The 108,339-nt window shown below is 68.4% G+C and carries 114 protein-coding genes and 1 pseudogene (2 of these 115 running past the window's edge); 53 read left to right on the top strand and 62 right to left on the bottom strand.

Annotation, left to right across the window (positions count from 1 at the left end; translation table 11 throughout):
- Positions 1–181: the end of a TIGR04024 family LLM class F420-dependent oxidoreductase gene (locus tag D1409_RS15920; RefSeq protein ID WP_123537978.1), read on the top strand. 833 nt of this gene lie to the left of the window's left edge; only the last 181 of its 1,014 coding nucleotides appear in the window; its start codon lies beyond the left edge, outside the window; the stop codon is at positions 179–181.
- 198 nt (positions 182–379) lie between these two features.
- Positions 380–1,033, top strand: a complete 654-nt coding sequence (locus D1409_RS15925; RefSeq protein WP_123537979.1) for a hypothetical protein — start codon at positions 380–382, stop codon at positions 1,031–1,033.
- 7 nt (positions 1,034–1,040) lie between these two features.
- Here the strand turns inward: D1409_RS15925 and D1409_RS15930 are convergent, their stop codons facing one another.
- From D1409_RS15930 to D1409_RS15965, 8 genes and pseudogenes are all read right to left on the bottom strand, one after another.
- A complete protein-coding gene (locus D1409_RS15930; RefSeq protein ID WP_123537980.1) occupies positions 1,041–2,426 on the bottom strand; it encodes an FAD-binding oxidoreductase in 1,386 nt (461 codons plus the stop codon).
- Positions 2,427–2,531: 105 nt separating this feature from the next.
- Positions 2,532–3,551: a DHH family phosphoesterase gene (locus tag D1409_RS15935; RefSeq protein WP_123537981.1), complete on the bottom strand. Its 1,020-nt coding sequence runs from the start codon at positions 3,549–3,551 to the stop codon at positions 2,532–2,534.
- A gap of 135 nt (positions 3,552–3,686) precedes the next feature.
- Entirely contained in the window at positions 3,687–4,769 is a 1,083-nt protein-coding gene (locus D1409_RS15940; RefSeq protein ID WP_235853590.1) for a phosphotransferase family protein, read from the bottom strand.
- A gap of 67 nt (positions 4,770–4,836) precedes the next feature.
- On the bottom strand, positions 4,837–5,430 hold the full coding sequence (locus D1409_RS15945) for an NUDIX domain-containing protein (protein ID WP_164471724.1): 594 nt from the start codon (positions 5,428–5,430) through the stop codon (positions 4,837–4,839).
- 82 nt (positions 5,431–5,512) lie between these two features.
- On the bottom strand, positions 5,513–6,298 hold the full coding sequence (locus D1409_RS15950) for a 6-hydroxymethylpterin diphosphokinase MptE-like protein (RefSeq protein ID WP_123537983.1): 786 nt from the start codon (positions 6,296–6,298) through the stop codon (positions 5,513–5,515).
- Between the two features lie 126 nt (positions 6,299–6,424).
- The gene (gene folP / locus D1409_RS15955) at positions 6,425–7,624 is read right to left on the bottom strand and encodes a dihydropteroate synthase (RefSeq protein ID WP_123537984.1); all 1,200 of its coding nucleotides are present in this window, start codon (positions 7,622–7,624) and stop codon (positions 6,425–6,427) included.
- A 79-nt stretch (positions 7,625–7,703) separates the two neighbouring features.
- Positions 7,704–8,012, bottom strand: a complete 309-nt coding sequence (locus D1409_RS15960) for a hypothetical protein (RefSeq protein WP_123537985.1) — start codon at positions 8,010–8,012, stop codon at positions 7,704–7,706.
- Between the two features lie 120 nt (positions 8,013–8,132).
- Positions 8,133–8,411: pseudogene (locus D1409_RS15965) on the bottom strand (thioredoxin family protein); the annotation flags it as partial.
- A 142-nt stretch (positions 8,412–8,553) separates the two neighbouring features.
- Here D1409_RS15965 and D1409_RS15970 point away from each other — a divergent pair.
- The 3 genes from D1409_RS15970 (at position 8,554) to D1409_RS15980 (ending at position 10,683) form a co-directional block, all read left to right on the top strand.
- Positions 8,554–8,712, top strand: a complete 159-nt coding sequence (locus D1409_RS15970; protein ID WP_123537987.1) for a preprotein translocase subunit Sec61beta — start codon at positions 8,554–8,556, stop codon at positions 8,710–8,712.
- Positions 8,713–8,800: 88 nt separating this feature from the next.
- Positions 8,801–9,175: a DUF7532 family protein gene (locus tag D1409_RS15975; protein WP_123537988.1), complete on the top strand. Its 375-nt coding sequence runs from the start codon at positions 8,801–8,803 to the stop codon at positions 9,173–9,175.
- Positions 9,172–10,683 carry a DUF402 domain-containing protein gene (locus D1409_RS15980; RefSeq protein WP_123537989.1) on the top strand — a complete coding sequence of 504 codons (1,512 nt, stop codon included), beginning with the start codon at positions 9,172–9,174 and terminating at the stop codon, positions 10,681–10,683. The genes D1409_RS15975 and D1409_RS15980 overlap by 4 nt, the downstream gene beginning before the upstream one ends.
- On the opposite strand, the gene D1409_RS15985 is transcribed toward D1409_RS15980, so the two are convergent.
- Together D1409_RS15985 and D1409_RS15990 are read right to left on the bottom strand one after the other, a co-directional pair.
- The gene (locus tag D1409_RS15985; RefSeq protein WP_123537990.1) at positions 10,680–12,260 is read right to left on the bottom strand and encodes an LVIVD repeat-containing protein; all 1,581 of its coding nucleotides are present in this window, start codon (positions 12,258–12,260) and stop codon (positions 10,680–10,682) included. The genes D1409_RS15980 and D1409_RS15985 overlap by 4 nt on opposite strands.
- Positions 12,261–12,304: 44 nt before the next feature.
- On the bottom strand, positions 12,305–14,041 hold the full coding sequence (locus tag D1409_RS15990; RefSeq protein ID WP_123537991.1) for an LVIVD repeat-containing protein: 1,737 nt from the start codon (positions 14,039–14,041) through the stop codon (positions 12,305–12,307).
- 115 nt (positions 14,042–14,156) lie between these two features.
- Here D1409_RS15990 and engB point away from each other — a divergent pair, with 115 nt between their 5' ends.
- Positions 14,157–14,774 (top strand): GTP-binding protein EngB, encoded by a 618-nt coding sequence (engB, locus tag D1409_RS15995; RefSeq protein WP_123537992.1) that lies wholly within the window; start codon positions 14,157–14,159, stop codon positions 14,772–14,774.
- A 762-nt stretch (positions 14,775–15,536) separates the two neighbouring features.
- On the top strand, positions 15,537–17,183 hold the full coding sequence (locus tag D1409_RS16000; protein WP_123537993.1) for a histidine kinase N-terminal 7TM domain-containing protein: 1,647 nt from the start codon (positions 15,537–15,539) through the stop codon (positions 17,181–17,183).
- Between the two features lie 94 nt (positions 17,184–17,277).
- Here the strand turns inward: D1409_RS16000 and yciH are convergent, their stop codons facing one another.
- The 7 genes from yciH to D1409_RS16035 form a co-directional block, all read right to left on the bottom strand.
- On the bottom strand, positions 17,278–17,571 hold the full coding sequence (gene yciH, locus D1409_RS16005; RefSeq protein ID WP_123537994.1) for a stress response translation initiation inhibitor YciH: 294 nt from the start codon (positions 17,569–17,571) through the stop codon (positions 17,278–17,280).
- Positions 17,572–17,746: 175 nt separating this feature from the next.
- Entirely contained in the window at positions 17,747–19,993 is a 2,247-nt protein-coding gene (locus tag D1409_RS16010) for a transglutaminaseTgpA domain-containing protein (RefSeq protein ID WP_123537995.1), read from the bottom strand.
- Positions 19,990–21,009: a DUF58 domain-containing protein gene (locus D1409_RS16015; protein ID WP_123537996.1), complete on the bottom strand. Its 1,020-nt coding sequence runs from the start codon at positions 21,007–21,009 to the stop codon at positions 19,990–19,992. The genes D1409_RS16010 and D1409_RS16015 overlap by 4 nt, the downstream gene beginning before the upstream one ends.
- On the bottom strand, positions 21,009–21,977 hold the full coding sequence (locus D1409_RS16020) for an AAA family ATPase (protein WP_123537997.1): 969 nt from the start codon (positions 21,975–21,977) through the stop codon (positions 21,009–21,011). The genes D1409_RS16015 and D1409_RS16020 overlap by 1 nt, the downstream gene beginning before the upstream one ends.
- Before the next feature lie 254 nt (positions 21,978–22,231).
- Positions 22,232–23,047, bottom strand: coding sequence for a DUF7537 family lipoprotein (locus D1409_RS16025; protein WP_123537998.1), 816 nt, complete (start codon positions 23,045–23,047; stop codon positions 22,232–22,234).
- A 99-nt stretch (positions 23,048–23,146) separates the two neighbouring features.
- Complete coding sequence (locus tag D1409_RS16030; protein ID WP_123537999.1) at positions 23,147–23,638, bottom strand: DUF7573 domain-containing protein; 492 nt, start codon at positions 23,636–23,638, stop codon at positions 23,147–23,149.
- Positions 23,639–23,712: 74 nt separating this feature from the next.
- Positions 23,713–24,363, bottom strand: coding sequence for a bifunctional 4-hydroxy-2-oxoglutarate aldolase/2-dehydro-3-deoxy-phosphogluconate aldolase (locus D1409_RS16035; RefSeq protein WP_123538000.1), 651 nt, complete (start codon positions 24,361–24,363; stop codon positions 23,713–23,715).
- Between the two features lie 122 nt (positions 24,364–24,485).
- On the opposite strand from D1409_RS16035, the gene D1409_RS16040 reads away from it, so the two are divergent.
- Positions 24,486–26,327 (top strand): S9 family peptidase, encoded by a 1,842-nt coding sequence (locus D1409_RS16040; protein WP_123538001.1) that lies wholly within the window; start codon positions 24,486–24,488, stop codon positions 26,325–26,327.
- An 88-nt stretch (positions 26,328–26,415) separates the two neighbouring features.
- Here D1409_RS16040 and D1409_RS16045 read toward each other — a convergent pair whose 3' ends face one another.
- The 3 genes from D1409_RS16045 to D1409_RS16055 form a co-directional block, all read right to left on the bottom strand.
- Entirely contained in the window at positions 26,416–26,799 is a 384-nt protein-coding gene (locus D1409_RS16045; RefSeq protein ID WP_123538002.1) for a cupin domain-containing protein, read from the bottom strand.
- Positions 26,800–26,847: 48 nt separating this feature from the next.
- Complete coding sequence (locus D1409_RS16050; RefSeq protein WP_123538003.1) at positions 26,848–27,756, bottom strand: AEC family transporter; 909 nt, start codon at positions 27,754–27,756, stop codon at positions 26,848–26,850.
- 109 nt (positions 27,757–27,865) lie between these two features.
- Positions 27,866–28,882: a hypothetical protein gene (locus D1409_RS16055; RefSeq protein ID WP_123538004.1), complete on the bottom strand. Its 1,017-nt coding sequence runs from the start codon at positions 28,880–28,882 to the stop codon at positions 27,866–27,868.
- Between the two features lie 183 nt (positions 28,883–29,065).
- Between D1409_RS16055 and D1409_RS16060 the strand changes: the two genes are divergently transcribed.
- The 4 genes from D1409_RS16060 to D1409_RS16075 all read left to right on the top strand — a co-directional run bounded on the left by D1409_RS16060 (position 29,066) and on the right by D1409_RS16075 (position 34,453).
- Positions 29,066–29,731: a hypothetical protein gene (locus tag D1409_RS16060; protein WP_206425092.1), complete on the top strand. Its 666-nt coding sequence runs from the start codon at positions 29,066–29,068 to the stop codon at positions 29,729–29,731.
- A 14-nt stretch (positions 29,732–29,745) separates the two neighbouring features.
- On the top strand, positions 29,746–31,605 hold the full coding sequence (locus tag D1409_RS16065) for a spermidine synthase (protein WP_123538006.1): 1,860 nt from the start codon (positions 29,746–29,748) through the stop codon (positions 31,603–31,605).
- The gene (locus D1409_RS16070) at positions 31,602–32,180 is read left to right on the top strand and encodes a DUF2617 family protein (RefSeq protein ID WP_206425093.1); all 579 of its coding nucleotides are present in this window, start codon (positions 31,602–31,604) and stop codon (positions 32,178–32,180) included. The genes D1409_RS16065 and D1409_RS16070 overlap by 4 nt, the downstream gene beginning before the upstream one ends.
- A 104-nt stretch (positions 32,181–32,284) precedes the next feature.
- Entirely contained in the window at positions 32,285–34,453 is a 2,169-nt protein-coding gene (locus D1409_RS16075; RefSeq protein ID WP_123538007.1) for a pentapeptide repeat-containing protein, read from the top strand.
- Between the two features lie 45 nt (positions 34,454–34,498).
- Here D1409_RS16075 and D1409_RS16080 read toward each other — a convergent pair whose 3' ends face one another.
- The gene (locus tag D1409_RS16080) at positions 34,499–34,705 is read right to left on the bottom strand and encodes a hypothetical protein (RefSeq protein ID WP_123538008.1); all 207 of its coding nucleotides are present in this window, start codon (positions 34,703–34,705) and stop codon (positions 34,499–34,501) included.
- Between the two features lie 63 nt (positions 34,706–34,768).
- On the opposite strand from D1409_RS16080, the gene D1409_RS16085 reads away from it, so the two are divergent.
- From D1409_RS16085 to D1409_RS16100, 4 genes are all read left to right on the top strand, one after another.
- The gene (locus tag D1409_RS16085; RefSeq protein WP_123538009.1) at positions 34,769–35,143 is read left to right on the top strand and encodes an ArsR/SmtB family transcription factor; all 375 of its coding nucleotides are present in this window, start codon (positions 34,769–34,771) and stop codon (positions 35,141–35,143) included.
- Entirely contained in the window at positions 35,136–35,960 is an 825-nt protein-coding gene (gene arsM, locus D1409_RS16090) for an arsenite methyltransferase (RefSeq protein ID WP_123538010.1), read from the top strand. Before D1409_RS16085 ends, arsM begins: the two co-directional genes overlap by 8 nt.
- Before the next feature lie 181 nt (positions 35,961–36,141).
- Positions 36,142–36,375, top strand: coding sequence for an antitoxin VapB family protein (locus tag D1409_RS16095; protein WP_123538011.1), 234 nt, complete (start codon positions 36,142–36,144; stop codon positions 36,373–36,375).
- Positions 36,372–36,764, top strand: a complete 393-nt coding sequence (locus D1409_RS16100) for a type II toxin-antitoxin system VapC family toxin (RefSeq protein WP_123538012.1) — start codon at positions 36,372–36,374, stop codon at positions 36,762–36,764. The genes D1409_RS16095 and D1409_RS16100 overlap by 4 nt, the downstream gene beginning before the upstream one ends.
- Before the next feature lie 39 nt (positions 36,765–36,803).
- Here D1409_RS16100 and D1409_RS16105 read toward each other — a convergent pair whose 3' ends face one another.
- Positions 36,804–38,456 carry a Coenzyme F420 hydrogenase/dehydrogenase, beta subunit C-terminal domain gene (locus D1409_RS16105; RefSeq protein WP_123538013.1) on the bottom strand — a complete coding sequence of 551 codons (1,653 nt, stop codon included), beginning with the start codon at positions 38,454–38,456 and terminating at the stop codon, positions 36,804–36,806.
- Positions 38,446–40,152: a nitrite/sulfite reductase gene (locus D1409_RS16110; protein WP_123538138.1), complete on the bottom strand. Its 1,707-nt coding sequence runs from the start codon at positions 40,150–40,152 to the stop codon at positions 38,446–38,448. Before D1409_RS16110 ends, D1409_RS16105 begins: the two co-directional genes overlap by 11 nt.
- Before the next feature lie 655 nt (positions 40,153–40,807).
- On the opposite strand from D1409_RS16110, the gene D1409_RS24655 reads away from it, so the two are divergent.
- Positions 40,808–40,966, top strand: coding sequence for a hypothetical protein (locus D1409_RS24655; RefSeq protein ID WP_164471725.1), 159 nt, complete (start codon positions 40,808–40,810; stop codon positions 40,964–40,966).
- 145 nt (positions 40,967–41,111) lie between these two features.
- Here D1409_RS24655 and ftsY read toward each other — a convergent pair whose 3' ends face one another.
- The 3 genes from ftsY to rpl18a are packed head-to-tail and all read right to left on the bottom strand — an operon-like array spanning position 41,112 to position 42,967.
- A complete protein-coding gene (ftsY, locus tag D1409_RS16115) occupies positions 41,112–42,323 on the bottom strand; it encodes a signal recognition particle-docking protein FtsY (protein WP_123538014.1) in 1,212 nt (403 codons plus the stop codon).
- Positions 42,324–42,329: 6 nt separating this feature from the next.
- Positions 42,330–42,797: a prefoldin subunit alpha gene (gene pfdA, locus D1409_RS16120; protein ID WP_123538015.1), complete on the bottom strand. Its 468-nt coding sequence runs from the start codon at positions 42,795–42,797 to the stop codon at positions 42,330–42,332.
- Positions 42,794–42,967: a 50S ribosomal protein L18Ae gene (gene rpl18a / locus D1409_RS16125; protein ID WP_123538016.1), complete on the bottom strand. Its 174-nt coding sequence runs from the start codon at positions 42,965–42,967 to the stop codon at positions 42,794–42,796. Before rpl18a ends, pfdA begins: the two co-directional genes overlap by 4 nt.
- A 167-nt stretch (positions 42,968–43,134) precedes the next feature.
- Between rpl18a and D1409_RS16130 the strand changes: the two genes are divergently transcribed.
- Positions 43,135–43,482 (top strand): DUF7344 domain-containing protein, encoded by a 348-nt coding sequence (locus D1409_RS16130; RefSeq protein ID WP_123538017.1) that lies wholly within the window; start codon positions 43,135–43,137, stop codon positions 43,480–43,482.
- Between the two features lie 19 nt (positions 43,483–43,501).
- Here D1409_RS16130 and D1409_RS16135 read toward each other — a convergent pair whose 3' ends face one another.
- From D1409_RS16135 to D1409_RS16145, 3 genes are read right to left on the bottom strand one after another with little or no spacing between them, the layout of a single operon-like run.
- Positions 43,502–44,167 carry a translation initiation factor IF-6 gene (locus D1409_RS16135; RefSeq protein WP_123538018.1) on the bottom strand — a complete coding sequence of 222 codons (666 nt, stop codon included), beginning with the start codon at positions 44,165–44,167 and terminating at the stop codon, positions 43,502–43,504.
- 2 nt (positions 44,168–44,169) lie between these two features.
- The gene (locus D1409_RS16140) at positions 44,170–44,448 is read right to left on the bottom strand and encodes a 50S ribosomal protein L31e (protein ID WP_123538019.1); all 279 of its coding nucleotides are present in this window, start codon (positions 44,446–44,448) and stop codon (positions 44,170–44,172) included.
- The gene (locus D1409_RS16145) at positions 44,445–44,597 is read right to left on the bottom strand and encodes a 50S ribosomal protein L39e (RefSeq protein WP_123538020.1); all 153 of its coding nucleotides are present in this window, start codon (positions 44,595–44,597) and stop codon (positions 44,445–44,447) included. Before D1409_RS16145 ends, D1409_RS16140 begins: the two co-directional genes overlap by 4 nt.
- Positions 44,598–44,780: 183 nt before the next feature.
- Between D1409_RS16145 and D1409_RS16150 the strand changes: the two genes are divergently transcribed.
- Positions 44,781–45,287, top strand: a complete 507-nt coding sequence (locus D1409_RS16150; RefSeq protein ID WP_123538021.1) for a hypothetical protein — start codon at positions 44,781–44,783, stop codon at positions 45,285–45,287.
- Positions 45,288–45,315: 28 nt separating this feature from the next.
- On the opposite strand, the gene D1409_RS16155 is transcribed toward D1409_RS16150, so the two are convergent.
- A complete protein-coding gene (locus D1409_RS16155) occupies positions 45,316–46,143 on the bottom strand; it encodes a ZIP family metal transporter (protein ID WP_123538022.1) in 828 nt (275 codons plus the stop codon).
- 211 nt (positions 46,144–46,354) lie between these two features.
- On the opposite strand from D1409_RS16155, the gene D1409_RS16160 reads away from it, so the two are divergent.
- On the top strand, positions 46,355–46,630 hold the full coding sequence (locus tag D1409_RS16160; RefSeq protein ID WP_123538023.1) for a hypothetical protein: 276 nt from the start codon (positions 46,355–46,357) through the stop codon (positions 46,628–46,630).
- A 28-nt stretch (positions 46,631–46,658) separates the two neighbouring features.
- On the opposite strand, the gene thpR is transcribed toward D1409_RS16160, so the two are convergent.
- A complete protein-coding gene (thpR, locus tag D1409_RS16165; RefSeq protein WP_123538024.1) occupies positions 46,659–47,216 on the bottom strand; it encodes an RNA 2',3'-cyclic phosphodiesterase in 558 nt (185 codons plus the stop codon).
- A 78-nt stretch (positions 47,217–47,294) separates the two neighbouring features.
- Here thpR and D1409_RS16170 point away from each other — a divergent pair, with 78 nt between their 5' ends.
- The 5 genes from D1409_RS16170 (at position 47,295) to D1409_RS16190 (ending at position 51,135) form a co-directional block, all read left to right on the top strand.
- The gene (locus D1409_RS16170) at positions 47,295–47,591 is read left to right on the top strand and encodes a hypothetical protein (RefSeq protein ID WP_123538025.1); all 297 of its coding nucleotides are present in this window, start codon (positions 47,295–47,297) and stop codon (positions 47,589–47,591) included.
- A 48-nt stretch (positions 47,592–47,639) separates the two neighbouring features.
- The gene (locus D1409_RS16175) at positions 47,640–48,368 is read left to right on the top strand and encodes a tetratricopeptide repeat protein (protein ID WP_123538026.1); all 729 of its coding nucleotides are present in this window, start codon (positions 47,640–47,642) and stop codon (positions 48,366–48,368) included.
- Positions 48,369–48,371: 3 nt separating this feature from the next.
- Positions 48,372–48,662: a DUF424 domain-containing protein gene (locus D1409_RS16180; RefSeq protein ID WP_123538027.1), complete on the top strand. Its 291-nt coding sequence runs from the start codon at positions 48,372–48,374 to the stop codon at positions 48,660–48,662.
- Between the two features lie 77 nt (positions 48,663–48,739).
- On the top strand, positions 48,740–49,975 hold the full coding sequence (locus D1409_RS16185; protein WP_328587667.1) for an aminotransferase class V-fold PLP-dependent enzyme: 1,236 nt from the start codon (positions 48,740–48,742) through the stop codon (positions 49,973–49,975).
- Between the two features lie 152 nt (positions 49,976–50,127).
- Positions 50,128–51,135, top strand: a complete 1,008-nt coding sequence (locus tag D1409_RS16190) for a hypothetical protein (RefSeq protein WP_206425094.1) — start codon at positions 50,128–50,130, stop codon at positions 51,133–51,135.
- 517 nt (positions 51,136–51,652) lie between these two features.
- Here D1409_RS16190 and D1409_RS16195 read toward each other — a convergent pair.
- From D1409_RS16195 to D1409_RS16205, 3 genes are read right to left on the bottom strand one after another with little or no spacing between them, the layout of a single operon-like run.
- Positions 51,653–52,747 carry an ABC transporter permease gene (locus D1409_RS16195; RefSeq protein ID WP_123538029.1) on the bottom strand — a complete coding sequence of 365 codons (1,095 nt, stop codon included), beginning with the start codon at positions 52,745–52,747 and terminating at the stop codon, positions 51,653–51,655.
- On the bottom strand, positions 52,734–53,750 hold the full coding sequence (locus tag D1409_RS16200; protein ID WP_123538030.1) for an ABC transporter permease: 1,017 nt from the start codon (positions 53,748–53,750) through the stop codon (positions 52,734–52,736). Before D1409_RS16200 ends, D1409_RS16195 begins: the two co-directional genes overlap by 14 nt.
- A 9-nt stretch (positions 53,751–53,759) precedes the next feature.
- Positions 53,760–55,532 carry an ABC transporter substrate-binding protein gene (locus D1409_RS16205; protein WP_164471726.1) on the bottom strand — a complete coding sequence of 591 codons (1,773 nt, stop codon included), beginning with the start codon at positions 55,530–55,532 and terminating at the stop codon, positions 53,760–53,762.
- A 181-nt stretch (positions 55,533–55,713) separates the two neighbouring features.
- On the opposite strand from D1409_RS16205, the gene D1409_RS16210 reads away from it, so the two are divergent.
- Positions 55,714–56,643, top strand: a complete 930-nt coding sequence (locus tag D1409_RS16210; protein WP_123538032.1) for a hypothetical protein — start codon at positions 55,714–55,716, stop codon at positions 56,641–56,643.
- 16 nt (positions 56,644–56,659) lie between these two features.
- On the opposite strand, the gene D1409_RS16215 is transcribed toward D1409_RS16210, so the two are convergent.
- The gene (locus D1409_RS16215) at positions 56,660–57,010 is read right to left on the bottom strand and encodes a hypothetical protein (protein ID WP_123538033.1); all 351 of its coding nucleotides are present in this window, start codon (positions 57,008–57,010) and stop codon (positions 56,660–56,662) included.
- Positions 57,011–57,453: 443 nt separating this feature from the next.
- On the opposite strand from D1409_RS16215, the gene fer reads away from it, so the two are divergent.
- Both fer and D1409_RS16225 read left to right on the top strand, forming a co-directional pair.
- Positions 57,454–58,146 (top strand): ferredoxin Fer, encoded by a 693-nt coding sequence (gene fer, locus D1409_RS16220; RefSeq protein ID WP_123538034.1) that lies wholly within the window; start codon positions 57,454–57,456, stop codon positions 58,144–58,146.
- An 89-nt stretch (positions 58,147–58,235) separates the two neighbouring features.
- Complete coding sequence (locus tag D1409_RS16225) at positions 58,236–59,003, top strand: SAM-dependent methyltransferase (RefSeq protein WP_123538035.1); 768 nt, start codon at positions 58,236–58,238, stop codon at positions 59,001–59,003.
- A gap of 8 nt (positions 59,004–59,011) precedes the next feature.
- On the opposite strand, the gene D1409_RS16230 is transcribed toward D1409_RS16225, so the two are convergent.
- Entirely contained in the window at positions 59,012–60,262 is a 1,251-nt protein-coding gene (locus tag D1409_RS16230) for a PH domain-containing protein (protein WP_123538036.1), read from the bottom strand.
- 176 nt (positions 60,263–60,438) lie between these two features.
- Here D1409_RS16230 and sufU point away from each other — a divergent pair, with 176 nt between their 5' ends.
- Positions 60,439–60,870: a Fe-S cluster assembly sulfur transfer protein SufU gene (gene sufU, locus D1409_RS16235; RefSeq protein ID WP_123538037.1), complete on the top strand. Its 432-nt coding sequence runs from the start codon at positions 60,439–60,441 to the stop codon at positions 60,868–60,870.
- A gap of 73 nt (positions 60,871–60,943) precedes the next feature.
- Here the strand turns inward: sufU and D1409_RS16240 are convergent, their stop codons facing one another.
- Positions 60,944–61,324: a hypothetical protein gene (locus D1409_RS16240; protein WP_123538038.1), complete on the bottom strand. Its 381-nt coding sequence runs from the start codon at positions 61,322–61,324 to the stop codon at positions 60,944–60,946.
- Positions 61,325–61,517: 193 nt separating this feature from the next.
- On the opposite strand from D1409_RS16240, the gene D1409_RS16245 reads away from it, so the two are divergent.
- Together D1409_RS16245 and D1409_RS16250 are read left to right on the top strand one after the other, a co-directional pair.
- On the top strand, positions 61,518–62,753 hold the full coding sequence (locus tag D1409_RS16245; protein WP_123538039.1) for an MFS transporter: 1,236 nt from the start codon (positions 61,518–61,520) through the stop codon (positions 62,751–62,753).
- A gap of 101 nt (positions 62,754–62,854) precedes the next feature.
- Entirely contained in the window at positions 62,855–63,022 is a 168-nt protein-coding gene (locus tag D1409_RS16250; RefSeq protein WP_164471727.1) for a hypothetical protein, read from the top strand.
- Between the two features lie 23 nt (positions 63,023–63,045).
- On the opposite strand, the gene D1409_RS16255 is transcribed toward D1409_RS16250, so the two are convergent.
- The 6 genes from D1409_RS16255 to pyrH all read right to left on the bottom strand — a co-directional run bounded on the left by D1409_RS16255 (position 63,046) and on the right by pyrH (position 71,420).
- Positions 63,046–63,873 carry an SDR family NAD(P)-dependent oxidoreductase gene (locus D1409_RS16255; protein WP_123538041.1) on the bottom strand — a complete coding sequence of 276 codons (828 nt, stop codon included), beginning with the start codon at positions 63,871–63,873 and terminating at the stop codon, positions 63,046–63,048.
- A 42-nt stretch (positions 63,874–63,915) separates the two neighbouring features.
- Entirely contained in the window at positions 63,916–64,272 is a 357-nt protein-coding gene (locus D1409_RS16260; protein ID WP_123538042.1) for a VOC family protein, read from the bottom strand.
- A gap of 104 nt (positions 64,273–64,376) precedes the next feature.
- Positions 64,377–66,410: a heme-binding protein gene (locus D1409_RS16265; RefSeq protein WP_123538043.1), complete on the bottom strand. Its 2,034-nt coding sequence runs from the start codon at positions 66,408–66,410 to the stop codon at positions 64,377–64,379.
- Between the two features lie 81 nt (positions 66,411–66,491).
- Entirely contained in the window at positions 66,492–68,273 is a 1,782-nt protein-coding gene (locus D1409_RS16270; RefSeq protein WP_123538044.1) for a site-2 protease family protein, read from the bottom strand.
- A 565-nt stretch (positions 68,274–68,838) separates the two neighbouring features.
- Positions 68,839–70,704: a lysine--tRNA ligase gene (gene lysS / locus D1409_RS16275; protein ID WP_123538045.1), complete on the bottom strand. Its 1,866-nt coding sequence runs from the start codon at positions 70,702–70,704 to the stop codon at positions 68,839–68,841.
- Positions 70,701–71,420, bottom strand: a complete 720-nt coding sequence (pyrH, locus tag D1409_RS16280) for a UMP kinase (RefSeq protein ID WP_123538046.1) — start codon at positions 71,418–71,420, stop codon at positions 70,701–70,703. The genes lysS and pyrH overlap by 4 nt, the downstream gene beginning before the upstream one ends.
- 395 nt (positions 71,421–71,815) lie before the next feature.
- On the opposite strand from pyrH, the gene D1409_RS16285 reads away from it, so the two are divergent.
- Together D1409_RS16285 and D1409_RS16290 are read left to right on the top strand one after the other, a co-directional pair.
- Entirely contained in the window at positions 71,816–72,064 is a 249-nt protein-coding gene (locus D1409_RS16285) for a DUF7123 family protein (protein WP_123538047.1), read from the top strand.
- Positions 72,065–72,523: 459 nt separating this feature from the next.
- Positions 72,524–73,699, top strand: a complete 1,176-nt coding sequence (locus D1409_RS16290; RefSeq protein ID WP_123538048.1) for a site-2 protease family protein — start codon at positions 72,524–72,526, stop codon at positions 73,697–73,699.
- A 25-nt stretch (positions 73,700–73,724) separates the two neighbouring features.
- Here the strand turns inward: D1409_RS16290 and thiL are convergent, their stop codons facing one another.
- Positions 73,725–74,591, bottom strand: a complete 867-nt coding sequence (gene thiL, locus D1409_RS16295) for a thiamine-phosphate kinase (protein WP_123538049.1) — start codon at positions 74,589–74,591, stop codon at positions 73,725–73,727.
- Positions 74,592–74,719: 128 nt separating this feature from the next.
- On the opposite strand from thiL, the gene D1409_RS16300 reads away from it, so the two are divergent.
- The 4 genes from D1409_RS16300 (at position 74,720) to D1409_RS16315 (ending at position 77,691) form a co-directional block, all read left to right on the top strand.
- Positions 74,720–75,736 (top strand): lysylphosphatidylglycerol synthase transmembrane domain-containing protein, encoded by a 1,017-nt coding sequence (locus tag D1409_RS16300; RefSeq protein ID WP_123538050.1) that lies wholly within the window; start codon positions 74,720–74,722, stop codon positions 75,734–75,736.
- Between the two features lie 316 nt (positions 75,737–76,052).
- Entirely contained in the window at positions 76,053–76,514 is a 462-nt protein-coding gene (locus D1409_RS16305; RefSeq protein ID WP_123538051.1) for a 30S ribosomal protein S19e, read from the top strand.
- Positions 76,515–76,707: 193 nt separating this feature from the next.
- Entirely contained in the window at positions 76,708–77,067 is a 360-nt protein-coding gene (locus D1409_RS16310) for a DNA-binding protein (RefSeq protein WP_123538052.1), read from the top strand.
- On the top strand, positions 77,068–77,691 hold the full coding sequence (locus tag D1409_RS16315; protein ID WP_123538053.1) for a DUF7411 family protein: 624 nt from the start codon (positions 77,068–77,070) through the stop codon (positions 77,689–77,691).
- 45 nt (positions 77,692–77,736) lie between these two features.
- Here D1409_RS16315 and galT read toward each other — a convergent pair whose 3' ends face one another.
- The 3 genes from galT to galK all read right to left on the bottom strand — a co-directional run bounded on the left by galT (position 77,737) and on the right by galK (position 80,145).
- Positions 77,737–78,720, bottom strand: a complete 984-nt coding sequence (gene galT / locus D1409_RS16320; RefSeq protein ID WP_123538054.1) for a galactose-1-phosphate uridylyltransferase — start codon at positions 78,718–78,720, stop codon at positions 77,737–77,739.
- Entirely contained in the window at positions 78,713–78,865 is a 153-nt protein-coding gene (locus D1409_RS24660) for a hypothetical protein (protein WP_164471728.1), read from the bottom strand. The genes galT and D1409_RS24660 overlap by 8 nt, the downstream gene beginning before the upstream one ends.
- A 104-nt stretch (positions 78,866–78,969) precedes the next feature.
- On the bottom strand, positions 78,970–80,145 hold the full coding sequence (gene galK, locus D1409_RS16325) for a galactokinase (RefSeq protein ID WP_164471729.1): 1,176 nt from the start codon (positions 80,143–80,145) through the stop codon (positions 78,970–78,972).
- Positions 80,146–80,802: 657 nt separating this feature from the next.
- Here galK and hisS point away from each other — a divergent pair.
- The 3 genes from hisS to D1409_RS16340 all read left to right on the top strand — a co-directional run bounded on the left by hisS (position 80,803) and on the right by D1409_RS16340 (position 84,180).
- Positions 80,803–82,113, top strand: a complete 1,311-nt coding sequence (hisS, locus tag D1409_RS16330) for a histidine--tRNA ligase (protein WP_123538056.1) — start codon at positions 80,803–80,805, stop codon at positions 82,111–82,113.
- Between the two features lie 4 nt (positions 82,114–82,117).
- A complete protein-coding gene (gene truA, locus D1409_RS16335) occupies positions 82,118–82,936 on the top strand; it encodes a tRNA pseudouridine(38-40) synthase TruA (protein WP_123538057.1) in 819 nt (272 codons plus the stop codon).
- A 506-nt stretch (positions 82,937–83,442) separates the two neighbouring features.
- Positions 83,443–84,180 carry a class I SAM-dependent methyltransferase gene (locus D1409_RS16340; RefSeq protein WP_123538058.1) on the top strand — a complete coding sequence of 246 codons (738 nt, stop codon included), beginning with the start codon at positions 83,443–83,445 and terminating at the stop codon, positions 84,178–84,180.
- A gap of 21 nt (positions 84,181–84,201) precedes the next feature.
- On the opposite strand, the gene D1409_RS16345 is transcribed toward D1409_RS16340, so the two are convergent.
- Together D1409_RS16345 and D1409_RS16350 are read right to left on the bottom strand one after the other, a co-directional pair.
- Complete coding sequence (locus D1409_RS16345) at positions 84,202–85,200, bottom strand: zinc-dependent alcohol dehydrogenase (RefSeq protein ID WP_123538059.1); 999 nt, start codon at positions 85,198–85,200, stop codon at positions 84,202–84,204.
- A 79-nt stretch (positions 85,201–85,279) separates the two neighbouring features.
- A complete protein-coding gene (locus D1409_RS16350; RefSeq protein WP_123538060.1) occupies positions 85,280–86,665 on the bottom strand; it encodes a M28 family metallopeptidase in 1,386 nt (461 codons plus the stop codon).
- Between the two features lie 142 nt (positions 86,666–86,807).
- Between D1409_RS16350 and pepF the strand changes: the two genes are divergently transcribed.
- Both pepF and D1409_RS16360 read left to right on the top strand, forming a co-directional pair.
- On the top strand, positions 86,808–88,598 hold the full coding sequence (gene pepF, locus D1409_RS16355) for an oligoendopeptidase F (RefSeq protein ID WP_123538061.1): 1,791 nt from the start codon (positions 86,808–86,810) through the stop codon (positions 88,596–88,598).
- 88 nt (positions 88,599–88,686) lie between these two features.
- Positions 88,687–89,034: a hypothetical protein gene (locus D1409_RS16360; protein WP_123538062.1), complete on the top strand. Its 348-nt coding sequence runs from the start codon at positions 88,687–88,689 to the stop codon at positions 89,032–89,034.
- A 21-nt stretch (positions 89,035–89,055) separates the two neighbouring features.
- On the opposite strand, the gene D1409_RS16365 is transcribed toward D1409_RS16360, so the two are convergent.
- The 3 genes from D1409_RS16365 to D1409_RS16375 all read right to left on the bottom strand — a co-directional run bounded on the left by D1409_RS16365 (position 89,056) and on the right by D1409_RS16375 (position 90,266).
- The gene (locus D1409_RS16365; protein WP_206425095.1) at positions 89,056–89,364 is read right to left on the bottom strand and encodes a hypothetical protein; all 309 of its coding nucleotides are present in this window, start codon (positions 89,362–89,364) and stop codon (positions 89,056–89,058) included.
- Positions 89,361–89,711: a MarR family transcriptional regulator gene (locus D1409_RS16370; RefSeq protein ID WP_123538063.1), complete on the bottom strand. Its 351-nt coding sequence runs from the start codon at positions 89,709–89,711 to the stop codon at positions 89,361–89,363. The genes D1409_RS16365 and D1409_RS16370 overlap by 4 nt, the downstream gene beginning before the upstream one ends.
- A gap of 96 nt (positions 89,712–89,807) precedes the next feature.
- Positions 89,808–90,266: a DUF5812 family protein gene (locus D1409_RS16375; protein WP_123538064.1), complete on the bottom strand. Its 459-nt coding sequence runs from the start codon at positions 90,264–90,266 to the stop codon at positions 89,808–89,810.
- 132 nt (positions 90,267–90,398) lie between these two features.
- Here D1409_RS16375 and D1409_RS16380 point away from each other — a divergent pair, with 132 nt between their 5' ends.
- Positions 90,399–90,830 (top strand): hypothetical protein, encoded by a 432-nt coding sequence (locus D1409_RS16380; protein ID WP_123538065.1) that lies wholly within the window; start codon positions 90,399–90,401, stop codon positions 90,828–90,830.
- Between the two features lie 18 nt (positions 90,831–90,848).
- Here the strand turns inward: D1409_RS16380 and D1409_RS16385 are convergent, their stop codons facing one another.
- Entirely contained in the window at positions 90,849–91,445 is a 597-nt protein-coding gene (locus tag D1409_RS16385) for a hypothetical protein (RefSeq protein ID WP_206425096.1), read from the bottom strand.
- A gap of 118 nt (positions 91,446–91,563) precedes the next feature.
- Here D1409_RS16385 and D1409_RS16390 point away from each other — a divergent pair, with 118 nt between their 5' ends.
- The 3 genes from D1409_RS16390 (at position 91,564) to D1409_RS16400 (ending at position 94,012) form a co-directional block, all read left to right on the top strand.
- Positions 91,564–92,859 (top strand): glucose-6-phosphate isomerase, encoded by a 1,296-nt coding sequence (locus tag D1409_RS16390; RefSeq protein WP_123538066.1) that lies wholly within the window; start codon positions 91,564–91,566, stop codon positions 92,857–92,859.
- Positions 92,860–92,993: 134 nt separating this feature from the next.
- Positions 92,994–93,758, top strand: coding sequence for a CPBP family intramembrane glutamic endopeptidase (locus D1409_RS16395; RefSeq protein ID WP_123538067.1), 765 nt, complete (start codon positions 92,994–92,996; stop codon positions 93,756–93,758).
- A gap of 107 nt (positions 93,759–93,865) precedes the next feature.
- Positions 93,866–94,012, top strand: coding sequence for a CopG family transcriptional regulator (locus tag D1409_RS16400; protein WP_123538068.1), 147 nt, complete (start codon positions 93,866–93,868; stop codon positions 94,010–94,012).
- 75 nt (positions 94,013–94,087) lie between these two features.
- Here D1409_RS16400 and D1409_RS16405 read toward each other — a convergent pair whose 3' ends face one another.
- Together D1409_RS16405 and D1409_RS16410 are read right to left on the bottom strand one after the other, a co-directional pair.
- Positions 94,088–94,552 (bottom strand): NOB1 family endonuclease, encoded by a 465-nt coding sequence (locus tag D1409_RS16405; protein ID WP_123538069.1) that lies wholly within the window; start codon positions 94,550–94,552, stop codon positions 94,088–94,090.
- Complete coding sequence (locus tag D1409_RS16410) at positions 94,553–94,792, bottom strand: PRC-barrel domain-containing protein (RefSeq protein ID WP_123538070.1); 240 nt, start codon at positions 94,790–94,792, stop codon at positions 94,553–94,555.
- A 116-nt stretch (positions 94,793–94,908) separates the two neighbouring features.
- Between D1409_RS16410 and D1409_RS16415 the strand changes: the two genes are divergently transcribed.
- Positions 94,909–95,490 (top strand): plastocyanin/azurin family copper-binding protein, encoded by a 582-nt coding sequence (locus D1409_RS16415; protein ID WP_123538071.1) that lies wholly within the window; start codon positions 94,909–94,911, stop codon positions 95,488–95,490.
- Positions 95,491–95,640: 150 nt separating this feature from the next.
- Positions 95,641–97,455, top strand: coding sequence for a translation initiation factor IF-2 (infB, locus tag D1409_RS16420; protein WP_123538072.1), 1,815 nt, complete (start codon positions 95,641–95,643; stop codon positions 97,453–97,455).
- A 60-nt stretch (positions 97,456–97,515) separates the two neighbouring features.
- Here infB and D1409_RS16425 read toward each other — a convergent pair whose 3' ends face one another.
- A complete protein-coding gene (locus D1409_RS16425) occupies positions 97,516–98,715 on the bottom strand; it encodes an RNA-guided endonuclease InsQ/TnpB family protein (RefSeq protein WP_123538073.1) in 1,200 nt (399 codons plus the stop codon).
- Positions 98,716–98,937: 222 nt separating this feature from the next.
- Here D1409_RS16425 and D1409_RS16430 point away from each other — a divergent pair, with 222 nt between their 5' ends.
- Positions 98,938–99,153: a hypothetical protein gene (locus tag D1409_RS16430; protein WP_123538074.1), complete on the top strand. Its 216-nt coding sequence runs from the start codon at positions 98,938–98,940 to the stop codon at positions 99,151–99,153.
- A 49-nt stretch (positions 99,154–99,202) separates the two neighbouring features.
- Here D1409_RS16430 and D1409_RS16435 read toward each other — a convergent pair whose 3' ends face one another.
- Complete coding sequence (locus tag D1409_RS16435) at positions 99,203–99,556, bottom strand: DUF5811 family protein (protein WP_123538075.1); 354 nt, start codon at positions 99,554–99,556, stop codon at positions 99,203–99,205.
- Positions 99,557–99,652: 96 nt separating this feature from the next.
- Positions 99,653–100,138 (bottom strand): pyruvoyl-dependent arginine decarboxylase, encoded by a 486-nt coding sequence (locus tag D1409_RS16440; protein ID WP_123538076.1) that lies wholly within the window; start codon positions 100,136–100,138, stop codon positions 99,653–99,655.
- A 112-nt stretch (positions 100,139–100,250) separates the two neighbouring features.
- Between D1409_RS16440 and D1409_RS16445 the strand changes: the two genes are divergently transcribed.
- Positions 100,251–100,859 (top strand): hypothetical protein, encoded by a 609-nt coding sequence (locus tag D1409_RS16445; RefSeq protein ID WP_123538077.1) that lies wholly within the window; start codon positions 100,251–100,253, stop codon positions 100,857–100,859.
- 1 nt (position 100,860) lies between these two features.
- Here the strand turns inward: D1409_RS16445 and D1409_RS16450 are convergent, their stop codons facing one another.
- A complete protein-coding gene (locus tag D1409_RS16450; RefSeq protein ID WP_123538078.1) occupies positions 100,861–101,766 on the bottom strand; it encodes an NAD+ synthase in 906 nt (301 codons plus the stop codon).
- 323 nt (positions 101,767–102,089) lie between these two features.
- Positions 102,090–103,310, bottom strand: coding sequence for a proteasome-activating nucleotidase Pan2 (gene pan2, locus D1409_RS16455; RefSeq protein ID WP_123538079.1), 1,221 nt, complete (start codon positions 103,308–103,310; stop codon positions 102,090–102,092).
- Between the two features lie 191 nt (positions 103,311–103,501).
- Between pan2 and secF the strand changes: the two genes are divergently transcribed.
- The 3 genes from secF (at position 103,502) to D1409_RS16470 (ending at position 106,518) form a co-directional block, all read left to right on the top strand.
- Complete coding sequence (secF, locus tag D1409_RS16460) at positions 103,502–104,359, top strand: protein translocase subunit SecF (RefSeq protein ID WP_123538080.1); 858 nt, start codon at positions 103,502–103,504, stop codon at positions 104,357–104,359.
- On the top strand, positions 104,356–105,951 hold the full coding sequence (locus D1409_RS16465; RefSeq protein ID WP_123538081.1) for an MMPL family transporter: 1,596 nt from the start codon (positions 104,356–104,358) through the stop codon (positions 105,949–105,951). The genes secF and D1409_RS16465 overlap by 4 nt, the downstream gene beginning before the upstream one ends.
- A 141-nt stretch (positions 105,952–106,092) precedes the next feature.
- Complete coding sequence (locus tag D1409_RS16470) at positions 106,093–106,518, top strand: RDD family protein (protein ID WP_123538082.1); 426 nt, start codon at positions 106,093–106,095, stop codon at positions 106,516–106,518.
- 301 nt (positions 106,519–106,819) lie between these two features.
- On the opposite strand, the gene rnhB is transcribed toward D1409_RS16470, so the two are convergent.
- Positions 106,820–107,578, bottom strand: coding sequence for a ribonuclease HII (gene rnhB, locus D1409_RS16475; protein WP_123538083.1), 759 nt, complete (start codon positions 107,576–107,578; stop codon positions 106,820–106,822).
- A 212-nt stretch (positions 107,579–107,790) separates the two neighbouring features.
- A protein-coding gene (locus D1409_RS16480) for a GDSL-type esterase/lipase family protein (protein WP_123538084.1) crosses the window boundary here: on the bottom strand, positions 107,791–108,339 show its 3' portion. Its footprint extends 465 nt past the window's final position; the window shows 549 of its 1,014 coding nt (coding positions 466–1,014); its start codon lies beyond the right edge, outside the window — the gene reads right to left on this strand; the stop codon is at positions 107,791–107,793.

The raw sequence follows: 108,339 nt of genomic DNA on the forward strand, positions 1-108,339 counted from the left end.
GGACGCCATCTCCGACGAGTTGCTCGACGACCTGGGCATCGCCGGCACGCCCGACGAGTGCCGCGAGCGGTATTCGAAGTGGGAGTCGATCGACGGCGTAGACGCCGTCTCCGTCTCCTTCCCCCGCGGCGCCGAACCCGAGGAGATCAGCGCGACGATGCGAGAACTGGCGCCCGAGTGACGCGGGCCGCCTTTTTAACGCACCGGCTTCGCTATCCGAACGCTCGGAGGCCGAACAGTATCGATCCGGAACCGTGCTCGGCGCGGGTCACCCGGCCGCCCGCGGTCGTCCGCGGTTCGAGCGCTCTCCGTCCCGATCTCGCGAGCAGCCGACCGAACCGAAATCGCGGAAAACGGGGCCTGCGACGATACACACGTGATGCTCGACAGGACACGCCGGACGCGGGGTACCGCCGAGAGCGAGGGGTTCCCGCCGTGGCTCCGACGCGTCGCACGGGTCGGGACGGCCGGGTTCGTCCTGGCGAACCTGCTGGTCGTGCTCGCCTTCCTCACCGACACCGTCCCGGTCCCGTACTACTCGTGGCTGTCCCTGCCGGTCGCGCCGCTTCCCGACCAGCCGACGCTCGGCCACTACCCGGCCAGCTACACGCTGGGCCTCTGGCTCTGGGAGTTCACGTTCCCGCTCTCTATCCTCTGGGTGGCCGACAGGGCCGGAGTGACGGGCGAGCGCGGTCGTCGCACCGCGTTCGTCGGGATCCCCGCTCTCGTCGCGCTGTGCTTTCACGCGTACTGTGTGCTCGTCTTCCCGCAGCCGACCCCGACGCCGTGGGAGCCCGCGGTCACGGCGGTCTGTTACGTCTACTGTCAGACCTACGCGCCGCTGTGGAGCGCGATCACGGTCGGGACCGTCCTGCTCGGCGTCGGCGGCTGGCTCGCGCCTCGGGACTCGTCGCTCGGGCGCGCGGGGACCGCCGCCTTCGGCGTGCTCGCCTTCCCCCTGGGCGTTCTCGCCCTGTACGACGCCGCGACGGCCAGTGCGAACGGTCACCCGAACGAGCCCGTCGACGCCTGAGCGGCTGCTACTCCAGTTCCTCGGGAAAGACCTTCCCGGGATTCAGTATCCCGTCGGGGTCCAGCGCCTCCTTGATCGAGCGCATCGCGGCGACCGACTCGGCGCCGTGCTCGCGTTCCATGAACTGCCGCTTGCCCAGTCCCACGCCGTGTTCGCCCGTCGCGGTCCCGCCGAGATCGATCGCCTCCTCGACGACGCTCTCGTACACGGTTTCGCCGCGAGCGACCGTCTCGTCGTCGTCGGGGTCGACGAGGATCTCGTAGTGGAGGTTGCCGTCGCCGGCGTGGCCGTAGCAGGCCATCGCGAGGTCGTTCGCCTCGGCTTCCCGTCGAGCGTGGCGGACGATGGCCGGGAACTCGCTGATCGGGACGGTCACGTCGCCGGGGTGGAGCGGGCGGAGGTCGTCGCGGTACTCGTCCAGCGCGTAGGCCATCTCGCGGCGCAGTTCCCACAGTTCGGCCATCTCCTCGTCGGCGGCCAGCTCGAAGGAGAGAGGGTCGTAGTCCGAGAAGACCGCCCGGCAGAAGTCGACTTCCTCCTCGATCCCGTGGTCGGCGTGGAACTCGACGAAGACCATCGGCGCGTCGGGGAGGTCGGTGCCGACGTACTCGTTGGCGACCTCGGCCGCGAACGACCCCATCAGTTCGATCTTCGCCACGTCGACGCCCGACTGGACGGCGTCGGCGATGGCGCCCGCGGCGTCCTCGAAGGTGGAGAACACCGCGCGGCCGCCGCGGACCTGCTCGGGGCGGCCCGCGAGTTCCAGCGTCGCCCGGGTGACCACGGCGAGCGTCCCCTCGCTCCCGACGATCAGGTCCTTCAGGTTGTAGCCGGCGGATGTCTTCGCGGCCGTGCTCCCCGCGGATATCACGGTGCCGTCGGCCAGCACCGCCTCGAGTTCGAGCACCCAGTCGGCCACCTCGCCGTACTTCACCGTCTGCATCCCGCTGGCGTCGGTGGCGATCATCCCGCCGACGGTCGAGATGTCGCCCGACGAGGGGAGGGGCGGGAACGTCAGCCCGTGCTCGGCGGCGGCCTCGTCGACCGCGCTCCCGAGAACCCCCGGTTCGACGTCGACCTGCAGGTCCTCCGGCCGAACCGCCAGAACGTCGTTCATCCGCGTCATGTCCATGGAGATGCCTTCGTGGGCAGGGACGGCGTTGCCCTCCAGGCCGGTGCCGGCGGCGTAGGGGGTGACGGGGATCCCGCGCTCGTGGGCGCCGGTGAGGATCGCCGAGACCTCCTCGGTGGTCGTGGGCCAGACGACGGCGTCGGGGCGGACCTCGTCTTCGGGGTGGGTGCCCCAGTCGCCGGCGTGCTCGTCGCGGGCGTACTCGTCGACGGACACCCGGTCGGGGCCGACGGCGTCGGTCAGGAAGGCGACGTCGGTCATGGACGAGATGCGGGTCCGTTCGTATAAATCAGCGTCGCCGTCCGCCGAGTGTGACGGTCCGATCGTGGCTCGCTCCGTCGGTCCGCCAGCCGCTCCACTCCTCGGTCACCCCGACGACTCGTCACTGAGGTTGAGTTCGGCGACGAGGCGGTTCGTGATGACCTCTTCGACGATGTCGAGCAACTGCGTGTCGTCGGTCGTGAAGTCGGCGAAGATACCGAGCGGGATCTCGCCGCCGGCCATGTCCTGGTGGCCGCCCGCGCTCCCGACGTCCTCGAACGCGCTGTCGAGCGCGTCGCCGATGTTCACTCGCGGGTCCGTCGACCGGCCGCTGAGGTGGATCGACCCGTCGACGATACCGAAGACGATGGCCGTCTCGACGCCCTCCAGCGTCGACAGGTAGTCGGCGGCCTGGGGCAGGGCGTCGCGCTCGCTCGTCCGACCGACGTTGGAGATGAGTACCGAGGCCCTCGTCAGTCGGTTGCTGATCGCGGTCGCGATGGCGTCGACGGTGGCCCCCGTGACCGACGGCGACGAGAGCTGTCGGAGCAGGTCGCTGTCGGCGTGCTCGTGGAGGAACGCGCCCGCCTCGTACTCCGCGCTGGTCGTCCCGCGGAGGAACTCCAGCGTCTCTCGACGGATCGCGAACAGGAGCGCCGTCGCGAGCGAGTCGTCGGGTTCGATCCCGAGTTCGCGAACGTACTCCGTGAGGATCGTCGCCGTCGCGCCGATGTCCTCGCGGTGGTCGACGAACCGCGCGTCGATCCCCTCGGCCGGGTGGTGGTCGATCACGACGTCGACGGGCGTCCCCTCCGGGACCCGGTTGTTCGCCCCCGGGACGGAGTGGTCGACGAACGCGAGCAGCGAGCCGGCGGACCGGTCCCGGACGCTCGCGGTTTCGAACTCCTGCAGGTCGACGTCGAGGAGGTTGACGAACGCTCTGTTCTGCTGGTGGGAGATGTCGCCGCTGTAGAGGATGTGTCGCTCGTCGATGCCGGCCGCGGCCGCGATCCGTCCCAGCGCGAGTGCGCTCGCGAGACAGTCCGGGTCCGGGTTGTTGTGACAGACGATGTTGAGCTCGCTGGCCTCACCCAGGAGGTCGCGGAGTTGCGCTGCCTTGCTCATTACCTGCTCTTCGAACCCCAGACAGTTATGGGTGGGTACGCGCTCGCCGGCGCCCCGCCGTCGTCGGGTCCGTCTCGGTCGTTGTGTCCGCCTCCGTCGCCGGGTCCGCCGTCGCCGTTCGGACCGGCCGACGGGCTACAGATACTGAGAGACGAACTCGCGGTGTTCGGCGGCGCGTTCGTCCCGTTCCGCGGGGGTCGCGTCCTCGAACCACAGCGGGAGACACGCCATCGCGTCCAGGCGGTCGACCAGCCGATAGAGAGTCATCCGTTCGCGGGTGGACTCGTCGAACGACCAGTCCGCGCGGCCCTCGGCGTATGCCGTCCGAAAGGTCTCGCGCAACGCCGCCGTCCGCGCGTCGTCGTCGCGGACGGGTTTGAGCAGGTGGAACTCCACCTTCGCGAGGTTGTACGCGGGGTCGGACGCCGCGAGGTTCGCCCAGTCGAGGACGGCCCGTGTCTCGCCGGTCTCGGGGTCGACGAGCAGGTTCCCGTAGCGGTAGTCCCAGTGGTTGTACGTCGGCGGGTCGGGCTCCGGGAGCGACGGGATCGCATCGCGAAGATACTCGCGCACGTCGGGCACGAGGTCCGCGAACCGCTCGGGGTCGTCGGCCAGGTCGGGGAAGTACCCGCCGGCCGCGAGGTCGTCGAGCGTCCTCTCGTAGTCCTCGAGCAACCGCTCGCGGAAGTCGTCGGCTCGCGGGTGGTCGTCCGTGTCGAGCACCGTCAGTTCGCCGTCCTGAACGCCGATACTCCCCACCGAGGGGAGCGGCCCCAGTTCGTGTAACTCGGCGAGGTTCCGACCGGCGTCGCGGACGACCCGTTCGCGCGCCGCGGGGGTGAGGCGGCCGGGGTCGTCCTCCAGGTTCGCCCCGTCCACGTGTTCCGCGAGATAGAACGGGGCCGGGTACCCGTCGTGTTCGTCGACGTAGCCGACCACCTGCGGGACCGGTATCGACGTCTCGCGCCCGGCGAGTTCGAGCAGTCGCGGTTCGGACCGCGCGATCTCCGGGTCGACCAGGCCCGCCGTCGTCGCCTTGAGGACGAGCGAGCGCACGCTATCTCCGGCGCGAACGTCCAGTGTCGCCACGAAGTCCGTCCCGTGCGGGCTCCGCTCTATCGACTCGACGGTCCACTCGGGTTCGATCGCGGCGACCATCCCGCGGACCGCCTCGTCGGTGACCCGATCGCCGCGCGACGACGGGAAATCGTCGGTCATACCCGTACTCGCCGAGGGATCGGTAGAATCCTTGCGGTCGAACGGTGGGTGTGAACGCGACCCACCGCTACTTCCGAATGTGCGGTTCGAACAGGTCCGCGTAGCTGGTTTCTCGCTCCAGTGCCTCTTTCGCCTGGTCACGCAACAGGTCGAGGCCGATGTCCCACGAGCGGGTCTCCTCGGGGTTCGGCATGTCCCGGAGCACGTTGTCGGAGGCCTCGAACTCTTCGGGAGTCCAGAACCGCGCGTCCGTCGCGTCGTCGCCGGCCTCCAGCGGTCCCGTCGTCTCGCTCCGGTCGACCGCGTAGCAGACGTGCATCCTGAACATGTCCTCGTCGACCTCCTTCCCCACGTCGTAGAGGTACACCAGATCCGCCGGATCGACGGTGAGATTCGTCTCTTCCTCGAGTTCTCTCGCGACGCCCTCGCGCGGCGACTCCGGGATCTCGGGAACTCCTTCCGGTATCTTCCACGTGCCGGGGCCGCGGAAGTCCTCTACGAGCAGGATTCTTTCGTCGTCGACGACGACCGCGCCACCGCCGAGCACGGCGTTGTGAAACACCCAGTCGTCGCAGTCGTCACACCGGTACACCGTCGGCCCCTCGACCAGCTCGAGCTCGCCACCGCAGTACGGACAGTACTCGGGCGGGTAGTTGACCATGTGATGTCGATACATGCCACTGTCGCGTAAGTCTGCTGTCGGATCGATCGTGACAGACAACGTCGAGTCGCTGTGGAGTCTCTCACACCGGCAGAGCCGACTCGTCGATCCCGTCGCGGCGGCCGTCTAACACGGCGAAGCGCTCCCCTCGACGGCGTTCCAGCCACCGGAGCAGTCGCTCGGCCCAGACGAGTTTCCGGGCTTTCATCCGGTCCACGTCGGGGTCGTCGAAGTCCCAGCCGGCGAAGACCAGCTCGCTCGCGCCGCAGTGGTCGGCGAGGAACGCCGCGCGGTCGCCGTCGGTGAACCCGCCGGTGTTGAACACGGCATCGACCGGCGCGGCCTGCGTCGTCGGCAGTACCCACTCGACGCGCAGTCGCGGAACCCGCTCGCGCAACGCCGGCTGGTTGTCCCCGTGGGCGTGGACGGCCACGGGCGTCCCGGCTTCGGTCAACTCGCGGGCCACGTCGCTCTCCTCGTCCAGATCCGTCACCATGCAGTCCACGGACAGCCCGGCGTCGCGGAGCCGCGTCGCCGCGTCCGACGCCGCCACGACGCCGTCGGCGCGCTCCACTCGATCGAGTTCGGCGTCGAGCGACGGCCCGGCACCGGCGACCGCGACCGTCTCGCCGTCGAAGTCGACGTCGGCCGGCGCGAGCGTCCGCGGGCCCCTGTCCTCACCCGCTGGGTCGCTCTCGTCCGGAGCGTCTGACGCACGCGCGCCGTCGGTCGCGCCGCTGTCACCCGCGATATCACTGTCGCTCACGAGGCCGGCGAGCAGGTCGCGGGCCCGTTCGTCGGCGGCGCGGTCGAATCCCATATCGGCCAGTATCGCCGCGTAGACGGGCTCCCAGTCGTGAAATTCCATAGCTATCGCTACGACGATAGCCTCACAATAAACCGGATTAGCCGAAATGGCACGTACAAGGTACCCCTACCCAGGTGCCCTTTCGGCCTTCACCCCCTCGTTTTGGCGCATCCGGTATAAGTTTTCTCACCTATCAGCGGACCCACCGCCCGGCAGCGTCCCCGCGAGCGGACGTGGAACGTCGGTTCTGTCCGCCAGCGCCGCCAGCGAACTGGCGGATCCGCATAAAAACCCCCGTCCGCCGTCCGGGCCGGCGACGAACCGGCAGCCCGCCGCGTTCGCGGCCGTTCGGAGGCGTTCCCGGGCCGTCTCGTCGAGTCCCTCGACCGCGTAGACGCGACTCACAGCGGCGCCGGGGTCGGCATCCGTCACGCCCGCGCGTTCGAAGTGGCGGGCCGCCTCGTCCGGCGTGGTCACGTCGAGTTCCTCGACGGTGAGTCCGTCACCGTCGCCGCTCCGACCGCGTTCGCGCGTGAACGCCTCGCCAACGAGCGCGGCGTCGACCGTCTCGGCCACGTCGTGCGTCCGGATCACGTGTGCGCCGCGCTCGACGGCCATCGACGTGGCCGCCAGACTCACCGGCAGCGCCCCCTCCGTCGACCGGTCGGCGATCGTTCGCAGGAAGTTCTTCCGGTTGATCGAGACGAGCATCGGCCGGTCGAGACCGCGGAACTCCCGCAGGCGACGGAACGTCTCGCGGTCGTCCTCGATGGTCTGGTCCTCCGCCCAGCCGCCGAAGGCGGGGTCGACGATGGTCTTGTCCGTCAGGCCGTTCTGCTTCAGCGCCTCGTACACCTGGTCGACGTAGTCGGCGCTCTCGGCCCACTCAGCCGAGCGACGTTCGGCCCACGGCGTCGCCCGCACGGCGCCGGGTTTCGTCAGATCCGGCGGGCTCGCCATCTTCGCGACGGCGACGTCGTAGTCGCGACACACCTCGGGCATCTCCGGGTCGGCGAAGCCGGCGATGTCGTTGACCATGTCGAATCCGCGGTCGAGCGCCGCCTCGGCGACCTCGGCGTAGCGCGTCTCGATGCTCCACACCGCGTCGCCGGAGGTGGAGTGGAGCGTCTCGACGGCCGTGTCCAGCCGTTCGAGTTCCTCCTCGGCCGAGAGTACGTCGAAGCGTTTGTTCGCGGACTCCAGGCCGACGTCGACGATGTCGGCCCCTTCGTCGATCAACTCGTCGTCGACGTACGCCGCGGCGTCGCCGGGGTCGTCGAAGACGCTCGGGTCGTAGGGCGACTCCTTGCTGACGTTGAGGACGCCCATGATGCGCGGCGGGTGGTCGTCCCCGATCCCCAGCCCCGCGGCGTCGACGTTCTGCATGCGCGAGGCTGAGGACTACGGGTGCAAAAACGGTCCGATGCGCTCGCGGGCGCGCCGCGACGCCGACCGACGCCGCCCGCTACTTTCCGTCGAGGAAGCTGTTCGCCGCCCCCTTGTCGCGCTCGTAGCGCGACTCGGGGAGCTTCGACGAGCAGTTCCGACAGACGGTGTAGTCGGGGTCGTTGTTGGTCCCGCACTCCAGACAGTACCCCGGATACTTCGACGGGTCGGTGTTCACCAGGCTCGAGTAGTGCGAGGGCAACACCTCGTTCTTCCGCGGCGAGTACGACACCGCCCGCCGGAAGCACAGCGTCACTCCGAGCGCGACCGCCCCCAGCACGGCCGACGCGGCGAACACCATCACCAGAAACGCCACGACGTTGACCATGTGTGACACGAAGTGACGTGCGGACATAAATCGTCGGTGCGGGGGCGCTCGTGACGGCGCGCCGTCACTGTCGCTGACGGGGGTGTGGTCTGTGAGAGGCGGGGACGCAGAACGGAGTGTCTAGGCGGAGGCCTGCTGGAGGGCGTCTTCGATGTCGTCGGCCTGGGTGACGCCGACGAAGCGTTCGACGACGCCGTCGTCGTTCTCGACGATGAGCGTCGGGAGCGAGCGGACGTGGTACTCGTTGGCGACGTCCTGTTCCTCGTCGACGTTGATCTTCTCGAACTCGACGTCGTTCCACTCCGTCTCGAGGTCCTCGAGGATCGGGTCCTGGGTCTTGCAGGGGCCACACCAGTCGGCGTAGAAGTCCTTGAGCGTGACTGTCATGGATTCAATCGAAGTTGCGAATGTGTGGGGATAAGGGTTTCCACTACCGCCGTTCGCGACCTGCTCGAACCCCACTCGACTGTCAGATAGGGGCCGACTACCGCGCCGGGGGCAGGGCGAAAGGCTTAGGCGGGCGGCGGTGGGAGTGGGCAGTATGAGTAGCAGCGACAGCGGCGGACTGATGTCCAGTGCCGGCCTCGTCCGGTACTTCGACGCCGAAGACCGCAACGCGATCCGCATCGACCCGAAGACGGTCATCGCCTTCGGCGCCCTGTTCGGCTTCCTCGTCCTCGTCCTCCGCGCGACGGTCTGAGGGCGACCCGCCCACGGCGGCCGGCCGCGAACCCGCTCGGCCAGCCGTGACCGCGACGTTTTCAAGCCCCGACTGCGAACCCGCGAGCATGCACTTCGACCAGCGAACGCAGGCGGCGTTGCGCGAGGCCGGCCTCTCTACCGAGGCGATCCAGGCCGTCTCCGAGACCGTCGTCGAGGCCACTCGCGACGACGCGGACGCGCTCGAAGCGTTCTTCGCCGACCTTGACACCGTCTACTCGGACATGGACCAGGCCCACTCGGCCTCGGAGTTTCCCGAACACGCCGTCGACTACCTCGACCTCTACACCCACGCCGACGACCTCCGCGGCTACCTCCGCTTCGACTCCTGGGGGGTCTACGTCACCGGCGGCCGCGTGCTGAACGACGACGTCGTCGAACTGACGCTCGGACCGACGGTCCACGACCGCGTCCGGTTCGCCGCCGACCGCGCCGATCTATGAGCGACGACGGGGAGGCGCAGGCGGGCGCCGACGCGGACGACGCCACCGTCCCGACCGCCCGCGTCCGGGGCATCTACACGACGGCGCTGACGCGACTGTTCGAGGACGAGGGGCTGTCGGTCGTCCAGGCGTCGCCGCCGATCCGCGACCGGTTCGACGACGAGTTCGCGGTGGCGCCGGCCGGCGCGACCGTCGCGACGACGGACGACCGACAGGGGGTCTCGATCACCGGCGACGCGTCGGCGGTCGCGACCGCCGTCACCGAAGCGCGCGCGGTCGGCCGCGACGCGATGGCCTGGCGCGACCCGACGCCGCGCGGCGCGGTGTACGCCGGTGAGGTGACCGAGACGCTCGGCAGCGGCGCGGTCGTCGAACTCGGCGACGGTGCGGTCGAGGAGGCTGCTGGTCGGAACGAGGCCGCGGCCGAACTCCCGCCCGTCGCCGGCGGCGCTCGCGAGGGCTTCCTCCCGTACTCGAAGACGGCGGCCCACGTCGAGACGGGCGACCGCCTGCGAGTGCAGGTCGAGGAGACGGCGGCGCCGTGGGGGTCGGGCCGGCCGGTCCTCGACACGACCGTCCGGGTCCAGAGCGGGCTCGCGACGCTCGTCCGCGGCTCCTCGCCCGGCGGGAACGGACCCGAACTGGCCGATATACTCCCGACCGACCCGCCCGAGGGCTGGGGCATCGCCTGGGACCGGGCGGCCGACGACGCCGACCTCGACGCGCTCGGGGACGCGCTGGAGCGCGTCCGCGACCGGGCGCTCGCACTCGACGACGCGTTCGCCGATGCGCCCGCACCCGACGACGCCGCGCCCCACTGCTACTGGGCGGGCGAGACGACGGCGTGGCTCTGGTTCGGCCGCGAGTCGCGGTTCGGGCTCGACGAGCGCCGGCGAGCGGTCACGGCGACGATGGGCGGCCACCACCGCGTGAAGGCCGCCACGGAGAGCGCCAGCGCCGCGGTCGACTTCGTCGAGGCCGTCTGTCCCGACGCGGGCGGCGGCGAGACGGACTTCCCCTTCGACGCCGTCACCCGCCAGTTCGGTCCGATGGAGGGCGACAGCGTCCGCATCGACCACGGCAAGCCCGACGGCCGGATGTTCTCGCTGGGCAGGGGCGAGGTGACCCGTCGCGATCCGGACGGAACCGTCGTCGTCGAGCGGGAGATGTCCGGCCGGGGCACCTACGACGCGCTCGGCGTCGACCAGCAGGCCGGCGACGTGGCCGTGACGAAACTCACCGAGGGGAAGTGGTGGTACCCGACGGTCTACCGCGGTGACGACGGCGAGAAGCGCGGCACGTACGTCAACGTCTGCACGCCGGTCGAGGTGTTCCCCTCGGCGGTCCGCTACGTGGACCTGCACGTCGACGTGGTCAAGCACGCGGACGGCCGGGTCGAGCGAGTCGACGACGACGAACTCGACGCCGCCGTCGACGCCGGCCACGTGCCCGATGAACTGGCCGAGAAAGCCCGGAGCGTCGCCGGCGCCGTCGAGAACGCGCTCTAGCGCCGGTCTTCGCTGTTTCCGCGTTCGCGACCGCCGAGCGACCGCCACGCCCCCAGCCCGAGGGCCGCCAGCGCCGCCACCGGGCCGAAGCCGGGACCGTCGCCGCTCGTCGTGCCCCCCGTTTCGTCTCCGCCGGCGCCCGTCGGTGTTCCGTCGCTCGTTCCCGTCGGCGTCGGCGCGTTCGACGACCCGTCCGTCGGAGATTCCGTCGCCGTCGGCGTCGCTCTCGGCACGTCCGGGAAGGTGTAGAGTCGCCCCGGCGCGTCCGGATCCGAGGGGTCCTCGTAGCTGCTGGCGACGACCGCCTCGCCCGGCGCCGCGAGCTGGGCCGTCCAGAAGCTCGTGTCTAAGGAGCGTCGGAAGTAGCGCACCCGCTCGGGATTCGCGGGGTCCGAGAGGTCGTGGACCATCACGCCGCCGCGGTACCACGAGGAGTAGAGGTGGTCGGCGGCGATCTCGAAGTTGTGCGCGGTCGTCCACACGCCGTTGACGTTGGTGTCGGCCGTCGGTGGCGGGTCGATGGTCGCCAGGTGCGCGGGCGCGCTCGGGTCCGACAGGTCGTACAGGTCGATCCCGCTCGGGCCGCCGGGGTCGTCCGGCCCCGGTGTCGTCCCGTCCTTCCCGAAGTTGGAGTTCCAGGTCTCCTTCCCGACGGCCAGGAGCGACCCGTCCGGGTCGGTCGCGGCGTAGTGGTCGTTCCCCGGCGGTTCCAGGCGCTCTCGCGAGACCGCGAGCCCGCTCAGGTCGGCGAGTTCCTCCGGTGACCGGCCGCGGACGTCCGCGACGTACTGCGGATCTGCGGGCTCGGACACGTCAAGGATCCACGTCCCGGCGTCCCAGTGGGCGAGGTAGGCCCGCTCGTTCTGGACGAACACGTCGTGGAGGCTTCTGAGGCCTACCGGGACCGACTCCCACACGCCATCGTGGTCGAACAGCGACCAGCGAGCGACTTCCTCGGGGTTCTCGCCGCCGACGTCGACGACCACCAGCGGGTTGTCGTCGCGATTGTTCCCGGTGAGATAGGCGTAGCCGCCCGACAGGTCGCAGTTGTGGATCGGGTAGGCGGTCGCGTGGGCGCGCAGGAGCTCGGGCTCGGCGGGGTCGGACACGTCGTAGAGCAGAATCCCGTGGAACCCGTCGGAGCCGCGGTTGGCAGGCCCTGCGACGAGGAGGCGTCCGTCGTCGTGCTTCACGTCCTGCACACCCTCCACGACTTCGCTGGTCCCGGGCGGCGAGATGTCGCGCTCCTCCGCGAGGACCGCGGGGTCCGCGGGGTCGGTGATATCGACCGTCGCGAACCCGTCGACCGTCGCGACGAAAGCCGTCTCCCCGTCGGGCGTCACGACCGCTTCTCGCACGCCGTCGATGGCGACGCTCCCGAGCGGTTCGTACTCCGAGGTCGGCGTCGCGACGGCCTCGGTCGGGGTGGGCGTGGGGGTCCCGGAGGAGGTGGCGGTCGAGGTGTTCGTCCCGCCGGACGCTGTCGAGTGGCCCCCGGCGTCGCGGGCGGAGTGGGCGGCGACGGCCGCCAGCCCGCTCGACCCGGCGACCGCCCGGAGGAACTGTCGTCTGTGCACGTCCCCCGTCTAGCGGTCGTCGGGTATCAGTTTCCCGGTGGGAACTACTCCTCGTTCTCGTCCGCGGATCCGGTCAGGCGCCAGGCGCCGAGCCCGAGGCCGGCGAGGCCGGAGAGGACGCCCAGGCCGGGACCGCTCCCGCCGCTGGCGTCGGTGTCGGTCCCGCTGTCTGTCTCGGCCCCGCTGCCGGTGTCGGCCCCGCTGCTGGTCGCAGTGTCCGTCGCCATCTCTGTCGACTCCGGGGTGGCCGTCGCAGTCTGCGTGGCCTCGGTCGTCGCCGTCGGCGACTCGGTGGCGCTCGGTGTTGGCGTCTCCGTCGCGGTCTCGGTCGGTGTCGCGGTCGACTCCGGCGTCGAGAGGTCGACCGGTTCGCCGGACGGCGTCACCGTCGCGTCGCTGTCGCTCGGGTCCGGGAAGGTGTAGAACCCGCCCGGCCCGTCCTGTTCGGTCGGGTGGAGGTAGCTCGTCCCGACGAAGAACTCGCCGGGGACGCCCACCTGGGCGGTCCAGAAACTCGCCTGGTAGCCGTCCTCCCAGTGTGCGAGCTGTTCGGGGCTCTCCGGGTCGGAGATGTCGTGGACCTTCACCCCGCCGCGGTACCACGACGAGTAGAGGTAGTCGCCGGCGATCTCGAAGTTGTGCGAGGTGGTGTAGTAGCCGCCCTGGCGGCGGCTGGTCTCCCCCTCGGGCGGCTCCGGCGCTTCGATCTCCGACAGCTCCTCGGGGTTCGACGGGTCGGAGACGTCCCAGAGGACGATCCCGCTCGGACCGCCCAGGTCCTCCTCCTCCGGCTCGTCGGTCTCGAGGCTGTCGACTTCGAGGTCCCAGCTCTCGCCGCCGACCGCCAGCAGGCTCCCGTCGTCGTTCGGCTGGACGTAGTGGTCGTTCCCCTCCGGTTCGAGGGCGTACTCGATGGCCTTTCGCTGGTCGAGATCCGCCAGCTCCTCGGCGGAGTAGTCCGCCACGTGACCGAGATACGAGGGGTTCGCGGGGTCCGATACGTCGAGGATCCACGAGCCCGAGTCCCAGTAGGCCAGGTACGCCCGACCGTCCTGGACGTACAGGTCGTGGAGGTTGCGGAGCTGCGAGGAGACGTCCTCGTAGGCGTCGTCGTAGTCGACCACGGACCAGGTCGCGACCGACTCCGGCTGGTCGGGCGCCACGTGGACGATCTCGACCTCCGTCCCCTCCGAGAGGTAGGCGTACTCTCCGTGGAGGTCGGCGTTGTGGATGCTGTACCCCGTCTGGTACGTCTTGAGTGCCTTCGGACTGAGCGGGTCCCGCACGTCGAAGAGGGCGATCCCGCTGAAGTCGCTTCCCCGATCGGTCGCGAGCATCAGGCGACCACGGTTGTACTTCAGGTCGTTGAACGACTCCATCGTCCGACCGTCCGGGCTCTCGATCTCCGAGTAGCTCCCGACGACCTCGGGGTTCTCCGGGTCGTCGCAGTCGACGACGTAGAAGCCGTCGAGCCGCGAGGCGAAGGCGTACCGGCCCGACGGCTCCATCACGGCTTCCGTCGTCTGGAACCCCGCCTGGTCGTTGGTCACGTCCATCTGCGCGAGCGGGGCGAACCCGTCGTCGCCGTCGGTCTCGGCGCCGGCCGTCGTCCCGCTCGGCGCGGTGGTCGCGGGTTCGGCGGTCGGCGTCGGAGTGGTCGTCTCGGCGGAGGGCGATGCGTCGGTGTCGTCGTCGCTGCCGGCCGCTGTCAGGGCGCTTCCCGCGATCCCTGTCAGACCGGCAGCGCCGACTGCGGAACGGAGGTATTCACGGCGGCGCATGCGCCCGTATCTCCGGGCGGCCGTCGTTTAGTTTTGCTGATTAGTTCTGCACGGGCGCGTCGCGTGCACACCCGAGAACGCGTCCCTTTTCCACGCCCCCGCTGTAGACGCGCCCATGTTCGAGTCACGCCCGAACCGGGACGCGGAGGTCGCGCTGGTCGGCCGGTCCAACGTCGGCAAGTCGACGCTGATGCGCGAGCTCACCGGCCACACGTTCGACACCGGCCAGCGACCGGGCGTCACACGCGACCCCAACCACTACGACTGGGCCAGCGAGGACTTCGTCATCACCGACCTCCCCGGCTTCGGCTACATGGAAGGCGTCCCCGAGGACGTTCTCGACCAGACCAAGACCGAGATCGTCCGCTATCTGGAGACCTACGCCGACAACATCCTCGTCGCCGTCCTCGTCCTCGACGGCAAGGCCGCCGTCGACATCATCGACCGCCACTCCGGCCCCGACGAGATCCCCTACGACGTCGAGATGTTCCAGTTCCTCCGCGATCTGGACGTCCCCGTCGTCGTCGCCGTCAACAAGATGGACAAGGTCGACGACCGCGACCAGCGCCTCACCGAGATCTGCGACCGCCTCGGCCTCCCCGGCCCCTGGAAGCAGTGGCAGGACACCATCGCCCCCATCACCGCCAAACGCGGCTCCATCGAACCCATGAACGAAGCCGTCCGCCACCACCTCCACGAACAGGGCCGCGACGACCTGTTTCAGTTCTTCTAAACCACCTTTTTCGCGGAGGGGTGGGCAAACCGCGCCCACCCCTCCGCCAAAAACGTGGGCGAAAAAGGCCGCGAGCGCCTCCGGCGCTCGCGGAAGAACCGGCGCCTTCGGCGCCGGATGCTCAGTACAGCCCACAGAGTGAACAATTGCGATGGCGCGCGCTGTCGCGAGTTCTATCTCGCGACAGCACCGTGCGAGGGATGAGCAACGCAGCGAAGCGAGTAGCGCAATCGGCTGGGGAGGCGTGAGGCTGTTTTGCGGTGCTGTGTGTGGCGGAGCGGTCCTGGCGGACTGAAAGGGCGAGGCTCGGTCGCGGCGACCGGAGGGAGCGGAGTCGCTGAGCGGGCACTATCCGAGCGGAGCGAGGATATCCCGCTCAGCGACCGCGAGCGGGGCGAGGGCTTTCAACTCTCTTCGTCTTCCGCAGTCACTCCAATCCGACTTCTATTCACGACTCACTACACAGAAACAACCACTCAACTCGCACGCACACCGCGTAGCCAGAACAGTCGACGGACGGAATATTCGCTTCCTCGGTCAGAATGACGACGAGGACCTCGTACGGAGCGAACAGGACAGACTCCTCGACCACGCCGAAGCGGCCGACTCGCCCCGTCGACCCGTGTCCTCCTCGGGCCAGGTACCGTCGGCAAGCGCCCCTCTCGGCCCGTCCCCATTCGCCTCTCGTTCCGTCGGTTATCACGGCCGAAAACCGGGGGCGTAGGCTCAAGTCGCCTGCTCCGAACTACCGGACAGACACCGATGTTCTCTCTCTCCTGGCCGTTCTTCGCCTACGCGCTCGCGTACGGGCTGGCGGTCGTCGGCTGCGGCGTCGCGCTCGTGCGTGCGACCAAAGTCGAAGACGCGGCTACCCGTCGAGGGCTGGTCGGACTCCTCGCCGGAAGCAGCGGCTGGGCGCTGTTCCAGCTCGGGTTCCTGGTCGCTCCGACCACTGGAATGGCCTACGCCGCGTATCTCGCCAGTCTCGTCGTCGGGCTGACCACCGTCGGCGCGTGGCTCTACTTCTGTTCGGCCTACACCGGCCGGACGTTCCACCTGAACTCGGCCTACCGCCGGGGCGCGGTCGCCGTCTACGCCGTCATCGTCGCCGTCAAACTCACCAACCCGATCCACGGGCTGTACTTCACGACCGAACTCGTCGCGACGCCGTTCGTCCAGCTGACGATCCGGCACGGCGTCGTCCACTGGGTCGTCACGGGCCTCTCCTACGCGCTCGCGGCGGTCGGCTTCTTCATGCTCTACGAACTGTTCCTCGAGGCCGACTACGACACGCGCCCGCTCGCCGTCGTCGTCGCCGTCACGGGACTCCCGGTCGTCCTCGACATCGTCGGGTTCGCGACCCCCGGCCTGCTCGACATCAACTACGAGCCGCTGGGCGTCGCGGTGTTCGCGGTCGCCGTCCTCTACCTGTACGACGACCGGTTTCTCGCCGTCCAGCTCACCAGCGGCGTCGACGAGGCCGTCGTCTATCTGGACACCGACGGGCGGATCCGCGAGTTCAACGGGCGGGCCGGCGGGCTGTTCCCGTCGCTCGTCGGGTCAGTCGGCGACGCCTTCGACGCGGTGCTCCCCGAGGCCGCCGACCGACTCGACACCGAGCGGTCGATACTCGAACGAGTCGACGACGGAGAACGACGGTACTACCTCGTCAGCGACACCGCGTTCACGCTCGGCCAGACCGACATCGGACGGCTCGTGATGTTCACCGACGTGACCGAGACGGAGCGCCAGCGGCGCGAACTCGAACGCCACAACGACCAGCTAGAGGGGTTCGCGGCGGCGATCCGGCACGAACTCCTCAACACGCTCCAGATCGTCGACGGGCGCGTGACCATCGCCGGCGAGGCGCTCGACGACGGGAACGTGTCGGGCGCCCGCGACTCGCTGGGCACGGCCTCGCGTCACACCACGCAGATGGCGTCGGTCGTCGACGACCTGGCCGACCTCGCCCGCTACGGGCAGACGCACGAACAGACCCAGTCGGTCGACCTCACCGCGACCGCCCGGGAGGCCCTCGGCGCGGCCGGCGCGGACCACCTGTCGCTGTCGGTCGAACCGGCCACCGTCGACGGCAACGAGCCCCGTGTGCACGACCTGTTCAGGAACGCCTTCGAGTTCGCCGCGCACAACGACGCCTCGTCGGTGGCCGTGACGCTCCGCGAGGACGGCTTCGCGATCACCGACGACGGGGACGCGCCCGGCGACAGGCGGAGCGAGGCGTACTTCGATTACGGGGGCGCGGTCCCCGACTCGACGGCCGGGATGACGCTCCCGAACCTGCGGATGCTCGCCCGGACCCAGGGGTGGTCGGCGACCATCGACACAGACTACGACGAGGGCGTCCGGATCGTCGTCTCCGGCGTCGGCATCGAGCGCGCCAGCGCCTAGCGGACGGCTAGCGCTGTCGACGGAAGACGCGTCGCCCGGCGGACCGGGCCAAAAGCGGCTCCTCGTGCGGGGTCACGAGGTCACGGCCGGGGAGTCAGGCGACGTTGAATCCCTTGTCCCGGAGGAAATCCTCGACGCGACCGATGTGATTCCCCTGCAGTTCGATCGAGTCGTCTTCGACCGTCCCACCACACGCGAACTTCGATTTCAGGTCGGAGGACAGGCTGCTCATGTCCACGTCCTTCGGGTCGAATCCCTCGATTATCGTTACCTCTTTCCCGTATCGTCGCTCGTCGATGCGGACGCTGATCTCCTGGGAGTCCTTGGCCACGTCCTCGCAGACGCAGAGCTCCTGGGGTAACCCGCACGTAGAGCACACCTCAGACATAGTTTCCCGTTCGGTCGGTCACGGTGGTTGCTGGGCTATGACTGAGGTCTTGCGGCGTACTCGCCTTGGGCAGCGAGCAGACTTCCGACATTACGCCTCGCCATACGAAATCGACCTATTAAACACTGTCGGGACCTCCCACAGGCACCGTCACACCGGGAACCGAGAGCGCCGCTCAGGCGCCCCGCCAGCCGACGATCTCGTCGACCAGCGAGACCGCCTCGTCGGCCTCCTCGCGGGTGACCTGTCCCGCGTAGCGGGCGCGTTCCCGGACGTACGCGACCTGCGTCGCGCGCTCGTCGGCGCCGATGGCCGCCAGGTACTGCCGCGGCGTCTCCTCCGGCCGCCGAGGTCGGTGGCGCTCGGCGAGGAGGTACTCCAGGCGCTCGAACGCCCGTTCGGCGTCGGTCTCCGGGTCCTTCCGCGGCTGGTACCGGAGCCACACCGCGCGGTAGGCCCGGCCGGTGACGCCCGTCCGCCGGAGGCCGACGACCAGCCCGAGCAAGACGATGGCGCCGAGCGTCGTCTCCTCGCGCGTCGGCGGACGGCCGCCGAACGGTCCCGACGCGTCGTCACCGCCGCCGCCCGATCCGTTCGTCGGCGCGGCCGTCACCGACGGACTCGAGATGGTCACGTTTTCCTCGGGCCCGGACCCGGGACGGGTGATCCGTTCGGGGACGGTGACCTGACCCGGGGCCTCCTGGGCGGGTTGCTCGGCGCGCGGCGTCAGCGGCGCCGGTGTCGCCGTCGGCGTGGGCGTCCACTCGCTGGTACCGGTGTCGTTCGTGTCCACGTCGGTGCGGTTGTTCTCCCGCGCGCTCGTGAGCTCCTGCTGTTCGGCGGCCTGACGGGGCCCGGCGGGCGTCGGGTCGAAGCGGACCCAGCCCACCTCGGGGAAGTACACCTCGACCCACGCGTGGGCGTCGTACCCGCGGACGACCCACTCGTCCTCCCCGACGCGCTCGCCCGGCGTGTAGCCGACGGCCATCCGCGCCGGGATGTCCTGCGTGCGCAGCATGACGACCATCGTCGACGCGAAGTACGTGCAGTAGCCGGCGTCCATCTCGAAGAGGAACTCGTCGGCGACGTTCCCGCGCGGCCGCTGGACGTCCAGCGAGTACTCCTTGTTGTTCTCTAACCACCGTTCGACGACGCGCGCGGTGTCGTAGGGGGTGTCCGCCCGGGCGGTGATCCGTTCGGTCCGGTCGCCGACGCGGTCGGGCGTGCTCGACGGCAGCCGCGTGTAGCGCTCGGCGACCGACGAGGGGTAGTCGGTTCCCGCGGAACGCAACTGCTCGCCGCTCGCGACGGGGACGCGACTCGTCACGCTCGCGGTCTCGCCCGACGACAGCGTCCCGTCGATGTCGAGGCCGTCGAGGTCGGTGACCAGCGCCCGGTCGGCGACGTCGTCACCGACCGAGACCGGCTTCCACGCCGCCGGCAGGACGCTCATGTCGTCGACCGCGGTGTAGGTCTGCTCGACGCTCCGGCTCTGACCGGGCGGCGCGTCGAGCCGTCCGTTGTAGGAGTGGTCGCTCCCGGTGCGGATCCAGCCGTCGCCGGTGTAGCGGTCGAACGTCCCGATCTGCCAGTAGGACTCGGCGTCGCTCTCGACCCGGAAGCGGACCTCGGGCGACAGCGAGAGGTTGCCCGCGATGCCGACCTGGTTGTCGGCCTCGACGAGATTCGCCTCGACGGTCCCGCCACCGACGCCCGGACCGCCGGTCTGGAAACTCGACCACGAGTCCGCCGTCCGCGAGGGCCCGCCCGGAACGACCGGCGCGACCGCCGAGAGGAGGATGAGCGCCGCGAGCAACACCGCGAGCGGCTCGGCGGCCTGCAGCGAGTCGCCGCGCCGGTCCATGTCGCCGACCGCGACGGCGACGATCCCGCCGACCACCCCCAGCAGCGTCGTGACGTTCGAGGCGTCGCCGGTCAACACGAGGAACCCGAGCGTCCCCCCGCCGGCCACCACGCCGGCGACGTACCGGCGACGCAACGCCAGATACCACGTCAGGAAGAGCGGTCCCGGCGCGACGCCGAGCACCCACAGGTCGACGTTCGTCACCTGCAGGAGCGACCGGCCGGTCATCAGCGCGATAGCGTCGGTCATCAGCGGGAGGATCGGCGGCTGGCGCGGCAGGCTGAAGACGTACAGCGTCAGCCCCGCGCCGAGCAGTCCGACCGCGACGACCGTCGCCCAGCGGAGGCGGAGGGAACTCGACAGCGACGTCGCCGCTCCCAGCGTGATGGCTCCGACGACGAGGAACGCCAGCGGCTGGCCCGTCACGTCGATGAAGTGGTAGAAGACGGAGCCGTACGCCGAGACGAGCAGCGCGATCCCGCCGAGTGCCACGGTCCTGACCGGGTCGAAGTCGGCGAGGTCGACGCCGAGGTCGCGCGAGCGCGTGCCGGTGCTCACGACTCCACCCCCCGGTTCGTGAGCGGGTTCTCGCGGCTCACCGTTATCTCCTCGAACGTGCGGTCGTCGGTGCCGAAGGTGACGGTGACGCCGTCCGAGCTCCCGCGGATCACCACGTCGGCGTCCTCGACTGCCCCGTCGGGGAGCGCGTACGATTTGAACGGTGACGTGAAGTCGGTGTTCGTCACGGCGAGCGCGCCGAGCAGTCGTCGGCGGTGTTCCTCGCCGCGTCCGAGCGGGACCGTCTGTTCCGGGATCCGCAGTTCGACCGAGAGGCCGGCGTCCAGCGCCATCACGACGACGCTGGCCGCGGCGGCGGCCATCTCGTCGACGGCGCCCGCGTCGGCGGTCGCCGCGACGACGAGGTCGTCGTCCTCGACGCGGTTGTCGGCGAACTCGGTGACGAAGATCTCGTCCTGCGCCTTGGCGGTGGACTTCCAGTGGACGTCACGTAGCGGGTCGCCCGGCACGTACTCGCGCAGGGAGTCGAACTCCTGGCGCTCGACCTCGGAGCGGTCGAGCACGTGCCGGACGATGACGTCCCGACCGGCGACCTGATACACCGGCGGATAGACGACGACGCGGGTGGTCGACCCCGCGCTGTAGGTCGTCTCGACCAGTCCGAGGATGTCGCGGACGCGCACGTCGAGCGGCCCGAGTTTGTGTCGCCCGCGCTCGACGCAGGTGAGCGAGTACGAGACGGTGGTCGGGAGCGTCGCCTCGACGGTCGCTCCCTCGGCGGCGAGGCCGTCGGGGACGGTCTCCTCGATCAGCGCGACGCCGCTCCCGCTGACCTCGACGGTCACCTCGCGGGTGTCGCCGGGGAACCCCGCGGGGACCGTGTCGCGTTCGGCGGCCGGCGGTTCGCTTCGCCACAGCTGGACGACCGAGGCGAGGAGGGCGACGAGGGCGGGCGCGGCGACGGCGTTGAGCGCGCGAGCCCCGTAAGTGATCGCGAAGACCTCGGCGACGAGGACGATCCCGACGACGGCGTAGCCGCGGCGTGTCAGTTGCATCACTCGACGCGGACGGATTCGAGCGCGTTCTCGACGACGGCCCGCGGCGTCGTCTCGTCGGTGCTCGTCCTGATGCGGTGCGGGAAGACGACCTCCGCCTCGGTCTGCACGTCGTCGGGGATGACGTACTCCCGCCCCTCGAGGACGGCACGACCCTGTGCGGCCTGTAACACCGCGAGCCCGCCCCGTGGGCTCACGCCGAGTTCGGCGTGTCGCCGGGTGAACTGCGAGAGCCGGGTGACGTACTCGCGGACGCTCCGCTCGACGGTGACGTTCGCGGTGGTCTCGCGGGCGCTCTGCAGGTCTTCGAGCGTCGCGACTGACTCGAGTTCCTCGATGGGATGCTCGCCGACGATCCGGTCCAGCATCTCCGTCTCCTCGTCGGTCTCCGGGTAGCCCAGGTGGAGCTTCTTCATGAATCGGTCGAGTTCGGCCATCGGGAGTTCGTACGTCCGGTCCCGCTCGACGGTGTTCTGCGTCGCTATCACGGTGAACGGCTGGGGGAGGGTGCGCGACTCGCCGTCGACGGTGACCTGCTGTTCCTCCATGGCTTCGAGGAGGGCGGACTGTGTCTTGGGCGGCGCGCGGTTGATCTCGTCGCCGAGGACGACGTTGGCGAAGACGGGACCGGGGCGGAACTCGAACTCCTCGGTCTTCTGGTTGAAGATGTTGACGCCGGTCACGTCCGACGGGAGGAGGTCGGGCGTGAACTGGACGCGCTTGAACGACCCCTCGAACGACTGGGCGATGGCGCGGGCGAGCATCGTCTTCCCCACGCCGGGGACGTCCTCGAGCAGGATGTGCCCCTTCCCGAGCAGGGCCGTGAGGATGTGTTCGATCTCGTTGTGGTGGCCGACGATCACCTGTTCGACGTTGTCGACGACGCGCGTGACCACCGTCTGGGCGTCGTCTACGTCCTCGACCGTACTCTCCTGGCGACCGGAGACTGGGGTGTCTGTGTCTGTCATGTATGGCACGGCTCCGACACGCCGCGTCAGGGACCCGCGACTGCCGCGGCGACTCGTGGATGCGTGGGGACGACTCCCACGTGGCGTTCGGTACCGTGGCTTATGGCCGAAGACAGGTAACGTTTGCTTCGCTCACGAGGGGGCCGAAGCCTCGCTTCGACCGGACTGGGTAGATCGCGCTCACTGCGTTCGCGCGAACGCTCGGTACAGCCGATAGATCGACCGGGCGACCCGGTCGGTATCGGGGTGAGCCGTTACGACCCCGCCGTCACGTTCGTCGCCCAGTCCGGTTTCTCGACGTCGGTGCTCCCCACGTCGGACAGGGTGTACGTCCGGGAGAACCGCACATGAGAAACGTGTTCTGGAGATCTCACGAACGTGTACCGGTAGTAGCGGATGACGCCGTCTTCGTCGAGCAGGAGCGTCGCGGAGAAGTTCTCGTAGGACCAACTCGCGTTCTCGCTCCCCGCCCACGGGCCGGACAGCGCGTCGGCGCCGGTGGCCTCGTACCGCATCACCGGAACGCCCTGGAACGTCTCGACGCCCTCGCGCTCGTAGGTGGCGTCGATCGCACCGTGGTCGTAGGAGGCTCCGCTGCCGTTGTCGAACCAGCCACGCCAGAGATAGTACTCGCTCGACTCGTCGAAAATCAGATAGTGGGTGTCCGGCTTGACCGTCAGCTCGTCACCCTCCTGCCACATCCGGTACGTCGCGCTCCCGTTCGAATAGTGGGTCACGTTCCCCGAAAAGTACCCCTCGGAGTGTGAGAGGTACTGTGAGGCGCCCGGTTCGACGAGATACCGGGTCGTGTCGTTCATGTGTCTGAACTTCTCCTCCGACGTCGGACTGCGGTCCGTCCGGTTTTTCTCGATCACGAGCGCGAAACTCGTGTCGGCCATCGCAGTCGCGTGGGTGTCGAACACCGACTGGTCGATGGCCGACGCGTTCGGGAAATCGGCGGGGGACGCGTCAGGTGTCGGTTCGTTCCCGTCCGTGCCTAGAGGTCCAGTACAGCCCGCGAGGACGAGGAGGGCGACGACGGCGGTCGCTGAGAGGAGGGACGCACGCATGGGATACTGTTACTCACTGCACAATTAACGATTCCGTTACGGCGGTTCTCCCGCACAGTCGTTCCGGTCCGACAGACGGCCGTTCAGACGACCGGACGTCTACCACTCCTTGCAGTCCGTACAGACGAGGTCGCCGTCCTGTCGCCACCGCCGGTCGACCGTCTCCGCACAGTCCGCGCAGAGGCCGCCGTCGCCGCTCCAGGCGTACGTCGAACTCGCCGGTTCGACCTCGCTGGGATCGACGCGGACGTCCTCACCGTCGGACTCCGCGGGCGTATCGCCGTTACCGGTAACATCGTCGTCGCCAGTCGCATCGTCGTCACCGGTCGCATCGTCGTCGCTCAGAGCGGTATCGTCACTCGGATCGGTTTCGCCACTCGACGCGGACTCGGCCGCCGCTTCCTCACTATTCTCGGTCGTCTCGGCGCCGTCGTCCGTCTCCTCGGCGCCGTCGTCTGTCTCCACGGCGCCGTCGTCTGTCTCCACGGCGCCGTCGTTCGTCCCCACGTCGTCGGAGTCGTCAGATTCGTCGGAGTCGTCAGGCTCGTCGTCGTCGTCCTCCAGAAAGTCGTCGAGCGACCGGTCTCCCATGCACTGGTCTGGTCGCGCGCTCCTCTTAGCGCTGACGGACCCGTCGACCGCGTAGCCGTATCGACCTCGCCGCCTTACGACCGCGCGTTCTCGATGGCCTCGACGAACGCGGCGGCCGACTCGCGGACGCCGTCCCAGTCCTCGCGCTCGATGGCGTCGTAGTCCACGAGCGCCGAGCCGGCCCCGACTGCCACCGCTCCGGCGTCGAAGTACTCGGCGACGTTGTCCGCCGAGACGCCGCCGGTCGGCATGATCGGGATGTCGCCCAGCGGTCCCTGGAGCGCGCCGATGTGGCCCGGTCCGACCGTCGACGCGGGGAACATCTTCAGGATGTCCGCGCCCGCCTCCATCGCCTCGGCCGCCTCGGTCGGCGTCATCACGCCGGGGATGCAGACGACGCCCTCGCGGTTGCACACGTCGATCACGTCCTCGTTCAGGTTCGGGGCGAGGACGAACTGCGCGCCGGCCTCGATGACGTTGCGCGCCGCGGCGGCGTCCATCACGGTGCCCGCGCCGACGACCGCGTCGGTGCCCTCCATCGCCCGGTCCACGTCGGCGATCATCTCGCTGCAACGCTTGGCGTCGGCCGTCACTTCCAGCGCCGTGACGCCGCCCTCGTGGATGGCCTCGGCCACCGGCACGATGTCGTCCTCGTCGATCCCTCGCAGGACCGCCGTCACGCCGCTGTCGACGATACGCTGCTGGATGTCGCCTTTCTTCGTCATGTCTCTCCATCCGACCGGCGGGGGCAAAAGGGTACTCGGTCTGGTCGGGCCGTCCGTGTGTCCCGTGATCACTCGCCACTCGATAGGCACGCTTTTGATTCGCTGGTGTCACCTCTCTGGCCATGCCTTCCGAGATCCCCCTGGAGGAACTCGCCAGTCTCCCGAACGTCTACCATCCTCGACTCGACCCCGCGGGCGAGCGGATCGCCTGCTTCTACGACGGGAGCGGCCGCGTCGAACTCTGTCTGGTCGACCCCGGGACGGGCGAGGTGACGCAGGTCAGCGACGGTGAGGTGCCCCGCGAGGCGCGCTACCCCATCGAGTGGGCGCCCGACGGCGAATCTGTGTACTTCCACCGCGACGAGGGCGGCGACGAGCAGAACGACATCTGCGCGTTCGACCTCGACGGTGGCGTCCGGGCGGTCGTCGAGAACGACAGCCAGTGCATCCTCTTCGACGTGGCCCCGGACGGTCGCCTCCTCTACGCCAGCGACGCCGGCGCGCAGATGAACCTCTACGAGCACGACCCCGCCGTCGGCGAGGACCGACAGTTGACCCGCTACGACCGCCCCGTCTTCGGCGGACAGTACGACCCCGCCGGCGAGCGGGTCGCCTACGTCACCAACGAGCGGGCCGACCTGGAGAACCGCGACACCTACGTCGCGTCGGTCGCCGAGGCCGCCCCGGACCCGCCCACCAGCGAGGGCGGGGACGCCGCGGCCCGCCGCCTCGACGTCAGCCCCGAGGGCTACGAGACGGGCGTCTCCGACTGGGCGCCCGCGGGCGACGCGCTCCTGCTCACGGACAACGAGACCGACCGCTCGCGGGTCGGACTTTACGACCTGGCGACCGACGACCCGACGTGGCTGAGCGACGGCGAGTTCGAGGAGCACGGCCACTTCGTCCACCCCGACGGGCGCGTCTTCGCCGAGCGGGTGACCGAGGGGACTCAGCGACTCGTCGTCTACGACCGCGAGGGCTCGGAGGTCGCGACGCCGTTCACCGACGGAGTGGCCTGGCCCGTCGCCGGCCGCGACGCCGCGGTGTTCCCGGACGGGAGCGTCCTCGTCGGCCAGGCCACCGCGACGACCCGCACCACCTACTACCGGTACGACCCCGCCGCCGACGAGACGGCGGTCGTCCGCGAGGCAGAGTACGGCGACGTCGACCCCGACCGCTTCCGCGGCGCCGAGTACGTGACCTACGAGTCGACCGACGGGACCGATATCGGGGCCGTCCTCTACGACAGCGGCGAGCGCCCGTCGCCGGTGGTGGTCGCGGTCCACGGCGGGCCGCCCGCCGACGTGAAGCAGTCGTTCGACGCCCAGACCCAGTTCCTCCTCGACCGCGGGTACTCCGTGCTGTGGCCGAACTTCCGCGGGTCGACCGGTCGCGGCCGCGCGTTCAAGAACGCCATCCACGGCGACTGGGGCGGCCAGGAGCAGGAAGACGTCGCCGCGGGCGCCCGCTGGGTCGCCGACAAGGAGTGGGTCGACGAGGACGACCTGGCCGTCTTCGGCGGGTCGTTCGGCGGCTACTCCGCCTACTGGCAACTCGTCCGGTACCCCGACCTGTGGGACGCCGGCATCGCCTGGGTCGGCATCACCGACCTCCCGGGCCTGTTCGAGGAGTCGATGGCCCACTTCAAGACCATCCTGCGCGAGCAGATGGGCGACCCCGAGGACAACGCCGACCTGTGGCGCGAGCGGAGCCCGATCACCCACGTCGAGGACATCGAGGCGCCGCTGTTGATGCTCCACGGCGTCAACGACCCGCGCTGTCCCGTCTCGCAGGCCCGCGACTTCCGGGACGCCCTGGAGGAGCGCCGCGGCTGGACCGAGGGCGAACAGTTCGAGTACGTCGAACTCGGCGCGGAGGGCCACGCCTCGACCGACATCGACCACAAGATCCGCGTCTACCGCGAACTCGCCGACTTCCTCGACGAGCGATTCCCCGCGGAGTGAGCGGTGCGAGGCGCGAGTGGAACGAGCGCCTCGGTAGCGAGCGGCGAAGCCGCGAGCAGCGGACGACGCCGCGGCCGACCGCCCGCGCTCACTCCGCTGCTTCTCCGGGCTCGTAGGGATGAGCGATGTCGGACTTCGGCGCGCCCGTCCCGAGGACGCGGACGTTCTCCTCGGCGCTCTCTGGGTTGTACGCCCGATGGGCGCTCTCCGGTTCGGCGACGAACACCTCGCCCGCCTCGACGACGTACTCCTCTTCAGGTGTCTCGACGTGCAGCGTTCCCTCGACCACGTAGAAGGCCTCCTCGCGGCGGTCGTGGTAGTGGTATACTCGAGGGAGTTGCTCGCCGGGCGCCATCTCGTAGGTAGCGAGGTGGAGCGCGGCCAGTTCGGCGGCGTCGGAGATCCCTCTTCGATCGCAGGGGTAGTCCGGCGTCGCGTCCAACTCGTCGGGGTCGACGTGGTGGTAGCCCATGCCCGACCGTGGGTCGCGGTCGCTGATAAAGGCCGTCGGGAACGCACCTCAGCCCATCACGTGCAGGATCACGGCCACCGTCCCGAGCGAGGCCAGCGTGGTGGCGAAGACGTTGAGCGAGGCCAGCTGGGCGTCGCCGCCGAGTTCGGTCGCGTAGACGTACGTCGAGACGGCCGAGGGCATGCCGAGCATGACGACGACGGCGGCCGCGGCGGTCGCGTCGACGGCCAGCAGGGTGAACACGACCCACGCGACCGCGGGCATCAGCCCGATCTTCATCGCGACGACCGACCCGGTCAGCCCGTAGTCCAGGTCCGCGTCGACCACCTGCAGCGAGGCGCCGACACAGAGCAGTGCGACCGGGAGCGCGAGTTCGGAGACGCTGCCGAGTCCGGTCGCGACGGCGCCGGGCACGCCCAGTCCGAGCGTCGAGAAGCTCAGCCCGACGACGAGCGCGATCAGGACCGGGTTGGTGACGACGCCGCGCAACTCCTCGGCGGCGTCGGCGTCGGCGTCGTTGATGGCGATCAGCGAGAGCACCGTGAGCGGCGTCTGGACGAGCACGCCGATGCCGAGGACGACCGCGGCGGTCCCGCTGGCGGCCCCGCCCAGCGTCGCTTCGACGAGCGGTAGTCCGAGGAAGCCGAGGTTCGAGTGGTACGACTGGACGAGGGCGACGCTGCGGCGGCCGCGCGACGCGCGCCGGCGGTGGAGCAGCCACGCGAGTCCGACGACCGTCGCGAACACGAGGAGCACGCCACCGACCAGCGCCGGCGAGACCAGTTCACTCAGCGCACGGTCGTACGTCGAGGAGAAGACGAGCGCCGGGAGCGCGACGTAGAACGCCACGCCGTTCAGCCACTCCGTCCGCCGCTCGGTCAGGACGCCGACCTGCCGGGCGCCGACGCCGATACCGAGAATCGCGAGCAGATACCCCAGCCGGACGAACACCTCCATACCCTGCCCGTACCGAGCGGTGCTCTTGTGCGTTCGGATCGGAGCGCGTCTCGCCGGTGGGGACGGGCGGGAGGGAGCGTCGGCGCTGACCGCCGACGCACGACGCCGCTCACCGCAGCGCTTCCTTGCGCTCCCGTTCGGAGAGTTCGACGCCGCCGGCGACGTTCCGGCTACACCGCTCGCACTCGTGGGAGACGCCGCCGTCGTCGTACGTTCGGACCGGCGTGCCCAGCAGGAAGAAGGCGTCTTTCTGCCGTCGAGCGATGACGGCGTCGGCGCTCTCGCCGCAGTTCGGGCACCACTCCTTGTCCGGTGCGGGTTCCTGCCAGGTGATCCGGTGGCGACCGAAGACGGTGCCGTCGTGGGCCTCCTCCTTCGTGGTCTCGATGACCGCCTCGGGCGGGAGCGGGTCGGACTCGACGGCGTTGTCGAACCCGCTCTCGGCGGCGGTCGTCACCGAGACGTACGGGCCGACGCTGACGCGGTTGTCCCGGCCGACGAAGAACACGGTCACGTCCATCCCGTGCCCCTCGATACGGATCTCGTTGTTCCAGCCCGTGACGTACACCGTCAGGTCGTGCTTGGCCTCCGTGACTGTGATCTCGTTTTTCGCACCGCGGACTGAGACGCCGTCGCGCGGGTCGCGCCCCTCTCGCGTGTGGTTCCAGCCCGTGACCGAGACGTCGTAGGACTCGGGCGACCCCGTCGGCGCGGCGGCGTCGTCGTGGAACACCTGCTCGGCGCCGGCGGCGTCGAGCGCGTCGGCGGCCCCGTGCGAGACGAACACGTCGCCCACCTCCGCGACCACCACGTCGCCGTCGACGGACTCGACGTAGCCGTCTTCGAGGTCGCCCGTCACTTCGGTGGCGACGGCGGGGTGGTCCGCCGGTGCGTCCCGGGTTTCGTCCCCGTCGTTCTGCGTTTCGCCGCCGTTCGGTGTCTCGCCGTCGGCCGACACGTCGGTGAAGACGTACTCCGCGTCGGCGAGGCGGAGCGTGCCGGCGACGCTCTCCGATCCGACGAAGACGTCTTCGGCCCCCCGGAGGCCGACCGGTGGTCGATGTGACCCGGCGAGGCGCACGTCGCCGGACAGTTCCTCGGTCGTCGCGTCCCAGCTATCGGTCATTCTCTGCGTTCGAACCCCGTTACGACGCCCCTACCACCTGTCGGTACTTCAATGATTTCAACGAGATACGGTAAGCGGGCCGAACCAGTCACTTCGGTGAAACGGTAATATAAAGTTACTTTACGGCCCCGCTATCGGGTAGTGGATATGAAGCGTCGCAGTTTCGTACGGGGGAGTGCAGGAATGGTAGCTGGTCTCGGATTGGCGGGGTGTCTCGGTGGAAACAACTCGCCGCCCCCGCGGAAGGCGAAAGTGTTCGACGACGTGTCGCTCGACGGAACGCAGATGCAGATCCAGCTGGAGTCGGACGTCGAGGTGGAGTCGCGCCTCGAAGCACAGGACGACCTCGACGCGGGCGGAGCGGTCGGCGCCCTCCTGCCCGTCGGGAGGGCCCGCGCCGCGAAGGGCGCCGGCGCTCGCGGGGCCGGCGGGTACTCCTCGGCGCCGAAGGGCCGCCACGGCTGGGCCGTCTGGCACGGTGGGAGCTACGGAGACGACTGGCGCGACGACCACGACGACGATATCAAGATGTACGACGCGACCGTCGCGACGCTCGGCGTCGCCTACCTCGGGAGCGACGACAGCTACCAGAACGACCCGCCGGGCCCCGGTCCGGTCTCGTGGGACGAGAAGTGGGACGACCCGTCGGAGGGCGACGCGAAGAGCGTCGACCTCGCCGCCATCTCGCCGGGGTCGGACACCAGGGAGGGGTGGTACCGCGTCGGGACGGAGCTGGTCGCCGACGACGGGAGCAGGAACTTCGACTGGCAGGCCGCCGACTTCGAGGTCGACAACGACGTCGGGCGCTGGAACCTCGACAAAGAGTGGCACGTCAAACCCCGAGTGTGACCCCGTAAGCGCCGATGGACCGCGACAGCGACGACGCCGCCGGGGGCGACGGCGACTCGCCCGGACGCCCGGACGGGCCGTCCCGCCCGTCGACCAGCCCCTCCGGCGAGCAGACGCTGTCGCCGTCGCGAGCGGTCGTCACCGACCGCCGCGTGATGCTCGGCCTCACCTTCGTCGTCGCCTTCTGCTCGATCGCGTACGAACTCGTCTACTCGGAGCTACTGACGGTGTTCTACGGCGGCACCGTCCTCCGCTACTCGATCACCATCGGTCTGTACCTCTTCTCGATGGGGATCGGCGCCTTCCTCTCGGCGCACCTGGCCGACCCGGAGTCGAACTTCCTGCGGACCGAGGTGTACCTCGCGTTCGTCGGCCCGGCCGGCGCCGCCTTCGTCGTCGCGCTGAACTCCTTCCCGGACGTGGTCTTCCCGCTGAAAGGGCCGGTGACGCTCGCGCTCGCCCACGGGCCGATCCTGCTGGTCGGCCTCCTCTCCGGGTTCGAGATCCCGCTGCTCAACGACCTCGTCGACCACCGCGAGGAGACGCTGTTCGCCGCGCTCGGTCGCGCCTACCCCCGGGCAGTCCTCCGGCGCGTCCTCGGCGTCTTCTTCAGCACGTCCGAGGCGGAGGGGCGCTCGTTCTCGGAGGTGCTCGGCGTCGACTACCTCGGAAGCCTCGCCGGGACGGTCGTGTACGCGCTGGTGCTGTACCCGACCTACGGGCTGGTCGTCACCGTCCTCGTGCTCGGACTGCTGAACGCGGTCGCGGCGCTCGTGTTCGCCGGCTGGTCCGCCCGGGCGCCGGCACGCCTCGGCGCCGGCCGGTCGCTCTCGCTCGCGCGCTGGCGCGGCGTCGTCCTCGCCGGTTTGCTGCTGACGGGCACGTACGGCGGACTGGTCGCCAACGCCGGCGCGGTCGACCGCGCGGTCACCGGCGCCTACATGGGCGACCAGATCGAGAGCGAGTTCGAAGGCGTCTCGCAGCCGGACCGCGCGGAGATCGCGGTCGAGTCGTTCGAGCGGACGGCCTACCAGCGGATCACGACCTACGAGCGAAACGTCACGGGGCACGCGGGGACCGAGACGTGTCTCCGGCTGGACCGGGCGGTCCAGCTGTGCGACAGCTGGGTCGACTCCTATCACAGCGGGCTCGTCGACGTGCCGGTCTCGGCGTACCTGAACGAGTCGGGCGCCGTCCACGGCAACGCGTCCTCGTTCGACGTGTTGCTCGTCGGTGGCGGCGACTACGTCGCCGTCGACCGGTTGCGAGACTACGGCGTCAGCGTCGACCAGGTCGACATCGACGGGGAGTTCCTCGAGTACTCGAAGGCGGAGTCGCGGTTCTCGCGGTACCACGACGACGCCTACGAGTACGACCGCCTGAACACGACCGTCGGCGACGCCTACGCAGTCCTGCGGGGCTCCGAGAAGCGCTACGACCTGATCCTGCTCGACGTGCCGGGCGCGCGCAGCGACGACTCGCTGGCGCTGTACTCGACGGAGTTCTACACCCTCCTGCGCGAGCACCTCACCGACCGCGGCGTCGTCGCCACGTGGGCGTACTCGAAGTACCTGTTCGCCGAGCACCACAAGGCGTACGTCAACACGCTGCGCGAGGCCGGCTTCGACCGCTACCTCTCCTACTCGGTGTACGACGACCTCGACGGGAACGGGGAGTACGAGCGTGGCGAGCGCTTCTACGTCCTCTCGGACGGCCCCCAGCCCACCCCGAACGTCTCCCGCGCCGACAGCGAATACCTCGACGGCGTCGCGGACCGCTACGGCGAGTGGGAGTGGCGCGCCGTCCCCTCCTATCGCGGCGTCGAACCGAACAGCGTCTTCGACCCCAACTACGACATCGTCGTCGACCCATGACCGACAAACACACCCTCCACTTCGTCCACAGCACCGGCCCGCCGACCAGCGACGTGCGCGTCTTCGACTCGCTCACCCGCGACTTCCTCGGCGCCGAGTTCACCTTCCGGGTGATCGGGAGCTCGCACTACGTCAGCGCGCCGGCGTACGGCTTCCACGAACTCTCCTCGTGCGAACCGGTCGCCGGCGACGACGTGACGGCCGTCGCGCTGGACGCCGGCCCGACTCCCTCGCCCGCCGCGAACGGCGACGCTCCGCTCCGCATCGACTACGAGACCGAGCGCCTGCGCTGTGCGACGATCGTCGACCGGCGACCGCTGTCGGCGTTCCCCGACGAGGAGCCGTTCGACCTGTGCTACCGGTTCGACGAGGACGCCGTCACCACGGTCGACGTCGGCGCCCGCGGCTACGAGACGTACCACACCTACCCCGAGTTCGACCTCGCGCTGTACACGCGGACGACGTTCGAACGCGTCCCCGCGGCGACGGCCGAGGACGACGCCTCCGCGAAGCGTCGTGGCGTCGCGGGCGGCGTCCGGCCGCCCGACAAGTCGGCGCCCTCGTCGACGGACTGAGCGCCCGGACCGCCTCTCTGTGACGACGCTCGGCCCGTACTGCCGCGTTCTGGCGTCGGGATTCAGCAGTACTTTTATATCGAGCGGTTGCCCTTGGAGACGATATGACAGATGGGATGCATGGGGGTGCGGGCGGTGCGGAGGTCGAGCCGTTCGACGCGGCGGGGCCGCTCGCGGACGTCGACGTGTCCGTGTTGCACCTGTCGCCGGCGGAACGCGAGGAGCGGGGGGTCGACGACGACGAGGTCCGCGAGGCGTTCCTCGCGGTCGCGCGCCACGGCGACGCCGACCAGAAGGACCTGCGCGGGGTGACGCTTCCCGCGATCGAACTCGACCGGCGGACGCTCGAAGGGGTCGACAGACACCCGATCGACCTGCGGAACGCGACGGTACAGTCGCTCTCGGCGACGTTCGCGACGATTCGCCTGCCGATCCGACTCGACGGTGCGACGCTGGGCGACGTGACCTTCGAGGAGGCGCAGGTGGAGGAAGCGCTGCTCGCCGACGGGGCGACTGTCACGGGCGAGTTCGACGCCTTCGAGGCCCACTTCGCGGGCGACGTGGAGTTCGAGGGCGCGACCTTCGAGGGGCGCTTCGACGTCGACGAGGCGGTGTTCGACAACGACGTGAGCTTCGACGGCGCGACATTCCGCGGGGTCGTCGAGGCCCGCGCGGCCGAGTTCTACGGCGACTCGAACCTCCTCGACGACAACACGAGTTTCACGGGCGCGGCCTTCGAGGCGGGGGCGGACTTCCGGCAGGCCGAGTTCGGCTTCACTCACTTCGAGCGGGCGACCTTCGCGGACGAGGCGACGTTCCGGGAGGCCGTCTTCGACGGGGACGCCGAGTTCGACGAGGCGCGCTTCGAGGCGCTCGCCGACTTCGACGAGGCGCGCTTCGACGGCGACACCGGGTTCGCAGACGTGGCGTTCCGCGGCGACGCGGACTTCCGCGGGGCGACCTTCTCCGGGCGCGAGCGCGCGCTCGACGACGACGTGACGTTCGCCCGGTCGACGTTCGCCGGCGAGGCGGCGTTCCAGCACGCCCAGTTCCGGTACGTCTCCTTCGAGGCGGTCCGGTTCGCGAGTCGGGCCCACTTCGAGAACGCGAGGTTCACGGCCGACGCGGACTTCCCGGACGCTCGCTTCGAGGGCGAGGCCGACTTCGACGAGGCGCGCTTCCACGAGGACGCGGACTTCTCGGCGACGGAGTTCGCCGAGCGGTGCGTGTTCCGCGGCGCGGAGTTCACCGGTGGCGCCAACTTCCTCGAGGACGACCTGACGTTCGCGGGCGCGCACTTCGGCGCCGACGCGGACTTCCACAACGTCGAGATCACGTCGGCGAACTTCGAGGACACCTCCTTCGGCGGGCAGATCGACTTCAGCGGCGCGGTGTTCACCGACCGCATCGACTTCGAGGCGACGCAGGTCGCCGAGGACGCCTTCGTCGACTTCACCCGCGCGAAGATCCGGAGCGGTCGCATCTCACAGCCCGCCGAACGGTGGGTGCGCTACGACCTCACCCTCGCTAGCCTCGGCGACGTGGAACTCGCAGCGCGGACCGACGAGGACTACCGCCGACTGCTCGATTTCTTCCGCTTCTGCCGGACGGAGTTCACCGAGTTCGACGGCCACGAATTCGACTTCAGCGCCCACCGCCAGTACCTCGACCGCAACGCCTGGGCCATCCACGAGTTCCACGAACCGCCCGGCGCCGACCCGGACTACGCCCTGGAGATGACCCCCGAGGTGATCGAGACGACGTACCTGAAGGCCAAGCAGAGCGCCGCGGCGGTCGGCGACATGAAGGTCGCCGGCGAGTTCCGCGTCAAGCGCCAGCAGTACAGCCGCAAGGAGAACCTCTCTGTCGTCCGCGACTCCACGGCGCCGCTGTGGACCCGCGTGAAGAACCTCGGCCGCGCCACCGAGAACTACTTCCTCGGCATCACCTGCGGGCACGGGATGCGCCCCATCCGGATCGGCTTCTCCTTCCTCCTCGCGCCGCTCCTGTACGTGCCCCTGTACGCCTTCGGCGGGTCGCTGTTCGAGACGCAGGCCGGCCAGATCCCGGTGGGTGAGGCGCTCACGAGCGGCGGACTGGAGACGCTGTTCGAGGTCGCCCGCTTCAGCTACATCTCCTACACGACTATCGGGTACGGGTTCATCGGGCCGGTCGGCCCGGCCGCCGAGGTCGCGGCCGCAAGCGAGGCGTATCTCGGCGTCGTCCTCTCGGCGCTGCTCGTCTACGCGCTCGTCAAGCGCTCGGAGATGTAGGCGCGGCGAGTGCGGACGGTCGGTCGCCGGATCGGACTCCCGTTCTCACAGCAGTTCCGCGAACAGCTCGCGGTAGTCCCGTTCGACCTCGTCGGCGGTCTCGGGCGTGATCCAGTCGGAAGCCCAGTTCATGTTCGCCGTGACGAACAGTAGCAGGTGGAGCCGGCGCCGTTCCTCGAACCCTTCGTCGCGAACGAACCTCTGATTCTCCTCGTAGCCGTCGTACAGCGCGTCACGGACTCGCTCGTGCAACCGGTCGTACGACTGGGGCCCGAACGCTTATATTAGCTGAGGCTAATATTAGCATACACTAAAATGAGTCAGCACGACGAGAACCCACCGCCGGGCGAACCGGGGGACGACGCCGTGACGTGTTGTTCGCCCGTCGACCGCAGTCTGACCGAAGCGGACGTCGCGGCGGACGTGCAGACGCTCGCGACGCTCGGGAACGACACGCGGTACGAGGCGCTCCGACTGATCGCCGACGCCGAGGACGGCGTCTGCGTCTGCGAACTCGAACCGGTTCTCGGCGTGAGTCAGGGGGCCGTCAGCCAGGCGCTCTCGCGGTTGTTCAGCGCCGGACTGGTCGACAGGCGGAAAGAGGGGCGATGGCGATACTACTCGGCGACCGCCCGGGCGCGCCGACTGCTGGCGGTCCTCGACGAGACCAGGGAGGAGCGCGATGACTGACGACGCCACCACCGACGGGGAGGCGGACGGGCTCGACCCGAGCGACCAGCGCGCCGCCGTCCGCGACCGGTACGGGTCCATCACCACCGAGTCGCCGTCGGACTCGTGCTGTGACACCTCCTGTAGCGACGAAACCACGGCGGAGGCCGACAGGCTCGGCTACTCGGACGAGGACGTGGCGACCGTCGATCCGGACGCGTACTTGGGGCTCGGCTGCGGCAACCCGACCGCTATCGCCGAGCTGAACCGGGGCGAGGACGTCCTCGACCTGGGCTCCGGCGGCGGGTTCGACTGCTTCCTCGCCGCGCAGGCGGTCGGCGACGACGGCCGGGTCGTCGGCGTCGACATGACGCCCGAGATGGTCGAACGGGCCCGGGAGACCGCCGAGACGACCGACGCCTCGAACGTCGAGTTCCGACTCGGGGAGATCGAACACCTGCCGGTGCCCGACGAGTCGGTCGACGTGATCCTCTCGAACTGCGTCGTCAACCTCTCGCCGGACAAGCCACAGGTGTTCCGCGAGGCCTACCGCGTCCTCCGTCCGGGCGGTCGGCTCGCGGTCTCCGACGTCGTGCTGACGGCCGACCTCCCGGTCGATCTGGCGGCCGATCCCGACTCCGTCGCGGCCTGCGTCGGCGGCGCATCGACCGTCGAAGAGATCGAGGCGATGGCGACCGACGCCGGGTTCGTCGACGTCGCGATCGAACCGGACGACGACAGCGAGGCGTTCATCCGCGAGTGGGACGACGAGCGCGACCTGAGCGACTACGTCGTCGCAGCGACGATCGAAGGGACCAGACCGGACGCCGCGCACTGACTCCCGCGACCGTTCTCGTGACGACCGCGGCGGCCGAGTCGGGGCGCGGCGTTCGCCGCCGACGCCCACCCCACGTCGTGTCCGTCAGTAGTTACGTGCGGTCCGACTCCCCCTCGCGAGAGCGGATTCGGTCTCCGGACCGACCCAGTGTTTATATAGATACACACACGACTGTGTATTGATGGCGACCAAGACGATCTCGCTCGACGAGGAGGCCTACGAGCGCCTCGCTGCCGAGAAGCGCGATGGAGAGAGCTTTAGCGACGTGGTCAAGCGCCTGGCAGGCGAACGTTCGTGGAGCGAAGTCGCGGGTATCTGGGCAGACGAGACCGCCGACATCGAGGCAGCTATCGAGGAGGGTCGGGACCGGTCGCGCGACCGTCGCGCTCGACTTCGAGACGACCTCGACGGATGATTCAGGATACCTCGTTCGTTCTCGACGTTCTCGACGGTGAAGACGGCGCGCTCACCGTCTTAGACGGTATCGAGACCGACCGAAAGCCCGAGAAAGTCTCGTCGGTCACCGTCCTCGAACTTTACGAGGGCGTCGAACGCGCCGACCGTCCGGACGACGAGAAACGAGCGGTCCTCGACGTACTCGACTCGAAGACGGTCGTTTCGGCGGACCACGACGTGATGCGCCGCGCCGGCCGTCTCTCGGGCGAACTGTACGCCGCTGGACAGCCCATCGACAGAGAGGACTGCGTTATCGCTGCGACCGCGCTCCGCGAGGAAGAACCAGTCCTCACGCGCAACGCCGCCCACTTCGAACGAGTCCCCGGACTCGACGTGCGGACGTACTGATCGGCGGTCAGAACTGGAGTCAGAAGGGGGAGTGCGCTCTCAGTGCCCGCGGTCGTGGGGGTTCAGCTCGGTCCCGTAGTGCTCGGCGTGGTCGGTGTAGTCGATGAACCGGGGCGCGTCGGGGTCGAACGGGCGCTTTAGCGAGTCAAACGCCTTCTGCTTGTCCCAGGACTGTAGGCCGCCGACGGCCGAGCGGTCCTCGAGGTCGTGGTAGTCGAGGTCGTCTTTCGTCTGCTCCCACGCGTCGAGTCCCTGCTCGGTCCGGACGATCACCGAGGAGTACTCGTCGCTCGACCCGACCGACCCGACGGTGAGGTCGGCGCAGTAGCCGGTGAAGTCGGCGCACTCGTCACAGCCCTTGAGCGCGGCGTCGTGGAAGTTCTCGACGTCTTCGTCGACCAGCAACTCGCCGTCGTGGTCGTAGGCCATCATCCGGCCGTCGAGCACGTCCATCTTGCCCACGGTATCGAGGTCGATCCCCCGCTGTTCGACCAGCTGCTCGCCCATGAGCTTCTGATAGTTGAAGTTCTTCGTGCACATCAGGGCCATGGTGTACTCGATGGACCGGACGCCCTCCTCGTGGGAGCCGTACTCCCACTCGAAGTCCTGCAGGGCGCGGATCCCCTCGATCTCGCAGGGCGTGCCGACGAGGGCGAGCGACGCGTCCTCGATGGGGCCATCGATCTTGTGCGCCCACTGCTCGAGGTCGAGGTTGCCGAGCGCCATCGTCTGGTTGTAGACGCTGCCGGCGTTCTCGATGCACTCTTCGGGGGTGGTCGCGAGGAAGGACTCGGCCTTCCACGGTTCGTCGTCGCTCTCGGTGGCGATGAGCGCACCGTCGATCTCGCCCGCTTCCAGCAGGTGGACCAGGACGGAGGTGACGAGGCCGCCGTCCTGTGCGTTCTCGCGCCAGTCGTCCTCGACCTTCGCGGAGAACTCGGTGATCGGATCGCCCGCACCCTTGACGTTGTCGTCGCCGCCGGTGATCTTCCACTGGCGCTCGTAGCGAAGGCCGCCGCGCGGACAGAAGTCCCAGCACAGCGAACAGCCCGTGCACATCTTCACGAGTTCGGGCAGGCCGTCGTCGCCGATGCCGATGGAGTCCGACGGACAGGACGCGACACAGGTGCCACACTGGATACACCGGTCGTCGTCGATGACCGCCTCGTCGAGTTCCATGAACCACGTCTTGTCGTCCGGCGTCTCGATGTCGTTCATCTGCGACCGGATCTCGTAGGACGGCGTGTCGAGCGACAGGTCCTCCTCGCCGGGGCGCTGGACGCGGTGGTCGGCTCGCGTCTCGTACACGTCCTGGCTCCGGCCCTCCGCGGGCGCTCTGAACTCGATCCCTCGGAGTTGGCCGTTCTCGTCGACGTTGGCTGGGGTCGATCCTCCGTCGGGCACTGCACCCGTCGGACCGCTGGCGTTCCCGTCGGAGTGACCGCCGCAGCCACAGGAACTCCCGCAGCCACAGTCGCCTTCGTCGGCACTCCGTCCGGTGTCAGGCACGCCGGGCATGGGTCCGTCGCGCCCGCCGTCCGTCAGCAACCGCGACTCGTCCAGTTCGAGGTCGTCGGCGTCACGGCCGTCGCGGCAGGCCCCGTCCTCGGCGAGTTCCGGCGCCACGTCGGCGGGCGCGACCTGTTCGCACTCGGCGCCGCGTCGCTGCTCGCGCTCCCCCTCAGTCCCCATGGGCGACACCTCCCGAGACGTTGGCGTCGGCGCGTTGCATGACCTTTCTGAGGCGCTTGGTCCCGACGCGGCGGGTCCACTCGTAGAACCGCTCGCCCTCGTCGCGCTCGTCGACGTAGGCCGCGAACAGCTCCTCGATGGCCGGAATGACCGCGCTGGCGGGGACGGCGTTCTCGACCCAGTCGAGGAACTCGTTGTCGGACCCGAGCGACCCGCCGAGGCCGAAGTCCATCCCCTCGACGATGTTGTCCCCTTCTTCGTTGGTCGTGCCCTCGGGGTCGTCGAGGTTCACCGTCTCGCCGCGGAAGCCGATGTCGGCGATCTGTGGCTGAGCACACGAGGCCGAACAGCCCGACATGTGCATCCGCACCACGTCGAGGTCGTTGGGCGTGTCGATCCGGCGGTCGAGCGCCTTCGCCCACCGGTACACTCGGTTCTTGGTCTCGATGATGCCGTAGTTGCAGAACTCCGACCCCGTGCAGCCGACCGCGCCCCGGGAGAACGGCCCCGGGTCGTGCTCGTACTTGCGGGCGAACGGCTCGTTCAGCAGGTCGCCGACGTTCTCCCGCGGGACGTGGGTGATCAGGAAGTTCTGGTCCGTCGCGAGCCGGATCGAGGCGTCCTCGGTGCCGTATTCGCGCGCCGCGCGGGCCGCTTCGGCGAACTCGTCGCCGCCCATCCGACCGGCGACGACGTTGAACCCGACGTACTTCAGCCCCTCGGCCTTCTGGTCGTGGACGCCGACGTGGTCACCGGTGTACCCGACCGTGAGGTCGGTCCCGCCGGTCGGCAGGTCGACCTCGCAGCGCCGTCGGACGGCCCGCTCGAACTCCTCGGTCCCGAGTTGCTGGACGAGATACCGCATCCGGCAGACGCCGCGGTTGTTGCGGTCGCCGAGTTCCTTGAACGTCTGGGCGATGGCGCGGCAGAACTCCACCGCGTCGCCCGGCGGGACGAACACGTCCATCTGCGTGGCCATCCGCGGCCCGTCGGAGAGGCCGCCGCCGACCTTGCAGTGGAAGCCGTAGATCTCCTCTCCGCCGACTTCCTTCCGCGCGGGCGTCAGCCCGACGTCGTTGATCTGGGACTGTCCGCAGTCGTGCGCACAGCCGGTGATAGTCATCTTGAACTTCCGGGGCAGGTTGGCGTACTCGCGGTTGCCCGTGAAGTACTCGGAGACGGCGTCGATCACCGGTTGCGCGTCGAAGCACTCGTGGTCGTCGAGGCCGGCCGCGGGACAGCCGAGGACGTTCCGGGCGCCGTCGCCACAGCCCTGGATCGTCGTCAGCCCGACCTCGTCGTACTTCGCCCAGATCTCCGGGACGTCCTCGACCTCGATCCAGTGTTTCTGGATGTCTTGCCGGGTCGTGATGTCGAGGAAGGCGTCGCCCCAGATCGAGTTCTGCTCCTCGCCGCCGTGTTCCTCGGGCGCGGTGGCGTACTCCTCGGCGACCTCGCCGATCACCTCGGCCTGGTCGGGCGTGAGATGGCCCCCCGGGACCTTGGTGCGCATCATGAAGTAGCCGTCCTGCCGCCCGTGAGAGTACATGCCGGCCCACTTGAGTCGCTCCCACTCGCCGTCGCCCGCTCGCTCCTCTATCTCCTCGAACGTGAGCCCCTCTTCGGCGTACTCCTTCACGTCCTCGACCACGTCGAGCGGGTGTTTCTCCTGTTTCCACTCCTCGACGGTGTTCATGCGAGCCACCCCTGGGTGGTGAGCCGAGCCACGCGAGGCGAACCTCGTCGGACTCGTCCGACGGTGGCGAGCATGTGCTCGTCGCGCGCGAAGCGTGCGACGGTGTTCACGGCGACCACCTCCCGCTGTCGCGTCTGGCACCGCGGGCTGGCCGTCTCCGCGCTCGCTCGACCGCTTCGAGCGAGCGCCCGTCGGCCTCCGTTCCGTCGGCGTTCGTGGCGCGTTCCCCCGCGATCTGTTCGGATGAACCTGTTGTGAGCATCGTCTCCTCCTGAGAGTGCCACGCGACGATCGCGTGCGTGCTATTATCACACAGTTCGCTCCTACCTGTATCCCTCCGTCACGGACAGGCCTGCCACGACTGCGTGAAACCCCCCTTCGATTGCCGCTATACGGTACGGGCGCCGGTGGTCGACACACCCCGGTTTCACCTCCAGTGACGCACGCGGACACGTCTCTGAGCACGCGAGTTCATCGGATCGGTGTCATTTCACACCGATCGAACGCATCACCGACGAACCGCTCCTGTACGGCGATTACGGGGATATCGGGTGTGCGACGAACCGGATCATGTTGCCCGTTCCGCAAAGTGACGGCGAGGGGTGCGGGGAAGGGGGTATTTATAGGGTGCGGGGCCCTGGAATTGGACAACCGAATGAGCGACACGACAAAGATGCAGGCGGCCGAGGAAGAAGCGCAGGTCGAATCAGACGACGAACGGGAGGAGGTCGACACCTCGCACCTCGACGGTGTCGAGGACGGCTGTGGCTGTGCCGAGGTGTGGGAACACCTCTCGGACGAGCGCGACGAGTAACTGTCTCGCTCACTTTACGTTTCTCACGACGGCGAGCGGCCGCTGTCGGGGGAGTCGCGTTCGAGTTACTGCTTCTCGGAGAAGCGTCCAGACTGCGAGGCTGTCCAGTCTCGGGTAGCTGTGCGGTCGAATCCCGGGGGCCGACTCAGTCGTCGCCGATGAGTCGGTCGACGATCTCCTCGGGGTCGAACCGCTCGATGTCGTCGTAGTCCTGTCCGGTGCCGAGAAAGAGGATCGGCTTCCCGGTGACGTGTGCGATGGAGATGGCCGCGCCGCCCTGCGGGTCGGCGTCGGCCTTCGTGAGGACCGCCCCGTCGATGGCGGCCGCGTCGTCGAACTCGCGGGCGCGGTTGACCGCGTCCTGCCCGGCGACCGCCTCGTCGACGAACAGCGTCATGTCCGGTTCGATCACGCGGTCGATCTTCGAGAGCTGGTCCATCAGGCCGTCGGAGGTGTGGAGCCGGCCGGCCGTGTCGCCCAGCACCACGTCCACGTCGTTGGCCTTCGCGTACTCGACGGCGTCGTAGATGACGGCCGCCGGGTCCGACCCCTGCTCGTGGGAGATGACCCGCTTGTCGAGGTTCTCGGCGTGCTCCTGGAGCTGCTCGTTGGCGCCCGCGCGGTAGGTGTCGCCGTTCGCGAGCACCGCCGAGAGGCCGCGATCCTCGAAGTACTGTGAGAGCTTCGCGATGGTCGTCGTCTTCCCGACGCCGTTGACGCCGGTGAAGACGATCACGACCGGCTTGTCGGCCTCGGCGACCCGCTCGTCGAAGTCGAACTGGCCGACGCTGATCACGTCGTACAGCGCCTCGCGGAGCGCGTCGCGCACGAGGCTCCCCGTCGAGGAGAGCCGCCGGCGCGTCTCGCCGACGAGGTTCTCCTCGACACCCTCCAGAATCTCCTGGGCGACGCCCATCTCCACGTCGCTCTGGAGGAGCGCCAGTTCCAGGTCGTCGAGGTGGTTCTGGAGGTCGTCCTCGTCGATGACGGTCTTCCCGGTCGCGAACAGTTTCGCTCGCTCGCCGAGGCCTCGGCCCGAGTCGTCGTCCGCGTCCGCTTCGGCGTCGTCCTCGGCTTCGCCGTCCGCCTCGTCCGCCTCGTCTGCCTCGCCTTCGGGCGCGCTGTCGTCCGCCTCAGTATCGACCGCCGCGTCGGCCTCCGTCGCCTCGGCCGCCGCGTCGTCCGCTTCGGGGACGTCCGCGTCGTCGGCGTCGACGGGCTCGGACTCGGCGTCGGCCGCGTTCGCGTCGCTCGCGGTCTCGGCGTCCTCCGCTTCGTCGTCGACCGCTTCGTCGTCGACGTCTTCCTCGACTTCGTCACTGAAGCGGCCGAGCTTGTCTTTCAGTCCGTCGAACATCGCGCCTTACTCGTCGTCCTGCTGCTGCTGCATCTGCTGCATCTGCTGCATCTGCTGCTGTTGCATCTGCTGGGCCTGCTGTTCGAGCTCCTCGCTCTCGGTCTCCAGCTCCGCGATGTCCGAGCGGACGTCGTCGATGCGGTCGTCGAGAGTGTCCTGCTTGGACTCGAGGATGTCGATAGCGTCGTCCTGCTCCTGCTCGGCGGCGTAGCCGGCACCGAACTCGACGATGACCTCGTCGATGTCCTGGATCTCCGCGCGGAGGAACGCGTCGCCGCCCAGCGGGACCTGCACCGTGTCGCCGGACTCGACGGCCTCGATGGCCTCGATGGCCTCGTTCATCTCCTGCTTCTCGTTCTGGAGCGAGGTGATCTCGCCCTCGAGCCCCTCGATCTGCTCTTCGATCTGTTCGATCTCCTGTGCGATCTGCTGGAGCTGCTGTTGCGCGCCGCCGCCGCCACCACCGAGGCTCATGCGCCGACCTCCTCGATCTCGACCTGCGTGCGCTTGAGTCCGTGCTTCGAGCCGAACTCGGCGAGCACGTGCTCGCGCGCGACGTCCTCGTTCTCCGCTTCGATCTCTTTCTCGAACGACTGCCAGCCGTCTCGGGCGTTCCACTGCCCGGTGACTGTGAACTCACTCATGTGTCCCGCTGGGAGAGCGAGCGGGAAGTACCTTCCGCAACGGAGTTTTTCCACCGCGCGGCCCCCGCGTGGACGGGTCGCCGCCGGGCGTCCCGACCGCTCCGACGGATGCGTGCATATCTGATAGCGAGAAAACAGTTATGTATGGTGCATGCAAACGTGTGCCTATGATCGGGGCGTCGGAACTGTTCGGGATACTCGCGGACGACATGCGCCGGCGACTGCTCCTGCTCCTGTTCGAAACGGAGCCAGTGACGGTTCCTGACGGGGTGTTGACGCGGAGCGCGGCGGCGTCGCCGACTGCCCGTGCCGACGGGCGCGGGTCACACCAGTCGCGGCGAACGGTGGAGGTGCGCCTGTATCACGTGCACCTCCCGAAACTGGTCGCCGCCGGGGTCGTCGAGTGGGAGCGCGAGGCGAACCTCGTCAGGCGGGGACCGGAGTTCGAGGCCGTCGAACCGCTCCTGGAACTCCTCTCCGAGAACGCGGCGAAACTCCCGCAGGAAGTGTACTGACGGCCGGACGCCCGGTCTGTCAGTCGATGTAGTCGAGGGCGGACTCGATGCGGCCCAGTTCCGGGCCGGTGGTGTCCTGGCCGACGACGTAGCCCGCGCCGTTGGCGACGAGCCCGGACCCGACGAGCGGCGCGCCGTAGTTGACGGTGCCGATGTCGGCGGGGACGCCCAGCAGCTCCTCCAGGAAGTCCAGTTCCGCGTCGGTGGCGTCGGGGTGACAGAGGACGCCGCGGTTGGTCGCGACGGCGGCCGTTCCGACTGTTCGCGAGCCCGCGAGCACGCCCTGCTCGACGGGGACGTCGAGGGCGTCCTCGACGGCGCGGACGGCGGTCTCGGTGAGATCGGGGTGGACGTACGCGCCGGTGTCGTTCGCGAGCACGACGTTGCCGGCTGCGTTGATCCGGCCGGGCAGTTCACCGACCGGGAGGTCGGTCGCCTCGCCGATGGCGTCGCGTTCGCGCTCGCGGACGCGACTGCTGACGAGCAGCCCGTTTCCGTTGCCCGTCGCGAGAGACCCGACGGTGCCCGACCCGCCGACGGTCGTCGGGACGACGGGGGCGTCGAGCTCCTCGCCGAGGTCCTCGCGCAGGTCGGCCTCGACGTCGGGTCGCACGAGGACGCAGTCGTCGGTGGCTCGTGCGAAGACACCGACGTACGCCGAACCGGAGAAAGCCGCGCGGAGCAAGTCTACGCTGCCGTCTCGGCTTCCACGACGCTCTCGCCCTCCTCCTCGAAGCGCGCGGCGCGGACCCGGAGCTTTCGCGGCGGGTTCTGCCGACCGTTGGCCCACACCGCCTCGTTGATCGAGGGGTCGAGCCTGATGGCGTCTTCGTCGACGGAGAAGTTCTTCGCGAGATGCTGGCGGACGATGGACATCGCCTTGTCGGCCTGCTTCTGCTCGGGCGCGGCCTTCACGTCGCGAAGCGGGACAGTGACGACCCGCTCCTCGAAGTCTCCGGCGCTCATTCGTCCGTGTCGCTACGGCGCCAGTGGCGCCGTTTCGGGTTGCGGCTGACGTTGCGGTCCGTCTTGAGCATGACCCACGGCGGGACACGCGTGTTCTGGCGCTCCAGCTTCCCCAGGCGCTTCTTCTTGGCTTTCGACTTCTTACCCATAGTGTCACCCTCTTCCCGGCCGGCGCTTAAATTCCTGTTCCTTTCACCCTCGACCGATCCGTGCCCCGGTTTCCGCCCCAAGCCCACCGCCGATCCGGCCGACGCTCCCGGCCGCCCCCTACCGGTATCAGGATTGATTTCTCGGCAGGTGCCTCTTTGTATCGGTATTCGAGCGTAGTACGTATGAACCGTCGAGCCGTGCTGAGGACTGCTGTCGTGGGTCTCGCGGGCGGCGCCGGCTGTATCGGCGGCGGTGGCGAAGTCGTGACGACCGTCCAGCGGTCCGTCTCGGTCCAGCCCGGACAGGGCTGGATCAAGGAGATCCCGGACGTGTCCGACCCGGGCGGCGCGATCCAGTACCGTGCGAAAGCCGACCGACCGTTCGACGTGTACTTCTTCTCCGAGGAGGAGTCGTACATGTTCTACGACACGTACACCGACGGCGGGGACCCGGCGCTGACACCCGCGGGCAATACGGACGTGAGTACGACCGCCGAGGAAGTCGCGGAGGACACCTACGAGGCCGCGACGGACGACGGCGGCGCCCGGGAACCGATCGACGCCAGCGGACCGTACTTCTTCGTCGTCGACCACTCGGACTACCGCGACGACGCGGCGCCCGACGACGACGAACCCTCTCCCCTCGAAGTGTTCGTCGACCTGACCGTGACCGAGCGCAAGTTGCTCTGAGCGGACGGGCCTGCCGACGCGACGCTTCTCAGGCGAACGCGAGCGGCACCATCACGAGCACGCCGGCGGCGACGCCGCCGACGAGTTCGCGTCGGCCGCCGCCGGGCAGGCTTTCGCCGTGGTCCAGGGCTTCCGGGAGGAACTCGGTGACGACGAGATACACCATCGCGCCGGCCGCGAACCCGAAGCCGAAGGGGAGGAACTGCTCCGCCAGCGTGACGAAGTAGTAGGCGATCACCGCTCCGATGGGCTGGGGCAGACTCGAGAAGACGGCCCACCACACCATCCGCCACTCGCTCACGCCCATCGCGCGCAACGGGATGGAGATCGCGACCCCCTCCGGGACGTTGTGGATCGAGATGGCCACGGTCATGAACACCGCCAGCACGGGCAGGGACAGCCCCGCCAGCGAGACGGTCGCGAGACTCGGGTCGTCGATGCCCAGTTCCGCGAAGGAGACGCCGACCGCCACGCCCTCCGGGAAGCTGTGGACGGTCAGGATACCGAGGATGAGCACGAGTTTCCGGAAGTCGGCCTCCTCGTACTCCTTCGGGTCGAGCTCCGCGCCCTCCAGCACCTCGTGACCGACGACGACGAGGGCGACGCCCACGACGACCCCCGGCCCGATCGCGACCGCGGCGTCGACGAGCCCCCCGTCGACGACGGCGAGCCCTTCGCGGACGAGTCCGAACAGCGACGCCGCTACCATGATCCCGGACGCGAGGCCCCACAGCACCACGTTCCACCGGTCGGAGATGTCGTCGACGAGGAAGAAGGGGATCGCGCCCAGCCCCGTCGCTAGCGCCGTCAACAACCCCGCGACGAACACCAGCACCAGGTTCGCGATCGGGTCCATACGCCACTCGGTTGCACCTCGGCGGGCGTAAATGTTATCACGAATCTGATTGTTTTCGGGAGACCTAAAGCCGATGCCCCTCGTCGGGCTCGGAAAACCGAGGCCGCGGACTGCGCCGTGACAACGTGTGGTTAATGGTCCTTATATGCACTATGAATATTCGACCACCTATGTGGTGAGATATAAATACTGGTTCGCTGAATAATACAGTATGTCAACTACCCAGGCACGCACGACTGACGCGGACGCGGCGGAGACGGGCGCGCGGCCCCACCGGGTCGTCGACCCGCTGGACGCGACGGGGCGGATGACCGTTCGGACGCCGGACGGCGAGGAACGGACGGTCGTCGACTGTCTCGACGGCCTCGTCGCGGAGCGACTCGCCGACCGCGCGCCCGGTTCGACCGTCCGTCTGGAGCTCTCACCGGCCGACGGCGAGGGGTACGTCGCGGCGCGCGTCCTGCCCGGCGGGCTCCCCGCGCTGTAAGCCGCCCTCCGATATCGACTCCCACTCCCTACAATGGGAACCGCTCGACGGTGTCGTAGGTCGGCCCGTCGGGGCCGAGCACGCTCTCTTTCACTCTCATCTCTTCGACTTCCAGTCGGCCCACGTCCGGGTCGTCCTCGCGAACCACGTCCTGAACCCGCTCCTTGCCGCCGGCGTGTTCCATCCGCGCGATCGTCGCGTGCGGCGTGAACTCGTGGTCTTCCTCGTCGAATCCCATCGCCGTCGTCCGCTCCTCGACGGCCTCGTGGAGGCGCGTCAGTTCCTCGCCGCCCGAACGCGTTCCGACCCAGACGACGCTGATGTAGTCGAGACTCGGGAAGACGCCGAGGCCGCCGAACTCGGCCTCGAACGGGCCGACACCCGCGTCGGCGACCGCCGCGTCGAGTTCGTCGACGAGGTCGTCCAGCCGATCGGGGTCGGTGTCGCCGAGGAACTTCAGCGTGACGTGGGCCTGTTCGGGGTCGGTGACGTTGAGCCCCGACGCCCCCTCGAAGCGCTCCTGGACGGCCGCTATCTCGTCGGCGAGGCCGTCGAGGTCGACGCTGACGAACAGTCGCTTGCCCATACCAACCGCTCGGACCGCTCGCGTCTTAGTTGTGGTTCCACCGCCAGACTGATGCCGGAGTGAGTCGTCGTCGACCACGTGTCGACGGACGCCCTCCAGCGGACTATCAGGCGGTGTACGGCCGTGATCGTGCTGGCGATCGGGATCCACCTCACGACCGTCACTCGCTCGGGGAACGACTGGGGCTTCCTGATGACAGTCGTAGCGGGAATCTATCTCTTCACGAGCGTAGTCGACCCGGGCGAGGACACGTCAGCAGCCGACAGCGACGACGGGGCCGGCAGTGACCACGGTGCCGACAGCGACGACGGGGCCGGCAGTGACGAACGCGGGGACGGCGCGGAGTCCGGCGGTCGGTCGGACGCGGGCGGCTGACGTACCGGTGACGTAGCCCTTAACCGGTCGGCTCGCGTATCGGGGGGTATGACTGACGACCGGGACGACCACGAGTTCTCGTCGGGCCAGGGGTTCGACGACCCCTACGAGGGGTTCGACATCGATCCGCCGGAGTTCGAGGTCGACCCCGACATGGTAGACCCCGTCGACTCGCGCGTCCTCGCGGACGAACTCGACGAGCGGAACATCGCCGCCAACGAGGTCGACGCCGAGCAACTGCTCGACGTGGGCCTGAGCTACATCGCCATCAATCGCTACGAGCAGGCCACGGACGCACTCGAACGGGCCGGCCGCTACGCCGACGACGAGTCCATCCGACAGGAGGCCTGGGCTAACAAGGGCACCGCGCACGCCGAACTCGAGGAGTGGGACGCCGCCATCGGCGCCTACCGCGAAGCGCTCGACATCGACGACGACTCCGAGCACGCCGCCACCGCCGAGACCAACCTCGCCTACGCGCTCTGGGAGTCCGGCCGCACGGAGCAGGCGCTCGAACACGCCGAGCGGGCGGTCGAGATCGACCCCCGCTTCGCCGAGGCGTGGTACAACCGCGGATTCTTCCTGCTCGAACGCGGCCTCGCGGAGGACGCCCGCAACGCCTTCGACAACGCCATCCGCCTCGGGTTCCGCAACGCCGAGATCATCGAGGAGAAGGCCCGAGCGCTGGAGGAGCTCGGCGAGGACGAACGCGCCGAGGAACTGGCCGAGGAGGCCGACGAACTCCGCCAGGAGGCCGAGGCGGAGCTGGTGGAGTAGGCGATGCTTCTCAACGAACGAGACACGGACGAAGGACTTCTCGTCTCCGTCTGCGACCCGGAGGACCTTGGCGAGACCTACGAGGCCGACGAGGTGTCGCTCACCGTCGAGCCCGAGTTCTACGACGGCGAGGAGGCCACCGAAGGGGAGGTCGTCGACAGCCTCTCGCGCTGCACGACCGCCAACATCGTCGGCACCGAGGCCGTCGGCCTCGCCGTCGAACACGGTTTCGTCGACGAGGAGAACGTCCTCGAACTCGGCGGCACGCGTCACGCGCAGTTGCTCTGGCTGTAGCTTTCGGAAGCGCCAAACAGAGTTCGCGCGAACCGAAGGAAAGTTGCCCGTCGAGTACGTCGTAGCGAGTAATGGGACTGTCAGAATCGGAACCGCTGGACACGTCGGCGATACGCGACGACTTCCCCATCCTCGAACGGGAGTTCCGCGGGGAACAGCTCGTCTACCTCGACAACGCGGCGACGAGTCAGACGCCCGACCAGGTCGTCGACAACATCGCACACTACTACCGCAACACCAACGCCAACGTCCACCGCGGGCTCCACCACCTCAGTCAGGAGGCCTCCATCGCCTACGAGGAGGCCCACGACCGCGTCGCCGAGTTCATCGGCGCCGAGGGGCGCGAGGAGGTCGTCTTCACCAAGAACACGACGGAGTCGATGAACACCGTCGCGTACGCGTGGGGACTGGCCGAACTCGGTCCCGGCGACGAGATCGTCCTCACGGAGATGGAACACCACGCCGCGCTCGTCACCTGGCAGCAGATCGCCAAGAAGACGGGCGCCGAGGTGAAGTACATCCGCGTCGACGACGAGGGCTACCTCGACATGGACCACGCCCGTGAGCTAATCACGGACGATACCGAGATGGTGAGCGTGGTCCACGTCTCGAACACGCTCGGCACGATCAACCCGGTCACCGAGATCGGCGAGATCGCCCACGACAACGACGCGCTCTACTTCGTCGACGGCGCGCAGTCGGTGCCCCACATGCCCGTCGACGTGCAGGACATCGACGCGGACTTCTTCGCCTTCTCGGGCCACAAGATGTGCGGTCCGACCGGTATCGGCGTCCTCTACGGGAAAGAGCATCTCCTCGAGGAGATGCAGCCGTACCTCTACGGCGGGATGATGATCGAGAAGGTGACCTACGAGGAGTCGACGTGGCACGAGCTCCCGTGGAAGTTCGAGGCCGGGACGCCCCCTATCTCCGAGGGCATCGCGCTCGCCGAGGCGTGTGACTACCTCGACGACATCGGGATGGAGCGCGTCCGGCGCCACGGCGAGGAACTCGCCGAGTACGCCTACGACCGCCTCTCGGAGTTCGAGGACATCAACATCCTCGGGCCGGGGGGCGACGACCGCTCAGCCCTCGTCTCGTTCAACCTCGACGGCGTCCACGCCCACGACGCCTCGGAGATCCTCAACGAGTACGCCGTGGCGGTCCGGGCCGGCGACCACTGCACCCAGCCGCTCCACGACAAGCTCGGCGTCTCCTCGTCGACTCGCGCGAGCTTCTACATCTACAACACGAAGGCGGAAGTCGACAAGCTGATCGACGCGCTGGACGAAGCTCGCCAGCTGTTCGCGTAGGGCGGTCGCGGTGTGCGTCTGACCCGCCGTCCGCTGTTCGAACCGGGCCAGAGACCCGCAAGCAAGGTTTTGACACTGCAGGCCCTGATCCGTACCATGTGTGATCGAGTAGTCGTCGGTCCGTCCACAAGAGCCGTCGCGACTGCTGCGGAATGAGTATCGCTCCCGAGGTCGGGCGGTGGCGCGACTGGTTCCCGGTTCCGTCAGAGAGCGGAGACATCGGTCTCCACCGGTGGGTGATGCTGGAAGCCAACCGGATGGCCGTCACCGGAGCGCTGCTCACGGTGGTGTTCGGCTCGTTCATCCTCCTGGGGATGGTCTGGACCTTCGAGATGCAGACCCTGCTGACCGAGACGTCGACGGTCGAGACGATCCTCAACACGTTTCTCGGTGGGATGATCCTGCTGGTCTCCATCGTCGTCTCGATCAACTCGATCGTCCTCTCGTACGACATGAGTTCCGTCACCATCCAGGAAGACCGGGTCGAGGGTGCGACGGAGTTCCGTCGGAACCTCGCCGAGCTGACCGAGGCCGGGGAGAACCCGTCCGACCCGACCTCGTTTCTCACAGTCATGTCGCGGACGATCCACGACCGCGCAGACGGACTCGACGACGACGTCGACGGCGTCGAAGCGGAACTCGCCGACGAAATTCGAGACTACGCGTCCTCTATCGAAGACACCGCCAGCCAACTGGGGGCCGTCGATAACACCAACGGCGCGGAGTTCGCCGTCCTCTGGAAAGGGATGGAGTTCCAGTACGGCCCGCAGATGGAACGGTCGCGGGAGCTCAGGTCCACCCACGGGCTGACCGACACCGCCAAGGACCAGTTCGAGAGCCTCATCGAGGCCTTCGAGATGTTCGCCGTCGGGAAAGAGTACTTCAAGACGCTCTACTACACCCAGGAAGTGTCTCGGCTCTCGCAGACGCTCCTCATCATCACGCTCCCGGCCATCCTGGTCAACGCGTCGACGATCCTCGCGATCAACGCCGGGATCCTCCCCAACTTCTGGATCCTCGGTCTCCCACCGTTGCAGACCCTCGTCGCGGCAGCCTTCACTATCTCGCTCGCCCCCTACCTCGTCTTGACCGCTTACATGCTCCGTATCTCGGCGGTCGCCCGTCTGACCTCGTCTGCCGGAATCTTCACGCTCAACTGAACCGGGCCGTCGTCCCGGCCAGTGCCCCCGATATCTCGGACGGCCACACCGGAAGCCCGGACGAGGCGACCCCCTGTCGCAGGCACAGGCGGAACACGGATACTGGGACGTGTCACCGGCATGCCGTGAGAGACGGGCGTGGCGCCGCCGTGGGACGTTCTCTCGGTGAATCTCGACGCCGAAGAGATCGAGGAAGGCGGTGGCGGTAGCGGTCAGCGGTGGCGGCAGCGGTGGCGGTACGGTCAGCGGTGGCGGTAGCGGTCTGCGGTGGCGGTAGCGGTCTGCGGTGGCGGCACGGTCAGCGGTGGTGGCAGCATCCGGCGCCGGTTCTCCGCGGCGAGTGACCGAAGCGAACGAGCCGCGCCTTTTTGACCACCGGAAGACGATCCGCTCGCTTCGCTCGCGGCTGCGACTTCCGAGCCTCGTCTCGCTCCGCTCGACGAGACCATGTTTTTGCCGGGAGGGTGCCCGCAGCGAACGGAGTGAGCGAGGACACCCGAGCGGGAAAAACATGGTTTTACTGAATCCCGGTCTGGACCGTCCGTTCGTCGGTCTCGTCGGCCTCGGAGACGGACTCGCCCTCGTGGCGGGTGCGGACGCGGGGGTTGAACAGGCGGTCGGTGCCCTGCGAGAGGAGGATGAGGCCGAGCGAGAGGAGGACAATGGGGATCATCGGGACGACGATGACGTAGCGCGGGCCGGCGGGCGTGAGCGCGCCGAACTGCTGGTAGGCCCAGTTCATCATCACGCCCCAGTTGTTGGGCTGGTTCACGGGGAGGAAGCCGAGGAAGTACAGCGCGACGCTGTCGTAGATGACCCGGCGCGAGGCGTAGACGAAGTTGACCATCACGTACGGCATCAGGTTCGGGAGGATGTCCTTTCGGATGATCCGGGCGGTGCTGGTGCCCATCGTTCGGGAGGCCTCGACGTAGGACTGTTCGCGGAGCGAGAGCACCTGCGAGTGGACCGTTCGCGCGAGGCCGGCCCAGACGTTGATGGTGATGATGATGCCGACGAGGTACGGCGACTCGGGCCGGAGGATGGCGACGATCACGATGACCAGCGGGATCCCCGGGATCGCCATGGCGACGTCGGTGAGAGTCATCAGGACCGACTCGACGCGGCCTCGCTTGTAGCCGGCGACCGTCCCGACGACGGTTGCCATGACCGAGGAGAACACGCCGCCGGCGGCGATCATCTGGAGCATCGACGGCGTCGACCAGAGGATCGCCGACAGGAGGTCGCGGCCGGTCGGGTCGGTCCCGAGGGGGTGTCGCCAGTCTTCGAAGGGGCGCAGTCCCTGGCGCCACGTCTCGTCGAGGCTCTGGATACTCGACGGCTGACTGAGCTCCCACGGTGAGCCGACCGCGCCGAGCGCGGCGTTGAGGACCTCGTAGCCGGCAACGTGCGCGCTGGTGAGCAGCGCCGCGGCGACGAACGACGCCATGACGAGGAGGCCGGTCTTCGTGCGCCAGTCCGACCAGGCGACCCTGAACGGGACGACCACGCCCTTCGAGACGGACTCGGTCATCCGTTCGCGGCGGCTGATACTGGTGGCGTCCGACTCGTCGAACAGCCCCGGGCCGTCGGTCGCGGACTCAGTACGCTTCACCTTGCTCACCTGCCTTGATCCGGGGATCGAGCTTGCTGTAGGTGACGTCCGCGACGAACGTCGCGATCACGACCGCGACCGTGATCACCAGGAACGTCCCCATCATGAGGACGACGTCGCGGTCCTGGATCCCCTGGTACATGTAGATCCCGACGCCGCGGTACTGGAAGATCTGTTCGAGGATGACCGACCCGCCGAGCATGAACCCGATCGCCAGCAGGAGGCTCGTGTACATGGGCAGGATGGCGTTGCGGCCCACGTATCGGAGCGCGATCCGACGTTCGGGGATGCCCCGTAGCTGGGCGACCTCCACGTAGTCCTCCCCGAGCGTCTGGATGCTGTTGCCCCGCATCGCCAGCGCAAGCAGGCCGTACTGCGTGAGGACGAACGACAGCGCGGGCAGGGTGGCGTGGCGGAGCGCCGCGGAGACGAACTCGAGGGACGGGCCCGGCGAGACGCCGCTGGCCATCCGGTAGCGCGCCGGGAACAGGCCGGTGATGGGGCCGTCGCCGTAGCCGACCCAGAGGATGAGCAGGATGCCCGCGACGTAGTACGGGATGGACGTCGTGACGATCCCGATCGCCGTGTTCGCGAGGTCGAACCTCGACCCCTCGCGGTAGGCCATGACCGCTCCGAGGGTCAGCGAGAGGGCGAACAGGCCGGTCGTCGCCAGCGACATGACCAGCAACGTCCACGGGACGGTGTCGACGAGGAGCGCGTTGACCTCCGACTGGGCCGTCCAGGAGGTCCCCAGGTTCCCCTGCAGGACGTTGGACATGTACGTGAGGTAGGCCTCGTAGACCGGCGCCTCGGGGTCGTACATCAGCTGGTTGGCGATGGTACGGCGGATCGCCTCCGGGTTCTGCCCCGTACTGGACGCGATCTGGGTGACGTATCGTTCGACCATCGAGCCCGGGATGGACCACGCCAGGACGAACGAGATGCTGACGACCGCCCAGAGGGTGAACACCGCCTGGCCCGCGCGTTTCAGGTACCAGTTCATGGCGAGTGGTCACTCGCCGGTGGCCTTCATGAGCCCCGGCGTGTCGTAGCCGTCCAGCGTCTCGTCGACCTTCGGGAGCCACCACATCGGCCAGAACGTCTGGAAGTGGTCCGACTCCTCGGGGATCTCGAAGCGGTCGGTGTTGACGAACGACTGCTCGTACTTCTCCATGATGACTCCGACCGGGACGTCCTCGTTGACGACCCGCGCGAGTCGGCGGACGATCTCGGCCTGCTGGTCGCTGTCGCCCGTGCGGACGAGTTCGTTCAGCGACGCCATGACGTCGACTTCCTCGCCGTCGACCTCGACGGTCGGATCCTCGCTCAGGTAGCCGGTGAAGTGCGACTCGGTGTCGCGGAACCGGTTCCGGAGGATGTAGTCCAGCGAGAAGTACGGGTGAGCCATCCGGGGGGCGCCGCCCAGGGTGTGCTGGTCGGCACAGACCACCCAGTCGTCGGAGTTGGCGTAGCCGCCGGGGCCGGACTCGCGGGAGTCGGCCTCGGCGTCCCAGCCGGCGTCGGTCAACTGGTCGACGATCGCCTGGCATGCCGTCGCCCAGTCCGACCAGCCCGCCGGGAAGGTGATCGGGACGGTTCCGATCGAGTCCTTGCTCTCGCCGATCTGGGAGAGCAGTTCGTCGGCGCGGTCGTCGTCGCGGGTGTACGCCGTGAACGCGTCGGGGTTCATCGAGTCGAACCAGTTCTCGACGGAGCCGGCTGTCAGGCCGGTCTGTGCGGGGTGGTGGATCTTCGAGGAGTCGCTGACGTTGGCGATCACGGCCTCGCGGTTGATCGACCACATGAGCGCCTGTCGGGCCGCGCGCTGGCCCCAGATATCGTGGTCCTGGTCGAACCACAGCCCCATCCCGAACCCGCCGGGGATCGAGAACTCGCGGACCGAGTCGGGGAACTGGTCGAGCACGTTCGGCGGGACGAACAGGCTGTGCTGGCCGTCGGCCTCGTTCTCGATGTAGGAGGTGTGGGCCGCCTGGTTGCCGTCGCGGTACTCGACGCGGTAGCCCGTCCAGTTGTACTGCTCGGCCAGCGCGTGGTCGGCGACGCCGTCCAGCCCGCTCCTGACCTCGGTCTGGGAGTACTGGTCGGTGTGGTCGGTCAGGTGGACCGGCCCGGAGGAGTCGGGTTCGGCGACCTCGACGCCCGCGGGGTCCTCCTCCCAGTTCGTCCCCTCCCAGTTGGCCGGCGGCCGGTCGGCGAGGTTGTTGTCGAACAGCGCGTAGTTGACGATGTCCTCGCTGGTCTCCGAGGGGTAGGAGATGGTCAGTTCGTAGTCGCCGGTCGCCTCGACGTCGTCGATGAACTCCCAGACGGCGACGTTGGCCGCCCGGTCGACCTCCAGCTGGAACACCAGGTCCTCGGCGGTGACCGGGTCGCCGCTCTCCCCCCACGTGAACTCCTCCGAGAGCGTCAGCGTCACCTCGCCGTCTCCGTGTTCCCACTCCTGGACGAGGTGCGGGACGAACTCGTCGGCTCCGATCTGGTACTGGGTCCACGGCGCCCACATCCCGAACTGGTCGTGCGGGATGAACCAGCCCACCAGCGGGTTCCACTGGTACTCCGAGGCCTGGAAGTCCGTCTGTGTCCCGCGGAACCAGACGTCCTGCTGACCGCCGCCACCGCCCCCGTCACCGTCTTCGTCGTCCGCTCCGCCGCCGCCCGAACACCCCGCGAGGGTGACCGCGCCTGTCGTTCCCGCGAGCGATACGAACTGCCGTCGGGAGACCACCGCACCGTAGCCCCCACTCTCCTTCTCTTCTGGAGACATGTGGATTGGTCCTTCATACCACTCTTTCATAAATGTTTCTTCGAAACTGAGTGTACTTTTTAAATGGAAGTGAGAATGACAGGCTCGCGTGGACGCGAGTTCGCCGACTCGAACTGACTGGCCCGTAGCGGCCGTGAAACACGCCAACAGATTCTTCTGTTCGTGGTCTGACGGGACACGCATGACAGAGTTCGACGTGAACGCGCACCTCGAAGCCGCGCGAGCGGAACCCGAGTCGGTCGAGACTGCGAGGCTGGTGGACGCGCTCGACGCCGACGACGGGACGAGTCGGGCGCTCGCCCTGCGCGCGCTCGCTCACGTGGCGCGGTCGAATCCAGACGAGGTAGCCGAGCACGCCGACGCGGTCCGTGCGGCGCTCGACGACGGCTACCCCGTCGCCGAGGGGGACGCGGCGCTGGTCTGTGCGGAACTGGCGCGGGACCGGCCCGAGCTCGTCCGGCCCGTGGTTCCGCGACTCGTCGGGATGCTCACCGAGATTCCGCCGCGGAAGGGGTATCGGGCGGTCAGTGCGCTCGTTCCGGTGCTCGACAGTGACCCGCGGGCTTTCGTGCCCGAAGCGGACGCGCTCGTCGACGCGCTGGCCGACCCGCCGTCGGTCGACGTGCCGACCGGCGACGAGCTGGCCGACCTGCCGGACGGGGAGCGACAGGAGCGAGTCGAGCGGCTGTCCGCCAGGCGCGATCAGATCCAGCAGGACCGCGTTCGGACGTTCGGCATCCGGGAGTTCGCGGCCCACGCGCTCGTCGAAGTGGCCGAGAGCGACCCGACAACGCTGGCCGACCGCGTCGACGACCTCGCCGCGGGACTCGCGGCCGAACCGGCGGCGGCCCGTGTCGGCGCGGCCGACGCGCTCGCCACCGTCGCGAGCGCCGACTCCGCGGCCGTCGAGCCCGTCGTCGACGACCTGATCGACGCCCTCGATGCGGACGGGGACGGCGTGCAGGTCTACGCGGTGCGAGCGCTCGGTCACGCCGGCGCGAGTGAAGCAATCGACTCGCTCCGCCGGCTCGCGGCGGCCGACGTTGATCCACAGCTGGCGACGCTCGCCGCCGAAACTGCCGATTTCCTGGCCGAAACGGAGCAGGACTGAACCAGCGGTGGCCCGGTCAGTTGCTCGCCGAGAGCCGCTGACACCGCCAGAGGACGAAGCCGACGCCCAGGGCCGTCGGACCCAGCAGCGCGAAGTTGATCCCGACGACGACGAGCGATCCCTGCTGGGTCCCGGGAGACACAGACGCGCCCGGGACCAGTGCGAGGACGAGCACGTTCATGATCAGGAAGACCGTCACGACCAGCAGGAGGAGGTAGAAGAACGGTGCGAACCGACAGACGGTGTTCCAGAACCGCTCGCGTGTCGAGTCCGGCGGCGGGGCTTCGCCCAGTCGGTCCAGCAGCGACCGCCGGGTGGCGACTCCGGATTCGCCGCGGTCGCTTCCCGCCTCTGGGCCGTCGTCCATGAGAGAAGGTGTCAGCCCCACTGTATAAAACGGCGCCGGTCAGGTCGAGTGAGTCGGCGGTAGCGGTCTGCGGAAGCGGTGGCGGTAGCGGGCTGCGGAGGCGGTGGCGGTCTGCGGAGGCGGTGGCGGTCTGCGGAGGCGGTGGCGGTCTGCGGAGGCGGTGGCGGTCTGCGGAGGCGGTGGCGGTCTGCGGAGGCGGTGGCTGTTGCGATAGCGGTCCGCGTGGCGGTAGCAGTCTGCGGAGGCGGTGGCGGGCCGCGGAGGCGGACTGCGGTGGCAGGTGGAGCTAACGTCCGGCGCCGGAGGCGCCGGTTCACCGACTGCGAGGCCGGAGGCCGAGCAGTCGGCCTTTTTCACCCATGTTTTTGCCGGAGGGGTCGCTCCGCGACCCCTCCGGGAAAAAGATGGTGGGGTTTAAGCAAGTCATTCCGCTAGTGACGGGCGTGGAATCGCCGTTCGACGTTCTCTCGGTCGACCCCGACGCGGACGCCGAGGAGATACAGGAGGCCTACCGGGAGCGGATCAAGGACGCCCATCCCGACCACGGGGGATCGGCTCGCGAGTTCCAGCTCGTGAGGGCCGCCTACGAGGAGATCAAGGACGGGGGTGCCGAGGAGGCGGTCGACGGTGAGGGGGGCGAGGAGCGGTCACCGGGCGAGCGGGCCGCGGGCGCCGGGGCCGCCGGTGAGGAGGGCGAGCGGCCGGCTCGCGAGCGTCGCTGTCGGGTCGAGTACCTCAACTACGAGGTGCTGGACGACCACGGGTGGGACGTCGATGACGAGGAGCTCTTCGAGGTGGCCGCGGACGGGGGACTCGACCGGGAGGACTACGGACAGTTCTGGGTTCGGCCGCGCGAGTCGCTGCTGGAAGCGGCCGAGCGCCACGGGTTCGCGTGGCCGTTCGCCTGCCGCGGCGGCGCGTGTGCGAACTGTGCGATCATCATCCTGGAGGGGGAGATGCGGACTCGCGTCGACCACGTGCTCCCGCCGGAGATGCTCGAGAAGGGGTTCCAGCTGTCCTGTAACGGGATGCCGGTCTCCGACGAGCTACAGGTCCTCTACAACGTCAAGGCGATGCCGGAACTCGAGGAACTACTCCTGCCGCCGCGGCCGTTCGAGCAGGCTCACGACGACTGACTCCGTCACTCGGCCGCACGCCGACTCCCCTCGTCACTCGGTCGCACGCCGGCCCCAGACTTTTTTGTGGGTGCATCGACGCGACGAACGTGAGCCACTGGACCGAGCGGCTCTTCCGCGAGCAGGCGGATCTGTTCGCGGAGAGCTTCGAGGACGTGTTCGACGCGGCAGACGAGCAGGTGGCGGCGCTGCTCGACCTGCTGGCCGAGGAGTGCGACTGCGAGCCGGAGCGGTCGCTCGATATCGCCTGCGGGGTGGGCCGACACGCGCTGGCGCTCGCCGACCGGGGGGTCGAGGCGGAGGGGCTGGACTTCTCGGCGTCGTTCGTCGAGCGGGCGCGCGAGCGTGCGAGCGACCGCGGCGTGGCCGACCGGACGGCGTTCCGCCACCACGACATGCGCGACCTCGACGAGTGGTCGGGGGAGTACGACCTGATCACGGTGTTCTGGAACTCGATCGGGTACTACGGTCGGGCGACCGACGAGCGAGTGCTCGCGGACGCCCGCGAGTTGCTCGCTGACGACGGCGTGCTGGTCGTCGAACTGTCGAATCGCGACTTCCTGCTCCGGAACTTCGACGCGGCGACGGTCAGCGAGAGCGACGACCGACTGTCCGTCTATCGGCAGGCGTACGACCCCGGGACGGGGCAGTTCGAGACAACTATCGACGTGTTCGACGCGACCGGGGCGGGCTACGACTACGTCGACACGATGGAGTGGGAGAATCGGCTGTACGCGCCGCCTGTGCTCCGGGATCTGTGTGAGTCTGCCGGATTCGAGACGGTTTCACTGTTCGGTGGATTCGACGGGAGCGACCTGACGCTGGAGTCCGAGCGGGTCGTGGCGCTTGCGCGGTGAGTTCGGGGTTAGCCGCCGAACTCCCAGCCGGCGCTCTCGAGGCGCTTCTCTTCGACGCGGTCGACGGCGTCCTCGTAGTCGTCGGGTGCGTGGTGCTCGTGGTCGGTCGCCAGTTCGCTGGCGCGCTCGAACCACTCCTCGGCGTCCTCGTAGTAGTCGCCGGCCTCGTCGTCGTCCTCGGCGTCGTCGCCGTCGCGTTCGAGCGACTCGGCGTGCGCGCTCATCGCGTCGAGCAGGCCGGCGGTCACCCAGGCGAGCTGGTACTCCAGCGCGCCCTCGGAGACGGGAGCGTGCCCGTTCCAGCCGGCGTCGGCGGCGGCGCTGTAGCGCTCGAAGGCGTCCTCCCAGGCGTCGACGGCGACGGTCGCGTCCTCGGCGGACAGCGCGGTCTCGCAGCGACCGGCCGCGTCGTCGAGGAACGCCTCGCCGGCAGTACGGAGGTCGTCGTCGAGCGAGTCGAGCCGTTTCTGGGCGCCCACCGGCACGCGGTCGACGTCGCCGATGGTGTCGCGCGCCTCCTCCAGCGCCTCGGCGGCGTCGACGTACTCGCCGCAGGCGTCGCCGTAGCGCTCCTCGTCGAGCGCCGTCTCGACCGTCTCGATGGCTGCCTCGGCGCGGTCGAGCCACGCGTTCACGCGGGCGTGGTCGAGTTCCTCGACGACCGTATCGATCTCGGCCCGGATCTTCTCTTCGGGCGCGCGGTCCTCGCGAGTGGCACACCGCCGGGCCTGCGAGAACTGCGACCGGGCCGACAGCGCGTGCTGGTCGGGGTTCTCCCCGCGTTCGCAGGCGTCCTCGAAGGCGGCGATGGCGTCGCGGGCCTGCGCGAGCGCGGCGGACATCTCGGACCACGACGACCCGACCTTGTCGATGTAGTCCTCGGCGGCCTCCACGTCCCCCTCGTCGGGGTCGAAGACGACGGTCTCGTCGTAGGTCTGGACCTCGATCTTGCTGTTGAGCAGCCCCTTCCGAACGTGACTGGTCTGCAGCGCAGTCATCTCGAAGGCGATCTCGGCCTCGTCGGGCTGGTCGCCGAGGACCCACAGCACCCGCTCGTCGGTGACCAGCATGAACGCGCCGTGGTCGCCCCCCGATTCGATCGTCGTCGTTCGACCGTCCTTCGTGTGTTCGATCGTCCCGCCGTTCGCGAGCGCGTGCTTCAGCTCTTCGCCATCACGTAACAGATCGTCTAGATGTTCCGCGTCGGCGTCGGAAGATTCCGACCCACCGGATATCGCGTCGTTGACTCGGTCGAACATACCCTGTGCTCTTTGAGTATATCCACGAGGGTCGGTAATAAACTTCGGTGTAGATTCACGCCACGAAGACACCCGCCGATCCGATTTATGGACCGTTTACCCGCACGTTTGCCGGGCGCGTGCGAACGAGTCCCTCGGAATCCTTTTCCGCCGCTAGAGCGTATCGTCGCCCACCAATGGGCATCGGCGGATCGGATATGTACCGACAGCAGATCCTCGACCACTACAAGAACCCGCGGAACTACGGTGAGATCGAGGAGGCCACGTTCACCCACGTCGGCGAGAACCCGATGTGCGGCGACACTATCGAGATGGACGTCGTCCTCGACGACGACGAGGAGGCAATCGAGCGCGTCGCGTTCCGCGGCGACGGCTGTGCGATATCGCAGGCCTCCGCGTCGATGCTCTCCGAGCAACTCGCCGGGATGAGCGTCGCGGACCTCGAGGAGATGGACAGGGACGACGTCGTCGACATGCTCGGCGTCGACATCTCGCCGATGCGTATCAAGTGCGCCGTGCTCGCCGAGAAGGTCGCACAGGACGGCGCGGAGATCTACTTCGGCGAGAAGGACGTCGACCGGACGACGACCGAAGACGACGAGGAGTGAGCGGTCGCAGTCCGGGCTGCTGAGCGGGTATTTCGGCGGTGTTTCTTCGGCGCTACTCTCCGGAGAGCCGCGCTCACTCCGCGTCCTCGGGCTCGACGACGGTCGTCTCGTCGTCGATACCGTGTTCGATCTCGACCGAGTGGCGGGTGTGGCGGGCGTGGATGTTCGCCCATCGCTCGGCGGCGTGGCGGACGAGGTGTTCGGACCCTTCGGGACAGCGACGGCACTTCGCGAGCCAGGTCGTCACGTCGTCCGGGAAGTGGCCGGTGTGGCGCTTGTGGTCGAGCGCGAACTGTTCGATGGCCTGGTTCCCGACGCCCAGGTCGTCGAGTTCGTAGGCGAGGTCCCACTCGCGGTCACAGCGCGAACAGCTGACGGTCGGTGTGTCGTCCAGGTCTGTCGGCGTCGTGCCGCCGGGGCCGGGGTCGTCCCCGTCGCGGCTATCGTCTGGCATGCCAGTCCGTTCCGCCGCGACGGTCTTGGGTCTGTTGGGGTCGTGCTCTCCGAAACCGGGACGTATTTCCCCCCGAACGCGCCTTCACCGACAACGTGAGACCGACGACGGTGACCGCCGGCCGCGGTCCGCGACCGGGCCGCTCCGACGGGGCTGAGTCGCCTCGGCTCTCCCGCCCGTCGGGAGGTGACCGATGGTAGCCCGCCGACTCGCGCGATTCGACGCGCTCGTAGCGACGGCGCTGGTGTGGTTCCTCGGGAAGTTCCTCCGCTACGCCTTCCCGCCCCTGTTCGAGACGATCGGGACGACCTACGGCGTCTCCCGGACCGTCCTCGGCACGGCGTTCACGGGACTGATGCTCGTCTACGCGGCGATGCAGTTCCCCTCCGGTCTGCTCGCCGACCGGCTGGGCGCGGTCCGGGTGATCACCGTCGGCGCGCTCGTCGCGGCGGGCGGCGCGCTCGCGCTGGCAGTCGACGCGCCCCTGTGGGTACTCGTCGGCGCGATGGCGCTCGTCGGCGCCGGCACGGGGACCTACAAGACGGTCGGGGTCAGCCTCCTCTCGCGGGCGTATCCTGCCCGGACGGGGCGCGCGCTGGGGGTGTTCGACACGTTCGGCACGTTCGGCGGCGTCGCCGCGCCCGCGGCGGTCGTCGTCGCAGCGGGTCTCCCGCCCGTCCTCGGCGCGCCGTGGCGGACGCTCTTCCTCTCCGCCGGCGTCGTCGGTATCGCGCTCGCCCTCCTGTTCGCCCGTCGCGTCCCGCGACGGCTCCCGGACGAGCCGGCGGGCGCGACCGAGGACGGCGCCGGGTCGGCCGACGCCGCGTCGGGAGACGGCGGTGTTCCGTTACGCACGTACGTCGCGCTGTTTCGCGACCGCCGGTTCGCGCTGTTCGTCGTCGTCACGCTGTGTTTCTCCTTCGCGTACAACGGCGCCGTCGCCTTCCTCCCGCTGTATCTGACCGAGGAGACGGCCGTCTCGGCGGCGACGGCGAACCTGCTGTTCAGCGCCCTGTTCGTCGTCAGCCTCGTCCAGCTCGTGACCGGCGAGGCGAGCGACCGGGTGGGCGTCGTCCCCATCCTCGCGCTGACGCTCGGGACCGCGACGGCCGGGCTCGTCGCGGTGCTGGCGTTCTCGGCGACCGGCGGTCCCCTGCTGCTGGGCGGCGCGGTCGTCCTCCTCGGTCTGGGCGCTCACGGCTATCGCCCCGTCCGGGGCGCGTACATGATGGCCGTCGTCCCCGAGTCGGTCGCGGGCGGGAGCCTCGGCGTGGTTCGGACGCTCCTGATGGGCGCCGGCGCGGTCGCACCGGCTATCGTCGGCTACCTCTCCGAGACCGCCGGGTTCGGCGCGGCCTTCCGCCTGCTCGCCGCCGCGCTCGTCGCCGCGACGCTCCTGACGCTCGTCCTCTGGGCGTTCGACAGGTGACAGGGCCGTCCACGGAACGACGGGAAAGATACATCAACTGTCGAACACTCGTCGAGACCGTACGAACCATGGATGTGAGGAGATTGTCGGACTTCGTCCTGGTGTGGTTCGTCAGTCTCGTCGCGCTCAACTTTCTGGTCTTCCCGCTACTGTCGCTCCCGCTCGGCATCTCCGTACAGACCCTGCTGGCTACGGCTCTGGGGTTCCTCCTCGCGTTCGTCGCGATTTATCGACTGGACATTTCGTTCCCGTCCTCTGAAACTGGGTGACGGCCCGCCGCGAGGCACACTCCTCACTCCGGGTCCCAGTCCAGCCCCGTCCCGACCGCCGAGACGCCGCCGTCGACCCGCATGTTCGTCCCAGTGACGAACGACGCTTCCGCCGAGGCGAGGAAGGCGACGGCGTCGGCTATCTCGCGCGGTTCGGCCGCACGCTTGAGGATCCCCGGGCCGTCGGCGCTGGGCGTCGTCTGCTCCTCGCGGTACTCGCGGGCCGTTTCCGGGTCGTCGGGGAGGTGGTACTCGGTGACGACGTAGCCCGGCGAGACGGCGTTGACGCGGATCCCGTCGGGCGCGTGGTCGCAGGCCATGTCCTTCGTCATCGCGACGATCGCCCCCTTCGTCGAGTCGTACTGCGCCCAGTCCGGCCGGCCCACCTCGGCGCCCATCGACGCGACGTTGACGACCGACCCGTTCCGGTCCCCGTCGCCGGTCTCGCCGTCGACCATCAGCGGGATCAGGTGTTTCGCGCAGAACGCGACGCCCTTCTGGTTCACGTCGACGATCCGGTCCCAGCTATCCTCGTCGGCCTCGGTGACGGGCCGGGGGTCGACCCTGATCCCCGCGTTGTTGACGAGTACGTCTACCCCACCGAAGCGGCTTTCGACGCGCTCGGCCATCGCCTCGACGGCGGCCTCGTCGCCCACGTCGGTCTCGACGGCCAGTGTCTCGCTGTCTGTCTCGGTCGCGATGTCGCCGGCGACGCTCTCGGCTCGTTCGCCCAGTACGTCGACGACGACCACGTCGGCGCCGTCGTCTGCCAGTCGCCGGCAGGTCGCTTCGCCGATGCCGCGCGCGCCGCCGGTGACGACAGCGACGCTGTCGGCCAGTCGATCGGTCATGGGTCGCCGTTCGGCTATCCGCGGCTTGTAGCTGTCGGCGGCTCACTCGAACTCGGTTACACAGAACCCGTTGCCCTCCGGGTCCTCCAGCACGGTCCACGTCGCGGTGTAGCCCTCGCCGGATTCGGTCTTCGTCTCGCGGACGGACGCCCCCAACTCGGTGAGGCGCTCGACGGCCGTCGCCCGGTCCGCGGCGGCGAAGTCGAGGTGGATCGGCAGGTTCCGTTCGGTCCCTTTTGGCAGCTCCTTGAACAGGAGCGCGGGACCGCGCTCTCGGTCGACGATCTCCGAGTCGAAGGCGGGGAGGTCGCGCCGCTCGCCTCCCAGTGCTCGCTCCCAGAACGTCGCCTGTTCCTCGGGATCGTCACAAGCGAAGGTAATATGTTCTAGCTCGATCATGCACTAGAATCATCTCGCCCCGCCGAAAAGCGCCTGTCGGTAGCGGCGAATGATGACAGTTCGGCGTCAGAACGAGGGTCGGTGACCGGACCGGACGCGCGTCGTTACGCCAGGAAGACGTGTCGCGGACGGTCGGCGAGGACCTCGCGGCCCCAGGCGACGGTCTCGCGGAAGTCGTCGGAGCGGAAGAAGGCCATGGCGTCCTCCCTGGCGTCCCAGCGGCTGGCGATGAACATGTCGTTCTCGTCCTCGCGGTTGGCGAGCAGGGCCGTCTCGCGGTGGCCGTCCATCTCGGCGAGCGCCTCGCCGACGTCGGCGAAGGTGTCGACGAAGTCCTGCTGGTGTTCGGGCACGACGGTGTAGAACATCCCCATCGTCCCGAAGCCCTCGCGCTCCTGCGGGCGGCCGACGATATCGGGGAGGTCGGTGAGGAAGTCCGCGGCGGTGTCGGCGGCGCTCTGGGTCTCCCAGAGGCTGACGACGGCGACCGCCCCGTCCTCGTCGCTGTGGTCGCTGTACACCGCCGTCTTGACGTGCGTGTCGTAGCGGTCGAACCCGTCGCGCAGGTCCGACACCTCGTCGTCGAGGGTCTCGGGGTCGGCCTCGGAGTAGAGGACGAGCGCGTACACGTCCTCACCGTGGGGCTGCCCGGCGTAGACGCCCTCCGCCGCGAGTTCCTCGCGGATGTCGGCGGCGGTGGTGTCGTCGCTCGCCTGCGTCTCCGCCGCGTCGCGTTCGTCGGTCTCGTCCGAGACTGCGTCGGCGTCGCCGAGCGGGCCGCGGGCGCTGTGTCTGACGGCGTCGATGTCGGTGAGGAACCCGAGCGCGGTGTCGGCGGCGCGCTCGTTGGCCCAGACGCTGACGATGGCCGTCTGACCCTGGTTCGCGCGGACGCTCGTCAGGACGTGCGTGTCGTAGTGCTCGAAGTTGCCGCGCAGGCCGTCGACCTCGTCGACCAGCGCCTCGGCGTCGGCGTCGGCGAAACAGACCAGTCCGTAGTCGCCGTCGTCGTAGTCCTCGGGGTAGACGCCGAAGTTCGCGAGCGTCCGGCCCATCTCCTCGGCCTCCTGCTCCTCGACGGCGTCGTCGTCGGTCCCCTCCTGCACCGCGGCCGGGGGACCGCCGCTCGCGCTCCCGTCGTTCGATTCGGCGGTCGCCTCGGCGGTCTCGGCCGCTCCGCCCTTCGTCGAGTCCGCGCTGCCGGTCGCGTTCCCGGCGTGGCTCTCCGCCGGCGGATCGGCCGAGCCGTCGCCGCGGCCGTGTGCGCCGCCGCCGTGGCCGTCGCGGCCGGCGTTCGACGCGCTGGCGTGGGCCGCCTGCTCGCCGTTCGTCTCCGCGGGGGCGTCGGCGGCCGGGACGTGCTCGCCGGCGAGGTAGGCGTCCAGGTCCGCCGGCGGGAACTTCCGGCCGACGTAGAAGGGGCCGAACTCGGCGAACTTCGACGAGGAGGGGTCGAAGCGCATCTCGTAGAGGAGTTCCTTCACGTCGGTCAGGTCGTCGGCCCAGAGGGTGACGCCCCACTCCCAGTCGTCGATGCCGACGGAGCCCGTGATCATCTGTTCGACCTTGCCCGCGTAGCCGCGGCCGATGTCGCCGTGACTGTCCATGTGCTCGGCGCGCTCCTCGAAGGGCAGGTCGTACCAGTTCTGGTCGGGCGTCCGGCGCTTGGACATCGGATAGAAGGAGACGTGCTCGCTGTCGGGGATCTCCGGGTGGAGCCGCGACCGGATGTACTGGGCGAGGCCGGAGTCGTCGTCGACCTCGCCGTCGAAGTACTCCTTCGCGCGGTCGCTGTAGCCCGACGCCTCCGTGACGGAGACGTAGGAGTAGCTCTGTTCGGTGAACTGTGCGAACTCGGTGCGCTCGAACTCGCGTTCGAGGCGTTCGGTGTCCGCGAGCGTCGGTCGGAGGTGGACGACCATGAGGTCGGCCTTGTGGCCGACGATACCGTAGAGGGCGGAGTCGCCCTCGGCGGCGTCGGCGACGGCCTCGGCGGACCGGAGGAAGTCGACGGCCTCCTCCAGCGCCCGTTCGCGGACGCGCTCCGGGGCGTCCCGCCAGGCCTCCCAGTCGACCGTCCGGAGGTCGTGGAAGGCGTACCACCCCTCTTCCGTCTGCGGCGGCTCACGTCTGACCATACCGGCAAGTAGCGAGTCGCCGTTTAGGAAACTTGTCTTTCCGGACGCCCGCGGCCGCCGAACGGCGGGCCCGCGAGCCCGTCAGCCGAACAGTTGCGGGCCGAACAGCATGAGGAACAGGCCGGCGAGCATCAGGAGGCTGATCGAGGCGGTGACCGCGGTGGTGGCCCGGCGGCCGTCTTCGATGGGGAGCCGGGCGACGACGGACTCGGCCGACGAGCGGAGGATGTGCCCGCCGTCGAGCGGGAAGGTGGGCACGCAGTTGAACACCCCGAGGTTCAGGTTGACCCACGCGGTCCAGAAGAGGACGTTCGCGATCATGAACACGCCGCCGCCGAGCGCCGAGAGGGGGCCGGTGACGGTGTAGAAGTTCGCGACGTCCGGGACGAACCCGGCGAAGTTGTAGCCGATGCTCGGTGCGATCGTACTCAGGAACGGCACGAGGAGGACGACGAACATCTGCTGGAGGAACTGCCCGCTGAACAGTCCGCCCCAGGGCCCGCTGAACCCGCCGAGGTAGGAGAGGAACTGCGCGGCCGGGTACACGTCGATCCCGGTGTCGACCACGCCGATCCCGCTGTACCCCTGCTGGGTGCGGAGCCCGAGCGCGTCGCCCCTGTCGGCCCCGGAGCCGACCGTGACGGAGTAGGTGTCGGGTTCGCCACCGACCGTCGCTCGCACGTCGACCGTCGAGCCGTCTTCGAGACCCCGGACGACGCTGCTGTACGCGGACGCGTTGGGCGTGCGCTCGCCGTCGACGTGCGTGACGATCACGTCGGTCCCGTCGGTCGGGACGGAGGCGTTCGCGAGCGGGCCGTTCTCGACGGCGAGCCCGTAGGCACCGACGGGGAAGGTCGCGTTCCCGCGGTTCGTCCGTATCGTCGCCGTCTCGCGGTCGCTCATCGCGCGGGCGAACCCGCGCTCCGTGTAGACGTCGGTCCCGTTTATCGCCTCGACGAACGTCGGGTCGTCCGGGTTCGGCTCGATCCCGTCGATGACCGAGGGGACCGACCGCATCAGCATCAGTTTCCGTTCGAGCGTCGTCGTCTCGCCGCTCTTCAGCGTGAGTTCGACCTCGCGGTCCTCGATGTCGGCGAGCGCGGCCTCGAACTCGGTGACGTTCGCGATGGGCTGGCCCTCGACCTCGGTGACGAGGTCGCCGTAGCCCAGCCCGGCCTCCTGGGCGGCCGACTCCTCGGCGACGTTGCCGACCGGGACGCCGGCGGCCACGGCGATCGAGCCCGAGACCGGGCCGAACAGGATGAGGAAGCCAACGAACGCGACGAGGAAGTTGTTCGTCACGCCGGCGGCGAACATGCGCGTCTGACTGCCCCGAGAGGCTTTCAGCCGGCTCTCCTCGTCGGGTTCGACGAACGCGCCGACGGGGATGAACGCGAAGAAGGCCAGTCCCATCGAGTCGATGTCGATGTTCTCGACGCGACAGAGGAGGCCGTGGCCCCCTTCGTGGACGACGAGACCGATGAGGAGGCCGAGCACGATCTCGGGCGCGGCGGCGGGCGGGAGGAAGTCGTTGACGCCGGGGATGACCAGCACGTTCTGCGGGTTCTGGACGGGCTGGCGCTCGGGCTGTTGCATGGCCTGCAGGCCGGCGTTGAAGATCGCGGCGAACATGCCGACCATCGTGACTAGGGCCATCCCGACACCGAGGTTGCCCCAGGCGCGCCAGAAGCGCTTCGGAGCGGCGAGTCTCGTGAGGAACTCGCGACCGCGACCGGTGTGGAGGGTCGTGATGGGGCCGGAGACGCGGACGGACTCGGGGAGCTTCCCCCTGGCCTGCAATGCCATCGCCCCCGCCGTGTAGACGGCGATACCGGCGAGTACCCAGTACAGCGGGCGTACCATTACCCGAAGTCATGGGCCTGCCCGTCAAGAGCGTTTGGTTACCATCTTTTTCCCGGAGGGATTTCCTCGGTCGCTGCGCTCCCTGCGGGAACCCCTCCGGCAAAAACATGGGTGAAAAAGGCCGCATCTCGGCCTTCGGCCTCGATGCGGTGAACCGCGCTCACTGCGTTCGCGCGGATGCTCAGTAGAGTCCGCAGAGTGAACAATTGCGGTGGCGCGCGCCGTCGAGCGTCTCGTCGCGAGACGGCGTCGCGCGAGGGATGAGGAGCGCAGCGAAGCGAGCACCGCAATCGGTTGGGGAGGCGTGTGGCTGTTTGCAATGCTGTACTGGCGGATTGAAAGGGCGAGGCGCGCTCGCGTTCAGTACAGTCGTCTGAGCAGGCACTATCCGAGCGGAGCGAGGATATCCTGCTCAGCGACCGCGAGCGCGTCGAGGGCTTTCATCGCTTGCTGTCGACTGTGGTTCCGTTCACTCGACTTCATTCCACACCAACCCTAACAGAACTAACCACTCAACTCGCATACCCACTGAACACCGCCGGCCCTCGGAAAACTGACGACCGGGCTACCGCTCGCGGCCCAACCGCTCGACGACGAACTCGCGGTCGAGGTCGGCGAGGAAGTAGCCCAGCTGGGGCCCCTCCTGCTCGTCGAAGAACAGCCGGTAGCCCACCGAGAAGAAGTCGCCAACCTCGAGGTCGTGGCGCCGCGCGGCCTCGTAGATCTCGCCCTGGATGGCCTCGCCGTCGTGGCCCTCGGCGACGAAGTCCGCGAGGTCGGCGAGCGCGGCGGCGGTCGCCTCGTCGACGGAGACCTCGGGTCGATCCGAGCGGGCGACGGTGTAGTTGTACTCGTTGTCGGTGCGGTCGGCCCACTCGCTGGCGAGCGCGACGCGGCCGAAGGCGTCCTCGACGGCCCAGGCGGGGTCGTCGTCGGCGACGTGGCCCTCCTTGCGGGCCGTCTCCGCGCGCGCGTCCTCGTCGTCGAACATGCCGAGGACGGCGGCGAAGGTGTAGGGGAGGCGGACGCGCTTCGCGAACTCGCCGTTGAGGAACTCGCGGCGGCGCCGCCGGTCCTCGGAGTCGTTGTGGTCGAAGGTGACAGCGTGACCGTCGTCGCCCGCCTCGACGGCGTCGAACAGGTCGCTCGCGGCCAGCGCCTCGGGCGGCACGTCGTCCAGGGAGAGCAGGAACGGGTAGACGCGCTCGGCCCGGCGGGTCTCCTTCTCGGTGCCGGACTCCTCGCCGTAGTAGAGGCGCTCGACGCGGTCGAACTCGTCGACGAGCTGGTCCAGCCGCTGGACGCTGAAGTCGCGGGCCCTGTTGGGATCCTTGGCGAAGAAGAAGCGGACGACCTCGGGTTCGAGCATCTCCAGCACGTCGTGGGCCAGGACGATGTTGCCCTCCGAGGAGGAGAAGGGCTCGCCGTCGAGCGTGAACCACTCGTACACCATCGGTTCCGGCGGTTCGATGTCGAGGACGTTCTCGGCGATGTCGACGCCGGAGGGCCACGACCCCTCGGCGTGGTCCTTCCCGAACGGCTCGAAGTCCACCCCGAGGACCTGCCACTGGGCGGGCCACTCGAAGCGCCAGGGGAGCTTCCCCTCGCGGAAGGTGGCGGTGCCCTCGTGGCCACAGCCCTCGATGGTCCGGTTTCCGGCCTCGATGTCGGTGCAGCGGTACTCGACTTCGCGGGCGTCGACGTCGACGTCGGTGACGGTCTCGGTCACCTTGCCGCACTCCGAACAGAACGGGTTGAACGGGACGTAGTCCTCGTCGACCTTGGCCTGGTACTCCGAGAGGACCTCGCGGGCCCGCTCGCGATTTCTGAGGACGTGTTCGACGACGTCGTCCATGCGCCCGGACTCGTACAGTTCGGTGGTCGAGACGACGTCGATGGGGGCGTCCAGCAGTTCGGCGGACTCGGCGATGAGCGTCGAGAAGTGCGCGCCGTAGGAGTCACAGCAGCCGAAGGGGTCGGGGATGTCGGTGTAGGCGTGCCCGAGGTTCTTGCCGAGCGCGCCGGCGTTCACGTCGCCCAGATCGACGATCTTGCCGTCCAGGTCGGCGAGCTTCCGGGGGAGCTTCCGCAGGGGGTCGCGGTCGTCGGTGGTGAACACCTGGCGGACCTCCCAGCCGCGCTCGCGGAGGACCTCGGCGACGAAGTAACCGCGCATGATCTCGTTGACGTTGCCCAGGTGGGGGACGCCGGAGGGCGAGATGCCGCCTTTGATCACGATCGGCTCTTCGGGGTCGCGCGCCTCGACGGCGTCGGCGACCTCGTCGGCCCAGAACGCGTAGTGGCTCTCGCCGTCGGTCTCGTCGCTTCGGGTGTCGTCGGTCGCTTCGGTGTCGCCCGGGGCGTCGGTCTCGTCCGCGTTCGCGGTGGCGCTCGGGCCGTCGACGCCGCTCTCGGGGTCGCTCTCGCTCATCGGTCGGTCCACTCCGCGGGCGGTTCGCTCACGCCCTCGGGGACCACGTCGGTGCCGTCGTGGTCGCCGGTGCGGATCGCGTGCTCGACGCGTTCCGGGTCGTCACCGTCGAGCACGATCGTTCGGATACCCGAGCGCTGGACGATCTTCGCGGCCAGCAGGTCGACCGGGGCGTTGCTCCCGGCGTCCATCTCCAGGTCCGCGATCAGGTCGACGAGGTCGGCGGCGGTGATCTCCGCGAACTTCGTCGCGTCGCCGTTCTCGCTCGGGTCGTCGTCGTAGACGCCGTCGACGCTCGTCGCGTACACGAGGAGGTCGGCGTTGACGAACTCGGCGAAGGCGGCGCTGACGGCGTCCGTGGTCTGGCCCGCGACGGTGCCGCCCAGCACCGGGATGTCGCCTCGCCGGATCGCCTCGCGGCCGGTCTCGTAGTCCTCGGGCGGCGTCGGCGCGGCGCGTTCGTCGAGCGCGGCGATGAGCAGTCGCGCGTTCAGTCGGGTGACCTCGATCCCGAGCTGGTCGAGCTCTATCTCGTTGGCGCCCAGTTCCCGCGCAGCGCCGATGTACTCGCGCGCCGTCGGCCCGCCGCCGACGACTGTCCCGAGCGTGTATCCGTCGGCGTCGAGCGATTCGATCGCGTCGGCGTAGGCCCGGACCCGTTCGGGACCGACTGACGGAACGAGGACGCTCCCGCCGATAGAAACGACTGCTTTCATTGGCACGGCGTAGCCGCGAGCCCGTCTTAAGGGTTGTCAAGCCGCGACGCCGCCCTGTGGCGCCGACCGCCGCACGTCACCGCTCCACGCCGCTCGCTGGACCCGCGTTCGCGACGCGTCGCACCGGCCGCCCGACGGGGATGCGGAAAATGTTACCTCAACCTTGAACTGAACGGGGCCAGAAAACCGCGCAAATCGGCGGCCGTGCGAGCGAGGCGCAAAACCAAACGAGGGGTTTAGAACCAGTTATAAAACGTCTAACTATCTCAGAAAACGTTCTAAAAGACCGATTTCACCCCGTTTTTGCCGGGTGGTTTGTGAAACGACACGAAGCGATGCGAAGCTTCCTCCCTTTATATGGGATTACGGGTGTCAGGGTGAAGCGAGGCGACAACATGAGCTCGATACTCCAGCCCTCCAACGAAGACGAGCCGTCGAAAGAAGAGCGACTGAAGGCCTATCTCACCCAGAAGGCCGAAGACGGTGAGATGTACTTCAAGAGCAAGTTCATCGCAGACGAAGTCGGCCTGTCGCCGAAAGAGATCGGCGCGCTCATGGTGAAGATCAGCGACACGGCCACCGACCTCGAGGTCGAGAAGTGGTCCTACACGAGCGCGACCACGTGGCGCGTCGAAACGGCGTGATACCGGACCGGTAACCGCCGATTACGTCGACGACACCCCCACCACAGACCCCACACGACTCCACCACAGACCCCACACGACTCCACCACAGACCCCACCACGAACTCCACCACAGACCCCACCACGAACTCCACCACAGACCCCACACGACTCCACCACAGACCCCACCACGAACTCCACCACAGACCCCACCACGAACTCCACCACAGACCCCACCACGAACTCCACCACAGACCCCACACGACTCCACCACAGATCACCACACCCTGCAGACAACTGACACACCCCGCACTCCACGGCCGCACGCGCGGCCGCCGTCTCCCCTGATACGCGGGACCCGTATCGAACGGCGTCCCGGTCCCGTTTTCACCACTCCTCGTCCGGTCGAGCGGCCGCGCCGGGCGGCGGACGTCGGCCACTTCCCGGGATTTATACCGGGGTGAACCCAACCGGAAACCGATGGACGAGCGTCGCACGCCGGCGGACGGGCCGTCGGTCGAAGCCGTACAGTCGGTCTTCCAGGTGACCGACGTCCGGGTCGCCGACGACACGATATACTATCTGGGGACGCCGCTCGCGTCCGCGAAGGAGTTGGAACGGGAGCTCTGGGGGCTCTTTCGCGACGCCGGCTACGACGTGTCGCTGACGACCCGCGCCCAGTCGGCGGCCTCGTTCGACGAGACGGGAGTCGTCGAGGACCGCTTCGGGCCCACGCGGCCACAGTACGTCCTCGTCGCCGAACCCCGCTCGCCACACATCGACGGGGTCCCGTGGACCAACCTCGTCTTCTTCGTCCTGACGGTGCTGTCGACGCTCCTCGTGGGCACGCAGTGGTACTACGTCGAGATCGAGGGGCCGCTCTCCCTGCTGGAGGCGTGGCCGTTCACCGCGGCCATCCTCGGGGTGCTCGCCGTCCACGAGTTCGGCCACTACGTCATGATCCGCTACCACGACGTGGACGCGAGCCTCCCCTACTTCATCCCGTTCCCCTCGCTCATCGGGACGATGGGCGCGGTGATCCGGATGCGCGGCCGCATCCCCGACCGGAAGGCGCTGTTCGACATCGGCGTCTCCGGCCCGCTGGCGGGACTCGGGGCCACAGTCGTCGTCACGGTGATCGGCCTCCACCTCGATCCGATCACCGTCCCCGAGCGCGTGCTACAGGGGTCGTCAACGTCGCTCCGGTTCAACGACCCCCTCCTGCTGGTCGCGCTCGCGGAGCTGACCGGACAGCCCCTCTCGTATTCGGACCCGACGCTGGCCGCCAATCCCGTCATCTTCGGCGGCTGGGTCGGCATGTTCGTCACCTTCCTCAATTTGCTTCCCGTCGGGCAGTTCGACGGCGGGCACATCGTCCGGGCCATCCTCGGTCCGCGTCAGGAGACCGTCGCCGCGGCCGTCCCGGCGGTGCTGTTCGGCCTCGCCGGCTACCTCTACGTCGCACAGGAGGCGACGAACGCGGTCGTCCTCTGGGCGTTCTGGGGGCTGATCGCCGTCGGCCTGGCCTACGCCGGCCCCGCGACGCCGATCCGCGACGAACCCATCGACCGCCGTCGCAAGGCGGTCGGCGCGCTGACGCTCGTGCTCGGGCTCCTCTGTTTCACGCCGGTGCCCTTCGAGATTCTGGCCGCGTGAGCGAGTAATCTGCGACCAGCACCGCTCAGTGCGTGTACCCACGGTCCGGGAGCGCGTCGCCGTCCAGCGTGACGCCGGAGTCCACGACGGTCCCGATCCGGGTCAGGGCGACCGGCATCTCCGCGCGAACCGCGTCGAGGTCCGATTCGGGGAGGGTACAGACGAGTTCGAAGTCCTCACCGAAGAACGCGCCCAGTTCGAGCCGTTCGTCGGTGCCGTCCGCTACTTCCTCGACTACGTCGTCGATGGGGAGCGGCGACTCGACGGCCATCCCGCAGTCGCTGGCCTCGGCGAGCTGGTGGAGCGACCGCGCCAGCCCGTCGCTGGAGTCCATCATCGCCGTCGCGCTGCCGGCGAGCGCTCGGCCCGCCGCGATCCGGGGATCGAACCGGAAGAAGTCGTTCGCGCGCTCGGTCTCACCGCGCTCGAACAGCCGGAGGGCGGCCGCGCTTCGACCGAGCGTTCCGGTCACGCAGACCGCGTCGCCGGGCCGGGCGCCCGACCGCAGAACGGGGTCGTCGGTCCGGCCCAGGGCGGTGGTGGCGACCGTGAACTCGACGTGGTCGTCGAGGTCGCCGCCGACGTACTCGGCGTCGACGGACTCGCAGGCGTCGGCCGCGCCGTCGACGAAGTCGACGAGTTCGCGTTCGTCGAAGGCGGGGGCGGCGTAGACGGCGACTGCCGCCGTGGCCGCGGCGCCCATCGCGGCCACGTCGGACAGGGAGGCGCCGACTGCCCGCCAGCCGGCGGTGTAGCGGGTCGTCCCGTCGGGGAAGTCCGTCCGGTCGTGGAGCATGTCGGTGGTGACGACCTGCCCGTCGACGACGGCGGCGTCGTCGCCCGCCGCCGGAAGCCGGTCGGCGAGCAGTCCCAGCGCGGTCCGTTCGTCCATAGCCCGCTTTCGCCCGCCGGGTCAAAACCCTCTGTGATCCGCTCGTCGGGGCGAGACACCGGCCGGCCGTCCGCCCGCGGTGGCGCCACTCCGGTGGGTTCAAGCCCGGGACGCCCTTCGTCGCGGACATGAACGGGGACAGGTGGGCGACTGTCGTCGGATTCGCCGGCGCGGCGGTCGTTCTCGCCGCTCTCGTGTGGGTCGTCGGCATCGACGACATCGTCTCGCAACTCCGCGGGATCGAGGTCGCCTACCTGTTCGCCATCCTCGGTGTCGCGGTGTGCTGGCTCGTCTTCTGGGGGCTGGCGCTCCGGGCGGTCCTCGGCGCGCTCGACGCCCCGATATCGGTCGTGATGAGCGCGCTCGTGTTCGCCGGCGCCGTCTTCTCGAACAACGTCACTCCCTTCGGGCAGGCGGGGGGCGAACCGGTCAGCGGCTACCTCATCTCGCGGGCGACCGACCGCGAGTACGAGACCGGGCTCGCGGCCATCGCCTCGGTCGACGCCATCCACTTCGTCCCCTCCATCGCGTACGCGACCGTCGGCCTGACGTTCGTGCTGGCCGGCGCCGCCCAGTTCGGCCGCAACCTCGTCTTCGCGACGAGCGCGCTGGTCACCCTCGCCGTCGGGATCCCGGCCGCCGCGTACTTCGGCTGGCAGTACCGCTACGAACTCGAAGCGGCCGTCGTCCGCGCGGTGACGCCGATCGTTCGGTTCCTCGGTCGGATCGTCCCGCGCAAGACGCCGCCGACGCCAGCGGACATCGAGCGTCGCATCGAGGGCTTCTTCGCCGCGATCGACCGCGTCGCGGGCAGTCGCTCGACGCTGATCGAGGCCATCGGCTTCTCGGCGCTGGGCTGGCTGGCGATGTGCTTCTCGCTGTGGCTCTCCCTGTTCGCGCTCGGCCACACGGTCGAGTTCTCCGCGGTGTTGCTCGTCGTCCCGATGGGTGCGGTCGCCGGGATGACTCCGTTGCCGGGCGGTCTCGGCGGGGTCGACGCGGTGCTGATCGCGCTCCTCGCGTCGACGACTCCGGTCCCCGCCGCCGCCGCGGGCGCGGCGGTGCTCGTCCACCGCGGCGCGACGTACGTCTTCCCGACCGTCGTCGGCGGCGGCGTCGCCTTCGCGCTCGGGGTTCGCGACTGAGGTCGTCGGTCCGCCCGCTCGTGGCTCGCGGGTCGCTTCGCTCACGCCTCGCACCGCTCCCCGCTCGTGGCTCGCGGGTCGCTTCGCTCACGCCTCGCACCGCTCCCCGCTCGTGGCTCGCGGGTCGCTTCGCTCACGCCTCGCACCGCTCCCCGCTCGTGGCTCGCGGGTCGCTTCGCTCACGCCTCGCACCGCTCCCCGCTCGCATCTTTCCGAGGCCCCTCCCTCCGGTCGGGTCTCGCTCCCCCTGTGTCGCTCTGCCGTACCCGTCCGACGAACGATGCCCTTAAATGAACCGCACCGGAAGTCACCTGCAATGGCGACACTCTACGACGTGCCCGCGGAAGCCCTCAACGAGGCTGTCGCGGAGCGTCTCACCGAGGAAGACGCAGTGGAAGCGCCCGACTGGCTCACCTTCGCGAAGACCGGCGTCGGCCGCGAGCTCCCGCCGGAGCAGGACGACTTCTGGCAGATCCGTGCCGCCAGCCTCCTCCGGAAGGTCGCCGTCGACGGCCCCACCGGCGTCGGCGCACTCCGAACGGCCTACGGCGACTCGAAGCAGGGCTCCAACCGCTACCGGGTCCGCCCGGACCACACGACGGACGGCAGCGGCAAGATCGTCCGCACCGCGCTCCAGCAGCTCGAAGACGCCGGCTACGTCCTGACCGCCGAGGGCGAAGGTCGCCGCGTCACCCCCGAGGGCCAGAGCCTCCTCGACGAGGTCGCCGGCGAGGTCCTCGAGGACCTCGACCGACCCGAGCTCGAACGCTACGCCTAACTCCGTTCTGCAGGCCGTCTCTCGGTCTCCTCGCCCGACAGCTACGGCGCCGTCCGCGCGGGCTGTCCGGCGTTCGCCTCGGTGTTCGACCCGACGTTCGCGTCCGTGGCTCACCGTTTCGACGCGGACGTGAGCCGTTCGCGGCGCCGGTGGCTCCGAAATCGTTTTCCCCACGACTCGACAAGTGGTCCCTATGAGCGGAGAACCGAACGACGAAGAGCTAGAGAAGCTCCGGCAGGAGAAGATGGAGCAGCTGCAGGAACAGGGCGGCCAGGGTGGCCAGGGCGTCGACGAGGAGGCGATGAAGGCCCAGCGCGAACAGCAGGAGGCCCAGAAGAAGGCGATGCTGCGCAAGCATCTCACCGACGGCGCGCGCAAGCGCCTCAACACGGTGCAGATGTCCAAGCCGGAGTTCGGCGAGAAGGTCGAACAGCAGGTCCTCGCGCTCGCCCAGAGCGGGCGCATCCAGGGCAAGATCGACGAGGAGAAGATGAAACAGCTCCTCAAGGAGCTCCGACCCGACAAGCAGAGCTTCGACATCCAGCGCCGGTAGATGGCGACCGTCGCCGCGCTGTTTTCCGCCGGGAAGGACTCGACGCTCGCTGCAGTCCTCCTCGACCCGTTCTACGACGTACGGCTCTGTAGCTGTACGTTCGGGCTGGACAGCGGCCCGTCCGTCGTCGAGACCGCCCGGGAGGCGGGCGAGCGGGCGGGGTTCCCGGTCGAGACGGTCGAGCTGGACGAGTCGGTCGCTCGCGAGGCCGTCTCGCGGATGGTCGACGACGGCTACCCGCGCGAGGGGATCCAGCTAGTCCACGAGCACGCGCTGGAAACTGTTGCGAGTCGCGAGGCGGTCGGTGGACGGGCGTTCGACGCCGTTGCGGACGGGACGCGCCGCGACGACCGCGCGCCAGTGATCGAACGGCCGTTCGCCCAGAGCCTGGAGGACCGCAACGGCGTGGACTACGTCCGGCCGCTCGCGGGCTACGGCCGGAGCGCCATCGACGAACTTGCCGAGCGACTGCTGGACGTGGAGACCGGCCCGAGCGAGGATATTCCGACGGGTGATTACGAGACAGAGCTTCGCGCACTGATGGCCGACGAGTACGGTGAGGGAGCCGTCTCCGAGGTGTTTCCCGAGCACGTGCAGTCGCGAGTCGTCGGTCGACGTTCCTGACAAGTCGGTCGCCGAGCGTTCGCTCGACCGACCGGGGCCGCGCCGTCACTCGACCCGTTCGGGGACGAGTTCGGCCAGTTCCGACGCCGCTGCCTCGGGGAGTTTGTTGTTGATGTACGTGCCGGCGCCGAGTTCGCTCCCGGCGAGGTACTTCAGTTTCTCGGCGGTCCGGTAGGGCGGGTAGAACTCCAGGTGGAAGTGGGCGTACTCGGCGCCGGTCCCGTCGGTCGGCTGCTGGTGGGTCGCCATGACGAACGGCATCTCGAACCCGAACAGCGAGTCGTACGCGACGAGGAGGCGCTTGAGCAGCGACCCCAGTTCGCGGCACTCGTCGACGGAGCAGTGATCGAGGGAGGGTCGGTGGTCCTTGGCGTAGACGTGCACTTCGTAGGCGTACCGCGCAGAGAAGGGGACGACGGCCGCGAACGAGTCGTTCTCCGCGACGACGCGCTCGCCCTCGGCGACTTCCGACGCGACGAGGTCGCAGAACAGACACGTGCCTTCCTCGTCGTGGTAGGCGCGACTGGAGTCGAGTTCCCGCTCGATGGTCGGCGGGACGAAGGGGTAGGCGTAGATCTGCCCGTGGGGGTGCTGGAGGGTGACGCCCATCTCCTCGCCCTTGTTCTCGAAGAGGAACACGTAGTCGACCTCCTCGCGCGAGCCCAGATCGCGGTAGCGGTCTCGCCAGACGCGGACGAGCTTTTGGAACGTGGACGCCGGGAGTTCCGACGCGACGGCCTCGTGGTCCGACGTGTAGAGGACTACCTCGCAGACCCCCTTCGCGGGCTCGACGGGGCGGAGGTCGTCGCCGTCGACCGCCGGCGCCGGCGGGTCTTCCTGCAGCGACGGGAAGCCGTTCTCGACGACGGCGACGTCGAAGTCCGACTCGGTGACCGCGGTCGGGACGCCGTCGTCGCGCGGCGGGCAGAACGGGCAGTAGTCCTTCGGCGGCTTGAACGTCCGGTCCTGGCGATGGGTGGCCGTGATGACCCACTCGCGCCCGACCGGATCCCATCGCAGCTCAGACATCGGCCCCGTCGCTCCCGGAGTCGTCGTACTCGGACTCGTCGCGTTCGAGTTCGACGCCCTCGGCCTCGTCTCCGCTGGCCTCGTCGTCGAACTCGTAGTAGATCAGCCGATTGCCGTTCTCGTTTTCGACGTCTCGGCGGCGCATCGTATCCCATCGCTGTCTCGCCAGCGAAATAACCCTCCCGACTGCGCGAGCGGTCGTATCCTCAGTTCGGCCGCCCGACTCCCCCCGTTCCCGTCCGGCCGCCGCTATCGGTCGTGTCGCCGGACGCCGCCGTCGGGGTTGCAGACGTGGACGTCGGGTTCGATACCCGTTCGGTCGCGATAGCGCTCGTCGATAGCGGCCGTCACCGCCTCGGCGACGTCCGGGCGGACCAACGTGACCACGCACCCGCCGAACCCCGCGCCGGTCATCCGCGACCCGAAGACGCCGTCGAGGTCGTCGGCGATGGAGGCGACGGCGTCGAGTTCGTCGATGCTCACCTCGTAGTCGTCCCGGAGGCTCGCGTGGGACTCGTCGAGGAGCGTCCCGACGCGGTCGAGTCTGCCCTCGCGTAGCGCGGCCGCGGCCTCGCGAACGCGCTCGTTCTCGGTGACGACGTGGCGGACGCGCTTTCGCACTGTCTCCGGCAGTTCCGACGCGTGGGCCTCGAACGCTTCGACCGAGACGTCCCGGAGCGACTCGACCGGTTCGTCGAGCGCGTCGTCGAAAAAGTCGACTCCCTCCTGGCAGGTCGCCACGCGGTCGTTGTAGGCGGAGTCGACGAGTTCGCGCTGGACGTTCGTGTTCGTCGCGACGACGGTCACGTCCTCGGAGGGGAGCGGGACGTCCTCGTGCGTCTCGTCCCGGCAGTCGAGGAACAGGGCGCTCTCGCGTTCGGCGTGGACCGCGGCGTACTGGTCCATGATGCCGCAGCTCAACCCGACGAATTCCGTCTCGGCTTCCCAGCAGGCGGTCACGAGTTCCTCGTCGTCGAGCGAGAGGTCGTGGACCGCGGCCAGTGCCGCGCCGACGGCGACTTCGAACGCCGCCGACGAGGAGAGTCCGGCGCCCATGGGTACGTCGCCGACGACGGCGAGTTCCGTCCCGCCGACGTCGTGGCCCCGGTCGAGGAGTCGCTCGGCGACCCCTCCCACGTAGTCGCTCCACGGGGCGTCTTCGGAGGGACTGACGTCCGCGAGGTCGAAGGAGGTGGTCTGGTCGAAATTCGACGAGCGGACGCGGACCGTCCGGTCGTCGCGCGGACGGGCCGCGACGACGGTCCGGCGGTCGATCCCTGCCGGGAGGACGAACCCCTCGTTGTAGTCGGTGTGGCCGCCGATCAGGTTGACCCGGCCGGGCGCCGAGACGACCGCGACCGGTTCCTCCGAGTCGCCGAACGCCTCGTCGAGTACTCCGCGAGCACGCGCTGTCTGGTCGTTCATCACGGATACTCCGTACGTCGACCGGGGAGACAATAAACGCTCACCGTCGCTGGTGGACGGTGTTCTGGCGAGCGTGCTTGTTGACGGTCGTTTCTGGTTGGGTTGGTGCGGAAGGAACCTGGACATGAACGACCGCAGGTGATAGCAGGCGATGAAAGCCCTCGGCGCGCTCGCTCACGGGTCACTCCGTTCCCCGTTCGCGTGTCGAGGCGCTCCCTTCGGTCGCCTCGCGCTCGCGGTCGCTGCGCGGGATATTCTCGGTCGCTGGCGCTCCCTCGGATAGTGGCCCACGCAGGCGACTAAATAAACGCGAGCCGCCTCGCCCTTTCAGTCCACCAGGAAGACGGCACCAGCACTGCACCACACACCTCCCCAGCCGATTGCGCTTCTCGCTTCGCTGCGATACTCATCCCTCGCACGGCTTCGCCTCGCGGCCTCGCTATCGCTCGGCACGCTCGTTAGCGCGCGCCATCGCGATCGTTCACGCCGCCGGCTGTACTGAGCATCCGCGCCGAGCGGAGCGAGGCGCGGTTCACGCGGCCGAACGGAGTGAGGCCGCGCCTTTTTCACCCATGTTTTTGGCCGGGGGGTCGCGCGGTGCGCGACCCCCCGGCGAAAAAGATGGGTTTGAAGCGACCCCTGCCCGAACGTCGTGGTATGTACGAGGGACTCAAGGGATTCACTGACTTCTACCCCGACGAGATGGCCCCGCTCCGGGAGGTCATCGACACCATCGAGGACACGGCCCGGGCGTACGGCTTCCGCGAGACGTCGACGCCGGCGCTGGAACCGGCCGAGATGTGGACGGACAAGAGCGGCGAGGACATCGTCGACGAACTGTACGACTTCGAGGACAGGGGCGGCCGGCACGTCACGCTGACGCCCGAGCTGACGCCGACCGTCGCGCGGATGGTCGTCGCCAAGCAGCAGGCGCTGTCGAAGCCGATCAAGTGGTTCTCGACGCGGCCGTTCTGGCGCTACGAGCAGGTCCAGCAGGGCCGCTACCGCGAGCTCTACCAGACCAACGCCGACATCTTCGGGTCGTCGGAACCGGACGCCGACGCCGAGGTGCTCGCCTTCGCCGCGGACTCGCTCACGAACCTCGGCCTCGACGGCTCGGAGTTCGAGTTCCGCGTCTCGCACCGCGACATTCTCGGGGAACTCCTGCGCTCGTTCGACGCGGACGTGGACACCACCGCGGCCATCCGCGCCGTCGACAAGCGCGCCAAGGTCGAGGACGAGGAGTACCTGGGCCTGCTCTCAGACGCCGGGCTCTCGTACGACCAGGCCCGCGAGTTCGACGATCTGCTCGTCGCCGGCGACGACGACCTCTCGGCGCTGACCGACTTCGCCGACAGCGAGGAACTGGCCGCGGCGGTCGAGAATCTGGAGAACGTCCTCGCCGCCGCCGAGGACTTCGGCGTCCGTCAGTACTGCGACGTGAGCCTGACCACCGCCCGGGGGCTGGACTACTACACCGGCGTGGTCTTCGAGTGCTTCGACGCCTCGGGCGAGGTCTCCCGGTCCATCTTCGGCGGCGGCCGCTACGACCACCTCATCGAGGAGTTCGGCGGCCAGTCCACGCCCGCCGTCGGCGTCGGTATCGGCGTGATGAACTCGACGCTTCCCCTTCTCTTGCAGGTCCACGACGCCTGGCCCGGCGAGGGTATCTCGACCGACTACTACGTCCTCCAGGTCGGCGACGTTCGGTCGGTTGCCTCGCGCATCTCGCGAGAGCTCCGCGAGCGCGGTCACGTCGTCGAGACGGACGTGAGCGGCCGTTCCTTCGGCGGCCAAATGAACTACGCCGACTCCATCGACGCCGAGACGGTGGTTATCGTCGGCGAGCGCGACCTGGAGAACGACGAGGTGACGATCAAGGACATGAAGAGCGGCGAGCAGACGAACGTCCCCGTCGACGAGTTCCCCGGCGAGTCGGATCGGCCGACCTACGACGAGTTCGCCTGAGCGGATGCGCGCCTACCGGGTCGCCTACGACGGCCGGCCGTTCCACGGCTTCCAGCGCCAGCCTGACGTGCCCACCGTCGAAGACGCGATGTTCGATTCGCTCCGGGATCTGGGTGCGCTGGACGGCGAGGAGAGGAAGCCCGACGGCTACGCCGCCGCGGGCCGGACGGACGCTGGCGTTTCGGCCCGGGCCCAGACCGTCGCGTTCGAGGCGCCCGACTGGCTCTCGGCGCGGGCGTTCAACAGCGAACTCCCGGCGTCGGTCCGCGCGTGGGCCAGCGCCGACGTAGACCCGGATTTTCACGCGACGCACGACGCCGAGTCCCGGGAGTACGTGTACTACCTGTACGCGCCTGCTGGCGTGGAGGACGGCCTGAACCAGCAGTCGGTCGAAGACGCGTTCACTCATCTCTCCGGCGAACACGACTTCCACAACCTGACGCCCGACGACGAGGGGACGGTTCGAGACTTGCGCGCCACGGTGGAACGCGACGGCGACTTTCTGGTTCTGGGGTTGGAGGCCGGCGGCTTCGCCCGGCAGCTGGTTCGGCGGGTGGTCGGTCTCGCTGTCGAAATCGGGCGTGGGGAGTCCGAGATGGCGAAGATCGATCGGGTGCTCGATTCGGCGCCGCTGGACGGTCCCGAGGGCGTGGCACCGGCGCCGCCCTATCCGCTCGTGCTCTGGGATGTCGAGTATCCTGATGTCGAGTTCGACGTCGACGAGGACGCGGCGGCGACCGCTCGCGAGGTGTTCGGTTCGCGGCACGCGGAGTTTCGGACTGTCTCCCGAGTTGCCGGCTCGATTCGGGGCTCGCTGGAGTAGTTTCTACAGTAACCGACGGCAAGCGATGAAAGCCCTCGGCCCGCTCGCTAGCAGTAGAGTCGACCGCCAATTTCAGTAAGCGACGAAAGCCCTCGACCCGCTCGCTAGCAGTAGAGTCGACCGCAAACGACAGCAAGCGACGAAAGCCCTCGGCCCGCTCGCGGTCGCTGAGCGAGATATCCGCGCTCGGACAGCCGCACTGCACCGCACTCGCGCGGATAGTGCCCGCTCAGACGACTACACTGAACGCGACCGGGCCTCGCCCTTTCAGTCCACCAGGAACCGCACCGCTACCCCGAGCCTCACGCCTCCCCAACCGACTGCGGTGCTCAGTCGCTGCGCTCCCTGCGCTCCTCATCCCTCGCACGGCTCCGTCGTGCGGCCCTCGTGGACTCGGGCACGCACGACAGCGCGCGCCATCTATCTGAGTCACTGCTTCGAAACCTCGTGGCACACCCTTCCAAACGCACCCAAGACCTATCTCTGACGGTCGAAACAGGTGAGACATGACCGAGGAAGTGAAGGAGTGGTGGGAGCTGACGGCCGGGTGGTTCCAGGACGAGATCGACCTGGACGTGGGGGTCAATTGGACGGGGACGACGAGCGACGACGACTTGACGCTCCTGCTCGACGTGGCGGGCAAGGACGTGCTCGAACTGGGCTGTGGCGGCGGCCAGTGCTCGGTTGCGCTCGCCCAGCGCGGCGCGAACGTGACGGGCATCGATATCTCCGAGGAACAGCTATCGTTCGCGCGCGAACTGGCGGCCGAACACGACGTCGACGTGGAGTTCGCGCAGGGCGACGTGACCGATCTGGGGATGTTCCCCGACGACAGCTTCGACGTGGCGTTCAACGCCTACGTCTTCCAGTGGGTCGACGACCTCGCGGCCTGCTTCCGCGAGACCCGTCGCGTCCTGCGGTCGGGCGGGCGGTTCGTCTTCGCGATTCCCCACCCGGTCTACGACCTGGCCGACCCGGAGACCCACAGGGTCGAGGAGAGCTACTTCGACACCGGCCGGCAGGTCACGACGTACGACGACCTCGACACCGACATGGTGACCTATCGGCACACGGTGAGCGGCGTCCACAACGACCTCGTCGCGGCGGGCTTTCGCGTCGAGCGCATTCGCGAACCGGGCTCCGACGACCCGGACGACTGGGAGGAGGGGCCGTGGGGCGAGGAGAAACCGGAGTTGCTGGCGAAACTGCCGTCGACGCTGATCTTCGAGGCGCGGGCGGAATAATCACGGCCGACCGTCGGCCGATCACCACTCCAGACGTACGGCCATCGCGTCGGTCCGATCGTCGAGCAGCGACTCGTAGAGGTCCGGTGCTTCCTCGGCGGGTCGGACGTGCGAGAACAGGTCGTCGACGGCGAGGCGACCCTGTCGGAGGTACTCGAAGTAGAGGTCTGCGTGACGGGCCTTCGTCCAGGGCGTCTGCGGGGTCGCGGTCGTCGGGTGGCTCAACTGGTGAGCGCCGATGATCTCGGTGCTCGGCGCGTTGACGTAGTCGTGGAAGTCGAGCGACGTTTCGCCGTGCGGACTGGACAGGAGGACGAGCCGACCCTGATCCCTGAGCACGTCGAACTCGTCGGGGATCGCGTCGGGGTTGCCGGTCACCTCGAAGACGGCGTCGGCCATGTGGCTGTTCGTGAGGTCGTCGATGGCGACTACGGGGTCGCTCGCCGTCGGATCGATCCCGACGACGCCCGACTCGTCGGGGAGGTACTCGACGCGCTCCGCCGCGAGGTCGACGCCGACGACCGTCTCGGCGCCCGCGATCCGCGCGAACCGGACGGCGAGTTGCCCGAGGATCCCGAGGCCGTAAACGGCCACGGTCTCGCCCCACTCGACGCGCCCGCGGCGGACGCCGTTCATGACGATCTGGGCGATGGCGAACAGGCTGGCCTGCTGGTCGGTGACGTCCTCTGGGACGGGGACGTACTCGTCGGCGCCGGCGGTGACGTACTTCGCGTGGGGATTCCACGTCGCGACGCGCGTGCCGGGATCGAGAACCATCTCCGGGCCCGCTTCGACGACGGTCCCCACGTTCGTGTAGCCGGGGCCGAACGGATAGGTGCCGTAGTCGTCCCATACCGACCCCTCGGGGTAGTCGCCCGAGAGGACCGTCAGCTCGGTCCCGGCGCTGACGAGCGAGGTGTCGGTCTCGATCAGCGCCTCGTCCGCTCCGGGAGTCGGCCGCCCACGGTCCTCGATCACGACCTCGCGCGGTTCCGGGAAGGCGACGGTCGGGTTTTCCATACGCGTCGTGCTCGCGGTGCCACCATGCGTGTTGGGGCACCGGAACGTTCCACCCGCTTCCGACGCGAATGGGTCGGCCCTACTCGCCGGGCCAGATGCCGGCCGCGCGCATCCCCTCGTCGGCGCCGTACTCCTCGAGTCGTCGCCTGAGGTCGTCGGGATCGAGGCGCGGCAGGTCCGTCGCCGCGACCGCCCGGACGAACAGCGCGGCGAGCATCGCGTGCGCCCGCAGGTTCCGTCGGTCGGCCTTGTCCCGGGTGTCGGCGCGGGTGTGGGTCCACCCGCGGTCCCACGTCCCCTCCGCGTCGGGGCTCTTGCTGTGGAGCTGTAACGCGGGAATTCCCTCGCGCAGGAACGGCCAGTGGTCGCTGTAGGGGTGGGGCCGCTCCTGGACGGACACCGGATGCCCGACCGCGTCGGCGACGCCGGTCGCGAGGTCGGCGACGGCCTCGGAACCGTGGACGAGCGCGTTCAGGTCGCGATAGCGACCCGCGCCGTCCACGTTGACGACCGCGTGGACGTCCTCCAGCGGGCGGCTCGCGGCGAGCGCCTCACTCCCGATCAGTCCCAGTTCCTCGCAGCTCACGCCGGCGACCAGAACCCGACGGTCGAGGTCCATCTCGGCGAGGATCCGGGCCATTCCGGCTACCGTCGCGATGCCACAGCCGTTGTCGAGCGCTCCCTCGCCGACGTCGTGGGCGTCGAAGTGCGCGACGACGACCACGTCGCCGTCCGCTGTGTCTCCGTCTCCCGCGTCCTCGGGGCCCGGACCCAGCGCACCGACGACGTTCCGACTCGTGCCGGGTTCAGTGTCGGCGTCCACGCGGAGGCGGGCGCGAGCGCCTTCGCTCGCGTACTCGCGGAGCCAGTCGCCCGTCTCCGCGCTGACGCCCACGCCGGGGATGGCCGCCTCGGCGTCGAACCGGAGCGAGCCCGTGGGCGGGAGCTGTCCGGGCACGTGGTTCGTGAAGACGAACGCCTCGGCGCCCGCCGCCGCGGCGTGGCCGACCTTCTCCGCGCGGTGGTACGGCCGACCGAAGTCCGGCGGGGTCGCAGTCCTCGTGACGGCGACTGCTCCCGCCACGTCGGCCGCGTCGAGTTCGGCGGGCGTCCCGTAGCCCACGTCCACCAGCGGCGCGTCCCCCTCGTAGGCCGGCGAGTACGGCAACGCGACGGCTTCGAACGAGCGCTCGACGCTCCGTTCGGGCACCGTGACGGCGAGTTCCGTCCGCCCGCGCGTCCACCGGTTCAACTCGAACGGCTCTTCGCGGACGTTTCGGACGCCCGCGTCGGCGAAGGCGTCGGCGACCAGTTCGGCCGCGCGGCGGTCCCCGGGGTGTCCGCCGAGTCGGTCGTCCAGTTCCGTCAGTCGAGTGAGGAGGTCCCAGCCGTCGTCGGCTAGCCAGGCCCGACCCAGCGCCGCGGCGGCCGCGTCGGAGCGTACGAACTCGCGGCTGTCGTCCATATCACCCCTCGCGGCGCAGGCGACAAAAGCGTGGGCCGGAGTGGTCGGCGCCGACTCGGCGCCGAGTCGGGCCGAGGGAGTCGCTGTCGGCTGTCAACGGCACGATGAAAGGCTTACGGCGGTCGGTTGCGAACGCGTAGCCATGAGTTCCGTACCCGAACGCGGCGACATCGACGAGGTGTACAAGTGGGACCTCGAATCTCTCTACGCGGACGACGAGGAGTGGGAAGCGGCGTTCGACTCCGTCTCGGAGCGTCTCGACGACCTCCGGGCCTTCGAAGGGCGGTCGACGGAGGACCCCGAGACGCTCCAGGAGACGCTGGAGACCTACGAGTCCGTCATGCGCGAGGTGGCGAACGTCGGCACCTACGCCCGACTGCGTCGCGACGAGGACACCGCCGATAGCCACTACCAGGCCCTCTCCTCGCGCGCTCAGTCACTCCGTTCCGAGGCCTCCAGCGCGGCGAGCTTCCTCGAACCGGAGATCCAGAGCCTCGACCGCGAGACCGTCGAGGCGTACGTCGAAGAGAACCCCGACCTCGAAGTGTACGAGCACTACTTCGACGACGTGTTGCGGATGAAACCGCACACGCGCTCGGCGGAAGTCGAGAACCTGCTCGCCGATCTGGGCGAGGTCCTGGGCTCGACCGGCGAGGTGTACAACATGCTCGTCAACGCCGATGTGGAGTTCCCGACCGTCGAGGACCCCGACGGGGAGCCCCAGCGGATCACCCTCAACAACTTCACTACGCTCCAGGAGGACCCCGACCGCGAGTTCCGCCGGGACGTGTACGAGACGTTCTACGACGAGTGGGCGGACTACCGCAATTCGATCGCCGCCGCCTACAAGAACAGCGTCAAGACCGACGTGAAACTGGCGCGAGCGCGCGACTACGACACCGCTCGCGAGATGGCGCTCGACGGCCCGAACGTCCCCGTCGAGGTGTACGACACGCTCGTCGACACCGTCGACGACAACCTCGACGTGCTCCAGCGCCACGCCGACCTGAAGCGCCGCTCCATCGGCGCGGACGAACTGAAGATGTGGGACCTGTACGTCCCGATGGTCGAGGGCGAGAGCCCCGACGTGGAGTACGACCAGGCCCGCGAGTGGGTGACCGGCGCGGTCGAACCGCTCGGCGAGGAGTACCAGGGCTGGCTCGACGACGGCCTCGACGCCCGGTGGGTCGACGTGTACGAGACCGAGAACAAGCAGTCGGGCGCCTACTCCAGCGGGACCTACGACTCCCAGCCGTTCATCCTGATGAACTATCAGGACGACGTGGCGTCGATGTACACGCTCGCCCACGAGCTCGGCCACTCGCTGCACTCCGAGTACACCAGCGAACACCAGCCGTACGTGTACAGCTCCTACGAGATATTCGTCGCCGAAGTCGCCTCCACCGTCAACGAGACCCTCCTCACGCACCACCTCCTCGACGTCGTCGAGGACGAGACGCTCCGCCGGCACGTCCTCAACCAGTACCTCGAACGGTTCCGCTCGACGCTGTTCCGCCAGACGATGTTCGCGGAGTTCGAACACGAGACCCACAAACTCGAGGAGGACGGGGAGGCGCTCACCGCCGACCGCCTCGACCAGGTGTACGGCGACCTCAAGCGGGAGTACTACGCCGACGCCGACGTGGACGACCGCATCGCTCGCGAGTGGATGCGCATCCCGCACTTCTACCGCGCGTTCTACGTCTACCAGTACTCGACGGGCATCTCGGCCGCCGTCGCGCTCGCCCAGAACATTCTGGAGGAGGGCGAACCCGCCGCCGAACGCTACCGCGAGTTCCTCGCCAGCGGCTCCCGCGAGTACCCCCTCGAACTCCTGGAGACCGCCGGCGTCGACATGACGTCCTCGGACCCTATCGAGGCCGCCATCGACACGTACGACTCGTTCCTCGACGAGTTCGAAGCGCTGATCTGAGACGCGCGTTCGGCTCTCTTCGTCCGTTTTCCGTTCTCGAACCACCTCCGACGGAATCCATTTCCGCGTCACGCCCCAACTGCGATCGATGAATGCACAGAACCAGCAACCGACGGACGACACCGGGGACACCGCCGAGAGGGTCGTCGTCTCCTACCCCGAAGACCTCAGCACGTGGGGGCGCGACATCCTCGACGGGTCGCCGTTTCGCGCCTACCTGACGAAGACGCTGGGCCGGGTCGAGGCGGGGGTGGTGAGAGAGGAGTTCACCGGCGTCGGGTGCTGTGGCGACACGCTCGACGTCCCACTGAAAATCGAGTCGGTCGAGGGGGGCGACCGGGTCGACGAGTCGACCGAGATCGAGTACACGGTCCGCGAGGCCTGCGGGATCGAGGGCGGGTGGCGGGTCCAGAGCGCGGGCGGGCCGACGGAGTAGCCCGTCAACGGAGATACGAAGTCAGCGTCTCGACGGCGTCGTCGACGGTGGACGACTGGATCCGGCCGAACCGTTCGCCGACGTCGCTCTCTCCGGGCGACACGACGCCCACGGGACGACAAAACTGTCCTCCGGGACACCTCCCTCGACGAAATCGTCGTCGGTGAGCGGGAGCGTCCCGTCGAACCAGGTGCGGGTGGTGAGCGTCAGCGCGACGTACTGCTCGCCGTGAAAGGGGTGATCGTCGGTGTTGACGACCACGAACGGTCGAGTCTCGTTGTCGTCGAACGGGTCGCTCACCGCGACCACGTCGCCGCGTTCGAGCGTCATTCTCCGTCGCCGCTCCGTTCCGCCGCGTCGCGCCACTCGTCCATGTCCTCGGTCCCGAGCCGATCGTTGAGTGCGGCCAGCGATTCGCTCGTTCCACTCGCTTCTCGGAGTCGCTGCGGATCGCCGACCGCCCAGTACGGTCGCTTGTGGCGGACGAGGTCGCGCGTCTCCAGCCGGTGTAACACCGAACTCACGGTGTCGGCGTCGATGCCGGTCTCCGCCGCGATCTCGCCCCGCCGAAACGCCTTGTCGTCGTTCGCAGCGAGAAACCGGAGGACACGGGTCGCGTGGGTCTCCTCGCTCCCGAACTCCCCCTCGCGTTCGAACCGCTCGATGTCGATCGGCACGTCTGTCTGTTTGTTCGACTGTTGTTTGAATGTTTGCCCGTCTGCTGGTGGCGTCCGCTGTGAACGAAAAGACGCTGATTGGGCCGAGAACGTGATTCAGGGCAGGTATCGCACGCTGACGACGCCGGGGCTCGACCGGATCTCGACGCGTTCGACGCCGAGGCGGGCGGCGCGCTCGACGGTCGCCTGGTCGTCGCGCACGTCGGTGACGGCGCTCTCGGTCGACTCCTCGGGGACGGTCAGGACGTGTACCTCGCCGGTACCGGCGCGCTCGCGGGTGGTCACCTCGCCGACGGGCTGGTCGGCGGCCAACTCGACCGCCTGCTGGGTCGGCGGTTCCGAACTCTCCCCGACGGAGACGGTGAACTGGCGGCGCAGTTCCTCGACGGTCCAGACGACGTCCATCGGCGGTTCGGGCGCGAGCGTCGCCTCGATGGCGTCGCCGACGGTCAGGTCCGGGTTCGAAGCCAGCGTGTGGATCTGACTGTCGCTCACGTCGCGCAGTACCGCCGACTCCGCGTCGGCCTCGGTGACGACGAACGTCCCGTCTTTCATACCTGACGGTAGCCCGCCGACCCATTTGGATGCCGCGGTCCCGGACGAACCGCCCTCGCTGGCCGGTCGACGCCGCGACCGCCCGACCACAACCGCTTAGGACGGACGCGACCTACCACCGGCAATCGAACGATGCACGGGAGCCCGCGGTACGCCGTCGTCGCCGTCCTGCTCGCCACGCTGCTGGCGGGCTGTGGCGCGGCCGTCACGCCCCCCGACAGCGTGACCGTCGACAGCACCGACGCCTACGCAGTCGAGGACACGCACGTCTGGACCTCCGGCAGTACGACCGAGTACAGGTCGCAGGTCGTGGTGTCAGGGACGTTGCGGTCGACCGACGCGACGGGGAACGTCTCTATCCCCGAGATCAGCGTTCGCTTCACGCTCGCCGACGGCGAGGCGCGGACCGTGGAGACCGTCTACGAACTCGACCGACGCCAGACCGCGTTCGAGGACCTGGAGAACGCCACGCTCGCGCCCGACGACCGGATCCCGGTCCGGGCCGTCTTCGACCCGGCCGGCGGCGTGACCGTCCGGGACGCGACGGTCCGCGTCGGCTCGTAATACCCTGCTTTTGGGCCGTCACCCGGCCGCGGCGGTGCCGGCGGGTGCGTCCTCTCGAAGTCGCCGGTGAGCGAGTACCATCACTCCGACGACGACCAGCGGCGGGACGAGCCCGGCCACTGCCGGGAGGTCGTACAACACCGCGACGACGGGGCCGAACACCCCCGTCGGCGGGCTCTGCTGCTGGGCCGGGACGCTGATCACGAGCATGACGTACAGCGCCGCGAGGAAGCCGTACCCCGAGAGCGCGAGGGCGCGGTCGTATCGCACGTCGGAACCCGTCCGCCGGTGTCGGCGCGCGACGAGCAACACGGGCGCGACCAGCGGCGCGATGACCAGCAGCATCAGGAAGACGAAGAAGGCTCGCGAGAAGGTGAACGACCCGCCAGGGGCGCTGGCCGACCCGCCCAGCAGCACTACGACCGCGAACGCGAACAGCAGGACGACGACGCTCGTACACAGCCCGCTGACGGCCACGTAGCTCCGAAACACTCGCGACTCGCTCGTCCTGAACGCGTACGGGAAGGCGGTCACGATGCCGCCGTAGGCGTCGTCCGACTCGTCGCCCGACGCCGCCGTCAGCGTTGCGGCCTCCCCGTCCGTGGCGTCGCTCATCTGCCGGAGATTCGGCTCGGTCGGGAATAAACCACCCGTTCGACGCTCACCCCGGGTCTCCCTCGACCGGTTCGTGCGTGTAGACAGGCATATGCCCCGTCCGTTCGAGCGACCGAACATGAGAGTAGACATCGGGAACGCGCTGGCGAGCGAGGCCGACCCCGGCATCGACCGGGCCGACCTCGACGACCTCGACGAGCGCGTCGCCGACGCCCACGACCGGATCGCCCGCGGTATGGCAGACGACGACTTCGGCTACGCCTCGTTGAACCTCCCCGAACGCGTCGACGCCGCCAAGATCGAGGCCGCCGTCGAGGGGTTCGACCCCGAAGCCGTCCTCACCGTCGGCATCGGCGGCAGCGCGCTCGGCGCAGTCACGATCACGGAGGCCCTCGCAGCCGACTCCCCGGTCGACCACTACGCGCTGGACAACGTCGACCCGGCGCACGTGAACCGACTCCTCGACGACCTCCCGCTGGGCGAGACGGTCGTCCACGTCGTCTCGCGCTCCGGGACGACGGCCGAGACGCTGGCGAACTTTCTCGTCGTCCGCGAGGCGATGGATTCCGAGGGTATCGACTGGACCGACCGGACCGTCGTCACCACCGGCGAGTCGGGGCCGCTCCGCGACCTCGCCGAGTCGGAAGGCCTCCCGGCGCTCGACGTGCCCGACGGCGTCCCCGGCCGCTTCTCCGCCCTCTCGACGGTCGGCCTCGTCCCCGCGGCGATCATGGGCGTCGACCTCGACGCGCTCCTCGCCGGCGGGCAGGCGGGCGCCGACGCACTCACCGGCTCGCTCTACGATTGTCCCGCCTACGCCTACGGTGCGGTCGCGTACGCGCTGGACATGCGCGGCGCGAGCGTGAACGCGATGATGCCCTACGCGGAGGGCCTGGAGTCGTTCGCGGAGTGGTTCGCACAGCTCTGGGCCGAGAGCCTCGGCAAGGACGGCGGCGGGCAGACGCCCGCCCGCGCGCTCGGCGCGACCGACCAGCACTCCCAGCTTCAGCTGTATCGGGCCGGCCCGCGGGACAAACTCGTCACCGTCGTCCGCCCCCGAGAGCGCCCGGACTGCCAGATCCCCGAGACCGACGTGGCCGACCTCGAATACCTGGGTGGGCAGGATCTGGGCACCCTCCTCGACGCGGAGTTCGAGGCGACCGAGGCGAGCCTCGCCGCCGCGGAACGGCCCTCGGTCCGGGTCGAGATCGACCGGCTGGACGCCGAGAGCGTCGGCCGCCTGCTCTTCGATATGGAGGTCGCCTGCATCCTCGCCGGCGAACTATACGGGGTCGAGACGTTCACGCAACCGGCCGTCGAGTGGGGGAAGAACGCCGCTCGCGGGCTGCTCGGTGGGGGCCAGTTCGAGGAGGCGGACGCCGTCCGCGAGAAGACGGAACTGGTCGTCGAGTAACGCCCTCGCCGTCGAGTACCGTTCTCGCCGCCGAGTACCGCTCTCGCGCTCTGGTCGGGGATCGCGCGAGTCTCACCCGCTCTCTGGAGACCGGTGCAGTCAAACCCGTGGGACGCCAAGCGGACGCCACTCAGATGGCATCGGAGTACTACCGCGTCGCCGATATGGAGACCCGCGTCGAGAGCCTGTTACACTCCGTTCTGCTCGTCGTCGCCGCGTTCGTCGCCGGAACGCTCGTCTACCTGAGCGCCGGGTCGGTCCTCCAGTCGGCGGGGTACGACGTGACGGAGACGGCGACGCTCCCGCCGCTGCCCTACGCCACGCTGACCGCGATGCAGTTCGTCGGCTTCTTCGTCGTCATCGGCCTCTATCTGCGATTCCGCGACGGCGACGAGCTGTTCTCCGTCGACGTGCCGTCACTCCGCGACGCGGGGCTGGTCGTCGTCGGGTTCGTCGCGCTGTTCGTCGTCGCGGCCGCCCTCTCGACGTTCCTCGAAACTATCGGGGTCGACACGGCCACCAACCAGGTCATCACGCAGGGCCAGCAGGACCCCGTCCGGTTCCTCTATCTCATCCCGGTCACGTTCCTGTTCGTCGCGCCCGCCGAGGAGTTGCTCTTCCGCGGGCTCGTTCAGGGCCTGTTCCGTCGAGCGTACGGCGTCGTCCCCGCGATCCTGCTCGCGAGCGTCCTCTTCGGCGCGCCCCACTACCTCGCCCTGATGGGATCCGACGGGAGTATCGTCCCCAAACTCGCTCTCATCGCAGTCCTCGGCGTCATTCTCGGGACGCTGTACGAACTGACCGACAACCTCGCGGTCCCGATCCTCGTCCACGGGTTCTGGAACTCGTTCAGTTTCGTCTCGCAGTACCTGAACGCGACCGGGCTCCTGGGCGCCTGACCGACCGACTCTCGTTCACTCGCGTTCACTCGCGCCCGTCCGGTCAGATCCCCGTGCGACGACTGTCTGACGGGTTATTAAGCGGACCGGCGGGAAATCTGCGAGATATGCCGACCCGCTACACGGTCGTCTGTGACGACGACCGCGCCCGGGAGATTCAGGCGATCGCTCGGCAGTACGACCTCACGGAGGAGGAAGTGCTCCGCCAGCTCGTCGAGACCGGGCTCGAACACCTGGAAGAACACGCACCGTAGCGGGTGGGGTTCGGGGAGCGCGAGCGGCTGGCCCGGCCGGGGTCCGGGGTGAGCGCTGCGGTCGAGCGACCGCGATCAGGCGCTCGACGGGTTCTTGCGCGTGAGGTCGCTCCCACAGACCGGACAGCGGTCGTGGTTCTCGTCGAACTCGCGGCCACAGCCGGCGCACTGGAACTGCCAGTCGCGCTGTTCGCTGATCCCCTCGCGAGCGATGAGTTCGACCGCGACTTCGAGCTTCTCGGCGACGTTCTGCATGGCGTAGTCGTCGGTGACGAGGCGGCCGTCGAGTTCGAAGGTGGCGGCGATCAGACGGATGTCGGTCTCCGAGAGCGTCTCGAGGTCACCCGTCTCGCGTGCGGCGCGCTCGATGCGCTCGACGGTCTCCTCGTCGGGGATGTGGATGTGCATGCCCGACCCCTCCATGGCGTCGTAGCGGTAGGCGCTCTCGTCTTCGAGCTCCTCCCGGACCATGGGGACCGTCGCCTGCTGTTCGGTCGTGTGATACTCGTTGATAAAAGCGGACGCGTCGAGAACGTACATTTAACGCTGGACGATCATGTGGTCTTTCACTGCCTGCACGCGGTCGACGGGGACCAGGAGGTGGCCCTGCTCGTCGACGTCGAACTGCGTGTTGTTCAGGTGTTCGTTGGGATCGATGATCAGATTCTGGAGGCGGCCCGTCTCCAGGTCCATCGTGATGTTGTACAGCATCCCCATCTCGGCGCCGTCGGTTCCGGTGACGGCCTTGCCGGAGAGGTTCTCGGCGAGTATCTCGGCCATGCTCTCGACTACCGAGTGAGGCCCCATAAACGCCACGGGGCGTCTGACGGCCGCGTGACGATGCGTGCGACGGCCGATCTCCGGGGATTTATCCGGTCACGAACCGAAGCGGAGCCATGGATCGCCGACGCTTTCTGCGACTGAGCGGCGTTGGCCTCGCGGCCGCCGCCGCCGGCTGTGGACAGGACGACGGGGAGGACACCGCCGCGCCGGGGGACGACGGCGGGGGCGACGGGGAAACCCCGACGCCGACCGCCACTTCGACGACGGTGCCGGCCGAGACGACCGATCCCGGGGCGACGCCGACGGCCTCGCCGACGGCGCCCTCGGGCACGGGCGAGACGCCGACGCCGTCGCCGACACCCGAGCCCACGCCGTCACCGACGCCCACGGCGACGCCGCGACAGGCCGCCCAGGTCGTGGCCGTCGCCGACGGCGCACTCACCTTCGAACCCCAGGTGTTCGAGATCAGCACCGGCGACACCGTCGTCTGGGTCTGGCACAGCAACGGGCACAACGTCCGCCCGTCGGCCATCCCCCGCGGGTCGGAGTTCTCGGGGACGCCGGGCGACGACGGCGACCTCTACGAGGAGGGGTACGAGTTCTCCCACACGTTCGAGGTCGCCGGCGAGTACGAGTACTACTGCAACCCCCACGAGAGCGCGGGCATGTTCGGGTCGTTCACCGTCACCGAGTAGGCACCGACCGGTCTCGGGACGCCGTCGGTGCGACAGACCGGACGCCCCCGGAGTTCGCCCACGCACTCAGATGAATGCGCGCGCTCAGATGGATGCACTTATCCGGCGCGCAGGGTTGATCCAAGATAACCGAACTTTTGTGGTGATAGGATGGCAGACTCACAACCCACAGACACTGACGACACGTCCGGGTCGACCCTCCGGACGCCGATAGTCGCCGTACTCGGTCACGTTGACCACGGCAAGACGAGCCTGCTCGACGAGATCCGCGGTTCCGCGGTCACCGAGGGCGAGTCCGGCGCGATCACCCAGCACATCGGCGCGACGGCCGTCCCGCTCTCGGTCATCTCCGAGATCGCCGGCGAACTCGTCGACCCCGACGACTTCGACCTGCCGGGCCTCCTCTTCATCGACACGCCGGGCCACCACTCCTTCTCGACGCTCCGCTCCCGTGGTGGCGCGCTCGCCGACATCGCGATCCTCGTCGTCGACGTCAACGACGGCTTCCAGCCCCAGACGCTCGAAGCCGTGGACATCCTCCAGCGGACCCAGACGCCGTTTATCGTCGCCGCGAACAAGATCGACACCGTCCCCGGCTGGAATCCGAACCCCGACATGCCGGCGAAGCAGACCATCGACGCCCAGACCGACCGCGTCGAGCGCGACCTCAACGAGAACCTCTACGAGCTCATCGGCGACCTCTCGGACAACGGCTTCTCCGCGGACATGTACTGGCGCGTCCAGAACTTCCAGAACAACATCGGGGTCGTCCCCGTCTCCGCCGAGACCGGCGAAGGCATCCCCGACCTGCTCACCGTCATGATGGGCCTCTCCCAGCGATACATGAAAGAGGAGATGGCCGTCGACGTGGGCGGTCCGGCCGCCGGTACCGTCCTCGAAGTCACGGACACGCAGGGCTTCGGCAAGACGGTCGACGCCATCGTCTACGACGGCACGCTCCGCTCGGACGACCAGATCGTCGTCGGCGGGGTGGAGGGTCCGATCGTCACCGAGGTCCGCGCCCTGCTCCAGCCGCGCCCGCTCGAAGAGATCCGCACCGAGGGCGAGTTCGAACAGGTCGACTCCGTGGCGGCCGCGGACGGCATCAAGATCGCCGCGCCGGACCTCGACGACGCGATGGCCGGCGCGCCCATCCGCGCCGTCGGCGACCGCGACGTGGACGAGGTCGTCGAGGAGGTCCAGTCCGAACTCGCCGACATCGCCGTCGAGACCGGCGAGGAGGGCGTCGTCGTCAAGGCCGACACGCTCGGCAGTCTCGAAGCGATCGCCTCCACGCTCGAAGAGGAGGAGATCCCGGTCGTCCGCGCCGAGGTCGGGGACATCGCGCCGCGGGACGTCCGCGTCGCCGAGACCGCCAACGAGGAGAAACACCGCACGATCCTCGGGTTCGGGGTCGACGTGCTCGAGGACGCGAAGGACCTCGCCGAGCAGGAGGGCGTTCGCATCTTCGAGCACGACGTCATCTACCGGCTCGTCGAGGGGTACGAGGAGTTCGTCGAGGAGCGCGAGCGCGCCCAGCAGGACCAGGTGCTCGACAACATCACCCGGCCCGCGCGCTTCCAGATCCTCGCCGACCACACGTTCCGCCAGTCCGACCCCGCGGTCGTCGGGGTCGAAGTGCTGGGCGGGTCGCTCCGGCGCAACTCCAACGTCGCGAAGTTCGAGAACAACGAACCCGAGCGGGTCGGCATGATGAAGTCCATCCAGGACGAGGGCGAGGACGTCGACGAGGCCCGCACCGGCGAGCGCGTCGCCGTCTCCATCGACGGCCCGACCGTCGGCCGCCAGATCGAGGAGGGCGACGAACTCTGGACCGAGATCCCCGAGAAACACGCGAAGATCCTCGAACAGGAACTCACCGGCGACATCCCCGCCGACGAGATCGAGACGCTCAACCTCTACCTCGAGAAACGCCGCAGTCGAGACCCCTTCTGGGGGAAGTGATATCTATTCAGCTGATTGAAACGAGCAGTAATAATATGTGAACTGCCCTTTCCGATTTGCTTAGCGGTGTGGGCTTCCTGTTTCTACGACGCGCTTTGCGGGCACAGTGGTGTCCACAGGGAGCGCAGTCTCCACAGGCGGTAATTCGGAGTGTCCCACTCCTACTTGTTCAAGACCGCGAGAAAGGACGTTCCACGCTGCGTTCGCGTCTCTATCTATCTCGAACCCACACGTCGGACACGAATGCTCACGCACCCACAGCGATTTGTCCGTCTCCGTTCCGCACGACGCACATTCTCTGGTCGTTCCTCGGGGGTTTACAGCAGCGAAGTGCGTTCCTTCGCGTTCACACTTGTATTCAAGCATTCGGAGGAACGTTCCCCACGAGGCTCCGGCTCGGTTCCGAGAGTTGCCGGGGAGTTCGATCAGCCCCTTCGCGTCCAAATTTTCGACGGCCACAAGGTCATATTCCTCGGCGTAGTAGTTTGATAACTTGTGGAGGAAGTCTCGGCGCTTCCGTTTCAGGTCGGCGTGACGCTGGGCAACCGCCTTGCGCTGTTGTTCCCAATTGTTTGAGCCGTGTTCCTTCCGAGAGAGTTCGCGTTGGGCGCGTTCCAACCTTTCGCGCTCGTCAGAGAAGTCTAGTGACTCGACAGCGGTTCCGTCCGTATCGTGTGTATACTTCAGGATCCCAACGTCGATCCCGACGACTCGCTCTGGATTCTCCGGTTTCTCGGGTGTCTCTCCGTCCACGTTGACACCAAACGTGGCGAACCACTCGCCCGTGGGTTCTTGCTTGACCGTGACCTGTTTGATAGTCGCGTTCTCGGGAATGTCTCGGTGGAGGTGAATCGGAATCTCACCGATTTTGCTCAACCACAACGTAGGCCGACCACTCGTATTCTTGAGTTTGAAGCCGGACTGGTTGTATGTGAACGACCGATACTCCCGGGGAGGTTTCCACTTGAGCATCCCCACGGCACGTCCGCTCTCTTTCTGAGCTTTGAGTGTGGAGAGATTGTCGTAGACGCGCTTGACGACCATCTGCAACACTTTCGAGTGAACGTCGTTAAGCTCGCCCCACCATTCTTTCAGGTCGGGAAGTGTCCCCTGTATCTTGTAGCGGGCAGGAATCTCGTCTGCTTCGGTGAGTTTGTGGAGGACATGATTATAGAGTTGCCTACAAGTATCGACGTGGTGCAGAAGCGTCTCAGTCAGAGCTTCCGGTGGGTCGAGTCGATACTTGTAGTTGTAGTGCATCTATGACTCTCGTTCCTCGATAAGTTCATCTAATTTCTCTTGGACGAACGAGGAAAGACTCAGGTGATTGTCCTGAATCCACTCCTCTTGGTCGTCGCGGATTGAAATCGTTTTACGCGTTGCCATAGTTAACTTATGTACAATGCGTATTTTATTCTTTCTTTCCCAACGGAGACACGGCGTCTAATAACATTTAATTACGTCGCGCTCCACCGTTGACACGTGCTTCGACCAGCGACGAGCGAGGCTCGCGGTGTGGTTTCGATCCACGACGCGATACTGGCGCTGATCCCGGCGATTCTGCTCGCTGCGACACTCGTGGGGGCGCTGCTCTCCTGGTCGTGGGGGACGGCGCTGGCCGTCGGGAGCGTGCCGGCCAGCGGGACCATCGGCTACGCGCTGTTCTACAATCCGCCGGCTGGCGTCGGCGACGACTGAGTTCGGAAACTCCCGAATCGAAAACGACGGCGAGTGGGGAGTGGCGAGTTTACCGCGCGGTTTGACTGGTGCTACCGGAGAGGGCCTGCTTGACCTGGAGGGCGGCGCTGGCGGCCAGTCCCTGCGCGAGGTCGGTCTGTTCGTCTTCGGTGATGGTGGCGTCGGCCTCCTCCGGCGTGTAGCCGGCTGAGACCACGGGGCCAACCGGAGGGCGGACGGCGACGGTGGCCTCGGGGCCGTCGGACCCGGCGGTCAGGTCCGATCCGACGACGAACTCTTCGGGGAGCAGTTCTCGGGTGTGCTGGGCGACTTGCGAGAGGTCCCGTTCGAGACGGCGGCGCTGGTCGTCGGTCAGCGTCTCGGGGTCCAGGCTCTCGTCTCCGAACGGCGCGTTTCCGTACATGAAGCTCTTCTCCGCCCGTATGCGTCCGAGGGTCTTAACGTCTGGGAGTGGCGTAAGCGGAGACTTCTCACACGATCGATCGTGATTACTTCGCGATCAGTCGAGTAGCGACTCGCTATCGCCGTAGGCCGCGACGACGACGGCCGTCGCGTGGTCGGCGTCGTGGGCGGGGACGGACTCGACGACGACCTCGGGGTCGGCCGAGAACGTCCACTCTCGCAGTTCCGTCCCGCGCTGGAGGCCGGCCCTGACCGCGCGCTCGACGGCGTCGGGGTCGGTGCCGCTCGCTTCGTAAAACAGGCCGCGACCGGACTCGCTGCGGATCCACCCCAGTCCGGCGCAGGCATCGCCGTCGACGCCCGGGAGGAGCGTCTCGCGCCCGACGACGGCGTAGAGGGCGTCGCCCGCGGGGCCGAGGTCGGGTGCCGTCCCGACGCGCTCGACGCTGGCCTCGGCGGGGACGACCGACGAGAGCGCCACGAGGTTGTAGTTGTGGACGCCCGCTTCGGCCAGCGCCGCGTCGAACGAGGACATCGCCGTCGGGCCGGTGGCCGAGCCCCACGCGACCCGGATAGTGCTCATACCACCGCATCGTCGACTCTCGCGCTAAGGGGTTTCGTTTCCGGTCGAACCGCCCTCGCGATCCGGTCTGTCGGCGAGAAAGTATTTACCGGCGGCCCCGCCCGTTCCTCTCGTGACGCCGACACGCCGCTCGGTCCTCCGGGCGGTCGGTACAGCGAGTGCGCTCGCGCTGACCGGCTGTCAGACGGGAGATTCGAACGACTCGGACGCCGACAGTGCGCCGTCGTCGGCCCCCACCCAGTCACGGACCCCGTCGGAGACGCCGGAACAGACGCCAGCCTCGACGGAATCGCCCTCGCCGACGCCGGATCGCGATGCCGAGGACGTGCTCCCGGAATCGGGCAAGGGATGGTCACTGATGGAGACGCGCGAGATGAGCGCGCGCATGCTCGGTGCCGAGACGGGTATCGTCGGAGAGTACGAGGCCGCCGACGGCACGCGGTTTCGCGTCGTCGTGCTGGAGCGGTTCCCCCGCCACGACCCAACTCGCAAAGCCGAGCGCTGGGCCTGCATCGGCTGGGACGTGGCGGTCGCGTACGAGGATTTCGCGCTCGCGGCCGGGACCGGGACCGAACAGCGGGACTACACGCCGGAGACGCCACCCCACATGGACCAGACAGCGATTCCGGGGAGCGCCGAGCGATCTCGCGAACTCCTCGCTCGCTCGCCGTTGCTGTCCGTTGAGCGTGTCGACGCGAACGAGGTCGACTGCGAGTCGTGACTCACAGTCCGTTCGCCATCGCGGCGAGGTGGAGCGGGTAGGACTCGCCGCCCTTCCCGCGGCCGCCGACGCCCGGCGTCGGCGGGACGGCCCGCTTGTGGAGCGAGTCGACGTACATCTGCGCGACGGTCTCGGCGGTCTCCGGGCTCACGTCGAGGGCTTCGAGCACGTCCTCGACGCGCTGGCTCCTATCGACGACCCTGCGGAGGACGGGGTCGATCTCGGAGTAGCGGGCACCGATGTCCTCGGCGTCGGTCTGGCCGGCCCACAGGTCCGCGGTCGGTTCCTTGGCGATTATCCGGCGCGGGACGCCGACCCGCTGGGCGAGCGACTGGACCTCCGTCTTGTACAGGTCGCCGAGCGGGAACAGGTCCGCGCCGCCGTCGCCGTACTTCGTGAAGTAGCCCAGCAGGAGCTCCGAGCGGTTTGCGGTCCCGCAGACCAGATACGAGCGCGCGTTCGCCGCGTAGTACAGCGCGCACATCCGCAGGCGAGCGGTGACGTTGCCGACTGCGCGGCGGCCCCCAGACGGCGCCACCGCGGCCGCCGCGTGGTCCTCGAACACGTCGACCAGCGGCAGGAGGTCGACCTCACGGAACTCGATCCCCAGCCCCTCGGCTATCGTCCGCGCTTCCTGTGCGTTCTCGTTGTCGGTGTGAGCCGGCAGTCCAAGTCCCAGAACGCGGTCGCTCCCCAGCGCCTGGACGGCCAGGTTCGCCGTCAGCGTCGAGTCGACGCCCCCGCTCATCCCGATCACGACCCCCCGCGCGCCTGCTTTCGTCACTGTGTCCTTGACGAACGCGACCGCTTCCTCGCGTACCACGTCCAGGTCCTCGCGATCCGTGATGAAGCCGGGTTCGGACTCGCGCCCCGTGCCGGTACTGTCGTCGATGTCGTCCGAGAACATAGGTTCGGTCACCGTTATACAGTATATCTGGTCGAACGTATCGCATTTAGTCCTAGTCCTTAAACAACTACTAGTAAATGAGGGTAGATGTGATCGGGGACGATTCGAGTAATGCAGTAGCCGGGCAGTGGCGGGGCGGTAGCGGGGGCGGTGGCTGTGCGGTAGCGGGGCGGGAGCGGCGAACGTCCGGCGAGTGAGCGGAGCGAACGAGCCGGTTCACCGCTCGCGCGGAGCGCGAGCGGCCTTTTTCGCCCACGTTTTTGTCGGCGGGGTTCCCGCAGCGAACGGAGTGAGCGAGGAAACCCCGCCGGGAAAAAGGTGGTCTAGTAGAACGCGACCGGCTGGCCGGCGCTGTCGTCGCCGGCTTCGACCTTCTCGAGGGCGTCCTCGAAGTCCTCTGTGCGGACGTCGGTGCGGCCGTCGCGGATGGCGAACATCCCGGCTTCGGTGGCCAGCGAGGCGAGTTCGGCGCCGGAGAAGCCGTCGGTCACCTCGGCGAGGTGCTCGAAGTCGACCTCGTCGGCGAGGCTCATGTCTTCGGTGTGGATCTCGAGGATGCGTTTGCGGCCCTCGACATCGGGTTCGGGGACTTCGATGAGGCGGTCGAAGCGGCCGGGGCGGAGGATGGCGCGGTCGAGCATGTCGAAGCGGTTGGTGGCGGCGATGATGCGGATCTCGCCGCGGTCCTCGAAGCCGTCCATCTCGGAGAGCAGTTGCATCATCGTGCGCTGGACCTCGGCGTCGCCGGAGGTCTTGGACTCGGTGCGTTTGGCGGCGACGGCGTCGATCTCGTCGATGAAGATGATAGCGGGTTCGCGCTCGCTGGCGAGTTCGAACAGGTCGCGGACGAGGCGGGAGCCCTCGCCGATGAACTTGCGGACGAGCTCGGAGCCGGCCATCTTGATGAAGGTGGCGTCGGTCTCGTTGGCGACGGCGCGGGCGAGCATGGTCTTGCCGGTGCCGGGCGGGCCGTGGAGGAGGACGCCGCTGGGGGGCTCGATGCCGACCGTGTCGAACTGTTCGGCGTTGATGAGCGGTTCCTCGACGGCCTCGCGGACCTCGTTGATCTGTTCCTCGAGGCCGCCGATGTCGTCGTAGGTGACCGTCGGCGACTCGTCGACCTCCATGGCCTGGGCGCGTGCGTCGGTCTCGCTCTCGAGCTGGGACTGGATAGAGAAGGAGTCGTTGATGGCGACGCGGTCGCCGGCTTCGAGCCCCTCGCGGAGCGTGTTCGGGAGTTCGGTCAGCACTTCCTGGTTGTTGCCGTGCTGTTTGACGACGACGCCGTCGTCGAGGATCTCTTCGGCGGTGGCGACGTACAGCGAGGAGGCCTTGAGCGTCTCGTTCTCGCGCTCGAGCCCGTCGACCTCTTCGGTGAGCGCCTCGCGGCGCTCGCGTGCGGAGTCGAGTTGGTCCTCGAGTTCGCGGTTCACCTGTACGAGCTGTTCGAAGTGGTCCTGCAGCGCCCCCAGCCGTTCCGACGGAGTCATGTCGGGGTCGAGTTCCAGCCGGGGTCGCTCGGGGAGAGAGGGACTGCGTGACATCGGATTACTGGGAGGTAACAAGCGGAAGAAAAAGTGCCTTTGGGTGTGACTGGGCGACGGATCCTCGCTCTCTCGGGCGGTCACGCGGTGTCGCTGGGGGCTCGGGCGGCCGACGACGGGCCGCTCGCGGGCCGACGGCGCGACGAGAGGAATGGAGAAGGCTTATTCGGAGGCGTCGCACACCCACCGGCATGGTCGAGTTCGTAGTACCGGAACCGGATTACGACCGGTACTCAAATCGCCAGCTCGCGGCCGTTCCGCTCGCGCTGCTGGCACTGGCGTTGCTGGTCCTCGCGGGGTGGTACCTGATGACCGGGGCTCCGGTCACACCGGGTATCGAGTTCACCGGGGGGACCGAGATTCAGATAGCGACCGACGCGTCGCAGACGGAGGTGAGACAGGCGTTCGACTTCGAGCCGGACAGCGTCCAGCCGGTGGCGGGGTCGAACGAGTTCATCGTCACCACGCAGTCGGCGGACAACGAGGCGATCCGCTCGCAGGCCGAGTCGGCCGGCTACGAGATCGTCTCGATACAGACGCGGTCGGCGAGCTTCGGCGCCGACGCCCAGCGACTCGCGCTCATGGGCATCGCCGTCGCCTTCGTCGGGATGAGCATCCTCATCTTCGTCCTCTTCCGCTCGTTCGTCCCCTCTCTCGCGGTCGTCCTCTCGGCGTTCTCCGACATCATCATCCCGCTCGCGCTGATGAACCTCTTCGGAATCAAGCTCTCACTGGGGTCGGTCGCGGCACTCCTGATGCTGATCGGGTACTCCGTCGACTCCGACATCCTGCTGAACAACCACATCCTCCGGCGGCGGGGGAGTTTCTACGAGAGCACGTACCGCGCGATGCAGACCGGTGTGACGATGACAGTCACCTCCATCTCGGCGATGACGGTGATGTACATCGTCTCGTCGCTGTTCAAGATCCCGCTCCTGCCGGATCTCGCGATCGTGCTCGTCTTCGGGCTCGTCGTCGACCTGATGAACACCTACATGATGAACCTGAGCCTGCTTCGCTGGTACAAGTACGAGGGGGTCGCCCGATGAACCTGCGCGACAACTGGCGGATCATTATGCTGACCGTGTTCGTGCTCGCGTCCACGTTCGCCCTGTTCGGTCCGGCCTCGGCGCCGGACGCCGACGTGAACAACAGTTCGTCCGTCGGCGCGTCGACCGACCCGACGAACCTGAAGTACGGGCTGGAACTCGCGGGCGGGTCGCGAATCCGCGCACCGCTCGTCGGGACGACCGCCGAGAATCTCGATATCGAACAGGACAACCGGGCGGACATCCGCTCGACGGTGGCGTCCGAGATGGACGTCGGCGGCGGCGACGTGAACGTCCGACTGAACACCGAGAACGGCGACGCCGTCGAAGTGCTCGAACGGAACGTCAGCGAACAGCGACTGCGGGCCGCGCTGGAGGCCGCCGGCGTCGGCACCGAGGACGCGACAGTCCGTTCGGGCGTCACCGGCGAGACCCGCCAGCAGACCGTCGAGACGATCCAGGCGAAGATCAACCGCGGCGGGCTGAGCGGTGGGACCGTGACCGACCAGCGCTCCGCCACCGGGGACCACTTCGTCGTCGTCGACGTCCCCAACGCGAACACGACGCAGGTACTCGACCTCATCGGCGACCAGGGCGAGGTCCGGGTCGTCGCGCACTACCCCGTCAGCGGCGACAACGGCACCGAGTACCGCAACCAGACGGTGCTCACGAACCGTCAGCTCGAGCGCTCGCAGATCGGCGTCGCCGACACCGACCGCAACGGCCGGCCGATGGTTCCGATCACCCTGCAGGAAGAGGACGCTCAGAACTACTCGCAGGCGCTCGTCGACACGGGTTTCACCTCCAGCGAGGCGACCGGTGGACAACGCTGTCGCTACCGAGAGCAACCGTCTGACTCCGGGTACTGCCTGTACACCGTCCTCGACGGCGAGATCGTGTACGCGGCGTCGCTCAACAGTAACCTCGCCGAGTCTATCGAATCGGGCGAGTTCGAGAAGGCGCCGACCTTCCAGATGCAGACCACCTCGATGGACGAGGCACAGTCGCTGCAGGTCAACCTGCGCGCCGGTGCGCTCCCGACCGAACTCGCCACGGACGAGGGGACCGTCCTCTTCCTCCAGCAGAGCCTCGGTGACCGCTTCAAGTCACGCGCGCTCCTGACTGGACTGATCGCCTGGCTCGCGGTCAGCGGGATGGTGTTCCTGCGCTACAAGAACCCGCGGGTCGCCCTCCCGATGCTCATGACCGCCGCCGCGGAGGTGTACATCCTGCTCGGGTTCGCCGCGGCCATCGGCCTCCCGCTCAACCTCTCGTACATCGCGGGGTTCATCGCCGTCATCGGGACGGGGGTTGACGACCTGCTGATCATCGCCGACGAGATCCTCAACGAGGGTGAGATCGCGACCGGCAGGGTGTTCCAGAACCGCTTCCGCAAGGCGTTCTGGGTCATCGGCGCCGCCGCGGTGACGACCATCATCGCGATGAGCCCGCTGGCCTTCCTCTCGCTCGGGGACCTGCAGGGCTTCGCCATCGTCACCATCGTCGGCGTCCTCATCGGGGTGCTCGTCACCCGTCCGGCCTACGGTGACGTGCTGCGGAACCTGATGCTCAACCAGCAACAGCGCGAATAATCGCCGTTTCGTTTTTCGGTGTCGCTGCTTTTCGGGTGACGATCGGTCGGAATCGCCGTTCACTAGACGTGCGAACAGAACGCTTGATTACTGCCTTCTATCTGCAGAAAAGATTTAGTTCAGTTGGCTATTATTCTGTTTATGTCTGAAACGTCTCTCGGCTACGTCGGTACACAAGACAATATTATTCTTGGGAGAGTCGGCGCGTTCATACTTGACCAGATTCTCTCACTCGTCATCGGCGGGATACTTGGTTTCGGGTTAGCGACTCTGCTCGATTCGGTCGTAGGTATATACATCGGTATGCCTGTCGGGGTACTGGGTTATTATATCGCCCTTGAGGGGGCAACCGGGCAGACCGTCGGAAAGCGCCTCGCTGGGATTGTTGTTGTCAACCGTCATGGAGGGCCTATCACGCTTCGTCAGGCGACCACTCGTAATCTCCTACGCGCCGTAGATGGGGTTTTCAGTTACGCGCTTGGCCTCGTTGTCATGCTACTGAGCAAGGACATACAACGTGTCGGAGACCACGCCGCTGACACACTTGTCGTCCGCGCCAAGCGATGACGCGCCTCCCACGATAATCATTTTTCTGCACATGGCGGTCAATTGTTCGTCTGTACTGAGCATCCGGTGCCGAAGGCGCCGGTTCACGCGGCCGAGCGAAGCGAGGCTCCGGCCTTTTTCACCACCGGGAGAGCAAAGCTCTCCCGAGCCTCGTCTCACTTCGCTCGACGAGACCGTGTTTTTGGCGGAGGGGTACCCGCAGGCAGCGGTGCGAGGTCGAACGGAGTGAGACCTCGATGCGAACGGCGCGAAGCGCCGTGAGCGTAGCGACCGAGGATACACCCCTCCGCCAAAAAGATGGTTAGAAATCGTCGAGCGTCGTCCGCTGGGGCCCGCCGCCGTCCGAGCGCACTTCCGTCTCGTCGGCGGATTCGTCCACCGCCCGGCCGCCGTCGGGTTCGAACTCCCCGAGCGAGGCCTGGGAGGCGGCCGCGAGCACGTCCTTGCTGGTCTGCCAGGACTCGCGGGCGCAGGCCGGGAGTTCCTCGTGGTCGGCGACGTAGGCTTCGAGGAAGTCGCGAGTCGTGCTGTCGCCGGGGTAGCCGCTGCCGACCTCGCCGAACTCGTCGGCGAGCGCGTCGACGTGGGCGTCGCGGGCCACCTTCGCGACGATGCTCGCCGCGCCGACCACCGGGTAGGTCTCGTCGGCGCCGTGCTCGGCTCGCGCGTCCACGTCGGCGCCCGCGGCGTCCTCGACGCGGCGCTCGAAGCGGACGGCGTTCGTGTCGCCGGCGTCGACGTAGCCCGAGAGCGAGTCCGCGGGAGCGGGCGACTCCACGGCCGCGTCGACGAGCGCGTCGATGGCCTCGGCGTGGGCGGCGACGGTCAGGGAGTTCATGTCCGTCTCCTCGTCGTCGATCCGCTCCACCGGGATCTCGGCGACGCCGACGACGCCGGCCTCGCGGATCGCCGCGTCGAGTTCCTCGCGGCGCTCGGGGGCGATCCCCTTCGAGTCGCCGACGTCGTCGGGGAGGTCGCCGGGATCGACCGCGACCGCCGCCGCGAACATCGAGCCCAACACCGGCCCCTTGCCGGCCTCGTCGACGCCGAACTCGTGCATGGCGGCGGTTTGTGGCTTCTGGTATAAAAGGTGTCGCGGTCGAGACGCCGACTGTCTGACGCGCGTCTGCCGTCTCCGGGTCGTTCGTGGCGGTTCTGGGGGCACGAGCCGGTGACGCGGTCTGGCTTCTCCCGCGTACCGGCCGGCAAAAGGGGGGCATCCGCGGTCGCGCGCGGTCGGGAGTCGGCCGAGACGGCGCTCGACCGGTGTCGTCACTCGATCCGTTCGTCGAGTTCCCGGGCGAGGCTGCGGCCGATCTCCTCCATGCCGGCGTCGCCCGGGTGGAGGATGTCGGCGCTGTAGCCGGACACGCCGGTCAGGTCGCGACCCTCGACGACGAAGAGATCTGGATGCGAAGTCTCGGCGACGATGTCGCGGAGCGTCGCTCGGTAGTCCTCCGCGCGTTCGGCGTCGCCACCCTCGATCACGTCCGGGTAGTACGGGAACAGCGTGATGCAGGCGATCGGTTTGTCGGGGTGGGCTTCGGCGATCGTCTGGACGAACGCCTCGGCCTTCTCCTCGAACTCCGCGACGGGGAAGTCCTGGTTGGCCATGTTGATCGAGAGGGCGAGCGTGGCCACGTCCCAGTCGTCGCGCTCGGCGATGTGCTCCGCCATCGGCAGGTCCGCGTAGGCCGAACCGGAGCACCCGAAGTTCAGCGGGTCCCACTCCAGCGCGCGGGCGGCCCGGGAGACGTAGTTGAGGTGGTCCGCCGACGAGGCGGCGCCCTCTGTGATCGAGGTCCCGTAGGCGAGATACCG

This window comes from Halosimplex salinum (assembly GCF_003730195.1).
Lineage (GTDB): Archaea > Halobacteriota > Halobacteria > Halobacteriales > Haloarculaceae > Halosimplex > Halosimplex salinum.

Excerpts from the sequence above, each read along its gene's own strand:
- secF (WP_123538080.1), top strand. The coding sequence starts at position 103,502 with ATGGTCGAGTTCGTAGTACCGGAACCGGATTACGACCGGTACTCAAAT.
- D1409_RS15960 (WP_123537985.1), bottom strand. The coding sequence starts at position 8,012 with ATGGTCAACGTCGTGGCGTTTCTGGTGATGGTGTTCGCCGCGTCGGCC.
- D1409_RS16000 (WP_123537993.1), top strand. The coding sequence starts at position 15,537 with ATGTTCTCTCTCTCCTGGCCGTTCTTCGCCTACGCGCTCGCGTACGGG.
- D1409_RS16315 (WP_123538053.1), top strand. The coding sequence starts at position 77,068 with ATGGCGACCGTCGCCGCGCTGTTTTCCGCCGGGAAGGACTCGACGCTC.
- D1409_RS16015 (WP_123537996.1), bottom strand. The coding sequence starts at position 21,009 with ATGCAACTGACACGCCGCGGCTACGCCGTCGTCGGGATCGTCCTCGTC.
- D1409_RS16425 (WP_123538073.1), bottom strand. The coding sequence starts at position 98,715 with ATGCACTACAACTACAAGTATCGACTCGACCCACCGGAAGCTCTGACT.
- D1409_RS16285 (WP_123538047.1), top strand. The coding sequence starts at position 71,816 with ATGAGCTCGATACTCCAGCCCTCCAACGAAGACGAGCCGTCGAAAGAA.
- D1409_RS16045 (WP_123538002.1), bottom strand. The coding sequence starts at position 26,799 with ATGGGCTACCACCACGTCGACCCCGACGAGTTGGACGCGACGCCGGAC.
- D1409_RS15940 (WP_235853590.1), bottom strand. The coding sequence starts at position 4,769 with ATGACCGACGATTTCCCGTCGTCGCGCGGCGATCGGGTCACCGACGAG.
- D1409_RS24655 (WP_164471725.1), top strand. The coding sequence starts at position 40,808 with ATGAGCGACACGACAAAGATGCAGGCGGCCGAGGAAGAAGCGCAGGTC.
- D1409_RS16450 (WP_123538078.1), bottom strand. The coding sequence starts at position 101,766 with ATGTTCTCGGACGACATCGACGACAGTACCGGCACGGGGCGCGAGTCC.
- D1409_RS16100 (WP_123538012.1), top strand. The coding sequence starts at position 36,372 with ATGATTCAGGATACCTCGTTCGTTCTCGACGTTCTCGACGGTGAAGAC.
- galT (WP_123538054.1), bottom strand. The coding sequence starts at position 78,720 with ATGTCTGAGCTGCGATGGGATCCGGTCGGGCGCGAGTGGGTCATCACG.
- D1409_RS16060 (WP_206425092.1), top strand. The coding sequence starts at position 29,066 with ATGGTAGCTGGTCTCGGATTGGCGGGGTGTCTCGGTGGAAACAACTCG.
- D1409_RS16095 (WP_123538011.1), top strand. The coding sequence starts at position 36,142 with ATGGCGACCAAGACGATCTCGCTCGACGAGGAGGCCTACGAGCGCCTC.
- D1409_RS16140 (WP_123538019.1), bottom strand. The coding sequence starts at position 44,448 with ATGAGCGCCGGAGACTTCGAGGAGCGGGTCGTCACTGTCCCGCTTCGC.
- D1409_RS16290 (WP_123538048.1), top strand. The coding sequence starts at position 72,524 with ATGGACGAGCGTCGCACGCCGGCGGACGGGCCGTCGGTCGAAGCCGTA.
- D1409_RS16310 (WP_123538052.1), top strand. The coding sequence starts at position 76,708 with ATGAGCGGAGAACCGAACGACGAAGAGCTAGAGAAGCTCCGGCAGGAG.
- D1409_RS16410 (WP_123538070.1), bottom strand. The coding sequence starts at position 94,792 with ATGGCCGAGATACTCGCCGAGAACCTCTCCGGCAAGGCCGTCACCGGA.
- D1409_RS16350 (WP_123538060.1), bottom strand. The coding sequence starts at position 86,665 with ATGGACGACAGCCGCGAGTTCGTACGCTCCGACGCGGCCGCCGCGGCG.
- hisS (WP_123538056.1), top strand. The coding sequence starts at position 80,803 with ATGTACGAGGGACTCAAGGGATTCACTGACTTCTACCCCGACGAGATG.
- pfdA (WP_123538015.1), bottom strand. The coding sequence starts at position 42,797 with ATGAGCCTCGGTGGTGGCGGCGGCGGCGCGCAACAGCAGCTCCAGCAG.
- D1409_RS16405 (WP_123538069.1), bottom strand. The coding sequence starts at position 94,552 with ATGTACGTTCTCGACGCGTCCGCTTTTATCAACGAGTATCACACGACC.
- D1409_RS16200 (WP_123538030.1), bottom strand. The coding sequence starts at position 53,750 with ATGAACTGGTACCTGAAACGCGCGGGCCAGGCGGTGTTCACCCTCTGG.
- D1409_RS16340 (WP_123538058.1), top strand. The coding sequence starts at position 83,443 with ATGACCGAGGAAGTGAAGGAGTGGTGGGAGCTGACGGCCGGGTGGTTC.
- D1409_RS15925 (WP_123537979.1), top strand. The coding sequence starts at position 380 with ATGCTCGACAGGACACGCCGGACGCGGGGTACCGCCGAGAGCGAGGGG.
- D1409_RS16385 (WP_206425096.1), bottom strand. The coding sequence starts at position 91,445 with ATGAGCGACGCCACGGACGGGGAGGCCGCAACGCTGACGGCGGCGTCG.
- truA (WP_123538057.1), top strand. The coding sequence starts at position 82,118 with ATGCGCGCCTACCGGGTCGCCTACGACGGCCGGCCGTTCCACGGCTTC.
- D1409_RS16465 (WP_123538081.1), top strand. The coding sequence starts at position 104,356 with ATGAACCTGCGCGACAACTGGCGGATCATTATGCTGACCGTGTTCGTG.
- D1409_RS15945 (WP_164471724.1), bottom strand. The coding sequence starts at position 5,430 with ATGGTCAACTACCCGCCCGAGTACTGTCCGTACTGCGGTGGCGAGCTC.
- D1409_RS15950 (WP_123537983.1), bottom strand. The coding sequence starts at position 6,298 with ATGGAATTTCACGACTGGGAGCCCGTCTACGCGGCGATACTGGCCGAT.
- D1409_RS15970 (WP_123537987.1), top strand. The coding sequence starts at position 8,554 with ATGAGTAGCAGCGACAGCGGCGGACTGATGTCCAGTGCCGGCCTCGTC.
- D1409_RS16110 (WP_123538138.1), bottom strand. The coding sequence starts at position 40,152 with ATGAACACCGTCGAGGAGTGGAAACAGGAGAAACACCCGCTCGACGTG.
- D1409_RS15980 (WP_123537989.1), top strand. The coding sequence starts at position 9,172 with ATGAGCGACGACGGGGAGGCGCAGGCGGGCGCCGACGCGGACGACGCC.
- D1409_RS16055 (WP_123538004.1), bottom strand. The coding sequence starts at position 28,882 with ATGACCGATAGCTGGGACGCGACGACCGAGGAACTGTCCGGCGACGTG.
- D1409_RS15975 (WP_123537988.1), top strand. The coding sequence starts at position 8,801 with ATGCACTTCGACCAGCGAACGCAGGCGGCGTTGCGCGAGGCCGGCCTC.
- D1409_RS16400 (WP_123538068.1), top strand. The coding sequence starts at position 93,866 with ATGCCGACCCGCTACACGGTCGTCTGTGACGACGACCGCGCCCGGGAG.
- D1409_RS16255 (WP_123538041.1), bottom strand. The coding sequence starts at position 63,873 with ATGACCGATCGACTGGCCGACAGCGTCGCTGTCGTCACCGGCGGCGCG.
- ftsY (WP_123538014.1), bottom strand. The coding sequence starts at position 42,323 with ATGTTCGACGGACTGAAAGACAAGCTCGGCCGCTTCAGTGACGAAGTC.
- D1409_RS16270 (WP_123538044.1), bottom strand. The coding sequence starts at position 68,273 with ATGGTACGCCCGCTGTACTGGGTACTCGCCGGTATCGCCGTCTACACG.
- D1409_RS15930 (WP_123537980.1), bottom strand. The coding sequence starts at position 2,426 with ATGACCGACGTCGCCTTCCTGACCGACGCCGTCGGCCCCGACCGGGTG.
- thpR (WP_123538024.1), bottom strand. The coding sequence starts at position 47,216 with ATGGGCAAGCGACTGTTCGTCAGCGTCGACCTCGACGGCCTCGCCGAC.
- D1409_RS16035 (WP_123538000.1), bottom strand. The coding sequence starts at position 24,363 with ATGACGAAGAAAGGCGACATCCAGCAGCGTATCGTCGACAGCGGCGTG.
- pyrH (WP_123538046.1), bottom strand. The coding sequence starts at position 71,420 with ATGAAAGCAGTCGTTTCTATCGGCGGGAGCGTCCTCGTTCCGTCAGTC.
- D1409_RS16065 (WP_123538006.1), top strand. The coding sequence starts at position 29,746 with ATGGACCGCGACAGCGACGACGCCGCCGGGGGCGACGGCGACTCGCCC.
- D1409_RS16395 (WP_123538067.1), top strand. The coding sequence starts at position 92,994 with ATGGCATCGGAGTACTACCGCGTCGCCGATATGGAGACCCGCGTCGAG.
- D1409_RS16205 (WP_164471726.1), bottom strand. The coding sequence starts at position 55,532 with ATGTCTCCAGAAGAGAAGGAGAGTGGGGGCTACGGTGCGGTGGTCTCC.
- D1409_RS16390 (WP_123538066.1), top strand. The coding sequence starts at position 91,564 with ATGAGAGTAGACATCGGGAACGCGCTGGCGAGCGAGGCCGACCCCGGC.
- galK (WP_164471729.1), bottom strand. The coding sequence starts at position 80,145 with ATGAACGACCAGACAGCGCGTGCTCGCGGAGTACTCGACGAGGCGTTC.
- engB (WP_123537992.1), top strand. The coding sequence starts at position 14,157 with ATGTTCGAGTCACGCCCGAACCGGGACGCGGAGGTCGCGCTGGTCGGC.
- D1409_RS16375 (WP_123538064.1), bottom strand. The coding sequence starts at position 90,266 with ATGAAAGACGGGACGTTCGTCGTCACCGAGGCCGACGCGGAGTCGGCG.
- D1409_RS16365 (WP_206425095.1), bottom strand. The coding sequence starts at position 89,364 with ATGACGCTCGAACGCGGCGACGTGGTCGCGGTGAGCGACCCGTTCGAC.
- D1409_RS16260 (WP_123538042.1), bottom strand. The coding sequence starts at position 64,272 with ATGATCGAGCTAGAACATATTACCTTCGCTTGTGACGATCCCGAGGAA.
- D1409_RS16180 (WP_123538027.1), top strand. The coding sequence starts at position 48,372 with ATGCTTCTCAACGAACGAGACACGGACGAAGGACTTCTCGTCTCCGTC.
- D1409_RS16345 (WP_123538059.1), bottom strand. The coding sequence starts at position 85,200 with ATGGAAAACCCGACCGTCGCCTTCCCGGAACCGCGCGAGGTCGTGATC.
- D1409_RS16415 (WP_123538071.1), top strand. The coding sequence starts at position 94,909 with ATGGATCGCCGACGCTTTCTGCGACTGAGCGGCGTTGGCCTCGCGGCC.
- D1409_RS16160 (WP_123538023.1), top strand. The coding sequence starts at position 46,355 with ATGTCAACTACCCAGGCACGCACGACTGACGCGGACGCGGCGGAGACG.
- D1409_RS16130 (WP_123538017.1), top strand. The coding sequence starts at position 43,135 with ATGATCGGGGCGTCGGAACTGTTCGGGATACTCGCGGACGACATGCGC.
- D1409_RS16470 (WP_123538082.1), top strand. The coding sequence starts at position 106,093 with ATGTCTGAAACGTCTCTCGGCTACGTCGGTACACAAGACAATATTATT.
- D1409_RS16435 (WP_123538075.1), bottom strand. The coding sequence starts at position 99,556 with ATGTACGGAAACGCGCCGTTCGGAGACGAGAGCCTGGACCCCGAGACG.
- D1409_RS16145 (WP_123538020.1), bottom strand. The coding sequence starts at position 44,597 with ATGGGTAAGAAGTCGAAAGCCAAGAAGAAGCGCCTGGGGAAGCTGGAG.
- D1409_RS16305 (WP_123538051.1), top strand. The coding sequence starts at position 76,053 with ATGGCGACACTCTACGACGTGCCCGCGGAAGCCCTCAACGAGGCTGTC.
- D1409_RS16155 (WP_123538022.1), bottom strand. The coding sequence starts at position 46,143 with ATGGACCCGATCGCGAACCTGGTGCTGGTGTTCGTCGCGGGGTTGTTG.
- D1409_RS16050 (WP_123538003.1), bottom strand. The coding sequence starts at position 27,756 with ATGGAGGTGTTCGTCCGGCTGGGGTATCTGCTCGCGATTCTCGGTATC.
- D1409_RS16105 (WP_123538013.1), bottom strand. The coding sequence starts at position 38,456 with ATGGGGACTGAGGGGGAGCGCGAGCAGCGACGCGGCGCCGAGTGCGAA.
- D1409_RS16215 (WP_123538033.1), bottom strand. The coding sequence starts at position 57,010 with ATGGACGACGGCCCAGAGGCGGGAAGCGACCGCGGCGAATCCGGAGTC.
- D1409_RS16175 (WP_123538026.1), top strand. The coding sequence starts at position 47,640 with ATGACTGACGACCGGGACGACCACGAGTTCTCGTCGGGCCAGGGGTTC.
- D1409_RS16240 (WP_123538038.1), bottom strand. The coding sequence starts at position 61,324 with ATGCCAGACGATAGCCGCGACGGGGACGACCCCGGCCCCGGCGGCACG.
- sufU (WP_123538037.1), top strand. The coding sequence starts at position 60,439 with ATGGGCATCGGCGGATCGGATATGTACCGACAGCAGATCCTCGACCAC.
- yciH (WP_123537994.1), bottom strand. The coding sequence starts at position 17,571 with ATGTCTGAGGTGTGCTCTACGTGCGGGTTACCCCAGGAGCTCTGCGTC.
- rpl18a (WP_123538016.1), bottom strand. The coding sequence starts at position 42,967 with ATGAGTGAGTTCACAGTCACCGGGCAGTGGAACGCCCGAGACGGCTGG.
- D1409_RS16070 (WP_206425093.1), top strand. The coding sequence starts at position 31,602 with ATGACCGACAAACACACCCTCCACTTCGTCCACAGCACCGGCCCGCCG.
- D1409_RS16075 (WP_123538007.1), top strand. The coding sequence starts at position 32,285 with ATGACAGATGGGATGCATGGGGGTGCGGGCGGTGCGGAGGTCGAGCCG.
- D1409_RS15990 (WP_123537991.1), bottom strand. The coding sequence starts at position 14,041 with ATGCGCCGCCGTGAATACCTCCGTTCCGCAGTCGGCGCTGCCGGTCTG.
- D1409_RS16380 (WP_123538065.1), top strand. The coding sequence starts at position 90,399 with ATGCACGGGAGCCCGCGGTACGCCGTCGTCGCCGTCCTGCTCGCCACG.
- pan2 (WP_123538079.1), bottom strand. The coding sequence starts at position 103,310 with ATGTCACGCAGTCCCTCTCTCCCCGAGCGACCCCGGCTGGAACTCGAC.
- lysS (WP_123538045.1), bottom strand. The coding sequence starts at position 70,704 with ATGAGCGAGAGCGACCCCGAGAGCGGCGTCGACGGCCCGAGCGCCACC.
- D1409_RS16150 (WP_123538021.1), top strand. The coding sequence starts at position 44,781 with ATGAACCGTCGAGCCGTGCTGAGGACTGCTGTCGTGGGTCTCGCGGGC.
- thiL (WP_123538049.1), bottom strand. The coding sequence starts at position 74,591 with ATGGACGAACGGACCGCGCTGGGACTGCTCGCCGACCGGCTTCCGGCG.
- arsM (WP_123538010.1), top strand. The coding sequence starts at position 35,136 with ATGACTGACGACGCCACCACCGACGGGGAGGCGGACGGGCTCGACCCG.
- D1409_RS16025 (WP_123537998.1), bottom strand. The coding sequence starts at position 23,047 with ATGCGTGCGTCCCTCCTCTCAGCGACCGCCGTCGTCGCCCTCCTCGTC.
- D1409_RS16020 (WP_123537997.1), bottom strand. The coding sequence starts at position 21,977 with ATGACAGACACAGACACCCCAGTCTCCGGTCGCCAGGAGAGTACGGTC.
- D1409_RS16245 (WP_123538039.1), top strand. The coding sequence starts at position 61,518 with ATGGTAGCCCGCCGACTCGCGCGATTCGACGCGCTCGTAGCGACGGCG.
- D1409_RS16265 (WP_123538043.1), bottom strand. The coding sequence starts at position 66,410 with ATGGTCAGACGTGAGCCGCCGCAGACGGAAGAGGGGTGGTACGCCTTC.
- D1409_RS16030 (WP_123537999.1), bottom strand. The coding sequence starts at position 23,638 with ATGGGAGACCGGTCGCTCGACGACTTTCTGGAGGACGACGACGACGAG.
- D1409_RS16040 (WP_123538001.1), top strand. The coding sequence starts at position 24,486 with ATGCCTTCCGAGATCCCCCTGGAGGAACTCGCCAGTCTCCCGAACGTC.
- D1409_RS16230 (WP_123538036.1), bottom strand. The coding sequence starts at position 60,262 with ATGTTCGACCGAGTCAACGACGCGATATCCGGTGGGTCGGAATCTTCC.
- D1409_RS15935 (WP_123537981.1), bottom strand. The coding sequence starts at position 3,551 with ATGAGCAAGGCAGCGCAACTCCGCGACCTCCTGGGTGAGGCCAGCGAG.
- folP (WP_123537984.1), bottom strand. The coding sequence starts at position 7,624 with ATGCAGAACGTCGACGCCGCGGGGCTGGGGATCGGGGACGACCACCCG.
- D1409_RS16360 (WP_123538062.1), top strand. The coding sequence starts at position 88,687 with ATGAATGCACAGAACCAGCAACCGACGGACGACACCGGGGACACCGCC.
- rnhB (WP_123538083.1), bottom strand. The coding sequence starts at position 107,578 with ATGCACGAGTTCGGCGTCGACGAGGCCGGCAAGGGGCCGGTGTTGGGC.
- infB (WP_123538072.1), top strand. The coding sequence starts at position 95,641 with ATGGCAGACTCACAACCCACAGACACTGACGACACGTCCGGGTCGACC.
- D1409_RS16085 (WP_123538009.1), top strand. The coding sequence starts at position 34,769 with ATGAGTCAGCACGACGAGAACCCACCGCCGGGCGAACCGGGGGACGAC.
- D1409_RS16190 (WP_206425094.1), top strand. The coding sequence starts at position 50,128 with ATGAGTATCGCTCCCGAGGTCGGGCGGTGGCGCGACTGGTTCCCGGTT.
- D1409_RS16440 (WP_123538076.1), bottom strand. The coding sequence starts at position 100,138 with ATGAGCACTATCCGGGTCGCGTGGGGCTCGGCCACCGGCCCGACGGCG.
- D1409_RS16300 (WP_123538050.1), top strand. The coding sequence starts at position 74,720 with ATGAACGGGGACAGGTGGGCGACTGTCGTCGGATTCGCCGGCGCGGCG.
- pepF (WP_123538061.1), top strand. The coding sequence starts at position 86,808 with ATGAGTTCCGTACCCGAACGCGGCGACATCGACGAGGTGTACAAGTGG.
- D1409_RS16210 (WP_123538032.1), top strand. The coding sequence starts at position 55,714 with ATGACAGAGTTCGACGTGAACGCGCACCTCGAAGCCGCGCGAGCGGAA.
- D1409_RS24660 (WP_164471728.1), bottom strand. The coding sequence starts at position 78,865 with ATGCGCCGCCGAGACGTCGAAAACGAGAACGGCAATCGGCTGATCTAC.